We start from the raw sequence: 114,087 nt of genomic DNA, 5'->3' as shown, positions 1-114,087 counted from the left end.
TCGAAGACGCTTTGAAAATCGATTTCCTCGAAGATGAAGCCATCGAAGGCGCGATTGGCGAAATCGACACTGCCGCCGCAGAGCTATCGAGCAGCAAAAGCCCACCGCCCGCTCCAGAGCCACCGGTAACGCCAGCTGCTCCTCCAGCCAATGACGACAGACGCTCCAGCTTTGCCATGCTGAGCACGAGCCTGGCCAAACGCCCGCCATCCACAATGCTGTGGATTGCATTTTTTCTGTCGCTGGTGTGGGGAGGGCTTGCCTTCTGGGCAGGCCAGAAGAGTATCGGCCCGCGTGTGACTGACGTTAACTCTTGGACCAACCTGAATACGAACCCGGATTTAATCTTCTTCGCTGCTGCCGTTGTGGTGCCAATCCTGCTGATCTGGGGCTTTTCCGTGATGGTTCGGCGTTCGCAAGAATTAAGCCTTGCTGCGCGTTCGATGACAGAGGCTGCCTATCGGCTGATTGAGCCGGAAACGGAAGCTGTTGGTGCAGTGCGTTCAGTCGGAACAGCCGTACGACGCGAAGTTGAAGGTTTGACCACGGGTATTGAAAACGCGATCAACCGTGCCAGCGAACTGGAATCTATGGTTCACAACGAAGTCGTGTCACTGTCGAGTTCTTATTCCGAAAACGAACTGAAAATGCGCGGCTTGGTGGAAGAGCTGGCCAATGAGCGCGAAGCTATCGTTATTCACTCCGAGCGCGTTCGTTCATCAATATCAGGTGCAAGCGATGCGTTGAAAGAAGATCTCTCTCAGTCTGCTGTTGAAATTCAGGACAGCGTCTCTCAAGCCCAGAAAAGTTTCGCCGGTACGCTTTCGATTTCCAACGACGAAATAAAAGCATCTCTCGGCTTGGCAGCGGAGAATCTGGCTGCCCTACTCTCGGACAAAAGCGACCAAATCGGCAACCGCATTGAAGAAGTTGGCGGCAGTCTCGTTAAGCGCATCAGCCAGTCTAGCGAAGGTGCGGGCGCTGTAATTGAGGCCAAAAGCAACGAACTGGCCGAAAAAATCAATTTCTTGGCTGAGAACATGCAAACCTCTGTTACCGGGCGCATTGATGACGCCGTCATGAAGTTGGACGAGCGCAATAAGCTGCTGATCGACAACGTCGATAAGATAGATGGCGCTTTAGAAGGCCGAACACGCCAAATCAATGACACTCTTGTGGAACGCACGCGGGAAATCGCGTCTGCCTTCTCTGCTGGTCAAAGCGCGATCAAAAACGACTTGGCTCAACAATTGGGCCAAACTCAGGAAATGATGGATAACAAGGCGCTGGAACTCAGCATGTCTTGGGCAGCCCGGGTCGAAGAGATTAATCAATCTATTTTGGCACAGGTTGACGAGGCCGACAGCCGCCTTGCCGGTCGTTTGCATGAGACAAAGGGCTCGATCTCGAGCGTGATCGAGGAAGTTGACCGCAAGTTGGCAGATCGTGCTCAGGCACTGCAAGCAAACCTTCAGGGACAGGCCGAGGCCATTGATGCAACACTGATAACAGCGTCCAGCGCTGTGGTTTCCAAATTCGACGAGGCCGATCAACGCTGGATTGAGCGTACAGAGGCTGTCGCCAAAACGATTGAAGAGCAGTCCGGTGCCGTCGAAATGGCGATGGAGATGGGTGTCGGGGCCGTTACCGACCGATTGAAGTCCGTTGACGAGCGTTTGGCCGCCCGCACAGACGAATTGGCCAAAACCATTGAAGATAAGACCTCTGAAGTCGATGCCGCATTGTCGAGGGGCGTGAGCGCGATTTCTGGTAAGTTGGACGAAGCGGATGAGCGTATTGCAAGCCGTGCAGGTTCGTTCCGAGAAGCAGTCGAAGAACAGGCTTCTGCAATAGACATGACGCTGCAAACCCGCGCCGACATCATCAATTCTTCGCTGGACGGTGGCGCACAGCGCATCAACGAAGTTCTGGCTGAACGAGCACGCGAATTGTCTGCCCAATTGGATGCGAGCCTTGAAGGTATTTCGTCGTCATTGACGTCAGAAACCCAACGCGCAGAACAAAGCGTTGCTGCTTCTATCAAAGCGCTGGAAGGCCAAATCGAAAAATCAGTATTGACGGCCGATCAAACGATGGCCGCGCGGTCACAGCAGGTTATCAAGTCGCTTTCCGAACGAACTGCAGAACTCAACACAATGCTGGCGGCGCGGTCGCGTGAACTGAGCACCATGTTGGTTAAAGACACCCTGCCCGCTCTTAAAGGCTTTGAACAACGTGGCGCAGGGGTTGCCGAACTCATGGCGGACAAAGTCCGTTCCGCAGCAGATGATGTCGCAGAGCGTCTGGAAGCAGCAGCCTCGGGTGTATCTGAGAAGATCACCCAGTCCTCCGGCAACGTGGCGCAGAAACTGGAAGGCGCAATTGTATCTTCCAACGAACGCATGGAGGCTGCTGCTCAAGCAGCAGCCGAAGATCTGGCCAAGCGCTACATGGCGCTGGAAGGTCAAACCTCTGAACTCATAGGCCAGTTATCTGCGTCCACGCAAAACCTGACGACAACGGTGGAAAATCACAGCGGCCAACTCGTCTCAACTGGCGACGCAATGGCCCGCAAGATGGCAGAAGTGGCACAAGAGGTATCCGAGCGCGTGCGTGCGGAAAATGAATCGATGGTCAACGCCATCACAGCGCGTTCTAGAGATACAATTGCAGCCTTGTCAGAGACGAATGGTAAACTGGCTGGTGAGATCGGCGATCTTCTGGGCCGTCTTGATCAATCCAACGGCACGCTTTCGGAACTGATTGTTTCGGCAGATTCGAACCTTACAAATGCGCAACGCTTGTTGGCAGAACGGGCGGCGGAATTCCGCCAAACAGTGGGCGAAGCCTCCGATGACCTTAATTCGTCGTCTAGCTTGATTGAATCCAACTATCTTGGGCTTAAAGATGTGTCTGGCCGGGTGCTGGTTGAAATCTCTGACATCGCCAGCCGCTTTGCAGAACAAAGTGATGCACTCACCAACGTATCGCGCCTGCTGGATCAAACGCAGGGTAACATGAGCATTTCGCTCGATGAACGGCGTAATGCGATTGAGGCTTTGACCAATGGACTGGTATCCCGCAGTGCCGATCTTGAAGAGCTCATGCGCCGTTTCACAGAAATGATGAGCGAGACCGTCAACACCGCCGAAGGACGCGCGCGCAGCCTTACATCCGGGTTGTCGGAGAGTGTCGCCAGCGTTGCCAAGGAAGCCACGGAGCGTTTCGCTCAAGCGACTGAAGAAATGCGTATGACTGCGCAAGATCTTCGGTCCGAAATCTCGCGGACACGCGCTGAAATGAAGAAAAGTGTGTTGGAACTGCCTGATGAAACCAAGGAGTCAACCAGCGCAATGCGCCGCGTTGTGTCCGATCAGATCAAGGCGTTGAAAGACCTCAACGATATCGTTTCAAAAGCCCCGCGCTACCAGGACGCTACGCCCAGCAACGTGACGCCACCTGCTGCTATTGCGCAGCCTGCACCGGTTGCAGAGAAAAAGCCTGAACCGCGCCCTGCCCCTGAACCTCCGCGCCCCGCCGCATCAGAACCAGTGCGCGAGCGTGAAACAGTGTCCAGTGCTTTGCGCGGGCCCATCAATTTTGACCAAGAGGCTGAAACCATTACACCCAAGCCCCAATCGGCCAATTCCGGATGGGTGAGTGATTTGCTGCGCCGCGCCTCGCGAGACGAAGATGCAGCCGCAGAGCCATCCCCTCGTGCGCGCTCGCGTTCAAACGAGTCGCTCAACTCGCTCTCCACTGAAATTGCACGCTCCATCGATCATGACGAGGCTGTGCGTTTGTGGGATCGCTATCAGCGCGGCGAGCGCGGTATTTTCAAACGGGACATCTACACGCCCGAAGGGCGTCGCGTCTTTGATGAAATAAGTGACAAGTTTGACAACGATCCAAAGTTTCGAGACTCGGTCAAACGCTACGTCACGGACTTTGAACGTCTCATTGCTGATGTTTCCAAGAATGACCGCGACAACGTAATGACCCAGACTTACCTCGTGTCCGACACGGGCAAGGTCTACACGATGTTGGCCCATGCAGCGGGACGGTTTGCATAATCCATGCGATCATTTCAGTCTGAGAAGCACCTCGTCGCGTCCTTTCACGCGGCGTTGGAGATTGGTGGCAAGCAAGCACTTGATCAAACGCTCGACACCCATCTGAGCGAAGACCATCACTGGCGCGGTATGTATCCATTTTTGGAGCAGCATGGCCGTGCTGATTTGGCCAGTGTGTTCTGGGAACCATTTCTCGATAGTTTCACCGCCCTTCAACGCCGCACGGATATTTTCTTTGCTGGCGAGAATTCAGTTGGCGATACGACCGCAATCTGGATCTGTTCCATGGGCAATTTCATGGGATTGCACGACAAGGACTGGCTGGGTATTCCGGCAACCGGCAAGATCAAGTTCATGCGTTTTGCTGAATTCAACCGCGTTGCAAACGGCAAGATCGTCGAAACCGCCCTATTCCTCGACATTTTGGGCATCATGCACCAAAGCGGCGTCTATCCCCTTGGTCCATCCACAGGTGAAATGTTTGCTTATCCCGGTCCTCGCACGCAGGACGGCTTATTACGCGATGATGCACCCGCTGAACAAGGCGAGAAAACACTGCAAGTGGTTGAAAGCATGGTCGCGGATCTGTCTAGGCTAAACCAGAGCGACTCCCAGCGTATGCCCGCATCTGAACTGGCGAAGTCATGGCATGACGAAATGGTCTGGTATGGACCTTACGGGATCGGCGCGACTTATACGATCGAGCGCTATCAGGAGCAGCACCAATATCCGTTCCGACTGAACTTGGCGGATAAGAAATTCCTCGGGCATGTAGCTCGCTTTGGAGAGGGAAACTATGCGGGTTTCTTTGGCTGGCCCAATCTTGAGCACCGCCCTACAGGCGGCTTTATGGGCCTTGTGGGGCATGAAAAGCCAGTATCTATGCGAATCGTTGATGTGTACCGCCGCGAGGGCGACAAGCTGGCGGAGAATTGGGTGTTCATCGACATGCTGTGGTATCTCAAACAGCAAGGCTTGGACGTGTTGGAGCGGATGCGCCAAATCCGTCGGATAGAACCTGTGTAGAAAAATGGTGCCGCTTAGGTGATTTGAACACCTGACCTCCGCATTACGAATGCGATGCTCTACCAACTGAGCTAAAGCGGCCCATGTGCGCTGCAATAAATTGAACTTACGATTCCTGCAAGATCAAACAGCGGCGCGTGCGCTGAAAAATAACACCCTCGCCTTATCAAGCCGTAAATCCCCGTCGACGTGCTTAGCCCCCCGTATATGCGCTTAACCAAAGCCTTCAGAGGCGGCGTCTTTGGGCTTGGTGCGAAGCAGGCGTGACGTCTCGACGGCTGCCTGACGATGGAAGACAATTGCCTGATAGGCTGGGTCGTAGACCATATCTAGAAAGGCTTGGCCTGTTGGATAGCGCGCGACGAAGGCCACATCCCAGCGCTCTTCCTGTGGGCCGATGAGCATCAGTTCGGGCGTTGCTGACCAGATGATTTCACCACCCACCTTACGAAAAATCGGGCCGCTCTCTCGTCCATATGCCGCATACGCTTCTGCGCCCGTTGCGTCTCGTCCGTCGGCGTAGGCAGCACGCTGCCGCAGACGGACGAGGTTCAACATCTCAACAGGATGATCGAGCGGCAGTTCTCGCAGCGCTTTAAACACTCCGCGATCTGGATCAATGAAAGCGTCAGCCATGCGCTAGCACTGGTGTGAATATGTGAAGACGAGCCGGTCGCGGGCAATTCGTCCTGTATTGCGACAGCCGGATGCGTAGACCGGACGTGTGCCGCGCACGGTCACGCGGGTTTGGTTGCCGGAGATCGGGCCGGAGACCGAATACTCAAGCGGTGCGCTACACCATTTTGAGAAGCGCCGCGCTGTGCCGACATAGCTGTTGCCCTGCTTGCGGCCGTTGAACAACAAGGTTCCTCGGCGAACGCCTGCTTGGCGCAGGACTGCACTCGGGCGTTCGTAGTAAAATGCGCGCTGATTTCCGTTGGCAACGAGACGCATAAGCGAGCCGTTGTGATCCCAACAGGAATCGGCCGCCGCTGTTTGAGGGGTAACGATGGCGCTCCCCATTGTAATCATCCCGCTCGTCGCGAATATTGCGGCCAGAGCGGCCATTCGTTTTGCAAGTTTCGTCATGGTTGTTTCCCTCCAATCTAATTGACGAGCTGATCCTGTGCCAGTTTTGCTGAACCGAACCTGAATGTCGATTGGGAAACGCCAATGATTACGAGTGGATAGCGCGGCCTTGGCTGTCCATCACACTTTCATGCATCATTTCCGACAATGTCGGATGCGGGAAGACGGCATCAATTAGATCTTGTTCTGTGGTCTCCAAATTCATGGCAACCACGAAGCCTTGAATGAGTTCCGTCACTTCTGCGCCGATCATGTGCGCTCCAAGCAATTCACCTGTTTCGGCGTCGAAAATGGTTTTGACCATGCCTTCGGGTTCCCCAAGTGCAATCGCTTTGCCGTTGCCGACAAACGGGAAACGGCCAATCTTGACCTTGCGGCCTGCCTCTTTGGCGGTGCGTTCGTTCAGGCCAACGCTTGCAACCTGAGGATTGCAGTAAGTGCAGCCGGGGATTTTGCCCTTGTCCATAACGTGTGGATGTTGGCCTGCGATCTTTTCAACGCAGATGACGCCTTCATGCTCAGCCTTGTGCGCCAGCATGGGTGCGCCCGCTACATCGCCAATGGCATGGATGCCTGGGACATTGGTCGCGCCGTATTCATCAATAGCGATGATGCCGCGATCCATTTTGACACCGAGTTTCTCCAACCCCAGCCCTTCAGTGTTACCGACAACACCAACGGCGGAAATGAGCTTGTCAGCGGTGATTTTCTCAACCTTGCCATCCTTGCCTTCGACATGCGCCGTGATGCTGTCCTTGCCTTTTTCGACCTTGGCGACCCTCGCACCGAGCATGATCCTCATGCCCTGTTTCTCGAATTGCTTCTGCGCCAGCTTGGCGATTTCGGTGTCCTCGACGGGCATAACCTGGTCCATCAATTCAACCACCGTCACATCCGCGCCCATGGTGCGATAGAAGGAGGCGAATTCGATGCCAATGGCCCCAGAACCCATCACGATAATCGATTTGGGCATGGTTTTGGGCACCATTGCTTCGAAGTAAGACCATATTAGATCGCCGTCTGGCTCCATTCCCGGCAGCGCCCGAGGGCGAGCGCCTGTTGAAACGATGATGTTCTTGGCGGTGTAAGTCCCCTCGCCCAGCGTGTTCTTCGGTGCAGCGGGTTGCGGCTGAACGGCTTTCTTTTTCGGCGCGGAAACCACAACCTCACCCGGTTTGGTAATTTTAGCTTCGCCCCAAATCACGTCGACTTTGTTTTTCTTCATCAAAAAGCCGATGCCGCCGGTGAGTTGGCCGGAAACACCGCGGGAGCGTTTGACCACCTTTTCGATATCGAAAGAGAAGTTTTCAACCTCAAGGCCAAAAGAATCCGCATGTGCCATGTGGCTGTAGATTTCAGCCGACCGCAACAGCGCCTTGGTGGGGATACAACCCCAGTTGAGGCAAATACCGCCAAGATGTTCGCGCTCGACAAGCCCGACTTTCATGCCCAATTGCGCAGCGCGGATTGCCGCCACATAGCCACCGGGGCCGGCACCAATGATGAGAATGTCGTAGGAATTTGCCATGGGATAATGTCTTTCGGTCGGTAATGTCTATCGGACGCTTGGAAGGTTGATTGGCCGCACTTGTTCTTTCTCAAGGCTCGCGCAATAGAAGGGCCGCAATCGCAATGGTGATCTGGCTATGGGCTTCTTCGATTCTTTTCATTCACTCGGCTATTCCGCAATCAATGTCGTATTGCTTTTTGTCATCGTTCTGGCGGTAATTTTTCGTTCCGTTGGCTTGCACAAGAAGTCCAACACCATCCAAGTAATCGCGCTCATTGCGATGATGGCGGTGGCTAGTGTTCCTTTCGCTATGACCATCAATTTTCTCGCCAGCGAGAACAAGCGGTTGAACGATGCTGTGCGTGAAGATGGCGGCATCAAACAGAACTTCCCCGAGAACTAGGCCAGCATCCCCATCGGATTCTCGACGTAATTCTTGAACGCTGCCGCCAGTTCCGCGCCAAGCGCTCCGTCGATAGCGCGGTGGTCAAAGGCGAATGTCGCCGCCATCACTGTGCCGACGGCCAAAGCCCCATCCTTATTGACCACCGGCTTCTTTTCGCCTGCTCCAATGGATACAATTGAAGCGTGAGGCGGGTTGATGATGGAGGTGAACTCTTTCACGCCGAACATGCCGAGGTTGGATACAGCTGTAACACCGCCTTGATATTCCGCAGGTGCGAGTTTTTTGGCCCGGGCGCGGCCTGCCATGTCTTTCACTTCTCTGGAAATGGTCGAGAGTGATTTCTCGCAAGCACGGCGCACGATGGGCGTGAACAGTCCATCATCCACAGCCACTGCTACACCGACATCCGCGTGCTTGTGATAGAGGCGATCTGTTGATGTCCATGAAACGTTGGCCATTGGCACCGCTTTGAGCGCCATCGCCATGGCCTTCACGATGAAATCGTTGACCGAGAGTTTCCAAATCGGTTTGTCGTCGCCATCCTTGGGCGCGGCGGCGTTCATTTGGGCGCGCAACGCAAGCAGAGCGTCAATCTGGCATTCCATGGTGACGAAATAGGCCGGAACCGTCTGCGCGCTTTGTGTGAGTCGCTCCGCGATAACCTTGCGCATGCCATCGTGAGGCTTTTTCTCGAAAGAGCCTTCTTCGAACAGCGAAAGCACTTCTGCGTCGCTTGGGCCTGCAGCCATTGTGGCTCCTGCGGGAGCCGAAGGCGCTTGTTTGGCGCTGGGTGCGTCGCTGGTTTTCGCGGTCGCTGTTCCGGCCTCTGCGGCCTCCACATCCGCTTTGACGATACGCCCACGCGGACCGGAGCCGGAAATCATCGAAAGCTCAATGCCCTTTTGCTCAGCAATGCGCCGCGCCAAAGGTGTTGCAAAAATGCGGGCCGCACCGTTGGGCTTGGCTTGCACATCGGGCTTTCCGTGATCTTGAGCACCGCCTTCAGGCATCTTCGCCTCAACAACGGGCGCTGGCGTGTTTTCTTGGTTGGCTTCAGAAGGGGCCTCTTTCGCAGCGGGCACGTCTGCTTGCACTGCCACAGCCGCCGCGCCGTTTTCGCTTACATCACTGGCGTCTTCGCCATCTTCAGCCAGCACGGCGATAACAGCGTTGACCTTCACGCCCTCGCTGCCTTCCGGCACCATTATTTTGGCAATCGTGCCTTCGTCGACCGCCTCAACTTCCATGGTGGCCTTGTCGGTCTCGATTTCCGCTATCACATCACCAGCCGAGACGGCGTCGCCCTCTTTGACCAGCCACTTAGCGAGGTTGCCCTCCTCCATCGTCGGCGAAAGCGCCGGCATTGTGATGTTGATGCTCATTCGTCTTCTCCATCATTTTCCTTCAACACCCACGAGCGGCTGTTGAGGATGGAAGCTGTAATTGTGATCACATCGTCATGGGCGGAAATTGAATTCGCCACCCTTGCGATGAGAGCCTTTTCGTCTATCGCGGCTACAACCGCTTCGTCTGGCGTCAGCCGTCGATTGACCCAATCTTCAAGCGCAGAGTGCACAATAGCGATCTCCACCCTGCCCGCTGGTATTATCACCGCCTCGCGAAAGCGGTCATAGTGTGCAGCGCGAACGTCGAGAATCGGCATGGCGCCCACGCGACCCGCGCGCCTTAACGGTAGGTCACGGCTTTCGCCGCTTCCACAATTTCACCGACGTTGGGCAGTGCCAGTTTTTCAAGGTTTGCCGCATAGGGCATTGGAACATCCTTGCCCGTGATACGGATCACAGGCGCATCGAGATAGTCGAAGGCGTGCTGCATAATTTGGGCTGATAGCTCGGCCCCTACACCCGATTGCGGAAAGCCCTCTTCAATAGTGATGCAGCGGTTGGTCTTTTGAACGGAACTTAGAACTGTTTCCATATCCAAAGGGCGGATGGTGCGCAGGTCGATGATTTCCGCATCAATGCCAAGGCTCGCCATCTCTTCAGCGGCAGCAATTGCATAGCGCATACCAATACCGAAAGTGGCGATGGTGACGTCTTTGCCCTCTTTGTGGATACGTGCCTTGCCGATGGGCAACACGAAATTGTCCATCTTGGGCACGTCGAAGCTCTCACCGTAGAGAATTTCGTTTTCCAAGAAGACAACCGGATTGGGGTCGCGGATCGCCGCTTTCAGCAAGCCCTTTGCGTCCGCAGCACTGTACGGCGCCACAACTTTGAGGCCCGGAATATGGCTGTACCACGCGGCATAACACTGCGAATGCTGCGCGCCGACGCGGGAGGCCGCACCATTTGGCCCACGGAACACCATCGGCGCACCCATCTGGCCACCGGACATATAGAGCGTCTTGGCCGCGGAGTTCACAATCTGGTCAATCGCCTGCATGGCGAAGTTAAACGTCATGAATTCAACAACCGGACGCAGGCCTGCCATCGCCGCGCCAACGCCGATACCAGCAAAGCCGTGTTCTGTGATTGGCGTGTCGATGACCCGTTTGGAGCCGAACTCTTCTAGCAGGCCTTGGGTAATCTTGTATGCACCCTGGTATTCGGCCACCTCTTCCCCCATCACGAAAACCCGATCGTCCGAGCGCATTTCCTCTGCCATTGCATCGCGCAATGCTTCGCGCACCGTTGTGGAGACCATTTCGGTGCCGGATGGAATGTCAGGATCTGAAAGCATCTGCGCCTTTGGCTGCGCGGGCACGTTGGGTGCGTCTGCAACCGGGCGTTCTACTGCAGCGCTTTCCTCAACCTTGATATCGGCGTCAGCGACAGTTTTCATTGGTTCATCAGGAATATCGCTAGCGCTCTCGCCCTCTTCCAGAAGCACAGCGATCACGTCATTGACCTTCACACCTTCAGTGCCAGCAGCGACGCGAATTTCGCCGATCTTGCCCTCGTCAACGGCTTCGACTTCCATCGTTGCCTTGTCGGTTTCGATCTCGGCAATCACATCACCTGCAGCAACGGAATCGCCTTCCTTGACCAACCATTTGGCCAGATTGCCCTCTTCCATCGTTGGTGAAAGAGCCGGCATGAGAATTTCTACAGCCATGACTTAAGCCCCCACGGTTTCTGCTTCGACCGGCAGCAGGATGTCGGTGTACAGTTCGGACGGGTCCGGCTCCGGGCTCTGTTGGGCGAAATCCGCGCTTTCGGCCACGATGGCGCGCACTTGTTTGTCTATCGCTTTAAGATCGTCTTCGCTTGCCCACTTGTTCTCCAAAATGCGCTGCTTAACCCGTTCAATTGGGTCGCTCTCCGAGCGCATTTTCTGGACTTCATCCTTAGTCCGGTATTTGGCGGGGTCAGACATGGAATGACCGCGGTAACGGTAGGTTTGCATGTCCAGAATGATCGGCCCTTTGCCTGAGCGGCAGTGTTCAACGGCGATATCACCGGCGGCCTTCACCGCTCGCACGTCCATCCCATCAACTTCCATGCCAGGAATGTTGAACGAGCAACCGCGGCGGGCAAACTCCGTCAGAGCGGACGAGCGGTGAACGGCAGTGCCCATAGCGTAGCGGTTGTTTTCGATGATGTAGATGACCGGCAAATCCCAAAGCTTCGCCATGTTGAAGCTTTCATAAACCTGCCCCTGATTCGACGCGCCATCGCCAAAATAGGTGAGGCTAACGCGATCATTCTCGCGGTAGCGGTTGGCAAAAGCCAAGCCCGTACCGAGCGATACTTGCGCACCCACAATACCGTGGCCGCCGTAGAAATCTTTCTCTTTGGAGAACATGTGCATCGACCCGCCCTTGCCGCGCGAATAGCCGCCCTCACGGCCCGTCAGTTCAGCCATGACGCCCTTGGGGTCCATGCCACAGGCCAGCATATGGCCGTGGTCGCGGTAAGCGGTGATCACCTGATCGCCTTCGCCGATGGCCATCTGCATGCCCGTCACGACAGCCTCTTGCCCGATATAGAGGTGACAGAAGCCGCCGATAAGGCCCATGCCGTAGAGTTGGCCGGCCTTTTCTTCGAAGCGACGAATAAGCAGCATATCGCGGTATGCTTGCAGCTCTTCGTCTTGGCCCAAAGTGGCGGGCGCTGGTGTTTTGAGAAGCCCCGGAATGCGGGAAGCGGATTTCGTCTTCGACGTTGTCGCCACGGAAAGCCCTTTCATCTGCACAGAGCCTTGCGCGGTGCGCTGTTGCGCAACCGTTGGCTCCCTGTGCATAACAATAGGGAAATGGGTGCTGAATTCAATAACAAATAACACCTCGTAAAAAGGTAATAAGCTATTCAAAAAACGCTAATAATAGCCAGTTAACTCGTTTTATAATAACTGCTATTTTCCGTACAGAAGAATGATTTCGTCCTCGCGCACCATGTTCAGCTGTCGGCGCACCTGTTCGTCGATCATATCGCGTTCCATGCTGCCGCGCTGAAGCAGGGCTACGCGGTCTTCGAGAATTTCCCGACGGTCGACGAGGATTTTCAGTTTTGCTTCTTGCACATCAATCTTGCTCTTCATCACGATGTGGGCACGGATGCCATATTGGCCATCAAAGGCATGAAAGCCGAAATAACCAAGGATCATCATCGTCGCCAGCGGGGCGATAAAGCGGCTTAGGCGCAGGCCTTTTTTCGGTTTAACAGCCATAGTTTGCCACTCCGGTGACAACTTGAATCGGAACCATCTCACATTGCTGGACGAGGGTTAATCAATCCTTACTGATCCTAAAGCACCCGCTCTTCAGGCTGACTTAACCACCGACATGCCGGCATACTCTGCCTGGGTTCCAAGTTCTTCCTCGATTCGCAGAAGCTGGTTGTATTTCGCCAAACGGTCGGAGCGCGACAGCGAGCCGGTTTTGATCTGTCCGCAATTGGTAGCAACGGCAAGATCGGCAATCGTCGTGTCTTCCGTCTCTCCAGAGCGGTGAGACATAACAGCTGTGTAAGACGCGCGATGTGCCATATCGACGGCTTCTAGGGTTTCAGTCAGCGAACCGATCTGGTTGACCTTCACGAGAATGGAATTCGCAACACCATCCTTGATGCCGCGCGAAAGACGCTCGGTGTTGGTAACGAACAGATCATCGCCCACGAGCTGGCAGGTCGCGCCCATCGTGTCTGTCGCGGTTTTCCAACCGGCCCAGTCGTCTTCATCCAAGCCGTCCTCGATGGAAATAATCGGATATTTCTGCGCGAGTTCCGCCAGATAGGCCGCCATGTCATTTGACGACAATTTGCGCCCCTCGCCTGCAAGATCGTAGACATCGTTCTTGTAGAATTCCGACGCCGCGCAATCGAGCGCCAGCATCACGTCTTCGCCAGGTTTGTATCCGGCTTTCTCGATGGACTGCATCACGAAATCCAGAGCTTCCGGCGCGGAGCCGATATTGGGGGCAAAGCCGCCTTCATCGCCCACATTGGTGTTGTGACCGGCATCGTGCAGGCGCTTTTTCAGCATGTGGAAGATTTCCGCCCCCATCCGCAGCCCTTCGCGGAAGCTTGGCGCGCCGACCGGCATGATCATGAATTCCTGAAAATCAATCGGATTATCGGCATGTTCGCCACCATTGATGATGTTCATCATCGGCACCGGCAGCACGCGGGCGGAAGGGCCGCCGATATAACGATAGAGCGGCAAGCCGCAGCACTCGGCAGAAGCCTTCGCCACCGCCATCGAGACGCCGAGGATGGCATTGGCACCCAGCTTTGATTTGTTCGGCGTGCCGTCGAGCTCAATCATCATGCGGTCAATGCGCACTTGCTCTTCGGCGTCCATATAGGCGAGTGCGTCGAAGATATCGTCGTTGACGGCAGCAACGGCCTTCTCGACTCCTTTGCCCAAATAACGGTCCTTGTCGTCGTCACGCAGCTCAACTGCCTCGTATTTTCCTGTCGATGCGCCGGAAGGCACCGCAGCGCGGCCAAAGGAACCGTCTTCCAAAACGACTTCGACTTCGACTGTCGGGTTGCCGCGGCTGTCGAGGATTTCGCGTGCGTGGATTGTTTCGATGGCTGTCATGGTTGGGGCCTTGATCGAGAGCTGTTGCGCTCTGATAAGCCAGCGGCAAACGAATTTGAAGCACCTAAATCGGTTTAAGCCACCATTTTCGCCAATTGGCTGATGACAACCGCAGAACCGCGCAAGCGTTTCTCGGGCGTCGCCCAGTCACGTTGCAGCACGATGGACTGGTCGGGGCGAATTTTTGCGAGCGAGCCCTGCTCGCCAATCCAGCCGATCAAAGCGCCAGGATCGGCAAATTCGCGGTTGCGGAATTGGATGACGACGCCCTTCGGCCCCGCATCGAGCTTTTCGACATTGGCGCGGCGGCACAGAGCTTTAACGAACACGATCTTGAGCAAGTGATCTACTTCTTCCGGCAACGGGCCGAAGCGGTCGATCATTTCTGCGCCGAAAGCATCAATGTCTTCAGCGTTATCCAGTTCGGCCAAGCGACGGTAGAGGCTCATGCGCAGGGTAAGATCAGGAACATAACTTTCCGGGATCATCACGGTTGCACCGACGGTGATCTGTGGCGACCATTTGCCCTCTATCTCGCCGTCACCGCCGTCTTTGAGTTCGGCCACAGCCTCTTCCAGCATTTGCTGATAAAGCTCAAAACCCACCTCGCGGACGTGGCCGGATTGCTCTTCGCCCAAAATATTGCCCGCACCGCGAATATCGAGATCGTGGCTTGCCAGTTGGAAGCCCGCGCCCAGCGTGTCGAGCGTTTGCAGCACTTTAAGGCGGCGCTCTGCGGCTGGCGTAAGCAGTTTGTTCGCGCTGTAGGTAAGCATCGCATAGGCGCGAGTTTTGGAGCGCCCCACCCTACCCCGAAGCTGGTAAAGCTGCGCCAAACCAAACATGTCGGCCCGATGCACGATCAACGTGTTAGCGGTGGGGATATCGAGACCGGATTCCACGATGGTAGTGGATAGAAGCACATCATATTGGCCTTCGTAGAAGGCGTTCATGATGTCTTCCAGCTCCGATGGTGGCATTTGCCCATGGGCGATTGCAACCTTCAGTTCCGGCACCTGTTCGGAGAGAAATTCTTGCCGCCCTCGCAAATCGGAAAGCCTTGGGCAGACATAGAAACTCTGTCCGCCACGATAGCGTTCGCGCAGCAATGCTTCGCGGATGGTCACGCCATCAAAGGGCGAAATGAAGGTTCGCACGGCCATGCGGTCCACTGGCGCGGTGGTGATGAGCGACAGTTCGCGCACACCCGTCAGCGCCAGTTGGAGTGTGCGCGGGATAGGCGTGGCGGAAAGTGTGAGAACATGAACATCGTTCTTCAACTCTTTCAGCCGCTCTTTGTGCTTCACGCCGAAGTGCTGTTCTTCGTCGATGATCAGCAGGCCCAGCCGTTTGAAATCGACCGATTTGCCAAGCAGCGCATGGGTGCCGACGATAATGTCCACCGTCCCGTCCTTCGCGCCCGCCTTGGCTTCGGAGAGCTGCTTGGAGCCGACGAGGCGCGAAGCCTGAGCAATTTTCAGCGGCAGACCGTGGAAGCGTTCTGTGAACGTCTTGTAGTGTTGGCGCGACAGCAGCGTTGTCGGCACCACAACCGCAACCTGTTTTCCCGCCATTGCGGTTACAAACGCGGCGCGCAGGGCAACTTCGGTTTTGCCAAAGCCCACATCGCCGCAGATTAGGCGGTCCATAGGTTGTCCAGACGCCAAATCGCCAAGCACGCTTTCGATGGCGGTTAGTTGATCCTCGGTCTCCTCATAGGGGAAGCGGGCGGCGAATTCGTCGTACAACCCTTCCGGCAATCGGATTGGATCGGTGGTCTTGAGCTTGCGTGCAGCAGCGATGGCGATAAGTTCGCCTGCCATTTCCAGCACGCGCTTCTTGAGTTTCGCCTTTCGCGCCTGCCAGTTTGCGCCGCCGAGACGGTCCAGCATGACTTCGGTGTCGCTGGAGCCATAACGCGAGAGGAGTTCGATATTCTCCACTGGCAGGAACAGTTTGTCGTCGCCATGATAGCGCAGTTCGAGGCAATCGTGCGGTGCGCCAGCGGCTTCAATTGTTATGAGGCCGTGGAAGCGGGCAATGCCATGATCGACATGGACGACCACATCACCTGCCGAAAGGCTGGAGACTTCTGAGAGGAAATCGGAACCTTTGCGCTTTCCGGAGCGGCGTTTGACGAGCCGATCGCCCAGAACGTCCTGTTCTCCAATGATCGCGAATTGTGGATCTTCAAAACCAGATTCGATGCCGATTACAGCAAGCGCGGTGACGCCTTGGTCCAGTGTCTCCAACTCCGCGAAACTCTCGATGCGTTTTACATTGGTCAGATCATGCTCTTCCAGCACCTGAACGAGCCGATCCTGAGCGCCTGCGCTCCAAGAGGCAATGACCACCTTCTTGCTCTCATCACGCAAATTCGCGGCATGGTCGGCCAGCAGTTGGAAAATATTGCCCTGACCCGATGCTCTTTCAGCCGCGAAGTTGCGTCCCTGACGCGCCTCTAGAGAAAGCGTCCGAACTCCTTCTTCAAAGTCCGGCGTTTCGAAAGGTGAAAGGTGCAGTGCGTCAAAAGCCTTGATTCCAGCAAGTGCCTTTTCGTGATCGAGATAGAGCGTGTCCGGCTGAACGGGCTTGTAGGGCGTGCCACCTTCACCGTCGCTGGAGTCCTGTCCACGCACCCGGGCCTCGTAGTGATCTTCTATCTGATCCCAACGCTGCTCCAATGCTTGATTGACCAGATTGTCGACCACCAGTTTCTTGCCTGATAGATAATCAAAGCCGGTCTCAAGACTGCCGTAAAACAACGGCAACCAATGCTCCATGCCCGCATACCGACGGCCTTCGCTGACAGCGGCATAGAGCGCGTCATCGCGGGTGGCTGCGCCAAAGGTGGAGAGATAGTTGGTTCGAAAGCGGGCGATTGTTTTGGGGTCGAGTGTTACTTCGCTCATGGGCGAAAGGTTCACTTCGCGCAATTGCTCTTCCGTTCGCTGACTTTCAGCATCGAAGGCACGCACGCTCTCCAGCGTCGAACCGAAGAAATCAAGCCGCACGGGCTTCACCGCGCCAGGGGCGAACAGATCAACGATGCCACCACGCACCGCATACTCACCCGCGTCGCGCACGGTCGGTGTGCGTTGGAAGCCATTTCCCTCCAGCCAACCGACCAATTCTTCCATCTCCACCATCTGCCCCGGTGCAAGGCGCATCACCTGTGCGCCCATAACGGATCGTGGCGGGGCTTTCTGAAGCAGTGAATTCGGTGTCAACGTGATTAGGCGGGGACGCTCCAGCGCATCGCCTCGCGCGATCATCGAAAGCGCGGAAATGCGTTGCGCCAAAACATCGCTGCTGGGGGATACACGGTCATAGGGCAAACAATCCCACGCGGGAATGTGCACGATATCCGCCCACGGAGCGAAAAAGCCGAAGGTTGCTTCAATGTCCTGTGCCCGCTGTCCGTCCCGCGCAATGTAGACAAGCTCCGCAGCACCACCGCGCTCGGAGGCTTCGCGCAATAGATGGGCGAGGACATGGGCTTCGTATCCATCGGGCACGCCCCCGGCTCTTGTGGTGCCTGGTTCATACAGCCAATTGGCAAGCCGCTTGAGCGGTTGGGAAATCATGTGGCCGTATCTGCCGTCCCGTGAAACAAACGAATGCGGTGGACGATCGGCGTATCCCAGTTTTCCGGTATGGGATGCGTGCCAGAGAGCCATTTGTAGATTTCAGGGTCAGGCGCGGTCATCAATTGTTCCAGATCATCCAGTTCGGCGTCCGTGAGGTTCTCCAACTCAGCGTCTGCAAAATTACCGAGCACCAGGTCCATCTCCTTCGTGCCTCGATGCCAAGCGCGGAACAGGAGCATTTTGCGGCGGGGATCGAGATTTGCAGAGGTGCGCATCGGAACAGACCTATGGCGATTTGAAATTAGGTTCTGCGCTTATAGGCAAGCGTGGAGCATGTGTCAGCCGAAAAGGCTGATGAAATTTAGGTGTGAGACGGGTAGCCGCATCTTGCGGGAGTTGATCCGTCTTGGCACGGTCGCGCAATGCGTCCCGATATCCTCAACCCGCTGTTTGCGCCCGTCGAAAAGCTGCCCGGCATTGGGCCGAAACTTGCGGTGTCGTTGACCAAGCTGCTGCGTGGAAACAACCCCGACACGGGTGCGCGGGTGATTGATCTGCTGTTCCACCTGCCCCATTCAGTGATTGACCGTCGCAACAGGCCGGAAATTGCCGACACGCATCAAGGTGTGCTGGCGACTATCAAAGTGCGTATCGACCGCCACGAGCCGCCGCCACGCGGCAAAGGACGGCTGCCCTATCGCATCTATGTCCACGATGAGACGGGCGAAATGGCTCTCACATATTTCCACGGCCAAGGCTCTTGGCTGGAAAAGCAGATGCCGGTTGGCTCCGTGCGTTATGTCAGCGGCAAGGTGGATTGGTTTAACGGTCGCGCTGCAATGGTTCATCCCGATTATGTGGTGGCGGAAGAAAAGCTGCACGAATTGCCGATGATTGAGCCGGTATATCCGCTCTCTGCAGGCATTTCACAGAAGATCATAAACAAGGCGGTCCGCGCTGCTGTCACCCATCTGCCCGATCTGCCAGAGTGGATTGAGGCAAATGTGCTGGCGCGGCAGAGCTTTCCGACCGTTCAGGAAGCCTTGGGCCGTCTTCACAATCCGCAAGATGCGCTCGACGTTTCGCCCCAAGCTGTCGCTTGGAAACGTCTCGCCTATGATGAAATGCTGGCGGGCCAATTGGCGCTGGCATTGGTGCGTTCAAAGATGAAACGCGGCGCTGGCAAAGCGTGGAAAGGGGATGGTTCGAAACGGCGCATCATTCTCGACGCTATCCCCTACGAACTCACTGGTGCACAAAAGCGCTCTGTCGGTGAGATCGTTTCAGACATGGAAAACCCTCAGCGCATGTTGCGGCTGCTTCAAGGCGACGTCGGCTCCGGCAAAACCATCGTTGCGTTGCTCGCTTGCGCTGCCGCGATTGAGGCTGGCGGTCAGGCTACCATTATGGCGCCCACCGAAATTCTCGCGCGTCAGCATCTGGCGACTATTGGGCCGCTGGCTGAGAAAGCAGGTATTCGGCTGGCCATTCTCACAGGCCGGGAAAAGGGCAAGGAACGCGAGCGGATTTATGCGGAATTGGCGTCCGGCGACATTGATCTATTGGTTGGCACCCACGCGATCTTTCAAGCCAATGTTGTGTTCAAAGACCTGGCCTTGGGCATAGTAGACGAGCAACATCGTTTCGGCGTCCATCAGCGGTTATCGCTCGCCTCAAAGGGCGGAGCTGCGGATATTCTTGTCATGACGGCGACGCCCATCCCGCGTACGCTGGTGCTGACATTCTTTGGCGATATGGATGTCTCGAAACTCGATGAAAAGCCGCCCACACGCCAAAAAGTCATCACCAATGCCCTGTCGATGGAACGGCTGGACGAACTCGTCGGCCGGGTGAGCGATGCGGTGGCAAAGGGCGGCAAGATTTATTGGATTTGTCCGCTTGTGGAAGACAACGACGAACTGCCTGTCACGTCTGTCGAGACACGGTTTGCTGCCTTGCAAAAAGTGCTGGGCGAAAGAGTTGGGCTGATACACGGACGCATGAAACCTGCGGAGAAAGATGCAGCGATGGATGCGTTCAAAAATGGACGCACCCAGGTTCTAGTGGCGACAACCGTGATCGAAGTGGGCGTTGATGTGCCGGATGCCACGATTATGGTGATAGAGCACGCGGAACGCTTTGGGCTGGCGCAACTGCATCAATTGCGCGGACGAGTTGGCCGCGGATCGATGGCATCGACCTGTCTGCTGCTTTACAAAGCTCCACTCGGCGAAGTGGCTCAAGCGCGGATCAAGATCATGCGGGAGACGGAAGACGGATTTCGCATAGCGGAAGAAGATTTGCGGTTGCGGGGCGAAGGTGAAATTCTCGGCACCCGTCAATCTGGCGGACCGGGCTTTCAAATAGCGCGAGCCGAAGAGCACGGGGAATTATTGGAGATTGCGCGAGACGATGCGCGTCTGATCTTGAATGACGATCCAGATTTGGCTTCCCCACGCGGACAAGCGCTGCGAGTCTTGCTTTATCTGTTCTCTAAAGACGACGCCGTGCGCTTGTTGCAAGCAGGCTAGGTCTTTTCCTTTTTACGAACCTGCTTGGCTTTTTCATGGGCGGCAATGGCCGCCGCCTTTTTGCTTTCGAAATCCGGCGCGACCAATCCAGCAGAAATAACAAGCTTCGCGGCCTCTTCAACGCTCATATCCAGCTCAATCACATCGGTTTTCGGCACGAAAAGCAGGAAGCCTGATGTCGGATTGGGAGTAGTTGGTAGAAAGACACTGACGGTCTTGCCCGCTGGTTGATCCAGCCTCGCTTGAACCTCGCCAAGTGTATCGGTGGCGACGAAAGCCAATGCCCAGAGGTCTTTGCGCGGGTATTCGACCAGGACGACCTTTTGAAAGCTGGAGGCGTCGCCTTCAAAAACGGTCTCGAATATCTGCTTCAACGCTGAATAGATGTTGCGCACCACCGGCATTCGCGCCAGCAAGCGCTCTCCGTAGCCGACTATGGAGCGGCCAATAAGGTTTGCCGTAAGGAACCCAACAATTGTGATGAGGAAAAGGGCAACGATCAGTCCAAAACCGGGGACCGCAAAGGGCAGATATTCGTCTGGATTGTAGACGCGGGGGATGTAGGGCTTCACCCAGGAATCGACCCATTCAATGATCGACCAGGTGAGATAAATCGTCAGAAACAATGGCGCGCAGATGACAAAGCCGGTGAAGAAATAATTCCTCAGCCGCGCCATGCCCGATGTGCGCGCACGCTTTTCTGGTGCCATGTCTTTGTTTTTTGCCAATGTCCTATTCAGGTAGCCTGTGGCCCCTGCCCGCTTGAGCGCACCTCTCGCGCGCGCTCCATCATGCCCTTGTTCGAGCAACCATACAATTCACCATTGAGGCATGACAGTGGCGGGTTACTCGACCGTTACCGATTTTGCCAGATTGCGCGGTTGGTCCACATCGGTGCCCATGTGGACGGCCGTATGGTAGGCGAGCATCTGAATGGGCAATGCGTAAATGATCGGTGTGATGATCTCCGGCATTTCCGGCATCACGATGATCTCTGCCTCGTCCATGCCGACAGCCTCGGCGCCCTTGGGATCGGTGATCAAGATAATCTGTCCGCCGCGGGCAGCGACTTCTTGCATGTTGGATACGGTTTTTTCGAAAATACGGTCATGCGGCGCAATCACAACGATGGGCATGTTCTCGTCCACCAAAGCAATCGGTCCGTGCTTCAACTCGCCTGCCGCATAACCCTCAGCGTGTATATACGAAAGTTCTTTGAGCTTCAGCGCGCCTTCCATAGCGAGCGGGAAATTCGTGTCGCGACCCAGATACAGAACGTGCTGCTTGTTCGCCAGACGGTGTGCCAATTTTGCAATCGTATCCTCAAGATGCAGCACTTCGTTTGCATAGCGTGGGGCTTCCGACAGATCGCGCACCAATTGCTTTTCGCGTTCGCGGTCAATGTGACCGCGCTGAACGCCTGCGGCAACCGCTAGCGATGCCAACGTCGACAATTGGCATGTGAAGGCTTTGGTGGATGCAACGCCAATTTCCGGCCCGGCAAGCGTTGGGAAAACGCTGTGGGACGCACGAGCGATGGTCGATTCACGAACATTCACGACTGCGGCAAGGTGTTGGCCCTGCTCTTCGCAGTATTTCAAACCGGCCAACGTGTCTGCGGTTTCGCCAGATTGCGAAATGAACAGCGATAGGCCGTCTTTCGAAAGCGGCGCTTCGCGGTATCGAAATTCTGACGCAATATCGATGTCGACGGGCAATCGCGCCAGACCTTCGAACCAATACTTTGACGTGAGCCCGGCATAGTAGGCGGTTCCGCAAGCCGTCATATTGATCCGGTCGATCTTGGCGAAATCCAAGCCACCGCTTTCAGGCAGGTTCACTTGGAGGTTGTTGAAGGAAAGGTAGTGGCCGAGTGTGTGGCCAATCACTTCGGGCTGTTCATAGATTTCTTTCAGCATGAAATGGCGGTGATTGCCCTTATCCGCCAGCATCGCGCTGCCGCCGGAGATCTGTTGGCGCCGTTCCAGCTTGTTGCCATCAAGATCGAGTATTTGATAGGAAGTCTTTGTAAGAACGGTAAAATCACCATCTTCCAGATAGGTAATCTTGTTCGTAAACGGTGCCAGTGCCACCGCATCTGAGCCAAGATACATCTCATCTTCGCCATGACCAATTGCTAGTGGCGGGCCTTGCCGCGCGGCGACGATGAGATCGTCATGACCACCAAACAATACGGCTAAAGCAAACGCCCCGCGCAGAAGTTTGATTGCGGCAAGCGCGGCCTCTTGCGGGGCAAGCCCGTCTTTTATGTGTGAAGCCACCAGATGCGCGATGACTTCCGTGTCTGTTTGAGATGAAAAGGTGAACCCTTTGGCTTCCAACTCGCGACGCAGTTCGCGGAAATTCTCGATGATACCGTTGTGGACAACCGCGACTTCTTCTGAGAAATGCGGATGGGCGTTGACCTCGACAGGGGCGCCGTGGGTAGCCCAGCGCGTATGGCCGATGCCGATTGTGCCCGCCAGCGGTTCGTCTGAGAGGCGTTGTTCCAGATTACCCAACTTGCCCTCGGCGCGGCGACGACCAAGTTTGCCGCCATCAAGCGTGGCGACGCCTGCGGAATCGTATCCACGGTATTCCAATCTTTTCAGCGCATCGACGATCAACGGCGCGACGGGGCGCGTGCTAATGATACCAACAATTCCACACATATCCGTTCAACCCCTTTAGCTTGCAGACTCGGACCCGAGTCAGGTTGTGTCTGCGCTGCACCCATGTCTGCGGCGGCTTAACACTGTCGCACGCAAAAATAACTCACAAAACGTTTCAACCGTTAATGCGTGTCAGCCGAGAAGTGGCCTAAGCCTTCTTAGCATTTTTTATTGCCTGATTGCGCTTGCGAATTTTCGCTGCCAATCCCTTTATTGTCTTCTGCTCGCTGCGTTCCACCGCAAGCGCTTCGTCTGGCACGTCTTTGGTGACGACACTGCCAGCGGCGGTCATGGCATCGCGGCCAATTTCGATAGGCGCGACCAGCGACGAATTGGTGCCGATAAATGCGCCTGCGCCGATGGTTGTGGCGTGCTTGTTTACGCCATCGTAGTTGCAGGTAACTGTCCCTGCCCCGATATTGGCCTTGGTGCCAACCTTGGCGTCGCCGATGTAAGACAGATGATTGATTTTTGCGCCTTCACCGAGAACCGTGTTTTTGGTTTCAACGAAATTGCCGACCTTTGCCGATTTCTCGATCACCGTTCCCGGCCGCAGCCGTGCGAACGGGCCAATTACAGCGTCTTGGGAAACGATGGTGCCCTCCAGGTGAGAAAAAGATCGGATGGTCGCGCCACTTTTAACTATCACGCCTGCATCAAATACGATGTTGGGCTCAAGCACAGCATCGGGTTCAACCACTGTATCGTGTTGAAACAAGACCGTGGACGGGGCTGATATTGTCACGCCTGCACGCATCAATTCTTCGGCTTTGCGCGCTTGCCATAGCTCGCTCACCCTCGCCAATTGCACCCGATCGTTGACGCCCAGAGTATCGTTTTCCGGTACCTCAACGGCCATCGTATTCAAGCCATTCGCAACGCCAATCTGAACGGTGTCGGGTAGGTAATATTCGCCTTGTTCGTTGTCGTTTTTCACAGCCGTCAGCAGGTCTAAAAGCCTGTCGCCGCGAAAGGCCATGATGCCACTGTTGCAGAAGGTGATTTGGCGCTCTTCTTCGCTTGCATCTTTGTGCTCACGAATAGCGACGAGAGAATTACCGTCCATGATCATCCGGCCATAACCATGGGGCGTTGCGGTCTCAAACCCGCACACGATGATATCGCCACCATTGGCAAGTCCCTGTCGGGCTGTTGCCAAGGTCTCCGCTTTCAGAAGCGGGACATCACCGAACAGGATTATGATGTCGTCATAGCCCTGTTGTATGGCCTCGCTTGCCGCGAGAACGGCATGGGCCGTGCCCTTGCGTTCGGTTTGCTCATAGACTTTCAGGCTCTTGTCTAACGCCAAAACATGCTGCGAGACGCGCTGCGCCTGATTGCCTACCACAACCGCCACATCATTACTTCCCGCCAGTTTGGCGGCGGCGATGACATGGCCAACCATAGACAGGCCGGCAACGGGATGAAGCACTTTTGGCATTGCGGAAGCCATGCGCTTGCCCTCACCCGCAGCCAAGATGATTGTTAGGCATGTTCTTGACATCGATATCCCCAAGGACTTGCGAATTGGCAGTCTAGGCCAAATAAGCGAATTGGTCTTAAGCCGCAGTAAAACGGCGGCGCAAAAGTTGCGATTTCTTAACCTTCTTTGGTCGATAAACAAGCGGGGTGCAACGGTGGGAAAACCCTATGGGGAAGCATGATGAAGAAGTTTGGCAAGCAAAAGCCATCGGTGAAGGCGGAAGATCTGATCGAACTGTCTGCTAAGCGGGCTGCGCGTGAAGCAGCAGAATTTCACGTTGAGCAAGTTCGCAAGAGTGAAAGCAGCATTGGAACTTTTGCAATCTATGCTTGGGCATTCTTCGCATTTTCCGCCAGCGGCATTGCAGGTGGCACCGCCTACCTGAACACGTTGAAAGAACAACCAGAATTTATGGCGGCGGTCCTTAAACCAGCTCAACCTTCGTTGCCTTTGCAAGACGTTGATCCGATGACCACTGCCTCCGTCAAAAAGTGGGTTGAGCAAGATGGACCGATTGCCGTGACTCCAGTGGAAGCGACGCCCGCACCGCTGGGCGTTATTATGGGCGGCTACAATCCGTTGGAGGCTGTGTCGTCCGTATATCAAGGCACACAAGACAACCTCGAACTCGATCTTACAGATACGGAGCCTCTGGTGCGTTTCCGCCAGGAGGGCGAAGAGTTTCGCGCCGCTCTGGTGTTGGGCCCGTTCGACAGTCTGTCTAAGGCCACAAGTTTCTGTGCAAAAGCCCACACTTCGTGCGAAGTTTCCGCCTATTCTGGTGATCCTCTTTTCGCCGACTGAGGCCCCACCCTCCTAACTTTTAGCTTTCCGTGCGTTTACCATATGCCGCGACTGCTTGTGGCATAGCGCTTGCAATACCTTTTCCTGAATGCGGAAGTCGTCCATGATCTGTCTCAATTCGGGACAATCTGGACCCGAGTTGAGGAAACCGAGGGTTATGTCCGAGTATCGTGAGCCAAATGGGGCCAACAACAATTCCGAAAATCCCGAGATGGGACAAACGCACACGCAATTGTTGCGTGTTTCACAATCGGACTATGGCGATGGTATTTCCACTTTGGCGGGCGCTGACCGGCCGCTGGCTCGTGAAGTCAGCAACGCTGTCTTCGATCAGGACGAACCAATCGGCAACGAACTTGGACTGTCCAACTTTATGTGGATGTGGGGCCAGTTCATCGACCACGATCTTTCGCTAACGGAAAGTGGACTGACGCAAGAACCGGCAAATATGCGGGTGCCAACTGGCGACTTGATGTTTGACCCGCTCGGCACCGGCGAATCCGAAATTCAGTTTATGCGCTCTGCATTCGATGAAGAAACGGGTACTGAAACACCCCGCGAGCAAATCAACGAAATCACTCCATTTATCGATGCGGGCAGCGTTTACGGTTCTTCTCAAGAGCGTATGGACGCACTGCGGTCTGACGATGGCAAACTTATTATGTCTGATGGCGATTTGATGGGTTTCAACACCGCTGGCCTCGCCAATGCGCCTTCAACAGCGCCAAATTTGTTTCTTGCAGGTGATGTGCGCGCAAACGAGAATATCGGGCTTGCTTCTCTGCACACGCTGTTTGCCCGCGAGCACAATCGTTTGGTCGAAGAGCTTGCCGAGGAAAACCCGACCTTGGATGGCGAGACGCTCTTCCAAGAGGCCCGCAAAACGGTTGAGGCCCAACTTCAGATCATCACGTTCAACGAATTTCTGCCCAAACTGGTGGGTGAAGACGCGATTGCCGCGTGGGATGGTTACAAAGCTGACGTGGACCCACAGATTGCCAACGAATTTTCCACCGCTGCGTTCCGCCTCGGTCACACGATGCTGTCGAGCGATATTCTGCGCTTCAAGGAAGACGGCTCCGAGAGCGAATTCGGGCACCTACAACTCCGCGATGCCTTTTTCCGTCCTGACCGGCTGAGCAATGAGGGTGGAATTGAAGAAACGCTTCGTGGTGCGGGTATCCAAGAAGCAGAAGAGCTGGATTCGCAAATTATTGATGACGTGCGGAACTTCCTTTTCGGTCCTCCCGGCGCAGGTGGCTTTGACTTGGCGTCACTCAACATCCAGCGGGGCCGAGATCACGGCCTCGATGATTATAACGGTGCACGGGAAGCCTATGGGCTAGACCGTGCCGAGAGCTTTGCTGACATTACAAGCGATGAAGTCCTGCAAGAGCGCTTGGAAGAACTCTATGGCACTGTCGACAACATTGATCTCTATGTCGGTGGTTTAGCGGAAGATCCTGTTGACGGCTCGCTGCTGGGCGAACTGTTTCAGACCATCGTAGTCGATCAATTCATGCGCGTTCGCGACGGCGACAGCTACTGGCACGAAAACCGCATGAGCGAGGCGGAACTTGAAGCCGTGCGCGGTGTAACGTTGGCTGACATCATTGAGCGCAATTCAGATGTCGAAGTCATGCAAGAGGACGTGTTCACCGCATTTGATCGCGTGGGCGGTGGCGATGCTGACGACGTGTTGCGTGCAACCGAAGACGCGACTTTAATGCTCGGCGGTGCTGGCGACGACAGGATGTTCGGCAATGACGGACAACTGGAAATGCATGGTCAAGACGGCGAAGACCGTCTCTTCGGACGCGATGGCGACGATAAAATGTGGGGTGGCGCAGACGATGACACGCTCTATGGCCAAAATGGCGCTGACATGCTGGATGGCGGAGATGGCGCGGACCGCGTAATCGGCGGCAACGGCGACGACGCGCTGTTCGGCATGGGAGACGACGATACAATTTTTGGCGGTCGTGGCGAGGATATGCTCGTCGGTGGAGATGGCAATGACGGTCTGTATGGCGGCTCTGGCAGCGATATTCTCGACGGCGGCGCGGGAGATGATTTCCTGCACGCCGGGCGCGGCGCGGACACGATCATTTTCTCGCAAGGCAACGACACGGCGCTCGCTTTTTCCACCATCGAAGACACGCTCGACTTTTTACAAAGCGACAGCGTTTCCTCCATCGATGATCTGGTAATCACGGATCAAGGCCGCGATCTTTTGGTCGCAGATGCTGAGGGTAATTCGATTCTGCTGAAAGGGGTGCAGAATTTCTCAGATGTGAATGCGCTGTTCCGCGAAGAAAGCAGCCAGCCTGACGTCATTCGCGGCGGCCCTAACGAATTGCTCAACGGCACATCGGGCGATGATTTCTTCCTCGATACTGAGGGCAATCAGGTGATGATGGGCAAAGGCGGAACCGATACGATTATTCTTGCGGGCAGCCGCGATGACTATGACATTTCGTCGGTAGCCGGCGGAAACGGCTATCTGATCTGGAACGATGTGGGTTACGATTTTCTATGGAAGATTGAACAAGCACAGTTTGACGACGAAACGGTTGATCTGGACGAACTGGCCTGAAGCCTGCAATAGAGGGGCCAAGCACAATGGGCCTTCCTCAATCCTTTGACAAAACAAACAAGCATGACCACCGCAACGGCGGAAACGCCGCCTTCGCGCGAGCGCAGCGTCGCGTTGGCACTGTTGTTTGTGATGCCGCTGTTCTTCTCGACCAACATCATATTCGGCCGTGCCAGCATTGATGGCGGCCACACCGAACCCTACACGCTGGCCTTCTTGCGATGGACGTTCACCGCATTAATTCTGCTGCCGTTTGTATGGCCAAAGCTGCGTACCCATCGCGCTCTCATCGGGTCTCTGACGCCGACAATCGCTATGTTGGGGTTTCTCGGTATGTGGATTTGCGGCGCTCTTGTCTATGTCGCTTTGAAATATACATCCGCCACGAACGGCACGCTGATCTACACCACCGCTCCCGTCATGGTGTTGGTGATCGATTGGCTTTTCCGTGGACGCAAAACGAACATTCGGGAAGCGGCAGGTATTGGTCTTGCTTTTTCTGGCGTCGGAATCATAGTCTTTCGCGGATCTTTGGAAACGCTCTTGTCTTTGTCGTTTAACGTCGGTGATTTGATTTTTGTAGCGACCGCCTTCAGTTGGGCCGTCTATTCGGTTTGGCTGAAATCCGACAAGCTGGCACCGTTACAAACACTGCCTCTTTTTGCGCTCACAGCGGGTGCGGGCGCTGTGCTGCTGCTGCCGTTTGCAGCGTTTGAAACCGTCTCGCTCGCTACCTTCCCATCAACCTTAACGGCATGGGCACTGATTTCAGCGACGGTCATCATCTCGTCGCTGCTGGCGTTTTCGCTGTTTCAAAACGGAGTGCGCGTCGTCGGCTCGTCGATTACGTCGATCTTTCTGTATCTGTTGCCCGTATACGGGGTGGCGCTGGCCGTTTTGTTTTTGGGTGAAACTCTGTTCCCGTTTCATTTCTGGGGGATAGCGACAGTGCTCAGCGGTGTGGTGTTGGCAACATTCCCTGCCCGCAAAAAGGCTTAGGACTCGCCACCGTTTTTCATGAAAATTCCCATGTTCTGACCGACATGGCGCTTAGGGTGCAGCCTGCCTACGTTTGGAAAATTACGAACATTGGGAAATTTCAGCTGGCTGCCAAACACGCTGTCGTGTTGCATCAGAGACATTTTGACTGACGGCCATATAACACCGCGCAGGAAAAGCTGATCGTGATTGTGTACACCCAGCCGGTTTGGCTTTTTGCTTTTGGTGTAGGTGTTGATGAGCTCAGCAATGTCTGCAATCCGCCCTCCAACTCCGCCCCAAAGACCGGCCAGCATCAGTTCCGAGTGTGAATAGAAATCCCGCAAAACATGGAAGTCACAGTCGCTTTCAACCCATTCATCCACTGCGCATTTCTCACGAACTGAAATAAGACTGTCTGCATCGCGCACCATGAAGAAATCGACGTTGGGATCTGACGCCACCAAAAATCGCCAGAACAAGCCCGAACCGCTCTTGGGGTCGTGCATCTTCGGAATGATGTGAATCTGGCTCCCGGCGGCGGCTAATTGCTGTAACGTTTCAGTGGGAACGCTTTTGTCGACATAAAAACGACAGGTCCAGCCAGGAAAGACGTTCGGGCAAGCGCGCGCGTTTTCAATGGCGACCTTCAAATACCTTGGCTTCGTTCCAAACAGTGAAAACGAGATCACATTGGCGTTCTTGCGGTCGAAATCGAATATGGGACGGTCGCGTGCTGCCAAATCGAATGATGGTTTTTGCAATGCATCCTTGATGCGCAGCGATTCAGCACCGAACGGCGCTATTAATTCATCTATGTCCCAAGCGCCGCAATTGTGGGTGAGAACATCGTAAAGCTCTGCCTTGGCCTCACTATCCGGTTCGGCTTTTCCGGTTTCGTGTGCGCTTGCCAAGAGCTCGGCACGCCTGCTCGCTGGAACCGCGTCTTTCCCCTTGCGAGCAGCGATCAAGGCGTTGGCGAGTGAGCGCAGATCACGGTTCAATTCAAATGCTTGCGAAAACCGTTCATAGGCCTCACCAAACTTGCCATTCGTATGGGCGTGAAAACCGGTCAGATTGAGCACTTTGATGCGGTCTTGGTCTGACTGAGCCATGCCAATCAAGTCGTCCTGAGGCGTTTTGAGCGTATCCAGCAGAGGAATTGGGTCGGACGATTCCAGCAATGCGCGCAGTTCGCGCAAGCGCTCAGCAGCTTTTGCCATGATCAAATTTCCCGTGCCGCTTAGTCAGGCTGCAAGCCTAGCCGAATTCCTGCAGCGCTGGAAATGTTTCCAACAAGAAGAAAGCGGCATCCTGCATCCAGCCCGTCAGGAACATGATACCTGTCAAAACCAGCAGACCGCCCATGATCTTTTCAACGGTACCCAGGTGGCGTTTGAAGCGCTGGAGGAAGCCCATGAAGGTTTCGGCGAACAAGGCCGACAGCATGAACGGCACACCGAGACCGAGTGAATAGATCGCCAACATGCCCGCGCCTTCGCCAACCGACTCACGGCTGCCAGCCACAGAAAGCACAGCGCCTAAAACGGGTCCAATACAGGGCGTCCAACCAAATGCGAACGCAAGGCCCATCAGGAAGGAGCCGCCAAGGCTGGCTCTGCGTGAGCGGCTGGGTTGATCTGCTCCGAGGGTGGCTGTCCCTATTCCGCCAGCATTGCCCGTTTGAAAGCGCAACTCTCGATAAAGCAGGTCAATGCGCAATAGGCCAAGAAAGTGCAGGCCCATCAGTATGATGATGCCGCCGGCAACCATCGCCAGACCTTCTTGATATTGACGCACCATTGCGCCAATCGTCGATGCCCCGGCACCCAAGGCCACGAAGACGACGGTGAAGCCCATTACGAACGCAAAAGCGTTGGTCATCACTCGGGCGGTCACGGCAGCAGACTTTTTGCTTCCGGTTAGCTCTTCAATGGAAACACCGGCCAGATACGTCAGATACGGCGGGACGAGTGGCAACACGCAGGGCGAGATGAACGACAGCGTTCCTGCAAAAAAAATAGTGAAAAGAGTAATGTCTGCGCCCATAGTCCAGCCTAAAATACCAATCCGGTCTTTGTGATACATCCCAATTGCGGCGCTGCACAGTCACCCTTCGTCACACCTTTGTCAGCGGCTGCTTGCTTTGTTCAAAAACCCATGATCATCATCAGGCAAAAAAAGTGTCGCACGCGCTTCGAAGCGCTTGACCGTGGCGTGGCTATTTCCTATTGCTCGCCGCGTTCGTGACATCGTCGCGCGAGCCCGTAGCTCAGTTGGTAGAGCGCCTCACTTTTAATGAGGATGTCCACGGTTCGAATCCGTGCGGGCTCACCACTCCCCCCGCCCCAGCCGAAAACAAAAAAAGGCCGCTTAGCGGGATGATGCTATGACAGAGCGCGAGCAAACTTCAGCCGATCTCACATTCACCGTCAAAGCAACTGATGGCAAAGCAAGGCGGGGTGCGCTTTCCATGCCGCGCGGGACAATACGCACCCCTGCCTACATGCCCGTCGGGACAGCAGGCACGGTCAAGGCCATGTATATGGATCAAGTGCGCGATCTGGGTGCAGACGTTATCCTTGGCAACACATATCACTTAATGCTTCGGCCCGGCGCTGAACGTGTGTCCAAACTTGGCGGTCTGCACGAATTTGCTCGTTGGCCGCATCCAATATTGACCGATTCGGGCGGATTTCAGGTCATGTCGCTCTCGCAACTGCGCAAGCTGTCCGAAACCGGTGTCACATTCCAAAGTCATATTGATGGCTCGAAGTATGAGTTGACTCCAGAGCGCTCCATAGAAATTCAAGCTCTGCTCGACAGTGATATCCAGATGCAGTTGGACGAATGCATCGCCCTGCCCGCGCCCGTCAGTGAAATCGAGCGGGCAATGGAATTGTCTTTGCGTTGGGCAGAACGCTGCAAGAGCGCGTTTCTAACGCAAAGCGATCACAATGCCCGTGCGATGTTCGGGATCGTTCAGGGGGGTGATAACGAAGCTTTACGGGTCAAGTCAGCCAATGCGCTCAAAGATATGGACCTGAAGGGCTATTCCATCGGTGGCCTTGCAGTGGGTGAACCTCAAGAAGTAATGCTGGCTATGCTGGACGTCACCTGCCCTGAATTGCCGGAAGAAAAGCCGCGCTACCTGATGGGCGTCGGCACACCTGACGATTTGCTGAAATCCATCGCCCGTGGCGTGGATATGTTCGACTGCGTGATGCCAACCCGAGCAGGACGCCATGGCACCGCTTTCACACGCTTCGGTAAGATCAATTTGCGCAATGCGCGCCATGCAGAAGACCATCGGCCACTGGATGAGAAAAGCGATTGTCCTGCGGCGCGAGATTATTCACGCGCCTATTTGCACCATCTTGTCCGCTCCAACGAGGCGTTGGGCGGGATGCTGCTGACTTGGAACAATCTTTCTTATTATCAGGATCTTATGCAAGGTGCACGAGACGCAATCGAAGCCGCCGCTTATGCTGACTATCAAGCTGCTTGCAGCGCAGCTTGGGAACGGGGCGACATTCCAGCGCTTTAGACTAGGTTCCCAAAGTCCCTGCCGGAATGAGGCGCACGCCGCCAATTTTCCATGATCCATCGGCTTGTTTGCGCAGTGTATACAGCGCCTTCCATTCTTTGCCGTTTGGGCCACTGACAAAGACTTCCTGATACAGATCACCGTCTTTCATGCGGCTGCGGCCAAACTTCCATTGCTTCGCGTCGTAAATGGCGCCGTAGCCGTTCTTGACCATGCCGATGAAACGATCTGTTGAACCAAAAACCTGCTGCAGTGTCGGCGCGGCGTAGCCAAATGCCTGCTGATGATCACGCGAACGGAACGCTTTGAACTGACCGTCGATGATAGCCTGTCCCTGCCCGCGCAACGCGGCAGGCGCTTCGGCCTCAACGTTTTGGGCAAAGCTCGGCATCGCTGGCGTAAGCGCCAAAGCCATCGCGACTATGGCTTTTTGAATAAAACGCACCATTTTTGATCCTTCCGCATTCATTATTGTCTAGTAATACGACCCAAAAGCTAATGCGGTTTCGTCCAGCCGCAAAGGCGCGAAACGACGCTGGCATGGTTCCAAACGAAACAGGCGCCCAGCTTTCGCATGGGCGCCTGCCAAATTTGTTGGGGTGTATCGAGCCTAGAATAAGAAGTCGTCTGCGACCAAAGTGTCCCACGTCACGCCCGTCAGCGTGATAGTGCCGAACGCACCAGCATCAATCAGCGTGTCGCTTCCTTGATCAACCAGCGTCAAGTCAGCGAAGTCTGTGAATCCAATGTCATCAAGCCAGATGCGATCCACGATGCCGAAACCACCGACAAAGTCTGTGATCGTGTCATTGCCGAACGCGCCTTTGTACATGAACACATCGAGGCTATCGCCGCCCGTCAGCGTATCGTTGCCTTCCCCGCCCGTAAGGTAATCACGGCCATCGCCGCCTTCGATTACATCATCACCATCGTTGCCGTTGAGACGGTTGTTGCCATCGTCACCGATGATGGCGTCGGCGTAGATGGATGAGTAGACGTTTTCGACGTTAGTATATGTATCGCCAGCCGCTTCACCGCCTGTGCCGCCTGTTGCCAAGCTCAGCGACACGCCAGCGCTTGCGCCGGAATAATCGGCTGTATCGTAGCCGTCGCCACCGTCCAGCATGTCTGCGCCTTCGCCGCCGATCAGATAATCGTTGCCGCCTGCGCCCATCAGCATGTCGTCACCGTCGTTACCGTTGAGACGGTTTACGCCATTGTCGCCTTCTATCGTGTCGTCGAACTCTGTGCCGTAGACCGCTTCAATCGAGATAAACGTGTCACCAGCGGCTTCACCGCCCGTCCCGCCGGTCATCAGGCTCAAGGCAACGCCTTGTTCAGCGTGGCCATAATGGGCTGTATCCGTGCCAGCGCCGCCATCAAGCGTGTCAGCGCCAAAGCAACCGATCAGTGTGTCATTGCCGTCGAGGCCGTAGAGCATGTCGTCGCCCTCGTCGCCATTGAGACGGTTTTTGTTGTTGTCGCCGGTGATCGTATCGTCGTGATGTGAGCCAACCACGTTTTCGATTGCCACAAGCTCATCGCCTTGCGCATAGCCACCGTTGCCGGTTCCGTCCAAGAGACTGATCGTAACGGCTGCTTTGGAATAGTCGTATTCGACCGTATCAATGCCTGCGCCGCCATTGATGTAGTCTGCGCCGTCGCCACCCAAAAGATAATCGTCGCCACCACGACCATAAAGTTGATCATCGCCATCATGACCGACGAGGCGGTTACGCTCGTTGTCTCCGCGCAGGCTGTCGTCGTGATCGGAACCGTGCAGGTTTTCGATACTTGTATAAGTGTCGCCCTTTGCGTCGCCGCGGAAGCCGCGACCTGCTGCAAGGTCAACCAAAACACCACTCGTTGCCGATTTGAACGTTGCGGTATCGTTGCCTTCGCCGCCATCAAGGTGGTCTTTGCCAATGCCGCCATCCAACCAGTCGGAACCTTGCATGCCGTAAAGCTTGTCGTTTCCGTCTCCGCCGCTCAACCAGTCATTGCCCGGAGACGGTGCAGTGGATTGGACAGAGATGTTGTCTATAACAGCACCCCACCAATTTTCGGGACCGATACCCACGAGCTTCAGCGTGTTTGTGCCATCGCCGGTGCCTTCGGTGATATCCAGTTTTACCGTTTCCCATGTGTCGTAGGAATCGGGCGTCACAGTCGCGACAACCTCGCCATTCCATTCAACCCGCACGCCGTCCCGACCCAAGACGCGTTCATAAACAGGCATGGCGATATCGAAGGAGAGCTCGTAGACCGAGTCAGTTGCCATCAGATCAAGCGTGCGTTCGATGTATGTGTTCACATCGCTAGCGAGTTCCAAAACCTGGCCACGGCCTGTGTCGGTCAATGCAAATTCTGTTTCCAACAGCACAGAATGACCCAGTGGCGCATACCAAGAACCCAAATAAGCAGCTTCGTTTGTCGTATAGCCGTAGCCGAGCGTCGTGCTGGCAAAACCTTCAATGTTGCCATTTTCAACGAGTTGATCATTGCCGTCACCATAAATGGTGTCGTTGCCCTTATAGCCGTAGATCGTGTCATTGAGGTTTGACCCGATAATCGTGTCTTTTTTTTCTGTGCCCTCAAGCGTGAAGTCCAAACCAACACGAGGGTCAATGCCGTCGCCGTGCTCTTCCATATTCGTCGCCCTTACGTTCCCGTCGTCGTCCCTCCCTTTGCGAGAGGTGTTATGGCGACAGTGTATAGGGACGAAGTTTCAAGGCTTCGTTCATGGAAACGGTAAACGATGCGTAAGTGTTTTAAGACTCCATCAAGCCTTCGGCGCGGGGAATAACAGCGAAGAATCGCCATAGGAGTAAAAGCGATAGCCATTGGCAATCGCATGACCATAGGCAGCCTGCATGGTCTGCAACCCGCTTAGGGCGCTTACCAGCATGAACAGTGTCGATTTCGGCAGATGGAAATTCGTCATCAGTGCGTCAATGGCTTTGAAGTGGTATCCGGGCTGGATAAAAATATCTGTAGGTCCTGACCATGGCTTAATGGTGCGATCATCGCTTGCAGCACTTTCCAGCAGGCGCAGAGACGTTGTGCCTACAGCCACGATGCGACCGCCGGCGGCACGCACAGCGTTCAGCTCATCCGCAGTGGCCTGATCGACCAGACCCCATTCGGAGTGCATTTTGTGGTCGTCGGTATCGTCGACCTTCACAGGCAAAAAGGTGCCTGCCCCAACATGCAATGTCACAAAGTGGCGCGAAATGCCTCGCGCATCAAGACGGTCAAACAATGCGTCGGTGAAGTGGAGTCCCGCTGTGGGGGCCGCCACCGCACCGTCTTTTTCAGCATAGATGGTCTGATAGTCCTTGCGGTCTTTCTCGTCTTCAGGCCGCTTTGAGGCAATGTAGGGCGGCAACGGGATATGGCCGTAAGAGGCGAGCGATCCGTCAAGATCGCCGGCGCTCACATTGAAGCGGAACAACACTTCTCCGCCCTCGTTCTTTTCTTCCACTTTTGCATTGAAATCATCGGCGAATTGGACTGTCTCGCCGACTTTCAACTTCTTCGCGCCTTGGACGAATGCACGCCAAGTATCACTGCTTTCTTTCATATGCAGGGTCACGCCCACCTTAGCGACCGCATCGCCACGCGTTCTTGTGCCTTCCAATCGGGCGGGGATGACTTTGGTGTTGTTGAAAACCAGCGCGTCACCCGGTTGCAGCAGATCGGGTAGATCCAAAACGCCTGCATCGGCAAACGGTTCGGCCTGTGTCGGATCAACGACCAGCATCTTTGCAGCGTCACGCGGTTCGGCAGGGCGCAGCGCGATGTTTTCTTCCGGCAGATGAAAATCGAAGGCGTCAATGCGCATGGATGTTTCCAATTTTCCTACAAAAAGGGCGGAGTTTCCCCCGCCCTCAATCGTTCATGATGGAGACGCCAACTATTCAACGTCGGCGGCAACCTTCATCGTGTTGATCTGGTCAGGATTGCGAACAGGCTCACCGCGGGCAAACTTGTCGACATTTTCCATGCCTTCGATCACGCGGCCCCAAGCGGTGTATTGTTTGTCGAGGAAACGCACATCATCAAAGCAAATGAAGAACTGCGAATTGGCGCTGTCTGGGCTTTGCGAACGGGCCATGGAGCACACGCCACGGACATGCGGCTCGTCGTTGAATTCGGCCTTCAGGTTCGGCTTGTCGGAACCGCCGGTGCCGGTGCCCGTCGGGTCGCCGCCCTGCGCCATGAAGTCGTCGATCACACGGTGGAAGACAACGCCGTCGTAGAAGCCTTCGCGGGCCAGTTCTTTGATATGTTTTACATGGTTTGGCGCGATCTCTGGCAGGCATTCGATCACAACCATGCCCTTGCTTGTGTCCATGAGAAGTGTGTTTTCTGGGTCTTTATAATCCGCCACGGGAAATCCTTTTGATGTCTTTTTAGAGTTGTTTTGAAAGTTACAGCTTATCGGCCGTGCGCATTTGCACGATCGTGTCAGGATTATCGACAGTGCCGTTGGCTGCGCGTGATCCCTTTTTGATTTGGTCAACATGTTCCATGCCTTCAAGCACCTGGCCGAAAACTGTGTATTGGCCGTTCAAGAACGACCCATCGTCGAACATGATGAAGAATTGCGAGTTTGCGCTATCAGGGTTTTGCGAGCGTGCCATGCCGAGTGTGCCGCGCACGAAGGCCTTGTTTGAAAACTCTTCCTTCAAGTCGGGCAGTTTGGAGCCGCCAGTGCCGTTGCCGAGCGGGTCGCCAGTTTGCGCCATGAAGCCTTCGATCACGCGGTGGAATTTTAGACCGTCATAGAAGCCTTCATTCGCCAGCGTTTTGATGCGCTCCACATGATTGGGTGCAACGTCTGGCAAAAGCTCAATCTTCACGTCGCCCGTTTTCAATTTCAGGACGAGTGTGTTTTCCGGCTCAGCCGCAAAGGCGGTGAAGGAAACGGTTATACCAAACAGCAAAGCTGCGATGGATGAAAGTATGCGCATAGGTAACTCCAGATTGTTGGCGGCTTATGCCTTAGCCAGTTTCTCGCGCAAAGCCCGTTCCACAACTTCCGGCACAAAATGTGACGTATCCCCCCCCATTTTGGCGATCTGTCGCACCAAAGTGGCGGTGATGGGCCGTGTTTCCGGGCTGGAGGGCAGGAAGATGGTCTGGATTTCACCTGCCATAATGCCGTTCATTCCGGCCATCTGCATTTCGTAATCGAGATCGGAACCATCGCGCAGGCCACGAATGAGCAGACTGGCGTTCGCGGACTTTGCAGCATCAACGACCAAATTATCGAACGTCGCGACCGACACCCGTTTGCCCAATTCGACGCCCTGCTCTGCCAACACGTGCTCGATCAGCGTTTGACGCTCCTCATAGCTGAACAAGCCGACTTTTGATGCGTGCGTGCCGATGGCGATGATCACATGGTCGGCAACAGCAAGCGCTTGGAGCAGAATATCGAGATGACCGTTGGTGAACGGATCGAAGGAACCGGGGTAATAAGCTGTGCGGGCCATGAGAGCATCCGAATTGTTGAGCCGCATTGGCTTAATCGTTTTTAGCCGCGTCGCAAAGGTTTGCGCGGTTTACGAATTGCGTGTGAGGCCCAGCCAAAGGCCACCGCCCATCATGAATGTGCCACCAAGGACTTCCGTTGTGCGGATGTTGCGTTTGGTCAGTGCGTTGCCTGCCGAGCCAGCCGCGAAGGCGTAGAGCGAGTCGATGATGGTGGCGACCACCATGAAAATCCCACCCAGAAGCAGAGTTTGCGCGATGGCGCTGCCTTCAAGCGACAGCACCTGCGGGATGCCTGCGCCGAAAAGCAGCAAAGCCTTGGGGTTTGACCAGATCACCAAAAAGCCCTGCCAAAAGAACGAACCGTTCGGCTTCTTACGCTCGCCTTGCGTAAGCGAACCATCGGACCGCAGCAGCTTCCAGCCGAGCCATACAAGATACGCAGCACCGATTAAGCGCAACCAATCGAACAAGAAGGCGAGTGAGGTCGTGATGTAGTCCAGGCCAAAAGCAACCACCGCTAGCATGATGAGCAGACCCGCTTGCGTGCCTGCAACGTTCAAAAGGCCTGCTCGTGCGCCTGAGCGGAGGGAATTGGCGATGATGACCGTAACCGTTGGCCCCGGCACCGCAACAAGCGCTATGCAGCCCAGCGTGTAGGCGATCAAGATGGGCCATTCGATGCCAAGCACGGTACGCTATCCTTCGGTTTCAGGAGGTGTGTCGCTCGCCGGACCATTGGAGCCATCAGCATCGGGTATTTCTGCAATGTCTCCGGCTTCGACCTCGTCATCCTCTTCCGGCTCGCTGATGCGTTCGACGGAAACAACCTGTTCGTCGGGCGCGGTCTTGAACACCGTCACGCCTTTGGACGCACGGCTGGCGATACGGATGTTATCGACAGGCACCCGGATCAATTGTCCGGCATTGGAGACGAGCATGATTTGATCAGCGTCGTCGATTGGGAACGCAGCTACCAACTTGCCAATTTCGTCCATCTTGGACTGGTCAGTCGCCTTTATGCCTTTGCCGCCGCGTCCGGCGATGCGGAAGTCGTAAGACGAAGAACGTTTGCCAAAACCTTTTTCGCTGATCGTAAGAATGAACTGTTCCGCCGCGCTCATTTGGGCGTAGCGTTCAACGGAAAGCGCCGCTTCTTCTGCGCCTTCCTCGTCATCTACGGCTACAACATCCACATCAGCGTCTTCGCCCTCGACAGCACGACGTGCGGCGGCAGCCTGTTTCAAATAGGCAACCCGTTCGCTTGCTTCAGCATCGAAGTGGCGCATGATCGCCATCGAGATGATTTCATCGCCTTTCCCCAAGCGAATGCCGCGCACGCCGACTGAATTACGGCCCGTAAACACCCGCACATCGTCCACACGGAAGCGAATGACCTGCCCAAGCGCTGTCGTCAGCAACACATCGTCGTCTTCCGAGCAGGTGAAAACATCGACGATTCCGTCGTCATCTTCCAGCTTCATGGCGATCTTGCCGTTTCGGTTCACCTGAACGAAATCCGACAGTTTATTGCGCCGCACGGTGCCCGCCTTGGTGGCGAACATTACGTCCAGCGTCTGCCAGCTATCTTCATCCTCCGGCAGAGGCATGATCGTCGTAATACGCTCGTCGGCTTCCAACGGTAGCAGGTTCACGAGCGCCTTGCCCCGCGCTTGCGGCGCAGCAAGTGGCAGTTTCCAGACCTTCATCTTGTAGGCGATGCCGCGCGACGAGAAGAACAGGACGGGCGTGTGCGTGTTGGCCACAAACAATTGCGTGACGAAATCCTCGTCTTTCGTGGACATGCCCGAACGGCCTTTGCCACCCCGGCGCTGTGCACGGTATGTCGCCAGTGGCACACGCTTGATATAACCGCCGTGACTGACGGTCACGACCATGTCTTCGCGGGCGATTAGGTCCTCGTCGTCCATGTCGAAGCCGCCGTCGAGAATCTCGGTGCGACGCGGCGTGGCGAATTCATCGCGGACAGCGATCAACTCGTTTTTGACAATTTCCTGAACACGGGCGCGGGAGGACAAGATATCCAGGTAGTCTTTGATCTCTTCGCCAATTTTATTGAGTTCATCGGCGATTTCATCACGGCCCAGTGCGGTGAGGCGCTGCAAACGCAGGTCAAGGATTGCGCGGGCCTGTTCCTCGGAAAGAATATAGGTGCCATCGCTTTCATCGACCTGATATTTCGGATCATCAATCAGAGCGATCAACGGCGCGACGTCTTTTGCGGGCCAACGGCGCGTCATCAGTTGTTCGCGGGCCGTGGCCGGATCAGGGGCACTGCGGATAAGCGCAATCACTTCATCAATATTGGCAACGGCGATCGCCAAGCCGACCAAGATATGAGCGCGATTGCGCACCTTATTGAGAAGGAATTTCGTCCTTCTTGTAACAACTTCTTCGCGAAAGCTAACAAACGCTCTTAACATATCAAAGAGCGTCATTTGCTCAGGCTTGCCGCCGTTCAACGCCACCAGATTGCAGCCAAAGGACGTTTGCAACGGGGTGAAACGATACAGCTGGTTCAGCACCACATCTGCGACCGCATCGCGGCGCAATTCGATGACAACGCGATAGCCATCACGGTCGGATTCGTCGCGAACGTCAGAGATTCCCTCAATGCGCTTGTCACGCACCAATTCGGCAATTTTCTCCAGCATGGAGGCCTTGTTCACCTGATACGGTATCTCGGTGATGATAATGGCTTCCCGCTCGCCCTTGAACGGTTCGATATTGACCTTTGCACGCATCAAAACAGAGCCGCGGCCCGTCTCGTAAGCCGAACGAATTCCAGAGCGTCCCAAAATCATGCCGCCAGTCGGGAAGTCAGGGCCGGGAACGATTTCGAGCAAGCGCTCAAACGTCAGCGCCGGATCGTCTATCAATTCCAGACACGCATCCACCACTTCGCCCAGATTGTGAGGCGGGATGTTGGTTGCCATGCCAACGGCAATGCCGCCAGCGCCGTTGACCAGTAAATTCGGGAACCGTGCGGGCAGAACCATTGGTTCCTGCTCGCGGCCGTCGTAGTTGGCCTGAAAATCAACAGTTTCTTTGTCGATGTCAGCCAGCAACTCGCTGGATACTTTTTCCAAGCGACACTCGGTATAACGCATCGCGGCGGCTTTATCGCCGTCGATAGAGCCGAAATTGCCCTGCCCATCGATCAGGGGCGCACGCATGGCGAAATCCTGCGCCATACGCACCAAAGCATCGTATATGGAGGAATCGCCGTGAGGGTGAAATTTACCCATCACCTCACCGATCACACCGGCAGATTTTCGGTAGCCTTTGTTATACTCAAGGCCCATTTCGTGCATCGCATAAAGGATGCGGCGGTGAACGGGTTTCAGTCCATCGCGCACATCTGGCAGCGCACGGCTGACGATCACGCTCATGGCGTAGTCGAGATAGGAACGCTGCATCTCAGCAACGATGGAAATTGGTTCTATGTGGTCGGACCCGCGGCCAGAACCGGAGGCATCGGAACTATTCCCGCCGCTGCCGCTTCCGCCGTCACCGCCGCCGGATGAGGCCTGATCTGAACCATTTTCTTCGCGATCGGAATCTTCTGGAATGGAGGTATCGTCGATCAAGGGATCACCGCTGTTTTCAAAAACGCTTTGGAATGAAACGTGTCTGGTTAAAACCGAATAGAAAGCACCCGCAGAATCGCCAGCACCAAGAGTGTTAAAACTAGCCCAACCGGCCACAGATCACAAATTTGAGAACAAATGAACGCGCCATTTTTCATCATATTTTCAGTGTCTTAGGGGCGCTATCCACCGATGCGAAACTAATTGCTCCACCGCATCGCCGTTACGACCAATATTTGAGCAAATTAAGTGGTTGGCGCACGGTTGCGTGGTGTTGTGCCGCGCTACTGCGCATGTTTGTGTGTGGCGGTTCTGATAACGGTATTTTTGTACAAGATGATCGAATTTGACGCCCTACTGAACGCCTTTACGACGTATTTCGTGACCATTGATCCGCCGGGACTGGCCGCGATTTTTCTCGGCCTGACGGCAGGCATGACGCAGGCGGAACGGGCTGTGGTGGCCCTGCGCGGGACTCTTATCGGCCTGGCTATCCTGCTGGCGTTTCTGTTCATCGGGCGTGCCATTTTGGATGTTCTGGGCATTTCGATGCCGGCTTTTCGCGTGGCAGGCGGTTTGCTGTTGTTCTACATCGCGTTTGAGATGGTATTTGAAAAACGTGCCCAACGTCAGAATGAGACGGCAAAGCGCATCGTCACGAGAGCGGATTTGCAGTCGATTGCAGTTTTCCCTCTCGCGATCCCCCTAATCGCCGGCCCCGGCGCGATTTCGGCTTCCATATTGTTGGCAGCCGAAGCGACTTCCGTTGTCGAACTCTCTGTTCCTCTGATTGCATTGGTTGCAAACGGTGTGCTGCTTTATCTTGCCTTTCGCCTTGCGCCGAAAGTGGACGCGCTGATGGGCGAGACTGGCCGACTTATCTTGTCACGTCTGCTTGGCATTTTGTTGTCGGCGCTCGCAGTTCAGTTTGTGGCCGATGGTGTTTTGGCGCTCGTAAAGGCAGGCTAGTCGGAAAGCTTCACACGCATTGTCTTGCCACTAAAGCCGTGAACGCTGTCACCTGCGCGAACGATCACCTCATCGACACCTTCGGGAATGACGATGCCGGATTTGTTGCGCGTGAAGGGCTGTTCTTCCACATGGGGGTGGGCCAACACTCGGGTGGCAATCACTTGGCCGTTGGGCGCCAGCACCTGCCAGGAATTCGCATAATGTTCCCAGCCTTCGTCGCCGTGGGCGACAGTCACCCGAAAGCGCCACGAACCGTCGCTGGCTTGGACCTTTGACACACCAACCACGTCCGCCCCTTCAGCGAGCGCCACGCAGGGCAGCGATAAGGCGAACATTAATCCAGTCACAGTTTTCATCATCGCAAATGCGTCCTTGTTTCTAGGCTTGTGCTTTTGGTTGAACCGGCCAAGCGGTTGCCTCCGGCTTGCCATCTGCATAGCACGGGAAAGGCGGCCAGCGGGTGAAGCTGGTTACATTTTGTGGTGAATGGCCCGCCCCATCAAAACAGACGGACACGGACAGAGGATCAAAATATTGCGCTCGGCTCAAAAAAGGTGATCTACGCCGATATGCTTACGGGCCTGACTGCGGTCTGGCACAGCTATCCTTTTGGCGTTGGAGACAAAAGGTTGTTCTTGTCTAGCCGGATCGCGGCGCGAAGAGGCCGAACAAGCAGGCTATACCGCCATCGGATGACCGTCTGCGAATTGCACCAAGTCCCAGAGATTTCCGTAGAAATCGCGAAATACGGCAACCGTTCCGTAATCCATCTCCATCGGGTCGCGATCAAATGCTATTCCAGCTTGTTTCATGGCCCCAAAATCACGCGCGAAATCGTCGGTAGCAAGAAACAGGAACACTCTTCCACCTGACTGATTGCCGATGAAAGCCTCTTGTTCTGGTTTTGATGCGCGGGCGAGCAGCAGTGTGGATCCGCGAGACCCGCGCGGACGCACAACCACCCATCGTTTGTCTTGCTCGGCTTGGTATGTGTCTTCCACCAATTCAAAGCCCAATTTTCCACAATAGAATGCAAGCGCTTCGTCGTAATCTCGAACGACCAGCGCGATGTGGGCAATTTCTTGTCTCATGTTGCACCCTTTCGGTAAGCATTGAGCAGCCAGTAGACCAGTCCACCCGCGACCAGCCCCCAAAACGCGCCCGATATGCCCAACAGAGTTATGCCAGAAGCGGCGGTGAGAAATGTTACGCCAGCCGCCTCTCGATCTTGCGCGGGCGCGAAGGCTTCTCCCGCGCTTGCCAACAGGGTGGGCACAAGCGCAAGGCCAGCGACCGTTGCTATCAGTGATGCAGGCGCGATGAGCAAAAGGCCAGCAATCGGTCCCGCCAGCAAGCCCATCAAAATGTAGCCCAGCCCCGCAATCAGAGCGGCCCAATAGCGTCTGCTCCGATCGGGGTGAACATCTTCACCACAGCACATAGACGCTACAATGGCTGATAAATTGGAGGGGATCGCACCAAAGGGCGCACTGAGAAGGCTGATCACCCCCGTATCGCGCACCAAAGCCCCTGCCCGCACATCGTACCCGTTTACCGCCAGCACGGCGATTCCAGGGATATTTTGCGAGGCCATCGTGACGACATAGACCGGCAAGGCCACAGAAATGATTGATGATAGGGAGAATATCGGCGCGATGGGCTGAAGGCTTGGAAATAGCTCAATGCGAGCGCCTTGTGCCAGCTCCGGCGCTCCAGTGATACCGCTCGCCAAGACGGCGGCAAAGACGATGAGCGCAACTGGCACGGCGAAAAGCCGTTTGACGCGCAGTGCGATAGCCCAAGCCGCGATGATCGGCAGCGCAGCAAATAGCATCTCAGCGGCTGCGCGAAACGGCGCAAGGCAAAGCGGCAGCAAAATGCCCGCCAGCATCGCATTGGCCAGCGGCCGGGGTATGCGCTTGATCGCTTCACCTATCGGTTTCACCAATCCGGTGACGTTGATCAGTAAGGCGCAGATGATGAAGGCACCAATGGCTTCGTTGTAACCTCCAGCCAGAACAGGCGCACCGATGAGAAGTGCTGCGCCCGGCGTGGACCAGGCAACAGATATGGGCGCGCGGTGGCGAAGTGCGAACCAGACGCCGCACAGGCCCATCGCAAGACTTGCTGCCAACAGGCCTGTCGCCGCCTGTGCAGGTGTTGCGCCCAAGGCCGCAAGTGCAGCCAACACGATGGCGAAAGACGATGAAAAGCCGACGATTGACGCCAGGACGCCCATTGTGAAGGCGGAGGCCGAAAAGTCGGCCAGAAGCGAATGCGGCTGTGTATCCGTCGGCGGAAGCGGCGTTGCGCTCACTTCTCGTCCTGCTCGGCGTCCAGACCCATTTGCCAGAAATCGGCTTCAAGCAATGTGGCTTGCGAGAACAAGTGCTTCAACCGCGGATAGCGGTTTTCGGTCAGCATATCGACTGCGAGTGCATCAAGGTTAGCGATGCTGGCGGCCATGATTTCCTGATACCCGTCAGAGGCGTATTCGGCTATCCATTCGGCGTATGGGTTGTCCGGCGTCGCATGCTTTTGCAGTGCCTTACCAATTTCGCCGTAGCCGATCATGCACGGCGCCAGGGCGGCATAGAGGTCCAGCAGATCCCCCGCCTGCCCAGCATCCAGAACAAAGCGGGTATAGGCGATGGTTTGTGGCTTTTCCGGCGTGGTTTCCAGATCGACGGTAGACAGCCCCCACTTTGCACAGAGTCGAACGTGCAGATCCATCTCGACGTCCAAAATGGCTTTGAGCCCGTCCAGACCCGCACGCATTTCACTCAGCGAGCGCGCTTTGTAAGTTGCCAGAGCGTAGGCCCGAGCGAACTGGATTAGAAACAGATAGTCCTGAACCAGATAGTCGCGAAATGCGGCTTCGGGCAAGCTGCCATCACCCATGCCGCGCACGAATGCATGGTGGGTGTAGCTGCACCATTCATCGGCACAATCTGTCTTGAGGCGTTGGAACAGCGAGGTCATGGAATGGCTGCCCGGCAAATCTGTTGACTGGCCCTAGAAAGGGATTTCGTCGTCGATTTCGCCGCCGCCGCCAAAGCCACCGCCCTGGTTGCCGCCGCCACCTTGACCACCGCCATAGCCGCCACCTGCTGGTGGTCCATCCAATTGACCGCCGCCGCCATAACCGCCGCTCATCTGATCGCCGCCTTGGTTGCGGCCGCCGAGCATCGTCAGCACCCCAGTGTAAGGCTGGAGCACAACTTCGGTTGTGTATTTGTCATTACCATTCTGGTCTTGCCATTTGCGGGTCTGCAAATTGCCTTCAAGATAAACGGTCGTGCCCTTTTTCACGTATTGCTCGATGACCTTGTTCAGCCCGTCGTTGAAACAAACAACACGGTGCCATTCGGTCTTTTCACGGCGCTCGCCAGTGTTCTTGTCGCGCCAGGATTCCGACGTGGCTACGGACATGTTGGCAATTGCCTTGCCGTCCTGCGTGCGGCGGATTTCCGGGTCCGCTCCCAAATTGCCTACTAGAATGACCTTATTTACACTGCCTGCCATCTCAATCGCTCCTGAAGATTGGTCGTTTGTATTCCTGATACCTTGATGGTGATGAAAGCGCCGCTCGAACCTTTATGCAAACTTGGTTTTCCACCGTTTTCAAACGATTGCCCTCTCAGAATGTTCACTATACGTTCTCGTCGAGGGGACTTCAAGCCCCTTGATTCGACCTGTGGATGCAATCGGGTGCGACAGGATTGACCTTGCTTGCACAGGTCACGGGTTTAAGTGTGTTGCTTGCCCGTTCCCGCCGTCGCCCCGCGCCTGACGAGCCGATCCAATCTGCAAGGAAATTCCATGGCCGCCCGCAAATCTGCAAAGCGCATCGACGATAAGTTCATTTCAGTTCGCGGTGCGCGGGAACACAACCTCAAGAACGTCGATATCGACCTGCCCCGCGACAGCCTGATCGTGATGACTGGCTTGTCCGGTTCCGGCAAGTCGTCGCTCGCTTTTGACACCATTTATGCTGAGGGCCAGCGGCGCTATGTCGAGAGCCTGTCGGCCTATGCCCGTCAGTTTTTGGAGATGATGCAAAAGCCTGACGTAGATCAGATCGACGGCCTGTCGCCCGCCATTTCGATCGAACAAAAAACAACGTCGAAAAACCCGCGTTCGACCGTCGGCACGGTTACCGAGATTTATGACTATATGCGTCTGCTCTTTGCGCGGGTCGGCATTCCCTATTCACCCGCAACCGGCCTTCCGATCGAAAGCCAGACTGTTAGCCAGATGGTTGATCGCGTCATGGAGCTTGAGGAAGGCACCCGCCTCTACCTGCTGGCGCCCATCGTTCAGGGCCGCAAAGGCGAATACCGAAAGGAACTCGCGGAGCTGATGAAAAAGGGCTTTCAGCGGGTGAAAATTGACGGCGAGTTTTACGAAATTGCCGATGCGCCGACGCTGGACAAGAAGTACAAGCACGATATCGATGTTGTTGTGGACCGCGTTGTCGTGCGCGACGATATCACAACACGGCTGGCAGATTCGTTGGAGACGGCACTGCGGCTCACCGACGGCATGGCGGTTGCAGAATTGGCCGACAAGCCCCTGCCCGCTGATGAAACCGCCGCCGGTGGTTCAAAGAACAAGAGCGCCAACGAGACGCATGAACGACTGATCTTCTCCGAGAAATTCGCCTGCCCTGTCTCTGGCTTCACCATTCCGGAAATCGAACCGCGGCTTTTTTCGTTCAACAATCCGTTCGGCGCGTGCCCCACCTGCGATGGTCTTGGCACGCAGCAGACGATGGACCGTGATCTTGTGGTGCCGCTCGGAGATGTGGCGCTGAACAAGGGCGCGATTGTGCCCTGGTCAAAATCCAGTAATCCGTCCCCCTATTACGCGCAAACATTGCAGGCGCTTGGCAAAGTCTACGGCTTTAAACTCACGAGCAAATGGAACGACTTGTCGGAAGAGGCGCAGGACGCGGTGCTGTATGGCACGGGCAAAAAGACCATCAATTTCGTCTATGACGATGGCTTGCGCACCTACAAGACGTCCAAGCCGTTCGAGGGCGTTATCGGCAATCTGGAACGGCGCTGGCGTGAGACGGACAGCGCGTGGATGCGCGAAGAGATTGAGAAATTCATGTCGCGCAAGCCCTGCTCCGTCTGCATGGGCTATCGGTTGAAGCCGGAATCCATGGCTGTGCGCATCGCGCAGTTGCATGTGGGCCAAGTCTCGGAAATGTCGATCCGCGAGGCGAATGTCTGGTTTGAAGAACTGCCCAAAAGTCTGACCGACAAGCAGATGGAAATCGCCGGGCGGATTTTGAAAGAAATCCGCGAGCGGTTGCGCTTCCTCAATGATGTGGGGCTGGATTACCTTACACTCTCGCGCAATTCTGGCACATTGTCGGGCGGCGAAAGCCAGCGCATCCGCTTGGCTTCGCAGATCGGTTCAGGCCTGACTGGCGTGCTGTACGTTCTCGACGAGCCGTCCATCGGCCTGCACCAGCGCGACAATGCTCGCCTGCTGGAAACGCTGCGCCACCTGCGCGATCTCGGCAATACGGTGATCGTGGTCGAACATGACGAGGATGCCATCCTGACCGCTGACCATGTGGTTGATATCGGCCCTCTGGCGGGTATCCACGGCGGTGAGATAATCGCGCAGGGCACGCCCAAGGACATCATGAAATCGAAGAAATCGCTTACAGGGCAGTATCTTTCGGGCAAACTGTCAGTGGATGTTCCGCGCCAGCGGCGCAAGATCAACAAGCAGCGCAAGATCAAGGTCATCGGCGCTTCCGGCAACAATCTCAAAAACGTCGATGCGGAGATCCCGCTGGGCACGTTCACCGCAGTTACGGGCGTTTCCGGCGGGGGCAAATCCACGTTTTTGATTGAAACGCTCTACAAGGCTGCCTCGCGCCACATCAATAAATCCCGCTCCGTTCCAGCTCCCTACAAGAGCATCGAAGGGATGGAACATCTCGACAAAATCATCGACATTGACCAGTCCCCCATCGGGCGGACACCGCGTTCCAATCCCGCGACCTATACCGGCGCATTCACCCCCATCCGCGAGTGGTTCGCCGGATTGCCGGAAGCAAAAGTGCGCGGTTATCAGCCTGGTCGCTTCTCGTTCAACGTCAAAGGTGGACGCTGCGAGGCATGCCAAGGCGATGGCGTGATTAAGATCGAAATGCACTTTCTGCCGGACGTCTATGTTACCTGCGATGTGTGCAAGGGCAAACGCTACAACCGCGAAACGCTTGAGGTGCAGTTCAAGGGCAAGTCCATCGCTGATGTGCTGGATATGACCGTCGAGGAAGGCTGCGAGTTCTTCGCCGCAGTCCCTGCCGTGCGCGACAAGATGCTAACGCTTCAACGGGTTGGCCTCGACTACATCAAGATTGGCCAGCAGGCGACAACGCTTTCCGGCGGCGAAGCGCAGCGGGTGAAACTGGCGAAAGAACTATCCAAACGCGCCACTGGCCGCACACTCTACATTTTGGATGAACCGACGACCGGCCTGCATTTTCACGACGTCGCCAAACTGCTGGAAGTGCTGCACGAATTGGTTGATACCGGAAACACGGTGGCTGTTATTGAGCACAATCTCGAAGTCATAAAAACTGCTGACTGGATTCTGGATCTCGGCCCTGAAGGCGGCGATGGCGGTGGCGAATTGGTGGCCGCCGGGCGGCCAGAAGATGTGGTGAACGAGAAGCGCTCTTACACAGGCCATTTCCTGAAGGAATTGCTAGAGCGTCGCCCTGGTGCAGGATCGGACGCGTTGCAAGCGGCTGAATGATCTAAACTGTAAGGGCGAACGTTGCGCTGACCGCAAACGCGGCGGTGGTAAGGCAGGTAAATCTCGGTTTTGCCGCTTTCTTTACGTTTTGGTAAGAGTTGCGTCAGAAGTAAGACAGCGCATGCGTGAAACGCATAGCTCAGTTGCAGTCTTTGCGCTCGTCGTTTTCGCTTTTCGGGCCTAAATGAGGGTCAACGAAACACAGCGTTTCGAAACAATGATCTCCCCCATCGGGCTTGATGCCCAAAGCAGAAAGTTAGAACCATGGATATCTTCAACACTGTCCGCACCTGGAACCGCGTTCGCCAGACACGCAACGAGCTTTACAGCCTGTCCAACCGCGAGCTCGACGATCTGGGCATTTCGCGCGGCGACATTCCGTTCATCGCAAAGCGTGCTTCCAGCAAGCGCTAATCACTGATTACCGTCTCGACGATCCGTTCCTCCCACGGCATCCAGACGGAGGATCAGCAGAGCAATAATCGGCGCTTCCTCCCAGTAGCCTGACATTGCCGGTCCCATTAAAAACGCCCGCAAGAGAGATCTTGCGGGCGTTTTGCTTTTCAAAGACAGCGAAACGTCTCAAATATCCATTTTGCGCCATTGCGGCACGGGAACGATCAGCGGTGGAGCACCGTTGTCTTTTGGCCATGAATCGACCGCATAGCGGGTGCCAGATTTCGCGACGATCACTGCGGAGCGGTGAGGCATGTTGCCATCAAGAACGATGCCCTTCCCCACATAAGAGCGCGCAACACTGTGATGGTTTAGCCAGCCACGGCTGGCAAGATAGCCCAGATAGCTCTGCGTGTTGCGCGTTTCGTCCACACAATCCATCTGCCCACGCAAGCCGCCCGAATACCGCTGCCATGAACGCCCAACATCCGGTACGAGGCGGAGCGTTTTCTGGCTCATTTTTTCCATCGCAGCAATCGCCTGCTTGATGGCTGCACGCTCGGCTTCAGGCGATGCGCTGGCTGATGCCATGATGGCCTTCAATCGGCTTTCTTGCGCAGGGGAAAACGTCATTCGATCCTTCAACACACAGCCATAGCCAGAGCAGACAGTGACTGATGAAATGGGCGCAGAATAGGCACTGAGCGAACCCGATGTGCCGACGCTTTGGGAACAGGCGGTAAGAGCAACAACGCCGCAAAGCGCGAAAAGAGAAGATCGCATTGAGTTGGCCGTATCTTGAAAGGCAGCGCGGAGCGGCGAATTGACTGTTTCGCGCTTATAGCAAACCTTCGCAGTTGAATGAAAGGGTCTGTGCCGCTATCTCGTTTCCATGACAAAAACACCTGTTCACATTATCGGCGGTGGACTGGCAGGCTCCGAAGCGACCTGGCAGCTTTCACAGCGTGGCTATGACGTTGTTCTCCACGAAATGCGCCCCGTACGCGGCACCGATGCCCACGAGACAGATTCGCTTGCCGAACTTGTCTGCTCTAACTCGTTTCGCTCTGACGACCACACGACGAACGCGGTCGGCGTTTTGCACGAAGAAATGCGGCGAGCGGATTCGCTTATCATGCGCTGCGCAGACGCTAACAAGGTTCCTGCCGGCTCCGCACTGGCTGTAGACCGGATTGGCTTTGCAGCGCATGTCACGACCGAACTGGAAAAGCTGCCGAACGTCACGATATCCCGCGAAGAAGTTGCGGGCCTGCCGCCGGAAGACTGGGGGCCATGCATCATCGCAACAGGGCCGCTCACAGCGCCCGCTTTGGCACAGCAGATTGCCGCTGAAACAGGCGAAGAAGCCCTGTCCTTCTTTGATGCCATCGCGCCGATTGTTCACACTGATTCAATTGACTTCGACAAGGCATGGTTTCAATCGCGGTACGACAAGGTCGGCCCTGGCGGAAACGGGAAGGATTACATCAACTGCCCGATGGACCGCGACCAATACGAAGCCTTTATCGACGCATTGCTGACGGGTGATAAGACCGAATTCAAAGAATGGGAAAATGTCCCTTATTTCGACGGCTGTCTGCCCATCGAGGTTATGGCTGAACGGGGCCGCGAGACGTTGCGCCATGGGCCGATGAAGCCGATGGGGCTGACGAACGCCCACAATCCCGATGTGAAAGCCTACGCTGTCGTGCAACTGCGTCAGGACAATGCGCTTGGCACGCTGTACAACATGGTCGGATTTCAAACCAAGTTGCGCTATGGTGCGCAGGCGGAAATATTCCGCATGATACCGGGCTTGGAAAATGCAGAATTTGCACGCCTCGGCGGCTTGCACCGCAACACTTTCATCAATTCACCGACTCTTCTCGACGAGACCCTACGTCTGAAGTCACTGCCCCATATCCGCTTTGCCGGACAGATCACGGGTTGTGAAGGCTATGTAGAATCGGCTGCCATTGGCCTGCTGACCGGTCGCTTCATCGCAGAGGAGCGCGCTGGCCGAACGCCGCTTTTACCGCCGGAGACGACGGCATTCGGTGCGTTGTTGAACCACATCACCAAGGGCCACATCGCGTATGAAGAAGCGCCGGGTAAAAAGAGCTTTCAGCCGATGAATGTGAACTTTGGGCTTTTCCCGCCCGTGACCTTCTCAAAACCGGAGGGGCACGAGGGGCGGTGGCGAGGCAAGGACAAAGCGGTGGCCAAGAAGAACGCTTACGCAGCACGAGCCTTGCGCGATGCTGACGAATGGTTGGCCTTGGAAAACCAAGCACCGGTAGCTGCCGAATAACTTCTAGAGTTTCTGCCGATAAAGCAGCCATTGTGTGCGCAACTGCGAGAGCGGTTGCAGATCAACGACAGCACCGTTCTGCGCCTGGCGTGCACTCAGATATGTCGGCGTCAGCGCACACAGAGCGAATATGCCGCGTAACTCTTTGGGCAAGTTTGCGATAGCGGCGGCTGCCTTTTCGTGATGTTCCCAAGCCAGATCGCAATAGGCTTCAAAGACGAGTGCTAGATCGGCTGGTTCGGCTGCGAAATACCGATCATCATCCATACCCGCCGCGCGCAGCATATCTTGCGGTACGATGGTTTGGCGCATTTGGCGGCGGCGCTCAAAGTCAAACAGACTGGCGACGATGCCGGTGGAGACGCCTGCGTGGCCTGCGGCATCTGCGGTGTCGTTGGTCGGCTGGCCTGCCAAGGCCGTGCACAGCAGTTGAAAAAGTACCGAGCGCGTCTCGCCGAAATAGCCTTCCAGCATGGCGCGATTTTCCATCGGTTCCGCGAACAGATCAAATTCGTGGGCCTGTGCTTTTTCCGCCAACACATGTGACGACAATTCGTGCTTTTCGAGAAGAGCAAGCACCGTTCGCGCCAGCGGGTGCGCCTGCGCCTCGCCTGCCCGCTCACCGTTCATCACATCTGCCCACCATTGCAGACGAATTGCGCCTGCCATTGGCTCGGAAACAAGGCGGGAGATGTTGCTCAGGTCCACATGATAGGCGAACAGAACCGAAGCGAGTGCACGAACCGGCTCTGGCATCAACAGCGTTGCAAGATAGAGATCACGGCTGCTTTCGCGCAAACCATTGTTAAGTGTGCTCAACTCTTCCGCGAACGTGTCGCGTGCATCTGCCATCTCAATCGACGGCCAAAAGTGCCGCGCCGACAGCGCGGCCCTCGGCCAAAAGCACATTGAATGTGCGGGCCGCAGCACCTGTGCTCATCGGCTCAATGCGGATGCTGCGTTCCGCGAACTCTTCGCGTAAGGCTTGCGGAACCGGAAGCAGATTGCCGCCGGTTCCCAAAATGAGAAATTCGATGCCTTCTTCGCGAAAGACTTGCTCGAATGCAGTGCTGGTTAGATCCGCCATTTCACTGGCCGACCATCCGTAAATGCCGCTTGGCAAACATAGAATGGAACCGCGATGGGACATGTCGGCAAAACGGAAGCCTCCGTTTCCGTAGCTGTCGACAGGCGCTCGACCGGGAAAGTGGGCGTCGCGAATTTCGATACCGCGCGGTTTGGCCTTCGCCTTCGACGGCCGATTTGGCGTCACCGCCATATCAACTCACTTCCTGCTGTTCCTTGCCGGCATAGGGCGACACATCCACTTTATCCATCGCGCCGGGGCGCAGCTGGAATAGAATGAGCAGCGGGGCGGCGATGAACACTGACGAATACGTTCCGATCACAACGCCGAAGATCATCGCGAAGGTGAAGGCCGACAGCACTTCGCCACCGAGGAAATACAGCGCCAGCAAGGCCAACAGCGTCGTCACCGAGGTCATCACCGTGCGTGACAGCGTGTCGTTGATCGACATATCCAGCAGGTCGCGGATCGGCATTTTCTTGTATTTCCGCAAATTTTCTCGGATTCGGTCATAGACCACCACCGTATCGTTCAACGAATAGCCAACAATCGTGAGAATGGCCGCGATTGACGATAGCGAGAACTCCAGTTGGAGTACCGCAAACATACCGATGGTCAGGATCACATCGTGCATTGTTGCCAGCACGGCGCCGAGCGCAAACTGCCATTCGAAGCGGAACCAGATGTAGACCATGATCGCCAGCAGCGAGACGAGAACGGCAATCGTGCCGGCCTGCGCCAATTCGCCGGAAACCGTTGGCCCCACAACCTCTTGGCGGCGGAATGTGTGGTCGGAATCCATCGCATCACGCACTTTTAGCAAAGCGCTCTGTTCCGCGTTGTCGCCCGCGCCCTGGCTTTCAATACGGATGAGCAATTCGTTCGGGCTGCCGAATTCCTGCACCTGCACGTCGCCAAGATTAAGCTGCGAGAGCCGTTCTCGCACATCGCCAAGGTCTGCGACTTCAGATTTCGATTGGTACTCGATCAATGTGCCACCGCGGAAGTCGATGCCATAGTTCAGATTCGCGATCACAAACATTGCGAGAGAACCGATCAAAAGCGCCGCGGAAGTTGGGAACGACACTTTGCGCAGCCACATGAATTTGGCTTTCATGCCCTCTGGCACAAGGCGGAACAGCCCGTTTGGGAGCTCCTTCGGCTTTTGCGTGCGCAGCCAGACGGACATCAGAAGGCGCGTCATCGTAAATGCTGTAAAGACCGAGGTGATGATACCGATGGCCAGCGTGACTGCGAAACCGCGAATAGGGCCGGAGCCTAGATAAAACAGGATGAACGCGGCAATCAGTGTGGTGATGTTCGCGTCGAGAATGGTCGAGAGCGCCTGACGGAAGCCAATATCGACGGCTTGGACGATAGATCGTCCTGCCCGTCTTTCTTCCCGCACCCGTTCGAAAATCAGCACATTGGCATCCACCGCCATACCAATCGTCAGCACAATACCAGCGATGCCGGGCAAGGTAAGCGTTGCGCCCAACACGGAAAGCGCCGCGATGATGAGGATGACGTTGGCGGTCAGTGCGATTGTCGCAATGCCACCGAGCAGACCGTAGGCTGCCACCATGAAAACGATGACCAGAATACCAGCCACGATGGAGGCGCTTTGGCCAGCATCAATTGAGTCCTGCCCCAAACCCGGCCCAACGGTGCGCTCTTCTACGAATGTAATCTTCGCCGGAAGTGCGCCAGCGCGCATCAAGACCGCGAGGTCATTGGCCGCTTCCGTGGTGAAATTACCCGAAATTTGGCCGGAGCCGCCACAGATCGCAGAGCGAATAACTGGATCAGAAATAACGGTCGTGTCCAGCACGACGGCAAAGCGGTTGCCGATGTTGTTCTGGGTGTATTCGCAGAAGATGCGAGACGCCTTCAGGTTGAAGCGAAATGACACGATGGGTTCGTTTGTCTGCCCATCAAAACCTGCCTGAGCGTCGGCCAGATCTTCGCCTGAAATCCTGATGCGTTTTTCAACAAGAACAGGGCGCGGCTCGTCGTCGTTCGTCATGAACAATTCATAGCCTGCAGGCGCGCGGCCGCCTTGGCGCATGGCGTCGAGCGGATTGGCATTCTCGTTGACTTCTCGGAAAGTCAGCTTGGCAGTCTCACCGATAATTTCTTTCAACCGCTCGGGATCATCGAAACCCGGCACCTGAACAATGATGCGGTCTGTGCCCTGCCGCTGGATAATCGGCTCGGTCGTGCCGAGTTCGTCAATCCGGCGGCGGATAACTTCGATAGACTGCGATACAGCGGAACGAATGCGGTTTTCGATGCCCTCGTCGGTGAGGCTGTAGACGAGTTGCGTGTCTGTCTCTTCGCTCAATTCAACTTCAACCACGCCAAGGCCCGCGAGCAGGCTGCCAGCGGCGTTGACGGGTTCCAGCAAAACAGCGAGCCGCTCTTTGGCGGCAGTTGCATCTTCGGCTTTCAAAAGGCGCACGCGCACTTCACGGCCCTGCCCTGTGATACCGCGATAGCCGATGCGACCGCCTTCGCCGCTCAACATGGCCGCGCGAATGTCGCCGTTGAGTGTTTCGAGCCGCTCCTCAATCAGTCCTTCTTCGTCGATTTTCACCTGAAGGTGAACACCGCCTTGAAGGTCAAGGCCCAGATTGATGCGACTCTTGGGCAATGCATCGGGCCACGTATCAACTGTTTGCTGCGAGAACAGGCTTGGTATTGCGAAAATAAGACCGAGAAGAATAACGGTCAGAATGGAAACTGTTTTCCAGCGGCTGAAGTGGAGCATTTCGTTTCCTGTGTTTCGCGGTCGTCAGGCTTGGTGCAGGTTCGGCACCAAAGAATGCCTATTTCTTCGCTTTGGAGGCTTTCGCGCTCTTTGTTTCTTTGGCAGGTGCAGCCTTTGCCGTATCGGCTTTGACCGGCTCACCCTTCACGCGCACTTCGGCAATAAAGCTGCGGTGGACGCGGGTGCGCACTTCGGGCGCGATTTGCACTTCCAATTCGGTTTCATCCACCACTTTGGTAACTTTGCCAATGATGCCGCCTGCGGTAACCACTGTGTCGTTGCGGCGAATGCTGCCAAGCATCTCCTCACGTTTTTTGGCCTGTTGGCGCTGGGGACGAATGATAAGGAACCACATGATCGCCGCAACAGCGATAAGGGGAAACAGAAGCTCGATGATGGAGCCGCCACCGCCGCCGCCGGCGCCTTGGGCAAATGCTGGGGTGATGAACATACAATCTACCTTAAAAATGGAGTGCTGCAGGCCGGGGAATCCCCCGCCCGCGAAGTTAGGCGGAATATAGTGATCGCTGCCTCCTTTGCAACGGTAGCAACGCACCACCCGATTGATATTTTGCCGCTTTGTCGCCGACAAAATATAGGGTTCTTTTCCTGATCGGATGGGCGTGTTAGCAAGCCTCCCCACGCAGCATTTTCAAAGCCCTATGACCGAAAAAACCTCACCAGAGATCGCCGCCTCACTCGAAGCCAAGCTCGATACTCTCATCGAGTTGATCGCCCGTGCTGTGCCAGCGCCATCACCAAAGTTTGATGCCTCCGCTGCCGATGCCTTCGTGTGGACGCCAGAACACGACAACCTGTCGCCAGTTGCCAAGGTCAACCGTGTGGACATGGTGTTGTTGCAGGGAATTGATCAGGTACGCGACATTTTGCTGGATAACACGCGCCGCTTCGCCAACGGCCTGCCCGCCAACAACGCGCTGCTTTGGGGCGCGCGTGGCATGGGAAAGTCGTCTTTGGTGAAAGCGGCACAGGCCACCGTCAACGAAGACAAGCAGGAACGTCCGCTCAAACTGGTTGAAATTCACCGCGAAGACATCGACACGCTACCGCGATTGCTCGGCCACATCCGCAACGACGAACACCGTTTCATCCTGTTTTGCGACGATTTGTCGTTCGACCATGACGACACCAGCTACAAGGCGCTGAAGGCTGCGCTGGATGGTGGCGTTGAAGGGCGGCCTGACAATGCAATTTTCTATGCTACATCCAACCGTCGCCACCTGATGCCCCGCGATATGATCGAGAACGAGCGCTCCACCTCCATTTCGCCAAGCGAAGCTGTGGAGGAAAAAGTCTCGCTGTCAGACCGTTTTGGGCTTTGGCTCGGTTTCCACAAGTGCTCGCAGGATGAATATCTGGCTATGATCGAAGGCTATCTGGCCCATTACGATCTTGGCGTCTCGCTGGAAGACGTGCGCGGAAAGGCGCTTGAATGGTCAACCACGCGCGGCAGCCGCTCTGGCCGCGTCGCGTGGCAATTCGTGTTGGATCTGGCAGGTGAGCTAGGAAAGCCGCTTACTTAGACAGGTGCTTAAGCGGATTGACCGGAGTTGAATCCTTGCGCAATTCAAAGTGCAGCTTTGGCACCTCTGCATTGCCCGTCTTTCCGGACATGGCAATGACCTGCCCACGGCCGACCTTATCACCACGGCGCACCTTGTTCTTGCTGGCGTGGGCATAGGCAGAGACCCATCCGCCTGAATGGCTGACGAGGATCAGATTGCCAAAATCAGCAAGTTCCGAGCCGGAATAAATCACTGTGCCGGCTTCTGCGGCTTTGATCGGGGTGCCTTCGGGAACGGAAATGTCGATGCCATCGTTTATGGTGCCGTTCTGACGCTCACCAAACTTTGTCAACACGCGGCCACGGGTGGGCCAGCGGAACGAGCCCGCACTGGTTTTCTTCGGCGTGGAAACTTCTTCAGCCGATTTCTGCGCGATGGTTGGCGCGGAATAAACAGGCTTCAGCTTTTTGGCCGATTCGACTGGTTGTTGCCGTGTGGTCGCAGGAATGCTGCCCGTGGTGCCCTCATCAATCACTTGCGGTGTTGGCTCGGTAGCTGGTTTTGGCGCGGTGGCTTTTGTTATGGTTGGCGGAGGCGTTGCGCCACCTTGTGGTATCACCAACGTTTGTCCCAACCGAAGCGTTGAGCCGCTCATGTTGTTGGCAGCCCGCAAGGAACCCGGACTGACGGTATATTTGCGGGCAACGCCATAAAGCGTGTCACCTGAGACAATCGTATGACGGCCAGAAGCACCCACTTCGGGTGCTGAAACCACGGGTTCGCTGATCGTTGTTTTGGCGCTCTTAATCCGTTGCTTCGGTGTCGCAACACTGCCTTGAGCTTGCCCTTGGAACCCTGTGGAAGCGCGGACGGCTTTGGTAACAGGATGGTTGTCGGGGGCGGAAACCCTGGAATTAGCGGAATATGTGTAAGCGGGAATGAGAATTTTGCTTCCGGCCTGCAAAGCGTCCGCATTGCCCATATTGTTGGCCCGCATAATCGCTTCCACCGGCACGCCGTAACGCCGCGACAGGTTGTAGAGCGTCTCACCGGATCGTGCGGTGACATATGTGCCCCCTGCTCCGCTCCAACCGCCTTTGGTTGCAGCCTTGGTCTGCGTCACCGTTTTCGCCACTTGGCTGACGCTGCCTGTCGGCAAACTGTCGGCTCCGGTCACAGCCAGTTCGACTGGCCCATTGCGACGCGGGGCGAGCACAATCGGCGCACCTGCTTGCTGCGCGAGTGATGGCGTGGGCTTAGAGGCCGAGAGGACATTTGATGCCGCTGGCGGCGTGTAGGTTCGAGCTGCGGAACTTGCCGGAGATTGTGTTGCAGCTGATGGTGCTGAAACACTTGGCAGAGGCGATGCGCTCACGGTTGGCTGCACAACACGGATGCCTGTGGTGGACGGTGCCGATGGAGAAGGGGCGGCAGCTTCCGGGAACGGCTGGTCTGATTTTCCTTTATGCAATATCTGATGCTGATTGGGGGTCAGACTAGTTCCGGTCGTCATCACATCGTCAAATCGCATCGCATCACTGCTGCAGGCAGCGGTGAAGCCAGCGAGAACAAGCAAGGCTGATGCTTGAGAAAGTGCACGCAAACGGCGCGTATAAAGCTTGGAACGCATAACAAATCCACAACAGACACACGAAATCGTCCGATCATTAAGACTTATCAACCTTAATTGCCGGTTAAGTGACGTCAGGAAAGTTGAATAGCGCTTGTCAGAGTGACAGCGCAGCGCCCTCTTCCAGCGCAGTAAAACGCACGGGGAAAAGATCCTCGCGTTCAAAACGGCTGCCTATTTTGGTCAAACGAACCAGCATCTGCTCTTCGCCCGAATTTCCAATTGCGGTGATAACAACGCCACCAGCAGCCAACTGGTCCAGCAAACCGCGCGGAGGACCGTCGTAAGAGCTGTCTGCAATGATGCGGTCGTAGAGCCCATCATCGCGCCCGCCATTGCGGCCATCGCACTGTTCAAACGTCACATTGGAGATTTCAAGCGCTTGCAGTCTTTGTTTGGCGAGGTTCAAAAGCGTCTTGTAACGGTCCAGCGTTTTCACCTTGCGGGCGGAACGGGCCAGCAATCCGGTGAGGTATCCGCTGCCTGTGCCGATTTCTAGAACGCTGTGAGATGGGTCAACATCCAAAGCTACCAACATGCGAACCATCAGATCGGGCGAGTACATGGTTTGTCCGCACGGCAGGGGCAATAGGCTATCGCTCCACGCCAGCCCAAAATGCTCCACCGGCACAAACCGATCGTGAGGCACGCTTTCAACACGCTTTAGCAGCGCCGCATCAGTGATCGCCCAAGCGCGGAGCCGCATCAGGAAACCCATTAATCCTGCATTGTCTTCGCTTTGGACTGCGGTCATCTGGTTGGCTCCAACGCTGATCGTAGATCGTCAAGATAGGCGTGATTGGTCATATCCATGCGGACGGGCGTGATGGCCACCCTGTCCTGTGCCAGCGCTTCGATGTCTGAACCCGGCTGTTCGCCCGGCTGCTCGCCTATGAATTTCAGCCAGTAGTAGGAAAGACCGCGGCCATCTTGGCGCTTTTCAATGCCAAGGCCGTGATCAAACTTGCCTTGGGTTGCAATGGTTTCGCCTTGCACATCGGCGGCACTGCAATTTGGGAAATTGACGTTGAGCAAGGTGCCTTCCGGTAGATTGATTTCCAGCAAACGCTTCAAAAGATCAGGCCCAAGAGTGGCAACGGTGTCCCACGGCACATCACGATGACCGTCAAACGAAAATGCCTGTGACAGCGCGATGGAACGGATGCCGAGGAGCGTTCCTTCGATGGCGGCAGCAACTGTACCCGAATATGTGATGTAGTCGCCGATGTTTTGACCTGCATTGACGCCTGACAGCACCAGATCAATCGGACCATCCACCAATTCGCGAACTGCCATAATCACGCAATCGGTAGGCGTGCCCGTGACAGACCAAGCCTTATCGCGCACCTTTCGTGCCCGCATGGGGTGGGAAAGTGTCAGCGAATGAGCAAGGCCGCTTTGATCCGTCTCTGGAGCGACGATCCAGATATCGTCCGATAGCGTCCGCGCCAGTGTTTCCAAAACTTCCAGTCCCGGCGCATTTATGCCGTCGTCGTTGGTGAGCAAGATTCGCATAGGTTAGCTTTCTGCTCCGCCAATGGTTGTAGCGCCGCCCATATAGGGCTGCAGCACGTCCGGCACGGTGATCGTACCGTCTTCGTTTTGATAGTTTTCCATCACAGCGATGAGCGCTCGGCCAACGGCAACGCCGGAACCGTTCAGCGTGTGGACGAAGTTCAGTTGCTTTTCACCTTCCTTGCGATAGCGGGCGTTCATGCGCCGCGCCTGGAAATCGCCGCATACTGAGCAAGACGAAATTTCACGGTAGGCATTCTGACCCGGCAACCACACTTCAATGTCGTATGTCTTGCGAGCGGAGAAGCCCATGTCGCCAGTGCAAAGCGTTACTACGCGATAGTGCAGACCAAGGCCCTTCAACACCGCTTCCGCACAACCGAGCATGCGCTCCAGTTCCTGCAACGAATTCTCTTCATCCGTCACAGAGACCAATTCACACTTGGAAAACTGGTGTTGGCGCAACATGCCGCGCGTGTCGCGGCCGGCAGAACCAGCCTCGGAGCGGAAGCAATAGGTCAACGCTGTGTAGCGGCGTGGCAGTGTCGCCTCACCAACAATTTCGCCGGCAACGATGTTGGTCAGCGGCACTTCAGCGGTCGGGATCATCCAATGGTCTTCGCTGGCCTTGAACAGATCTTCGGAAAACTTCGGAAGTTGGCCCGTGCCAAAAAGGGCTTCATCACGCACCAGAAGCGGGGGCGAGACCTCAACATATCCATGCTGGCCCGTGTGGAGATCGACCATGTACTGACCCAGAGCACGCTCCATGCGGGCCAATTCACCCGACAAAAGAACGAAGCGACTGCCGGAGAGTTTAGCCGCCGTTTCGAAGTTCATCGTGCCCATCGCTTCGCCAAGCTCAAAGTGTTCCTTTGGCTTAAACGCAAAGACAGGCTTTTCACCATCGGTATGCAGCAGAACGTTGTCGGCTTCGTCCGCCCCTTGGGGTACATCTTCGTGTGGCAGGTTTGGAATTTCAGCAAGCGCGTCGTTGAGCGCATTGGTGAGTTTACGCTCTTCTTCCTCACCGGATTGGAGAAAACCCTTTAGCTTAGCCACTTCTTCGATGGCCTTTTGAGCCGCCGCCTCATCACCGGAAGCCTTCGATTTGCCGATTTCCTTGGACGCCACATTGCGCTTTTCCTGCGCTGCTTGCAGTTCGGCCACATGCGCGCGGCGGGCTTCATCCAGCGCAATAAGCGACTCGGATTTCGGCTCCAGACCGCGAAGAGCGAGCAATTTGTCAAACGTTTCGGGGTTTTCCCTGATCCACTTAATGTCGAACATGAACTTTCACGGGTCTTGGCGTATCAGCGTCGAAACGGCGATGCGTTAGGCCTCGAAAGCGGCCTCACGCTCCAGCCGTTTGCGCTCGATGAGTCGCGTGGCGTAGATGGACAGTTCGTAGAGAAGCAGGGTTGGAACCGCAAGGCCGATCTGGCTGACGGGATCTGGCGGCGTTAGTACTGCGGCAGCGATGAAGGTCAGCACAACCGCATATTTGCGCTTTGCTTTCAGCCCTACAGAAGACACCATCCCTGCCCTAGCCAGCAACGAGATGACTACTGGCATCTGGAAAACCAGACCGAATGCAAAGATCAATGTCATGATCAGGCCGAGATATTCGGAGACTTTTGGCAGCAGTTCGATGGTTGCGCGGCTGGTTTCACCGTCCTGCTGCATCGACAGGAAGAAGCCCATAGCAAGCGGCATTATGACGTAGAAAACCAACGATGCGCCCAATATAAACAAGATCGGCGTGGCAAACAGAAACGGCAGGAATGCGCCCCGTTCGTTTTTATACAGGCCTGGAGCCACAAATTTGTAGATCTGTGTAGCAATCACGGGGAATGCGAAGAACAGGGCCGTAAACAGCGCGATGCGCAATTGTGCAAAGAAATATTCCTGTGGTGCGGTGTAAATCAGGCGAATGTTCTGATCATCGCCCACGGCGCGTTCGTATGGAATGACGAGAAGATTGAAAATGTCGTCCGAAAAAATGAACGCAATAACAAACACGCACGCGACCGCGATGAGAGACTTCAAGAGCCGCTGGCGCAACTCGATGAGATGCTCCATCAGCGGTGCAGCGCTGTCGTCAAGCGTCTCGTCGCTCATGCTATGTCCTTGGTTTTGGACTTAGCTACGCTTTTCTTCGCTACCGCTTTCTTGGCGGTTGATTTTGCTGCCGTCTTTTTCTCATCAGTTTTTTTCGAAGCTGCTTTTTTCGGCGCAACTTTTTTCGCTGGAGCTTTTTTGGCAGCGGTTTTCTTGGGTATCGTCTTTTTGGGCGAGGCTACCACTTTCGGCTCAGATGCAGGCTCGGTTGGTGCGCTGCTGAAGCCGGGCACAGCGTTTGGACCGGTGGAAGCGTTTTTGGTGGCTTCTTGCGCTTTGCGGTAGTTTTCTGCGATTTCGGCTTCGATTTCCTGCGGGGTCTGGATTTTCTTTTCGGCCTTCACAGGCTTCTCCAGATCATCCTTCAGCGGATTTAGCTTGTCTTTGATCGCTTTCGTTGGATCGAGCGAGCGCACATCGTTGATAGTGTCTTTAAGCCCATCCAATTCAGCCTCTTTCAGGGCTTCGTTGAATTGACCCTGAAACTCACCGGCCATGCCCCGGATCTTGCGGATGGCCTGGCCAAACGTGCGCAGCATTCCGGGGAGCTCTTTAGGCCCAACGAAAATGATCGCGATGATGCCCACAACGAGCATCTCGGTCCAGCCAATGTCAAACACAGCCCGTTCCGCCTGTCTTAAAGGTTGGTTGTTGCCGCAAATCGGCGCAATGCGTATCGCTCAATGCAGCAGCAGTAAGCGAGCCGCGAACACTGTCAGCTTTAGCTGACTTTCGACTTTTCGGTCGTGCTATCAACAACCTTCTCGCCCGGCTCGTTATCAAGTGTCTTTGAGACGTCTTCTTCGGCTTCGTTCAAGCCCTTCTTGAAAGACGTGATGCCTTTAGCAACATCTCCCATAAGCTCTGAAATCTTGCCGCGTCCGAACAACAAAACCACGACGACCGCAACGATGACAATCTGCCAAATGCCGATCTGACCCATAACCAATACTCCTCTACGGATGCCTTCTTTGAGACATCCTCTCTGTCGCTGGGCAACATAGACCGAAGCCGCGTTCATTCGCAACAACGGGACGCTCGCCAAGCAGTGTTCCGGTTAATTAGGTAAGCGCTGATGATGTCGTTTCAACGGCAGGAAAGACGAAACAGCCTTTTGGATCGACGCGGATTGACAGATTGCGGTTGATGTCAATGCCCAAGCTCTCCAGCGCGCCCGCCCGCAGCCGCATTTTCAACGGCACATCGACACCGGACACACCCACTGTGATCTGGTCGAAGTCTCCCAGAAAGCGGCGTGATAAAATCCGTGCGGTTGCCCCTTTGCCCGCAGGGTCAAAGTAGAGCGCTGGCAGGCGGATGGCGACCACTGCCGCCGCCCCCTCGCGCATGCCGTCTGCTTTGATTGCACCGAGCGGCGTTTCAACCTGACTGCCGCGAACAACACCTTCGAACAAGTTCAATTCGGAGAAGAAACCTGCTGCAAACAGCGTTTTGGGACGATAATAGAGGTCTTCCGGCGTACCAAATTGCTCCATGATGCCACGGTTCATAAGCGCAATTCTGTCCCCCATCTTCAGCGCCTCTGCCGGGTCGTGGGTGACGATGAGCGACGTGGCACGCGTTTCGCGCAGCACACCCAGCGTTTCGTCGCGCACCGAATCGCGCAGGCGGCTGTCGAGGCCGGAAAATGGTTCGTCCATCAGCAACACGCCCGGGCGCGGGGCCATCGCACGAGCGAGCGCCACCCGCTGCTGCTCGCCGCCGGATAGTGTGCTGGGATATTCATCCGCGCGGTCATCCAAACCCACACGAGCCAGCGTTTGCATGGCCTGCGGAATGCGGTCTGCACGCTTTAAGTGCGCAAGGCCAAAGCAGACATTTTGGCAGATAGTGAGGTGCGGAAACAGCGCGTAATCTTGAAACACGAGCCCGATGCCGCGCTTTTCCGGCGGCATGAATAAGCTCGGGCCACCAATCTCGCGCCCATCTTGCAGCACCCTGCCCGATGTTTGGCGTTCCATACCTGCCGCGATGCGCAACAAGGTGGTTTTGCCTGAACCTGACGGACCGAGAAGGCAGGTGACGGTGCCCGTTGCAGCGGTCAGTGAAATGTCTTGCAGGATCACAGATTCGCCGAAGCGATGGCTGATGTTCTCAAACGAAAGTTCGTGCGGAATGGAAACAGCAGCAGTGTTCGGCACGCCCCATTTGGAACGGACCGGCTCACGTGGCGGCTTTACTGCGGCATCATCTTCCATGACGCGCTATGTGGGACACTTCATAGGCAATTGGAAGCCTCGCCTTGGCCGCAGCAGACTATTCGTCGCCGCCAAGCGGAGAAAGCAGGCCCAGTTCCTCTACGTCATCGAGCGTGAACGGATCTTCATCGTCTTGCAGTTGGTCGTCGTCAGATGGAACAGGCACGGAAAATGTAGCCGGAATCTGCGATTGCAACATGCCGGCGCCCTTTAACTCGTCCAAGCCGGGCAAGTCGCGCACGGTCTCCAGACCGAAGTGATCCAGGAAGTCTGGCGTTGTTCCATATGTTACGGGACGACCCGGCGTCTTGCGGCGTCCGCGCATTCGCACCCAGCCAGTCTCCAACAATACATCAAGCGTGCCTTTTGATGTGACAACACCGCGAATTTCCTCGACTTCCGCGCGTGTGACCGGCTGATGATAAGCGATGATGGCCAGCACTTCGAGCGCCGCTTTGGAAAGGCGCCGCGTCTCCACGGCTTCTTTCTGCAGCAGGAACGAAAGATCGTCGGCTGTGCGGAAGGCCCACGCGTCGCCTACGCGCACCAGATTGATGCCACGGCTGGCATAACTTGCTTGAACATCAGCCAGTGCCGCCTTCACGTCTGCGCCGTCAGGCAAGTGATCGGCAATCGCTTTTTCTGCAACCGGCTCGCTGGAGGCGAAAATCATCGCTTCCACCATGCGCACAACCTGCATCGCATCAACCGTATCCTCGTGATCGCTGTCTTCCACCAAGTTGGGAAATGGCAAGATGTTTTCGGCGGTGTTGGACATAAAAGTCTCCTATCAGGGCGGGCAAAGCCCTATGATCGCTCGGTTTGTGACGTTGGCGTTGCAGCAGGCTTGTGGCGCATGTAAAGCGGTGCGAAGGTTTCGGATTGTCTAATTTCAAGCTGGCCTTCGCGCACCAATTCGAGGCTTGCGGCAAAACTGGAGGCAATGACACCAGCGCGTTCTTCACGCGAAGTCATGTATTCGGCCAAAAAGGCATTGAGTGGCGTCCAGTCTTCCAGTTTGCCCATCAGGCGGGTCAAAATGGCCCGCGCATCCTGCAGTGACCAAACCTCACGGCGCGAAATGGTAACGGTGGACGTCGCCTCCCGTTGGCGCTGTTGGGCATAAGCGGTCAGCAGATCGTAGAGCGTTGCGTTGTAGGCTCGCTCGGTTTTCACCACGACCGGCTCCGGCATGCCGCGGGCAAAGAAATCGCGGCCAAGACGGTTGCGGTTCATCAATTGCTTGGACGCTTCGCGCATGGCCTCAAGCCTTTGCAGGCGAAACGCCAGCTGCGCTGCCAGTTCTTCACCCGATGGTTCCGGGTCGCCCTCTGGCGCGGGCAGCAGCAGTTTGGATTTCAAATAGGCTAGCCAAGCGGCCATGACGAGATAGTCAGCGGCAAGTTCAAGGCGCAGCTTGCGCGCTTTTTCGACGAATCCGAGATATTGGCGGGCCAGTTGCAGGATCGAGATCTTTGTCAGATCAACTTTCTGCGTGCGAGCCATAGCAAGCAGCAGATCGAGCGGACCTTCAAAGCCGTCTACATCAACCGTAAAATCCGGGTCCATCGAGGCGCGGTCGACGGGAATCGGGCTTTCCCACAGTTCAGGGCTGTCGTTTGACTTTTGGCCGCTCACTTAAATCCTCGTTTTCGTTGCCGCTCATGAAGCGGATCATCCATTAGGCGACAGGTATTTGCGCCAAAAGGTCGGCAAATTCGGCCCTTGTTTCAGCTTCATCAGCATTATCAACCGTGCCGATGCCAGCCATGGCAGCATCAGCGCGAGAAAGAGCCTTGCCAGACAATTGCGGAGTTTCGTTAGCAACAGCCTTCATCTGGTCCATCAGGCCATTGCAGTGAAGCACCATATCGCAGCCCGCGTTGAAAATTGCGCGGGTGCGTGTGGCGAAATCCCCAGAAAGTGCCTCCATCGACACGTCATCGCTCATTAAAAGGCCATCAAACCCCATTTGGCCCCGAATAATGCCGTCAATGATGGTTTTCGACGTGGTTGCGGGGGCGGCCGCATCCAGAGCGGAAAAAACCACGTGGGCGGTCATCGCCATCGCCTCGTTCGACAGCGCCGCAAAGGGCGGGAAATCGACAGCCTCCAGCGTCTCGCGTGGCGTGTCGACAACGGGCAAATCTTTGTGGCTGTCAGCTTTTGCGCGGCCATGGCCTGGAATGTGCTTTATGACGGGCATAACGCCGCCCGCTTTCAATCCGTCGCAAGCCGCCTGCCCCATGGCGGATACAATCTCCGGCTCGTCGCCGTAGGCGCGGTTGCCGATGACCTCGTGGCCGTCTTTTGCGGGAACATCGAGCACCGGCAGGCAGTCAACCGTAAAGCCGAGCGGCAGCAGATCAAAAGAGTGAAGGCGCGATTGCAGCCAGGCAGCGCGAAGGCCTTTGGCTTTGTCTTGCAGATAAAGAGCGCCCAGCGCTGCCGCTGGTGGATAATCATGCCAAGTGGGCGCGCGCAGGCGTTGCACGCGACCGCCTTCCTGGTCGATCAAAATAGGCACCGTCTTGCGGCTGACGCATTCAGCAAAGGAATCGTTGAGACGACGCACCTGGTCGGGTGTCTCAATGTTGCGGGCAAACAGAATGAAGCCCCAGGGCTTTTCGGCCTTCAAAAACGCCCGTTCCTCGGCGGTAAGTTCTGTGCCGGCACAGCCGACGATGAGTGCTTTTGTTTCCATGATTCGCAAGTTTATACATTTTGCGGCGTCAAAGCCCCCCATCACTGCATCAGCGCACAAAAAAGACCTGCCGCATTTTCAGGTGCGGCAGGTCTGAATCTATTTATTTGAACCCTGCGTCTAGCGGGTAACGAAGCAATCTCCACCGGCCCGCTTGAGCCGTGAACACAATGCGCTTGCGTCAGCTTTGGTCTGGGCTGGAACGCGCACCTGATAGAAAGTTCCGCGACCCGAGATGTCCTTCTTGCGGATATCCGGCGTGTAGCTTGCCAGGACGCCTCGATATTGACGGGCGAGCTTTGTCCAAGCCGACTGGGCAGCTTCCGGCGAACGACGCGAGGAAATCTGCACCGCGTATGGAGAGGAAGCCGCTGGTGCGGCTGCCGGTTTGGGCGCGGCAGGCTTTGGCTTTGCCGCTACTTTCTTCACAACAGGCTTTGCCTTTGGTTTGGCTGCTGCCTTTGGAGCAGGTTTGGGCGCAGCTTTTTTGACAGGCTCTACTTTCACAGGTTTCGCTGGAGCCAATTTAGCCACTTGTTCCGCCGGTTTTGACGTATTGCCATTTTCAGCAGTTGGCGGTGTGAACTGAACACCTCCTGTTGTTGACTTGTCAGGCTTTGCAGCAGGCGCTTTAGCCACTTGTTCGGGAGCTTTGGCAGGCTTAGCCGCCGGTGCGGGCTCGCTTGCAGCCAAAATCGTACCATCGGGCTTCACAACCATAGTGCGAACTGCGCGTGGACGTAAAACGCTGTCATCTTTACTCGTGTTCGCGGCGTCACTTCCGGCGTCGACCCGATTTGTGGCCTTCGGCTTCACCTTAGCTATTTCGATAGGTTTTTCGGTCGCGTCTTTTAGCGCCACTTGCTCTGGCTTATCGGATTTCGCGCCGCCTACCTTCTCGTAAACCGTACGGTCCTGATCGGGGACTACTTTTCCGCCAGAATCTTTTGGCTTCACCTTCACAGGCGCGGTTTCGGCCAGAATAGTTGGAGCTTTGCCGGATGGTGCATCGCTGAACGAACTCCAAGCAAGTGCACCCATGCCACCAAACAATGCGACTGCCAAAACACCAATGGCTGCTTTACGACCAGCAGAACCGTTTGTGGCCGCTGCGCCTTGAAATTCGTGGGGCGATGGAATTGTGACATTATCGCCGAACGATGACGGATCGGGGTCGAACGCAATGTCCATAGGGTCGCCCTGCGTTCTGCGGGCTGTGATTCCAGGTGCAGCGGTATCTGCTGCAATCGCCGTTTCGAACTCGTTGTCCAGCGTAAACGGCTGTTCTTCTGCGCGCGGAGTTTGATAGGGCTTGGGGGAAGCTGACGATGCAACAGCAGCGGCACCCAGTGCAGCACTTGCACCGAGCACAGCGTCGATTGGGCTGGCAGCTGGCGTTGGTTCTTCAACTGATGGAACGTCCAATTGAGGAGCTGGCGGCAGGGTGCGCTCAGGATTAGCCATCGTGGCAGCAAACTCTGCAGCCGGATCTGAGAAGTCCTGTACCGACGAAGCTGCTGTCTCAAGGACTGGGGGCTCAAAGACTGGGGCAACAGGCGGCGACATGGATGGTGCGGACTGGAAAGGTGGTGTCTGAATTGGCGGGCCTGACGACTGCGCGCTCGACGCATGTGCTGGCGTTCCAAAAAATTCTGCAGCCGGGTCGGAATAGTCTTTTTCCGTTGTTGAAGATGGTTCCGGCGTTGTGGCCGCAGGCGCAGAAAGCGTCATTGCCGGAATTTCAACGGCTTCAGCGGCCTGTTCCATTTCCGCTGCGGCAGCAAGATCGGCGGCAAGCGCCTCTTCCTCAGCAAGCGCACGCTCGAACTCTGCAGAAATCAAATCGCCAAATTCAGAACCTTCATCTTCAACTGCGGCCTCGCTCATATCGGTAGCGGAGGGAACTTCCAACGCCGCGAGGGCTTCCTTCATCTGCAGGTCATCAATTGCAGGCGCTTCGACTTCGGCGTCAGCGAGCGCAGTTTGCACTTCCGGTTCCCCGCCAAGCGCGCGGGTTAGTTCGGCCTCCAGACTAAAGCTGTCGTCGCTGGTCATATTCTCGTCATCCAGCTTGGCGCCAGCGCTGACCATAGCGGACAGGTCAGAGAAACCATCTCGTGAGTCGGATGAAGCGCTGCAAAGCAAAAAGCTCTCGGATTCAACATCAACATATGCGGAGAGGAAATTGTCAGAAAAGAATCGAACCATGTTCGTACACCTGTACTCGTGACCAGCTTAACTGCCGGGTTCCGGGACGCAAGGTTTGCACCCTGCTCTCTTCAAGTGGACATTGAGTGCATCACGAATACGGCAAAATTACCAGTATCGTCACCGCATTTCTTCAGGCGCATCCACGCCAATCACCTCAAGTCCACTTGCAAGCACACCGGCCACCGCTTTCACGAGCGCCAGTCTTGCAAGTGTCAAGGATGCATTTTCTTGGTTAATAAAGCGTAAGGCGGGAACGTCGCGGCCTCGGTTCCATTGAGCATGGAGCAGGCTTGCCAGTTCATAGAGGTAAAACGCCAGCCGGTGAGGTTCGTGTGCGCGGGCAGCGGCATCGATAATGCGCGGATACTCCGCCATCTTTCGAATGAGCGTCGCTTCACCCTCGTCCGTCAGTTGTGACAGATCGGCATTTGCGATTGCCGCGTCGCTGCTGTCGAGATCGGGCATGTCCGATTTTGCCTGACGAAAAACAGAGCGCACACGGGCATGGGCGTATTGAACGTAAAATACAGGGTTGTCTTTTGACTGCTCAGTCACCTTGGCAAAATCAAAATCCAGCGGCGCGTCATTCTTGCGATAGAGCATCATGAAGCGAACAGCATCGCGGCCCACTTCATCGACCACTTCACGCAGTGTGACGAAGTCGCCGGACCGCTTCGACATTTTGAACGGCTCGCCGTTGCGGTAGAGCTTCACCAATTGGCACAAGCGAATGGTAACCTTCGCCTTGCCACCGGAAATAGCCCGGCCCAAAGCCTCCATCCGCTTGACGTAGCCACCATGATCGGCACCCAAAATGAAAATCATCTCTCTGAAGCCGCGTTCGAATTTATCGCGGAAATAGGCAATATCGGCGGCAAAGTAGGTGTATTCGCCGTTTGATTTCATCAGCGCACGGTCAACATCGTCGCCAACGCTTGTGGAGCGGAACAGCAATTGTTCCCGGTCTTCCCAATCGTCCGGCACCGCACCTTTGGGAGGTGGCAGCGTGCCTTTGTAGACGAGATCCATATCCTCCAACGTGGCTATGGTTTCGCTGATTTTGCTCTTGTTACCAACAGTCTCATGCAGGCTGCGTTCAGAAAAGAAGACCTGATGTTCAACGCCAAGGGCGGCAAGGTCTGCGCGGATGAGGTCCATCATCGCGTCGATGGCTGCGTCCTTAACCAGCGGCAGCCATTCGTCCTCGTCCATCTTGGTAAGTGCATCGCCGTGAACTTCGGCCAGCTTTTGGCCAAGCGGCACCAGATAATCACCAGGGTAGAGCCCTTCCGGCATAGGCCCGATATCTTCGCCAAGCGCCTCGCGGTATCTCAGGAAGACGGAACGGGCGAGAACCTCGATCTGACCGCCAGCATCGTTGGTGTAGTATTCGCGGGTGACGTCGTAGCCTGCAAACGCCAGCAGATTGGCCAGTGCGTCGCCCACCACCGCGCCTCGGCAATGACCCACATGCATGGGGCCGGTCGGGTTTGCGGAAACGTATTCCACATTGACCTTCTCACCCTTGCTTGTTTCGCCACCGCCATACGATTTTCCAGCCTTGAGGATCACTTCAAGATGGTTGCTCCAATAGGCATCATCGAAACGGATGTTGATGAATCCTGGCCCAGCGATGTCGGCGCTGATGACGCTGGGTTCCTCGACGATCGCTTCAACCAAGGCTTGCGCCAATTCACGAGGATTTTTGCCAACCTGTTTGGACAAAACCATTGCAGCGTTCGTTGCAAAATGGCCATGGGACGGGTCGCGAGGCGTCTCGACAGTCACTCGCGATAGGTCAAGCTCAATATCTCGGGCAAAATCTGCGTCTTGCGCAATTTTTCTGATGCGTTGCTCGAAGGCAGAAAAGAGATTGTTCATCGAATTCTATGGTTCCGGCGCTGCCGGGCCTCGATAATTGCGTGTTGGCGCCCGATAAACGGTTTGGGCTTTCTAGTCTAGAAGTGCTTGGGCCACGGGGCTTTCAGGAAACAGTTTTCTATGGGCGCGCAAGGCATAACGATCGGTCATTCCGGCGATATAGTCCGCCACAAGATTAGCCTGAGCGGCATCATCGAGGCCAATCATCTGCCATTCAGGCGTTTGGGGCATGGCGCTTGGATCTTCCAGATAGCGGTCGAAAAGGTCCGACACGACGCTCTGTGCCTTTTCCACGTGGTCCATAACCAAAGGGGCACGATACATGCGAGCGAAGAGAAAGGCTTTCAATTCCTGCTCCTGTTGGGCCATGCCGCTGGAAAAGCTGACCAGCGGATAGTCCAGGCGACGCACTGCATCAGCATCATCAACGCCACTCTGCGTTATACGACCGAGAGATTCGCGCAGAACATCTTCAATCATCAACGTGATTTGCCGCCGGACAAGTTCGTGACGCATGCGCGAAGGTTCAAGGTCGGGATGCTGCGCTCTGACACTCTCTAATATTGCAGCGCATAACGGAACTTCAGCAACGTCATCGAGCATGAACAGGCCCGCACGCAGGGCGTCATCAATATCATGACTGTTATAGGCAATGTCGTCTGCAATCGCCGCGCATTGTGCCTCCACCGATGGCCACGACCACAGCCACAGATCGCTCTTGGTATTGTAGGCTTCGATGGCCGTAGGCACAGGGCCATCAAGTCCGTCACCATCGGCATCGGTGAGTGGGCCATTGTGCTTCACCAAGCCTTCCAGCGTTTCCCAAGTCAGGTTCAGCCCATCAAAGCCTGCATAACCGCGCTCCAGTTGGGTAACGATGCGCAGGCTTTGGGCATTGTGCTCGAAACCGCCGAAGGTTTTCAGCTTATTCTCCAGCACTCGCTCACCCGCATGACCGAACGGCGTGTGACCAAAGTCATGCACCAGCGCCAAGGCTTCTGCGAGATCCTCGTCGGCCTTGAGCGCTCGGGCCAGAGCGCGTGCAATTTGCGCAACCTCAATCGTGTGGGTGAGCCGCGTGCGAAAATGATCGCCATCCGCTTGAATGAACACCTGTGTTTTGTGTTTCAAGCGCCGGAAGGCGTCAGAATGGATAATGCGGTCGCGGTCGCGCTGGAAATCGGTGCGGGTGGCGCTGGCAGGCTCGTCGATCAAGCGCCCCCGCGACAGGTCCGCTTGGGCTGCATAGGGCGCAAGCGCCCTGCCCCCGGCGGTTCGACGCAAATCGGTCAGAACAGGATCGAGCATAGCGTGGCGATTCCCTCAGCTCAGTGTGTGCACTGATTTAAGCGAAGTGACCGCTTCTTGCCAGCCAGCGTGTGTTGCGCAATTGACGTTACCCTTTCAGCTTCCTACATCTTCATCGCAGCAAAGCGATGCCGAAATGCTTCGCTTTCCCTCAACGTCTCGACAGGACAAGGCTCATGACAACCGCTGACACAGCAATTGACACGAAAGGCGTTTCGGTTTCGCAAGCCGCCGCAAAGCGCGTGGCGAAAATTTTGTCGGGTGAACCGGGTAAGAAAGCCCTGCGCGTGTCCGTTGAAGGCGGGGGTTGTTCCGGCTTTTCGTATAAATTCGATTTGGTGGACGCTACAACCGAAAATGACATCGTAATCGCCACCGAGGGCGCAACCGTCGTAATCGACCCGATTTCGCTGGAATATATGGAAGATTCCGTCATCGACTTCGTAGACGATCTGATGGGCCAATCGTTCCAGATCAAAAACCCCAACGCGACAGCCAGTTGCGGCTGCGGAACCAGTTTTTCGATTTAAGCGAAAATCGCACAAAAATTGTGCGCTGCGACGGTTTGCCTAAATTTTATCAGCATGATGCCTTGTCAATTGGTCAGGGTTCCTTTCCTATATCCCCGACACACGCGGGATACTGGAGAAATCATCCATGCTGAAGAAACTAGCTCTATCGTTGGCTGTCGCGGCCACGCTGACTTCCGGCGCCATTGCCGGCAGCCATTCCAAAAAAGTGCCATTTGCGCTGGACTGGAAATTTGAAGGCCCAAGTGCCGCTTATTTTGCAGCCATCGACAACGGCCACTTCGCTGCCGAAGGTTTGGATGTAGAAGTCTCCGCAGGCAAAGGCTCTCTGGACGCTATCCCAAAGGTCGCCACTGGCGCGTTTCCGATCGGCTTTGCTGATATCAACAGTCTGGTGAAATTTCTGGATCAGAACCCGACCGCGCCCGTCAAAGCCGTTATGATGGTATACGACAAGCCACCATTTGCAGTCGTGGGCCGCGCATCGCAGGGTGTGTCAACTGTCAAAGACCTCGAAGGCAAGACACTGGGCGCGCCGCCGCCGGACGGCGCCTGGGCGCAGTTCCCCGCATTTGCGAAAGCCAATGGTCTGGATATGTCCAAGATCAAGGTGGAACCGGTTGGCTTCCCCACCCGCGAGCCAATGCTGGCTGAGGGCAATGTGGATGCGATCACCGGCTTTTCGTTCTCAAGCTATCTCAACCTCGTGCGTCTCGGCGTGCCGGAAGACGATATCAAAGTGATCCTGATGGCCGATAACGGCCTGAGCCTCTACGGCAATGCCATCATCGTGAACACAGAGTTTGCTGCCGCCAACAAAGAGTTGGTCACGGGCTTCCTGCGTGCGGTTGCCAAAGGCTGGAAAGATGTGATTGCCGATCCGAAAATGGGCGCGGAAGCCATTGCCAAACGCAATCCGGCAATGGACGTGGCGCTGGAACAACGGCGCTTGCAACTCGCAATCGACGCCAACGTGGTCACCGACTACACGATGGCCAACGGCATGGGCAAAATAGACCCTGCACGAATGGAAAAAGCCATGGTTCAGATTGGCGAAAACTACGAGTTCAAGAACCAGCCATCGCTGGATGCGATCTATACAGACGAATATCTACCGACAGACGGCAGTTTGATGTTGAAATAGTCAGATCAGGAAAGGCGGGGCTTGACCCCGCCTTTTCTTTGACCTGATTTCCAAGGATGGAAAATACATCTCATATTGAGCTGCGCGACGTCAGCCACACTTTCGACACCGATTCCGGCCCGCTCCACGTTCTCGACAAGCTGTCGCTTAAAATCGAGAAAGGCAGTTTCGTGGCTGTTGTCGGCCCATCCGGTTGCGGCAAGTCCACACTCACCCGCCTCGTCTCCGGCCTGATGATCCCGCAAGAGGGCGAAGTCTGGCTTGGTGGCAACATTGTAAAGTCCCCGCGCTCAACTGTTGGCATGGCCTTCCAAAACCCGGTGCTGCTGGAGTGGCGCACCATTTTGGACAATGTGCTGTTGCCGCTGGAAATCGTGAAAACATCGCTCAACCAAAAGCAGCGAGAAGACCGTGCGCGCGAACTGCTGGCGCTCGTCGGGCTTGAAGGCTTTGAGGACAAGCGTCCGTCGGAACTCTCCGGCGGCATGCGCCAACGCGCTTCGCTTTGTCGGTCGCTGGTCCACCGTCCTGAGGTGCTTATTTTGGACGAACCTTTCGGCGCTCTCGATGCCTTCACCCGCGAAGACTTGTGGCAGATCATGCACGAATTGCGCCGTGAGGAAGAATTTACCTGCCTGCTGATTACCCACGATCTGCGCGAATCCGTCTTTTTGGCCGATCAAGTGATTGTGCTGTCCGCCCGCCCTGCCCGCACCCAATATGTGCTGGATGTGAAACTTGGCGACAACCGAACGCTGGAAGACCTCTACACCAAGAAGTCAGTCGATATGCTGGCCGATCTGCGCCACCAAATCCAAGTCGCGCAGGGCCGCGCTTCCGATGAGGTCGCTGCATGAACACTTTCCGCAAAATCGCCATTCCGCTGTTTGCCATCGCGCTTTTTGTGGCTTTTTGGGAATGGCTGGTTTGGGTCAACGATTGGCCAAACTACAAAATGGCCTCACCGTCTGACCTCGGTCCGTCTTTCTATCAATACCGTTGGTTGTTCCTCGAATACGGCTGGGAGACGCTCTGGCGCACGGTGGCCGGGCTGCTGCTTGCTGTCGTTTTCGGTCTAGCCATAGGAATGGTCATGGGCTTTTCGCGCATCGCCCGCGAGGGGCTTTATCCGCTGCTGGTGGGTTTCAACGCGATTCCAAAAGCCACTGTCGTTCCCGTAATCGCGTTGATGTTTGTCGGCCAGCACGATTTCAACACGGTGCTCATTGCCTTCTTGATCTCTTTCTTTCCTATTGCCGTTTCCATCTCCATCGGATTGTCGACGCTTGAGCCGGAATACCGCGATATCCTGCGCTCTCTCGGTGCGAGCCGTCTTACGATTTTCCGCAAAATCGCCCTCCCGAAAACGCTGCCAGAATTTTTTGGTGCGTTGAAAGTTGCCGTCACGCTTGCTTTCATCGGCACAAATCTGATGGAAATTGTTGAGCCGCACGGCAAAGGGCTTGGACACCTATTTGATTCCGGCAAGATCAACGCGGACTATCCGCTCATGTTCGCCGTGCTTATTGCGTTGGCGATACTCGGGATCGCGCTTTATTATATAGTCGTCTTTCTGGAGAAAATCTTCGCCGGATGGGCTGAACGCTCGGAAAGCTGAGTCTCATGAAAATCGCGACATGGAACATCAACGGCATCAAGGCACGCCATGACGTGCTGATTGAGTGGCTGAAACAGACGTCACCGGACATAGCCTGCTTGCAGGAAATCAAGTCGGTGGACGAAGCCTTCCCCGGAGCGGAGATCGAGGCGCTGGGATACAACGTCCAGACACACGGCCAGAAGGGCTTCAACGGTGTGGCCCTGCTTTCCAAACTGCCGTTCGAAGAGGTCAATCGGGGTCTGCCGGGCGATGACAGCGATGAGCAGGCAAGGTTTATCGAAGGGCTGTTCTCAACACCATCAGGTCCGTTGCGTGTCGTGTCGCTGTATCTTCCCAACGGAAATCCGGTCGAGAGCGAGAAGTTTTCTTACAAGCTGGCGTGGATGGACCGCCTTCACGCATGGGCGACTGAACGGATGGCGCTGGAAGAGCCGCTCATTCTGGCCGGTGACTACAACGTGATCCCCCAGCCGCACGATTGCTATGATCCGAAAGCGTGGGAGGGCGATGCGCTGTTCCGCGCGGAAAGCCGATCAAAATTCGACGCGCTGTGCCATCTCGGTTTCGTAGAGGCTTTGCGCGCCTGTGAAGATGCGCCGGGTGTCTATACGTTCTGGGATTATCAAGCAGGTGCTTGGCCAAAGAACCACGGCATACGGATTGATCATCTGCTCATGTCGCCGGAAGCCTCGCCCAAACTCCGCAGTTGCGAGGTCGATAAGTTCGTCCGCGATTGGGAAAAGCCGTCCGACCATGTGCCGGTCTGGATCGACTATGCAGCTTAAGCCTGTTCGCTTAAAGTCGGCTAGAAAAGGCCACCTGTTCCCTTTTTCACAGCCTCTTCAGCCGCTTTGGTTGCGCGTAGCTTGCCCCGCAGCATGTCAGTCTTAAAGCCGATAACCGTCGCGCGGTTTGGCGGCTCCGTGCCGGGCTTAAAGGCTTCCATAATGACACCGGGATTGCCAGCTTTTGCCAGCAGACCAGTCTTCACAGCGATTGGATAGAGCTTGACGCCGGTTGGCACACGGAAGTCGATGGCTGATGTTTCACTCAGCGCATCCTTCATGAAATCAACAAAGATCGGCGCGGCCAAACCGCCCCCCGTATTGCCCTTGCCCATCGGCGTTGGGCGATCATATCCGACGAAGACTCCCACAACCAGATCAGGCGAGTAGCCAACGAACCATGCATCGCGCTCTTCGTTGGTGGTGCCCGTTTTACCGGCGATTGGCACGCCCAGTTCTGAGACGCTCTTGGCCGTGCCACGCTGGACAACACCTTCCATCATTGAAGTGATTTGATAGGCCGTCATCGGATCAAGCACCTGCTCGCGGGTGTCGATGATTTCCGGTTCTTCCTGGTTGCGCCACTGGCTTGCTTCGCAGGCTGAGCAAAGCTGCTCGTCGTGCTTGTATATCGTTTTGCCGTAACGGTCTTGTATGCGGTCGATAAGCGAAGGCTTGATCTGTTTGCCGCCGTTGGCCAGCACCGAATAAGCCGCGACCATTTTCATTACCGTGGTCTCGCGAGAACCGAGCGATGACGCGAGGCCTGCAATGGGCTTGTCGTAAATGCCAAAGCGTTGAGCGTAAGCGGAAACCAGCGGCATTCCCATGTCGTTGGCGAGGCGCACGGTCATCAGATTGCGCGAATTTTCGATGCCAAGACGCAGTGTCTGCGGGCCGGCATATTTGCCGGAATAATTTTTGGGCTCCCAAATACCCAGCGTGCCGCCCTGATTGATCTTGATCGGACCATCCAGAACAACCGAAGACGGCGTGTAACCATTATCAAGCGCCGCAGCATAAACAAACGGCTTGAAGGCTGAACCCGGCTGGCGGTTGGCCTGCGTTGCGCGATTGAACTGGGAGTTGGCAAACGAGAAGCCACCAACCATCGCCAAAACGCGGCCTGTGTGAGGGTCCATTGCGACAAGAGCGCCACCAACTTCAGGCACCTGCTCGAGCTTGTAGCCACCACTCGCCTTTTTGGATACCAGCACGACATCGCCCGGCGTGAAGATTTCGTCCGCGGTTTTTGCGTTGCGTGAAGGCTCGCCTTTCAGATTGACCTTCTTTGCCCACTCCATGTCTGCGAGTTCCAAAGTGGCCTCATCGCGCTCTTCCGCGATACGACCACTGGGCAGTCGATCTGGCTTCAGACCTATTGTGACGGTCTCATCGGCAGCACTCAGGACAACTGCCACATCCCAATCACGAACGTCCCGCAGGGAAGAAACCTTTGCCAACTCTTCACCCCAGTCGTTCGCCATATCGATCTTGGCAAACGGACCGTGATAGCCTGTTTTGCGGTCGTAGTTGATCAGACCCTTGCTCAAGGCCTTAGTGGCCAGTTTTTGCAGTTTGGGGTTCAGCGTGCTGCGCACTGACAGGCCGCCTTCGTAAAGCGTGTCGGTGCCATAGCGTTCGATAATTTCGCGGCGCACTTCCTCGGAGAAATATTCTGACGATTCAACATAAACGTTCGCCGAGCGTGGCTTCACGCCCAGAGGAAGCGCTTTGGCGTCTTCGTATTCCTGTTTTGATATGTAACCATTGATATGCATCCGTTCGAGCACGTAATTCCGTCGCTCAATAGCAGCCTCGGTGTTGCGGAACGGGTGGTAATTGTTCGGCCCCTTCGGCAGCGCCGCGAGGTATGCCATTTCATGAATCTTGAGTTGTCCGACGGTCTTGCCAAAATAGCCAAGGGCCGCACCGGCAATGCCATAAGAGCCGTAGCCGAAATTGATTTCGTTGAGATACAATTCTAGAATCTTGTCTTTGGAATAGGCGCTCTCGATGCGGCGTGCGAGCAGCATTTCCTTGGCCTTGCGCTCAAATGTGCGATCGGATGTAAGCAGGAAGTTTTTCGCCACCTGCTGCGTAATTCCCGAAGCACCACGAGCGCGGCGATCACTGCCGGAAAGTTTGGATAGGACCGCATCGTAGACAGCAGAAGCCAAAGCGCGAAAATCGACTCCGGAATGCTCGTAGAAGCGTTTGTCTTCCGCAGAAATGAACGCTGATTTGACGATTTCGGGAATGACCTGCACCGGAAGATAAAGACGGCGCTCGCGTGCATACTCAGCCATCAGATCGCCATCGGCAGCATGTATGCGCGTTGTGACAGGCGGCTCATAATTGTTCAGCACTTCATAATCGGGCAATTCGTTTGTCAATTTGCCAACGTAAAGCGCAACAACCGCTGCCACGATTAAAACCGCAACAGCGCCGATGCCAAACAGGTATGAGAACAGTCTCAAGATCATGAATTAGTCTTTCCGGGGCACAACCGCGCCCAACTTCGCCCAAACTGTGCCCTTTTGTAAGTCCTAATGGGGTGCAAGTGAGGCGCTGGAATGACGCAGCGACAGCTTTGGCATTGGTGTTGCACAGACGCAACATCCACAATGTCAAGGATTTGTGCACCGGCCATCATCATTGTTCCATACGCGGTTCCAGAAAATCGACAATGGCGTCTGCAACGCTTTTTGCCGCTTTTCTGCGCCACGCAACCGATTGCATCAGCTTTTCGTCTTGGTCATTCGACAAATAGCCTAACTCCAGCAAGACCGATGGGACATCCGGTGCTTTTAAAACGAAAAAGTCTGCTGAACGGTTTGGGTTGTTGATCAGTTCAACCGATTTTCTCAGATGCTTGACCAACAAATGCGCCAATTGACGTGAAAACACTTCCGTTTCGCGCCGCGTGAGGTCAATTAGAATGTCAGTTGTGCCCTTCTCCGCTTCGGGCAGAGACAGACCAGCCACCAGGTCTGCACGATTCTGTTTTGCGGCCAACACACGCGATAGGGAATCGGATCCCTCTTCTGACAGAGTGTAGACAGTTGCGCCGCGAATATTCTTCTGACCCAACGAATCTGCATGGACCGAAATTTTAAGGTGCGCCTTGTGCCGACGAGCGAAATTGAGGCGCTCGCGCAGGCTAACGAACGTATCTTCCTCTCGGGTCAACAAAACTTCGATTAGCGGGTTTCCGCTTAACTCGTCGCGCAGTTTCTTTGCAAACGACAACGTAATCTCTTTTTCAATCGACTGGTGCCGTCCCGTAGCGCCCCCATCAATACCACCGTGGCCGGGGTCAATAACCACCCTAAAGGTCTTGCGCGGCCCCCTTGGTCTTGTAACGCGATCCCCTTTCCAGGCTGTCGCACCGCGAGCCAGCCGGGCTTCCCCGTCTTTGGCGATAGCAGCAAACCGCTGTTGGGTGGTGCCTACAGAATCGATTATGAGCCGATGACGCTCCTGTTCTTTCAATTCGACGAAAGACTGCCGCCGTATCTCAATTGGCTCGTTGAGAGAAACGACAATGCGTGACCGACCGGGCGCAATGGACCCAAACCGCACTCCTCGAACCAGCGAGGAAGGTGAGTTCGTAAGCTGCTCGCCAAGCGAAAACACCACTTCGTCCATGTCGATAATCAGCCGGCGCGGATTATCCAAAACGACCACATCACGCTTAACATCCTTATCGAAATCAACAATCAGTCGAAACCGCTCGTCGTTTCCGACGATGCGACCGGCAAACGCGATAGGAGGCATTGCTTTTGCATCTTGCTCATCCTGCGCCAACGCCATTCCGACGCCCAAGAGGGAAGCCCATAGCACTACCACCACCCCGAAAGGCAGCACCACGTATCGCCAAGCGAACCAAAGCGGATTGACTGGTTGTTGCAACGTATCTCTCTCGGCTTCTGGTAGGTGTTGAAGGTTCAGTCAGGCGTTGCAATGTGTGTCCAACGCGCTCCTGCCCGTACCATTGCCGTGTTATGGTTAATGTCGGGTAACTTTTCGGCAAAATTGAGCCCTGCGAAACGCCACGCTCCCATATTTTATTCACGGTTGCGGCCTGTTGGCGGCTGCAACATTCCCGCACGGTGAAAGCATATCTCAATCATCCTTCACAAATTCTCGCTTGTCTTGGATGCGTTTGAAGCATACATGGGAAAGGTGATGACGGTGCTCCAGCGAGCACGCGTTTTTCGGTTTGTATGTTTCAGGATTGTTTATTTCTTCCAGTCACGCAGGAAAATTTCGTAAAAGCGTGCGAATGAGGGTCCAGGCGGGCGCCTTTTGAGGGAACACAACACATCTGAGAGCGCATCGCGGCCAAGAGTCGGCGGTGATTACGGAAAGCGTAAGTCGGTCACTCAGAGAATTTGCGGCCCAGGGGATACTTGCCTCACAGCTGCGATATCAGCGCTTCGAGCCAACGCACAAATGCTCCGGCAGAAGCGATCACGCCTTAAAGGGCGTAACATCATCCGGCCTTCCCCATACGGGAACGGCCGTTAAACGAGGACAACCGACGCGCTCGGACAAGACATGAACAACCGCCTTCAACACGCTGATAAGAAAATATTTTCGCCCAACAGCAATGCTGTGACTGGGCCATTTTTCGCATCAGCGTATGAAGAAGGGGCGGTTTGATGTTCGGTCTTTTGGGAAACACCGGCACCGCGTGTGCCACCCCAGCAACGAGTTGCGCCTCGGTTTTGAAAACAGCCAGTCCCTTCAAATCCATTTACCCACCCTGCCCCAATCATTTGGCGCCGGCGTGGACGGTGGTGAAGCGGGCTGCGGAAAGTCAATTCAATGGCCAACAACAAAATGCTTATCGACGCCGCCCACCCGGAAGAAACCCGGGTTGCGATGGTGCGCGGCAACCGTGTTGACGAATTCGATTTCGAATCGGAACACAAAACCCAACTTCGCGGAAACATCTATCTCGCCAAAGTGACTCGCGTGGAGCCTTCGCTTCAGGCCGCTTTTGTAGACTACGGCGGCAACCGCCACGGTTTTCTTGCGTTTAGCGAGATCCATCCCGACTATTATCAAATTCCCGTAGCGGACCGTCAGGCACTGATTGAAGCGGATGCCGAAGACGCACGCATCGCAGCAGCCAAGGAAGCGGAAGAAGACGCCGACGCTGAAGCCGATGCGGAAGCTGATGAAGATGTGGCGGAAGCCAAACCTGCACGCAAACGCCGTTCACGCCGCCGGAAGTCTTCTGACGATGAAAACGGCGACGAAACTGTAGAAGCAAAAGCAGACACACAGTCGGATGCTGCCGAAGAGGAAACATCTGTCGAACAGATTGAGGAATCCGACGACAGCGAAGACGAAATCGGCGCTGACAATGACGGTGATGATGTCGTCTCCGAACCCGCTGCCGAGGAGCCGCCCAAGCGCCGCACGTCGCGCCCGCGCAAGAAGAAAGTTGCTGAAGCAGCGGCAGCAGAATCTGCACCGGAAGAACCCGAAGCAGAGGAAGCACCCAAGAAACGCACCCGCCGCAAGAAGGCCGAACCGAAAGAGGTAGAAGCAACAGACGAGGTTGCGGAAGCAACCGAGACTGAGGAAAAGCCGAAAAAGCGCGCACGTCGTTCCAAAAAGGCCGAAGCCGAGGCAACTCCTGACGAAACCACAGCGGAAGAAGCAGACGCTGAAAAGCCGAAGAAGCGCACACGCCGCAAAAAAGCTGATGTTGAGGCTGAGGAAAAATCCGAAGTCGAGGCCCAGGAAGAAGAACCGACAGAAGAAGAAAAGCCAAAACGCGCTCGCCGTTCGCGCAAAGCCAAAGAAGAAGTTGCTGAAGACGTTGATGGCGAAGCAACATCTGACGACGAGAGCGAAACATCCGACGACGACGAGAACACAACTTCACGCCGCGGACGTGGCAGAGGTCGTGGACGCGGTCGAGGCCGTGGCCGTTCGCGCGCAAAGCAAGAAAATGGTTCCGATGACAACGGCGACGATGATGACTCGCCGGTTGAGGCCGTAGGAGCAGACGACGCGCTGGAAGAAGTCCCGCAGCGCCGTGCGCCACGCCGTCACTACAAAATTCAGGAAGTTATCAAGCGTCGTCAAATTTTGCTGGTGCAGGTGGTCAAAGAGGAACGCGGCAACAAGGGAGCAGCGCTGACGACGTATCTGTCACTTGCGGGTCGCTATTCCGTGCTGATGCCAAACACTGCCCGTGGCGGCGGCATTTCGCGCAAGATCACCAATGCAGCCGACCGCAAGCGCCTCAAGGCAATTGCCGCTGATCTCGACGTGCCGCAGGGCATGGGCGTCATCCTGCGCACCGCCGGTGCTTCGCAGGACGCAGCCGAGGTGCAGCGCGATTTTGAATACCTTATGCGCCTGTGGGAAAACGTTCGCACACTCACGCTGCAATCGACCGCACCTTGCCTTACCTACGAGGAAGGCAGCCTGATTAAGCGCTCTATCCGCGATCTTTACGACCGCGACACGAGCGAAATTCTGGTCGCTGGCGAAGCGGGATACCGCGAAGCCAAAGACTTCATGACGATGCTGATGCCCGATCAGGCGAAGAACGTGAAGCTTTATAAAGACCGCGTGCCACTGTTTGCCAAAATGGGCGTTGAAGCTCAGCTGGATGCGATGTTGCAGCCGCAAGTGACGCTGAAATCTGGCGGCTATCTTGTCATCAACCAGACAGAGGCTCTCGTCGCCATTGACGTGAACTCCGGCCGTTCGACGCGCCAACATTCAGTTGAAGACACGGCCACGCAGACCAACCTTGAGGCCGCCGACGAAGTTGCCCGCCAACTGCGTCTGCGCGATCTTGCCGGTTTGATCGTCATCGACTTCATCGACATGGAAGACCGGCGCAACAACCGTGCCGTCGAGAAACGCCTGAAAGACGCGCTCAAACACGATCGCGCGCGCATTCAGGTAGGTCGTATCTCCCATTTCGGCCTGATGGAAATGTCCCGCCAGCGCATTCGCGCCAGCGTGCTGGAATCCACGACGCAAGTCTGCCCAACCTGTGAAGGCGTGGGCCATGTTCGCTCCGCTTCGTCGGTGGTACTGGGCATTTTGCGTGCGGTTGAAGAGCAGTTGAACAAGTCCAACAAGAACAATCTAGTCGTCAAGGTTCGCTCCGACAGCGCGATCTACCTGCTCAACCACAAGCGCGAGCACCTCTCGGATCTCGAAGCCCGTTTTGGTGTCAGCATTGAGATCGAAATTGACAGCGCGATCGGGCTGGAGCCTTGCGTGATTGAACGCGGCGAGCTGGCCAACCGCCGCGAAGTGCCCGAAAGCGCTGTGCAGCCGGATACAATCGTTCCGGAGACAGGCGAGACCGAGGCAGAAAGCACGCCTGTTGAGGCAAAAGCCGAGCGCCACGAGCAACCAGCGCGCGACAGCGACGAACAGCAGGGCGAGGGCCGCAAACGCCGCCGCCGTCGTCGCCGCAAGAAAAGCGAAGATGGTGATGCCCAGTCGAATGGAGACAACGGCTCATCCAATTCTGATGATGCCGATGCTGAAGCCGTTGCTGAACAGCCAACAGCGGAAGCGACACCACCGGAAGAAGCCCAGTCCGACAACGCCAAAGGCGACGATGAAACGCCATCTTCGGATGACAAGCCCAACACACGCCGCCGTCGCACCAGCCGCCAAGGCAAGGTGACACCGAAGGAGGAACCTGCGGAGGCAGCCGCTTCCAACGAGACCGACACGGTTTCCACAGAAGCGGAAGTGCGCGAGCCCGAAGCACCGGCTGAACGTGAAGTCGAGACCGAGGCTGACGCCACCCCTACCCGCCGCCGCCGCACAACACGGCGCCGCACGGAAGAGGATGACCAGAAAGCGGAAAACGCCTCTGCTGAAGGTTCTAATGAATCGGATGTTCAGTCTGGTGACAACACAGAAGACGATGGCCCGAAAAAAGAGGGCTGGTGGAAGCGTAAGTTCTTCTAGAGACGCGCAAGGCATTCATAGCGCCATCAGCCTTGACGGGTTGGTGGCGTTTTGCTGTTCGGGTGATGGTTAGGCGACCGAAGTGAACGACTGAAGACCATCAATGCAAGCGCCGAGCAATTGCTGCTCGTCATCATTGTCCGATTCCAGACCGCGCTCCTTGTAGCGGTTGACGACGCGGATCATGTCTTCGCTCCCGCCACATGTTTCACCAATGCGTTCCAGCGATTTCAGCGTGCCGCGGCACGTGTTTTCCACATCGCTCGCTTCGTGCGAAGGGGCAAGTGCAAAGCTGCGGGGTTGGGCCAGGTCAGCACGGGCATTCAACACGTAGTTCGCCGCCGCCTTCACGAACAGATCGTTCCATGATGAATGGTTGTGTGCGTTATCGCTGCGCTGATTGAGCCTGTGCAGCCAAGACATCTCGCTGCGGCTAAGAGCTTGGCAATCAGTGGATTCAGCTGCAATCAGCAATTCACGGATTAGCGAAACCTCACGCTCAGATAGCGCCTTGGATTTGGCATCGTGCAGGTTTGCCAATGGTCCTTTGTTCTCCAAAGCGGCAAGTGCCACTTGGTCGAGAGCGAGCTTCAACAGCGAAAACGGAACAGATGCGCCGTAGGCTATAACGGTGAACAGCAGGTCAAACCGCATCAAGCCATCGATCACCCCGCCTCTTGAAACGCAACCGGCCAGCCAATCAGCATCCGACGCTGTGACCGCACCATTGCGGGTCACAAATTCGGCGATGGCGGAAATGAGATAGTCTTGCCAAGCCTCACAGCTTTCCGGCAACGCGAGATCAAGCGCCAAAAGCATTTCCGCGTCATCGCGGCTCTGTAGTCCAGTGGGAAAGACGGTGGTCTGCAAATGTTCGACATCCTGCGTTTGCACGCAGCCGCGTTGCGCCAGCAATGTCAAAGCCTCATGCATCAAACCTTTGCATCTCCAATCGTGCGCTCACTCATGGTGAAGCGAGTGACACTTTGTTGGAGACAAATTGAGATAGTGCAAAAGGGATTGGTTAACCGAGAGTCAATCGACCGATTTGGTCCTTGCTTTCACGCATTACGGTTTGCACACTCGCATTACATTTCGATGAATCGAGGGGAAACAATATGGACGTCAGAGCAGCAGTCGCGATCCAGGCGGGCAAGCCGCTGGAGATAGCCACAGTTCAATTGGAAGGCCCGAAAGCGGGCGAAGTGTTGGTGGAAATCAAGGCCACTGGCATTTGCCATACCGACGAATTCACCCGGTCTGGCGCAGACCCTGAAGGCATTTTCCCGGCTATTCTCGGCCATGAAGGCGCAGGCGTCGTGGTGGATGTTGGACCGGGCGTGAAATCTTTGAAAAAAGGCGATCACGTTATCCCGCTCTACACACCAGAGTGCCGCGAGTGCGATTATTGCCTCAATCCCAAAACCAACCTGTGCCAGGCCATCCGCACCACCCAAGGCGCGGGGCTCATGCCGGACGGCACGAGCCGGTTTACGCTCGATGGCAAGCCCGTGTTTCACTATATGGGCACGTCCACCTTCGCTAATTTCACGGTCCTGCCGGAAATCGCGCTTGCCAAGGTGCGCGAGGACGCGCCCTTCGACAAGATTTGCTACATCGGCTGCGGCGTCACCACGGGCATCGGCGCAGTCATCAACACCGCAAAGGCTGAACCGGGCTGCAATGCGGTTGTCTTCGGCCTTGGCGGTATCGGCCTCAACGTCATTCAGGGACTGCGGCTCATCGGAGCCAACAAGATTGTCGGCGTTGATCTCAACGATGACAAAAAGGAATGGGGCGAAAAATTCGGCATGACTCATTTTCTGAACCCCAAAGGCATGGAACATCAGGAGCAAGTGGATGCGCTGGTGGAAATGACTGGCGGCGGTGCGGATTATTCCTTCGAGTGTATCGGCAACACCAAAGTCATGCGCGTGGCTCTCGAATGCGCCCACAAGGGCTGGGGTGAATCGATCATCATCGGCGTGGCTGGCGCGGGCCAGGAAATATCCACGCGCCCCTTCCAGCTCGTCACGGGCCGCTCATGGCGCGGCACAGCGTTTGGCGGTGCACGCGGGCGAACGGACGTTCCGCAGATCGTTGATTGGTACATGGACGGCAAAATCGAGATTGATCCCATGATCACCCACAAAATGCCGCTGGAAGACATCAACAAGGGCTTTGATCTCATGCACGAGGGCAAATCGATCCGCGCGGTGGTGGAGTTTTAAGCCAAGCCCGTGAACATCTTTATCGACGCTGATGCCTGCCCCGTTAAAGACGAGACGCTGAAAGTGGCGGCGCGCTATGGGTTGCACACGTTCATCGTCTCCAATGGTGGTATGCGCCCATCACGCGATCCGCTTGTCACCACTGTCACCGTGCCCGCCGGGCCGGACGTTGCCGACGACTGGATAGCGGAGCGTGTGGAGCGCAATGATATCGTTGTTACGCAAGACATACCGCTGGCCGCCCGCACATTGGAGCAAGGCGGCCATGCGATTGGACCTTCGGGAAAGGTGTTTGATATCGATTCCATCGGAATGGCGCTGGCGATGCGGGAATTGAACCAGCACATCCGCGAGGCAACGCAGGGCCAGACCAAACATCGTGCCTTCACAGACCGTGACCGTTCGCAGTTTCTGCAGTCGCTCGACAAAATCGCTACTGCCGCCAAAGCGGCGGATAAGAAGGAAAATCCATGAAAACGATATCCGAAGCCAAAGCTTTTGGCGGCGTTCAGGGCGTTTACAGCCACGAATCGAACGAGTGTGCCTGCGAGATGACGTTTGCGGTCTATGTGCCACCGCAGGCAGCAGACGGCCCCTGCCCGGTTCTGTGGTATCTGTCTGGCCTCACCTGCACCCATGCCAACGTGATGGACAAAGGCGAATACCGCCGTGCCGCCGCCGAACACGGCGTAATCATCGTCTGCCCTGATACAAGCCCGCGCGGCGACGATGTGCCGGACGATGGTGACAATTGGCAATTCGGCTCCGGCGCCGGTTTTTATCTTGATGCTAATGCTGAGCCTTGGCGCAAGAATTACCGGATGTATTCCTATATCAGCTCCGAATTGCCCAAACTGGTCGGGGAACACTTTCCCGCCGACATGGCGCGTCAAGGTATTTTCGGCCATTCGATGGGAGGGCATGGGGCGCTGACGATTGCGCTGAAACATCCTGACCGTTTCAAGTCCTGCTCAGCGTTCGCGCCTATCGTGCAGCCGACCACGGCGGATTGGTCTTCAGGTGCCTTTGCACGCTATCTGGGCGACAATCCTGAAAGCTGGGCAGACTACGATGCCTGCCTGTTGGTGGAGAGTGGCGCTCGCTTCCCCGAAATCCTGATCGACCAAGGAACGGCGGACGGGTTTCTCGAAGAAGGTCTGCGCCCCTGGCTGTTCGAGGACGCCTGCAAAGGCACGGAAATTGACCTCACCCTGCGGATGCAGGAAGGCTATGACCATTCCTATTTCTTCATCTCAACCTTTATGGCAGACCACATCGCTTGGCACGCCAACAGGCTCTAGCTCACGACGATTGAACCGAGCGTTCTCGGAAAATCAGATACAGTCCGGAGCCGACGATGATAGCGATGCCGACCCATTTCAGCGCGTCGGGAAAATCGCCGAACAGCCAGAAACCGATCAGCGTCGCGCCCACGATTTCGATGTATTGAAACGGTGCCAGCAGTGATGCGCTGGCCCATCGAAACGCCCAAACCACCATCAAATGCCCTCCCGCCGCCAAGGCTCCGATGGCGAATATGAGCGCCCAACGCACACCAAATTCGGGAATGTCTGGCGCAGAAATATCGGCGATACCGAAGAAATTTCCCGCAATCATGATCGTGCTCAAAGCCAACACACCGCCAATTCCAGCCATGAACTGCATGGCGACCGGATCATCATCGCCTGCAAACAAACGCGTGATCAGAAGATAGGTAGCGAACAGAAATGCTGTTCCAATGGGCAACAGTGAAACGGGACCAAAGAGATCATAACTCGGCTGAATGATAAACAATGCACCGATGAAGCCCATGATCACCGCCGCCGTACGCCGCCAACCGACAGTCTCTTTCAGAAAGACAACCGACATGATGGTAAGAATAAACGGTTCAACGAAGAACACAGCGATGGCGTCCGCAATGGGCATGTAGCGCAAAGCGGTAAAAAACATCAGCACAGCGCAGCCCATAATGGCACCGCGCAAAATATTGATTGCCCAGTGCTTCGGCACCATGCGGCCGCGGCCATAAAACAGCGCTAGAACGCTTCCCAACAGCACAGCCTGTACGAGAAACCGCCCAAAGGTGATCTGCCCCGGCGTCACATCGTATTGAGTCGACAGCACTTTGGCGATGCCGTCCATCATGGGCAAAATCAACATGGCGAAGCTCATCAGCACCATGCCGCGCACGACCAGCTTCCCACTGTTGACATTTTCCGATGGTGCGGACGTGCCGATTTCGGGAACGGTCGGCTGGATAGGCTTGTTCATTGGCTGACGCCCAAAACTGCAATTTCAGCGTTCAAAAACGCACGTTTGGGCGTGCTGTTCAAGCGTTTGCGGTCAGCCGGATGGCGTAGAGTTCCATTTTTTCATCCGCACCCTTCAAATCGAATTTCCCGATCCGTTCAAACTGCGTGTCAGCCAGCGGCTCAATGCGCTCGACGATTTCAGCAGAGGCCAAGAAATTTTGACCCAAATCCTTGCTCACCTGTTCGATGCGCGCCGTCATGTTGACCACGTCGCCAAGGAACGTGACTTGACGGCGGCTGTCGCCGCATTCACCCACAACCACCGGACCGCCGTGCAGTGCAGCGCGAAACCGGGCGCGGTGACCGTATTCGGCTTCGAAAGACGGTGCTTCTTGTTTCATCCGTTCGTCAATCAACCGCAGTGCCTTCAGGCAATCGGCATTGCGCTTGGGATCGTCGCGCAACGGCCATGTCACAATGACCGCGTCACCCACATACGAGACAATTTCGCCCCCTGTAGCCACGATGGACGCGTCGGCCTGAAAAAAGAATTCGGACAAGAAATTATGGAAACGCAGATCGCCCATCTCGCGGGCCAGTTTCGAAGAGTCGATCAGATCGACAAAAAGGAAAATACGTTCCTCTGACACCGGCCGGAAATAGCGGCCCACGACAAGGTTGCTGAAACGGCGAAAGCCAATCACCGAACCAAGCTGCGATAGCGTAACAAACAGCACCACCAGAGCCATTGAAAACAAAGTGTCACGCATTTCCTCCGCCATAGAACCCTCAACACCGATCTCCTGCCCCAGCAGAAAATCGGTGAGCAACGCGTTGCCAACCAAACAGACGCGGATGATGAGGGTGAGCACCAAAATACGCACCAGCAGGCCCGGCAAAAACGCCACGCGCCTGATCCATGACCGACGCACGGAGCGGATATAGAAGACCTCAATCACCGCAGAGATGAAACCGATGGAAGCGCCTGTGCGAAATCCTTGATAGTAGTCCGCATCGCTAGACTCATAAAACACCGCGCCATAGGCCTCGCCCAAAAAGCCTGACAAGACTGTGATGACGAAGACGGTCAGCCAAGCCTGTGCGGCGCTTCGCCGTTCATGGGTGGGTATGGAAACGGTTTGTTCCATGGCTTAGCGGGTCAAGGCGTCGATAATGGAAACGGCGGCGCGCAACTCTTCAAACTTGCGGGCCCGAACGGCCTGCGCCTCGGCATCCTCTCCCCATTGGCTGATGTTCCAGTCTTCGTCCACATGGGCGGCTTTCCACGCTGCATCGGCGTCGAGAGCGCCCTTAAATACAGCCATGCCGATGGTGGCTGAGCCGGTCAGCGTGGTCACAACATGGGTGGCGGCAAGCACAAGCGGCTCATCAATCTGACCGACATGGGCGGAGAATGCCGCAATGCTTTCCGGCGGCTGCGCCACATGCATAACGCCTTCTGCCAGATGAAAGTGACAGCCGAATGTTTCCTGCGCAAAGTCCAGCAGCGGATCCCAGTGTTCGCGCTGGGCATCGATCAAGCCTTGCGGGCCTTCGGCACGGTAGCAGATCAGATCGGTGCCGCTGTAGCGCACAATGTCCTCTTTCACCGCCTGCATGTCGCGGGCAACGCCATCGAGCGCGGTGTTCACCAGCCGTGTGAGCGGCATTTTCATCGGATCGATGCGTTCGCCCTGTGCTGCCCACTCGTCGGCCACGGCCTGCGCCAGACCCTGATGAGTGAATTCGAGCGTGTTGCGCCCCGGCGTCTTGACGCTGCGACCATCGAGCAAGATCGTGAAAGCGCCTTGCGCCTCATCCAAGGAGACCTCCTTGTAAAAGCGCTTGGGCAATTGCTCTTCGCGCGAAGGCTCCGCCACCCGCGTGGGGGTTTGGGGGATATTGGGGTCGCGTTCGCCAAGTATATCGCTCACCGGATCGCCCTTTCATTGGTCGGCATGGTTGAACCGCGCATTAGCAATAGAAGAATGGCGGAAAGGAGAAAGAGCAAATCATTCTTCCTCAACAAGCCCATCGGCCTCATCAAAACCCAACAGGTTCCAGCTTTGCACCATGTGTGGCGGAAGCGGCGCGGTCACATCAATGATCGCTTTGTCCGCATCGGGATGAGGAATGCGGATGCGGCGGGCGTGAAGGTGCAGCTTGTTCTGGATGCCGCCGGGACGCTCCCAGTTTTCAATATCGAAATATTTTGGATCACCGACAATCGAATGGCCAATATGCGAGGCGTGAACGCGCAATTGGTGAGTGCGGCCCGTCACTGGGCTCATCTCAACCCAGCAGACCTTGCGCGGGTTGGAATCGATCACACGGTATTCGCTCACCGCATGATCGGCACCCTTTTCGCCATGGCGGGCAACACGCATCTTGTCGTTTCCATCCACGCTTTCTTTCAAAAGGTGAGTGGAAATGCGCCCTTCGCGCTGGCGTGGCACGCCGGCGACGAGCGCCCAATAGGTCTTTTCCGTATCGCGGTGGCGGAAACTGCCGGTTAGCGCCTGTGCCGCACCGCGCGTCTTGGCGATCACCAAGACGCCCGATGTGTCCTTGTCCAAACGGTGAACGAGACGCGGCTTCTGCCCCTTCTTGTCGCGCAGGGATTCCAGCATGGAATCAACCGAACGGTTGATGCCGGAACCGCCCTGCACGGCCAATCCTGCCGGTTTGTTGAAAACGAAAACCTTGTCATCCTCAAACAGCAGCATATCGCGCAAAACGTCGGCGTCATGACGATCACGGATCGTGTTGGCGGTCATGTGCAGCGGCTTGGCGGCATCAGAATCAAGCGGTGGCACACGCACGGTCTGTCCCTGTTCCAGCCGGGTTGACGTTTTCACGCGCCCGCCATCCACACGCACCTGGCCGGAGCGCAGCAGCTTTTGCAGTTGGCCGAAGCCGACGCCCGGGAAATGGGCCTTAAACCATCGATCAAGCCGCATCGCGTCTTCGTCAGGTTCGACTGTCTTTTGGGTAACGCCGGAGAGAGCCATGAGTTAAACCTGCCGCATGATGAAGAGACCGGCGAAAACCGCCAACAGCGACAACACCACAGACGCCACAGCGTAGCCGAAGGCCGCGGTCATATCGCCCTGTCGCCACAGATTTGCAAAGTCGAGGGAGAAGGCCGAAAATGTCGTGAAGCCTCCAAGAAATCCGGTCGCTGCGAACAAGCGAAAGTCCATACTGCCGCCGCGCTTTGCCAGCCAGCCGATCAACAATCCCATCGCCAGCGAACCCAGCACATTCACACCCATCGTCCCCCAGGGAAAACCGGGGCCAAACTGGCGCAAGACTGCAAGACCAGCCCAATGCCGTGCCGTTGCGCCAAGGCCGCCGCCGATGAATATCAGAGTTGTCTGAAGCATGGCCCCGATTTAGCTGATCGTTGCGTCAAACGCTATTGAAAACAGGTCGGAGAAAGGCAAGTGGGGTGATTTCGACACACTATCGCAGAATGTTGCCAGCCGCTTCGACTTTCCACCAATCTATGCGGCATACACCTATCCGTGAACGTCACTGTCCAATATGTGTCAGCCCAGAATCTGACAAACACGTTTTCGGGGCACACTTTATGAAAATCATCAGAACGATCAGCCTATGCCTTCTGGCAGGCTCTACCGTCGGTTGCGCGACGGTTACACGCGGCACAACGGAAGATGTCGTCATCAACTATCAACCGTCAGACGCCAATGTGAGCACAGACATTGGCTATGCTTGCAAGGCGTCGCCTTGCGTTTTGAACATTGAGCGAAAAAAGGCGTTCACGGTGACAGCCAGCAAACCGGGCTATGAAACCAAATCCGTTTACGTGGGTACCAAGGTCGCCGGCCAAGGGGCTGCGGGCCTTGCTGGCAACATCCTTATAGGCGGTGTTGTGGGCGCGGGGGTTGATGTCGCAACCGGTGCCGCGCGTGACCACACGCCCAATCCGGTCAACATTCAACTGGTGCCAAAGGGTTCGCAGCGTTCAACCCCTGCTGCTAAGCCGAACAGCCCTTCAGCACCTAGCGTTCCTGTTAGCTGATCAGTCACGCTCGCGGCGCAACTTGTTCCAATAGTCCAACCGCTTGGCAATATCGCGTTCAAACCCACGGTCGACTGGTTCGTAGAATTTCTGTCGCCCTAGTTTTTCGGGGAAATAATCCTGACCGGAAAAAGCATCCGGTTGATCGTGGTCATAGAGATAGCCGCTGCCATATCCCTCATCTTTCATGAGTTTCGATGGCGCGTTGAGAATATGTTTAGGCGGCGGCAGCGAGCCCGCCTCTTTCGCGGTGCGCGTGGCGGCTTTGTAGGCCACGTAAAGCGCGTTGGATTTTGGTGCGGTTGCCAAATACACGCACGCCTGCGCAAGCGACAGTTCGCCTTCTGGCGAGCCTAGAAAATCGTATGCATCTTTGGCCGCGTTGGCGATGACGAGCGCTTGCGGGTCGGCCATGCCGATGTCTTCGCTGGCCATGCGCACAAGGCGGCGTCCCAGAAACAACGGATCTTCGCCAGCGTCGAACATGCGTGTGAGATAGTAGAGCGCGGCATCCGGATCAGAACCCCGCACCGCTTTGTGCAACGCCGAGATGAGGTTGTAGTGGCCGTCTTGGCCCTTGTCATAAATCGGCGCACGGCGTTGAAGGACCTCTTGCAAGGTCTTTGCATCAAAAACTTCACCGTCTCGCGCAGCCCGCCATGCTTCTTCCGCAAGCGTAAGCAGCGCACGACCATCACCGTCTGCCATACGAATTATGACGCCTCGCGCCTCTTTATCGAGTGGCAGCGGCTTGCCCTGTGTTTCCTGAGCCCTGTCCAAAAGCGCGGTGAGACTGTCTTCATCGTGCGCCTTGAAGGTTAGAACACGGGAGCGGGAGAGAAGCGCTGCATTGAGTTCAAACGACGGGTTTTCCGTCGTCGCGCCCACAAGCGTGATTGTCCCATCCTCCATGACGGGCAGAAACGAATCCTGTTGAGCGCGGTTAAAGCGGTGAATTTCGTCCACGAACAGGAGCGTCTTGGTGCCGTTTGTGGCGCGCATCCGAGCGGATTCGAAAACCTTTTTGAGATCTGCCACGCCGGAAAAAATTGCTGAAATCTGTTCGAAATGATGGTTGCCTTCGTCTGCGAGCAGCCGCGCAACTGTTGTCTTGCCGGTTCCCGGCGGCCCCCAAAAGACCAGACTGCCGAGCGAGCCAGATTGCAGCATTCTGGTCAGAACACCGTCCTCACCCAGCAGATGCGGCTGCCCCACCACATCGGCAAGCGTGCGCGGACGTAAGCGCTCGGCCAACGGTTTGCCCGTATCATCCGCCGCGCCTGCCTGTGCCGTTTTGCCGAAAAGGTCGCTCATCGCCCTGCCTGCCGCGTCTAGCGCAGCACGCGTGTGAATTGGCGACCATCGCGGTCAATGGTGAACTTCCATGCTCTGAACCGGGCTTGCGATAGCTTTTGCATCTGGCGCGTATTGCTGACGCGCTCCTCATTTACTTCCAACAGTATGTCTTTGGGCCGCAGGCCGATACGCTGCGCAGGGCTGCCGCGTTCAACGTTCATAATCACGACACCTGTGAGCGAAGCACGCATCTCCAATTCCGAAGCCACACGCGGCGAAATGTTGGCGATTTCTGCGCCAGCAAAAGGCGAGCGTCCTGTCAATTTCAACAAGTCCCGTGGCGGATCCTCCGGCGCAACTTGCAGGCGGATTTGCAGGGTTTTTTCCTGGTCCTGACTGAGCACTTTCACATCAACCGTTCGGTCCAGCCCGGCCGTCGCGAGCCGATAGCCAAGCGCGTTGATGTGCTCAACGGGGTTTCCGTCCAACTCCAACACGATATCACCGAGACGCATTCCTGCGGCCTCTGCAGGGCCGCCTTTGGCGACACCTGCCACGAGCGCACCGCGTGGGCGGTCCATGCCAAGTGATTCAGATATATCGGGTGTGACGGCCTGAAAATCCGCGCCGACCCAAGGGCGCAACAGGGTGGAAGATCCAAGATTTACCGATTCCAGCACCACCCGCACCATGTCCGACGGCACGGCAAAGCCAATACCGTTCGACCCGCCAGAGCGGGTGAAAATCGAGGTGTTTATGCCGATCAACTCGCCCTGCATGTTCACGAGCGCGCCGCCGGAATTGCCCGGATTGATGGATGCATCGGTTTGTATGAAGAAACCAAAATCATCAACCCCGCCCTGTGAGCGGGCAAGCGCGGAGACGATGCCACTGGTGACGGTCTGCCCGACGCCAAACGGATTTCCAATGGCAAGCACCAGATCACCAACCTCCAATTCGTCCGGATTGCCGAGAGGCACAGTCGGAAAGTCTTCCGGCTCCTGCACCCGCAAAACCGCTAGATCCGAGCGTTTGTCGATGAGCACTATATCGGCTGCAAATTCGCGACCGTCCGATAACGCGATCTTTACCTCGTCCGCGCCCTCAATGACGTGGTTGTTTGTCACCACAAGACCGTTGCCGCCCACGATAACGCCGGAACCAAGCGAGCGCTCCGTCCGTTGACGGGGCTGGCCAAACGAGCGGCCAAAGAACTGTTCGAAAAACGGATCGCCTGCAAAAGGCGAACGACGCTGGCGCACTTGGCGTGCTGCATAGACGTTGACCACCGCTGGCGCGATCTTTTTCACCAAGGGCGCATAAGAGAAGCGAATTTGTTCTGCCGATTGAGGCACCAGTTTGGTGGATTGAGCAGAGGCTAAGACACTGCCTGCCGCCGCGGTTGCGATGACGATGAATGAAAATAGGCGAAGGGTAAATTTCATTGAGGGAATCTCCGCTGTTCGGCTTTCCTCAATATAGGCTTTAGCAGGCGCGCGCCAACCTGAAACGAAAAAGGGCGGCCTGTTGGGGCCGCCCTTCTTGATGAATACGTATCGTTTGCCTACGCAGCGGCGTCGGCTTTCTGCTCAGCTGGCGCTTCGGCACCGTCCTCAGCTTCCATGCGCTTGCGGTCGGCTTTGCCTTTGGCGTCCGGGTCACGATCAACAAGTTCGATCACAGCCATCGGCGCGTTATCTCCGTAACGGAAACCGGCTTTGAGAACGCGGGTGTAGCCGCCGGGACGCTCTTTGTAGCGCTCGGCCAAAACCGAAAACAGCTTTTTGACGACTTCGTTGTCTTGAAGCTGCGAGACGGCCTGACGGCGGGCGTGCAGGTCGCCGCGCTTGCCAAGCGTAATCAGCTTGTCGACGACGGAACGCAGTTCCTTCGCCTTTGGCAGCGTGGTGACGATTTGTTCGTGGGTCAAAAGCGCCTGGCTCATGTTCATGAACATGGCTTTGCGGTGGCTTTGTGTGCGGTTGAGCTTGCGGCCCTGTTTACGGTGTCTCATTTGCCTTCTCCTTCAGGACGAAGCGCGGACCTAGGACTTAAGCCCCGCGCGTTGAAATTCTAGTATTGGTCTTCGTAGCGCTTGGCCAGATCGTCGATGTTTTCCGGCGGCCATGCGGGCACTTCCATGCCGAGATGCAGGCCCATTGTTGCGAGCACTTCTTTGATTTCGTTCAGAGATTTGCGGCCAAAGTTCGGGGTGCGAAGCATCTCGCCTTCGGTCTTCTGGATCAGGTCACCGATATAAACGATGTTGTCGTTCTTAAGGCAGTTTGCGGAACGTACGGAGAGCTCCAGCTCATCGACCTTTTTCAGCAATGCCGGGTTGAACGCCAGTTCCTGAACTTGCTCTTGAGCAACTTCTTTTTGTGGCTCTTCGAAATTCACGAAGATGGACAATTGGTCTTGCAGGATACGAGCAGCATAGGCCACCGCATCATCCGGCGTGATGGAACCGTCGGTTTCAACCGTCATCGTCAGCTTATCATAATCGAGAACCTGACCTTCGCGTGTGTTTTCAGTCTTGTAGGAGACTTTTCTCACAGGTGAGAAGAGGCTGTCGACTGGGATAAGACCAATCGGTGCGTCTTCTGGGCGGTTGCGCTCGGCGGCGATATAACCTTTGCCGGTATCAACCGTGAATTCCATGCGAATTTCAGCTTCTTCATCCAACGTGCATAGCACGTGTTCAGGGTTCAGAATTTCGATATCGCCAACCGTCTGAATGTCACCAGCCAGCACGGGGCCACGGCCTTCCTTGCGCACAACCATGCGCTTGGGGCCTTCGCCTTCCATGCGGATGGCGAGCTCTTTGACGTTCAAGATGATGTCGGTCACGTCTTCACGCACACCGGGAATAGACGAAAACTCGTGCAAAACGCCATCAATCTGCACAGCCGTCACAGCAGCGCCTTGAAGCGATGAGAGAAGAACACGGCGCAGGGCGTTGCCGAGCGTCAGGCCGAAGCCCCGTTCCAGAGGCTCCGCTACCAGCGTGCCTTTGGTGCCTTCTGAGGAAACATCGAGTTTGGTCGGCTTGATCAATTCCTGCCAATTTCTATGAATCATTTTTATAAAATCCTTCCGAATGGACTGCCGCCATCCAATCGCGACAACATACGTCAAAGCCCCCGGATGACTGGGGCCGGATGGAGCGGTTGTTTAGACGCGACGCTGTTTGCGAGCGCGGCAACCGTTATGCGGGATGGAGGTCACGTCGCGAATGGACGTGATGACCAGACCAATGGACTGAAGTGCGCGAAGCGCTGACTCACGACCCGAACCCGGGCCACGAACCTCGACTTCCAGCGTTTTCAAGCCATGTTCTTGTGCTTTCTTGCCAGCATCCTCAGCAGCGACTTGTGCGGCAAAGGGTGTGGACTTGCGGGAACCTTTAAAGCCCTGCGCACCAGCGGAAGACCACGAGATCGTGTTGCCCTGGGCATCAGCGATTGTGATCATGGTGTTGTTAAACGTGGAATTTACGTGAGCAACGCCGGAGGCGATGTTCTTGCGCGCGCGTTTTTTAACGCGGCCGGCATCTTTAGCCATTTTGGGTATCCTTTTGTGATATCTGCACCGCCGTAGTTCCAGCGGCTACATCTAGAGATGAGGCGAGTTTGGACGTAGCAAAAGCACCGCCCCAAACCAGTCCTTATTTTTTCTTGCCTGCAATCGCCTTTGCCGGACCCTTGCGGGTGCGAGCATTGGTGTGTGTGCGCTGGCCGCGCACCGGAAGGCTGCGGCGATGACGCAGACCACGATAGCAACCAAGGTCCATGAGGCGCTTAACGTTCATGGAGACTTCACGGCGCAGATCGCCCTCAACCATGTAGTCACGGTCGATGATTTCGCGAATCTGCAACACGTCGGCATCGGAAAGCTCGTTCACGCGGCGTTCCGCCGGGATTTTCGCTTTTTCGATGATTTCACCAGCAAATTTCTTGCCGATGCCGTGAATATACTGAAGCGCAATGATTGTGCGCTTGTTTGTCGGAATGTTTACGCCAGCGATACGAGCCACGCTGATCTCCTTGTTTTAAAACCACCGTTGCGTGCACGCATTAGGTGGGAACCGTCTATCTCAATGGGGTTTGGCGGGCTTTTGTTGCACTTCAAACCGAAAGCGACCAGCCCGCGCGTTATTTAACGCCCGAATCCGATCGCACAATTGTCGCGAATTATGAGGGTGACTTAAGGGGAATTGGATGCCGCGTCAATAGGCGAGACACCCCTGTTCGCCAGACAATTATTGTGCCCTATTTCGTCGCAAAGCAAAAGAGCCCGTTCTGTTTGAACGGGCTCTTTCTATTGGCGTTCGTGGTGAGAGAGCGAGTTACTCGACTTCACCCATATCGAGCGGCTCAACGTCATCGGTGAAGCGCACTTCTTCGATGCTTACCAAAAGGTCTACATCACCCGTATGGATGTTTTCCACGAAGAGCTTATGGCCCTCTTCCTTGAAAAGGTAGTCGCTGGCTGAACCGTCGAACTCAACGGTGTCGTGGCCCGCTCCGCCTCTGAAGATATCGTCACCTTCGGAATCGATGAACAGATCATCGCCCTTGAAGCCACGCATCTCGTCATTCTCGTGAGTGCCCGTGATTACATCGTCCGAGCTGGTGCCCTTGATGAGGTTCGTCGTGATCGGAACGGTATGACCGCCGCCGGACCCTGCGGACGCGGAGCCAGAGCCAGAACCCTTGGAGCCGCTGCCTGAGCCTTTAGAGCCGGAGCCGGAACCCTTGGAGCCGCTGCCTGAGCCTTTGGAGCCAGAGCCGGAACCTTTGGAACCGCTGCCTGAGCCTTTAGAGCCAGAGCCGGAACCTTTGGAACCGCTGCCTGAACCTTTAGAACCGGAGCCGGAACCCTTGGAGCCACTGCCTGAGCCTTTAGAACCGGAGCCGGAACCCTTGGAACCGCTGCCTGAACCTTTAGAGCCAGAGCCGGAACCTTTGGAGCCGCTGCCTGAGCCTTTAGAACCGGAGCCGGAACCCTTGGAACCGCTGCCTGAACCTTTGGAACCGCTGCCTGAACCTTTAGAGCCAGAGCCGGAACCTTTAGAGCCAGAGCCGGAACCTTTAGAGCCAGAGCCGGAACCTTTAGAGCCAGAGCCGGAACCTTTGGAACCGGAGCCGGAGCCCTTAGAACCACTGCCTGAACCTTTAGAGCCAGAGCCGGAACCTTTGGAGCCGCTGCCTGAGCCTTTGGAACCGGAGCCCTTGGAGCCAGACCCCTTAGAGCCACTGCCCGATCCTTTGGAACCAGAACCTTTGGAACCGCTGCCTGAGCCCTTAGAACCAGAACCTGAACCATCGCTTCCATCATCGTATGGATGTGATGAAAACTCGTACCAGTCGTAATAATTGTTGTTCGCCATGATAAAACCCTCCTGAGGTTGGAAGAGTAAATCAAATGCGAAGTAATTCGTCTACATATTGGTAAAGTGATGATTAATCGATAAAATTTGAATAAAACTGCATTGTTATCGATGGACGTCCAACTTGTAGTGCTGGGCAACTTGAAGCGTCCAGTCTTGCAAAGGCTTCCACTCTTCTACCCCATCGCTTAAACGGCGTATGCGGTTGATGATACGGCTGGATTCTTCGTGTGTGACGCCCACCTTGTCGTGCTGTAGGCAATAATCTCGGTCCCACCACTTGTTCTCGCGGCGGTGGAGTTTCAACGCTCTGCGCAAGCGCAACATGCAATGGGTCACGCCAAAGAGACGCAGATAGTGCTCTGCACGCTGCGGCGAGAGGCCGCGCGTATACAATGGCAGATATTTCTCCATCAGACGGTTCTCGGCCTCCGGCTCGATGTTTGTCCATTCGTCGAATAACACGAAAGCCAAGTCATCAAGCGCCTTGGAGCGAACACAGTCCTCCCAGTCAAACCAGATCACCCGCTCGCCATCATACAGTGCATTGCCGGGCCGTGCGTCCCACTTGATGAACTCGTCGCGTTTCACATCCATCAGTTTGACCAGCTTTTCACGATCAAGGTCGGGAATATCTATGCCAGCCGAGCGTGAGATGCGTTTGGCAACGCCGGTGCGGTTCCAGAGCCAATTCTCCGCTGTTCCCGCCTTGGGCACGCGGTGCGCCAGATTGAGTGAACGGGCTTGCTCGTGAATATTGAGCAGGCTCACAAGCGACAGATCGACAAGCAATTCACGCTCTTCGGCGCTTTTGGCATCATCGAGCGCGACGGGCAGACGCGCGCCGCCAACGAATTCTTGCACAACCCAATTGCCGTAGACGCCTTGCAGTTTCGGCACGCTGCCACTGGGTCCGAGATTGCGCAGCACGATGCCTTCTAGTTGGGCGGCATCTGGCTCCTTGCGGTCTGCAAAAACGTAAATACCGTCTTCCATATCCGCCACGAAAGCGCTGCGGCTGGTGCCGCCGGGAAACGCCACCCGCTTCGGCTCGCGTCCAAACGCTTTTTTAGCAAGAGCAGCAACTTCCGCTGTTCGGTCCTCGTTCATGACGTCGGATGATTTCTTGATCGTAGCCGCGTTCATAGCCTGTCCCTCATCATCGCGCACGCAAAGGGCGCGCCGTGGTGTTCGAGACAACCTAACCGATCAAACTTGTCATAGTCTTTACGCGCTTGCTTTGCGTTACAGGTTTCCAAGCACCGCAGCGATCTCGGCTGTGACCGTATCGATTGGCGCCATGCCCTCGACACGCTTCAATTTGCCCTTGGCGTAGTAATAGCCAATCAGTGGAGCGGTCTCTTTGTAGTAGGCCTGCAAGCGGGTTCGCATCGCGTCGGCATTGTCGTCCGCGCGGCGTTTGAATTCCGTGGAACCACACTTGTCACAGACGCCTTCTTTGGCGGGTTTGTTCAGCGTGTCGTGATAGCCCGTTCCGCATTCGGCGCATGTGTAGCGGCCAGAAACGCGCTCCACCATCGCATTGTCATCGACACGCAATTCGATGACTGCATCAAGGCCCATATCTTTGGAACCGAGCATGGCTTCCACCGAGTCGGCTTGCGCCAATGTGCGGGGATAGCCATCAAGAATGAAGCCGCCTGCGCAATCGGGCTCGTCAAGCCGCTCCGAGACGATAGCGTTGACGATCTCGTCAGAAACCAAACCGCCTGAATCCATCACCGCTTTGGCCTTGATGCCGGTTTCCGTGCCGGCAGCCACCGCTGCGCGCAGCATGTCGCCTGTCGACAGTTGCGGAATACCGTGTTTTTCAACCAGACGCTGCGCCTGTGTCCCCTTGCCCGCCCCCGGCGGACCCACCAAAATCAAGCGCATTACGGCTTACTTTCTTTTCAAGGCGCGTGGGCTGTTGCCCCCGCGCGGACCCTTTCCTCCGCGCAACGAAGACTTCTTGATGAGCCCTTCATATTGCTGCGCAAACAGATGGCTTTGCACCTGCGATACCATGTCGAGCGTAACCGAAACGATGATCAACATCGATGTTCCACCCAGGAACGCTGAGATACCGAGGTTGGACAAGAACATTTCGGGCAAAAGACACACGAACACCAGATACAGCGCACCCAGCACCGAAACGCGAGTCAGCACATAGTCGATATACTGGGCCGTCTTTTCACCAGGGCGGATGCCGGGAATGAAGCCGCCATGCTGTTTGAGGTTGTCGGCTGTCTCAGTCGGATTGAAAACGATTGCCGTATAGAAGAACGCGAAAAAAACGATCATAGAGCCGTAGAAAATCAGATAACCGGGCTGACCGCGACCGAGCAAAGCGTTGATCGTCGCCATAATGCCGTCAGGATCGCCCGTGCCGGAAAAGCCTGTAATCGTAGCTGGCAGCAGCAGCAGGGACGAGGCGAAGATCGGTGGGATAACACCAGCCGTGTTCAGCTTCAATGGCAGGTGGGACGAGTCGCCCTGCGCCATGGAATTGGCGGTTTGCCGCTTTGGATACTGGATCAACAGTCGGCGCTGAGCGCGCTCCACGAAGACGATCAGCGCGATCAAAGCGAGGATGGAAACCAGCACACCAAGCATGGTGAGCGTGGAAATTGCGCCTTGCGCGCCCTGGTCGAGCAACTGTGCAATAGCGCCTGGAAGTGCCGCCACGATGCCAGCAAAGATGATAAGCGAAATGCCGTTGCCGACGCCGCGTGCGGTGATCTGCTCACCAAGCCACATCAGGAACATGGTGCCGCCAACCAGCGTAATGACTGTGGAGAGCATCCAGAACCAGCCAGGGTTCAGAACCATGCCTTCGGATGCCTGAAGGCCGGACGCGATGCCGAAAGCCTGCGCAGTGCCGAGAATTACGGTGCCGTAGCGGGTATATTGGTTGATGACCTTACGGCCCTGCTCACCCTCTTTCTTCAAGGCTTCGAGCGTCGGCACCACCGACGTCATAAGCTGCATGATGATGGAGGCGGAAATATACGGCATAATGCCGAGCGCGAAGATGGCGAAACGCTCGACAGCACCGCCAGCAAACACATTCAGAAGGCCCAGAACGCCCTGCCCTTGCGTATCAAACGCGCGAGCCAATGCCTCTGGATTGATACCTGGAATGGGAATGTATGTGCCGATGCGATAGACGATCAGCGCGAGAAGCGTGAACCACAGCCGCTTCTTCAGATCGGTCGCTTTCGAGAAGGTCGAATAGCTTAAATTGGCGGCGAGTTGTTCGGCTGCAGAAGCCATGAATTTCTCCGGTCATTCCAGCACGGCGCGGGTGTCGCGCTGCACGCTTGCATGTGAACGACCAATATGGACATTCACATCAGGATTTCTAGTCAATTTCTCACACGGCCTTGCGACCGAACACGCACGCGGCGCGCAAACTGATTTGCTGCCGCGCTTTTAGTGCGCTTGGCAGTTATGAGCAAGCACGAGTGCGCCTGTTTTCATGTGCCAGTTTGCACCAGACTTGAAACAAAAAAGCCCGGAACGGGTCCGGGCTTCTCTTAAGTGTTTGGCACAGCCTATTTGGCTTTTTTCTTGGCAGCCGTTTTCGCAGCCTTCGAAGCGTTCACTTCAGCAGCCTTTTCGGAGCCGAGGTTTTCCTGCGTGAAAGAACCGCCGGCCTTTTCGAGCTTTTCCTGAGCGGCCTTTGAAATGCCCGCAGCTGTCACGTTGAGCTTTGCTTTCAGATCGCCGTCCGCGAGAACGCGGAAGCCGTCTTTGGCACGGCGCAGAACGCCCGCTGCAATCAGGGCCGCGCTATCCACGGTTGCTTTGGCATCCAACTTGCCTGCGTCCACGGCTGTCTGAAGACGGCCAAGCGATACAGTGTTGAAGTTTTTGGCAAACTTCGCATTGGAAAAGCCGCGCTTTGGTAGACGGCGGTAGATTGGCATCTGCCCGCCTTCGAAACCTTTAATCGCGACGCCCGAACGGGATTTCTGACCCTTGACACCACGGCCACCGGTCTTGCCCTTGCCCGAGCCGATGCCACGACCGACCCGCTTACGGGACGGGCTGGCGCCGTCTATTTCGGAGAGTTCGTTGAGTTTCATGTCATTTCTCCCGATCAGGCTTCGTCAACGACTTTGACGAGGTGCGAAACCTTGCGGATCATGCCGCGCACGGAAGGCGTATCTTCCAGCGTGCGGCGGCGGTTCATTTTGTTGAGACCGAGGCCGATCAGCGTTTGGCGCTGGTCTTGCGGACGGCGCAATGGGCTGCCGATTTGCTCAACGGTGACAGTTTTCTTGTCAGCCATGATCTAAACTCCTTACTCTTCGACGACGCCGACATTGCGGCGACGTTCTTGGAGGGTGGAATATTTCAAGCCGCGCTGCGCTGCGATGTCCTTAGGGTGCATCTGGCGCTTCAAGGCGTCAAACGTGGCGCGAACCATGTTGTATGGGTTGGACGAACCGAGCGATTTCGCAACGACGTCCGACATGCCAACGGTTTCGAACACAGCACGCATTGGACCACCGGCGATGATGCCGGTTCCTGGAGGCGCTGAACGCAGCACAACTTTACCGGCGCCGTGGCGGCCGTTCACATCGTGGTGCAGAGTGCGGCCATCGCGCAGCGGCACGAAAATCATGTCGCGCTTTGCTGCTTCAGAAGCCTTGCGAATAGCCTCGGGCACTTCGCGCGCCTTGCCGTGGCCGAAGCCAACGCGGCCTTTTTCGTCACCAACGACGACGAGAGCGGCGAAGCCGAAGCGGCGACCACCCTTCACAACTTTTGCAACACGATTGATGTGGACGAGCTTGTCGACGAATTCGCTCTGCTCTTCCTCATCGCGGCGGTTGTTGCGGCCGCCTCTTTCGGGTCTCTGTGCCATATCCTGTTCCTTATTCTTTTCCGGGAGCACATCGTTGAGCCGCAAGCCCGCTTAGCGGATCATGCGACGGTGAAAAAGCGAAGGCGCAGCTCATGGCCGTGCCTTGCACCTAGAATTTCAGACCGCCTTCGCGGGCTGCATCGGCAAGCGCCTTAACGCGACCGTGATAGAGAAAAGCACCGCGGTCGAAGACCACTTCGGTCACGCCAGCCTTGGTAGCACGTTCGGCAATTAACTTGCCGATCGCTGCTGCAGCGGAGACGTTGCCGCCTTTTTCCGCGACGCCTTTTTCCAAGGTCGATGCGGAAGCGAGCGTTGCGCCCTGCACATCATCGATCACCTGAACATAGATGTTGGCATTTGAGCGGTGCACGGAGAGACGTGGACGGCCATTGGCAACTTTTTTCAAGCTGCGGCGGACGCGAGAAGCGCGGCGTTGTTTGGTGTTGAGCTTAGCCATGATCTTACTTCTTCTTGCCTTCCTTGCGGAAGATTGTCTCGTCCGCATATTTCACGCCCTTGCCTTTATACGGCTCTGGCGGACGGTATGCGCGGATTTCTGCAGCCGCTTGGCCGACAACCTGCTTGTCGTGACCTGTGACGGTCACTTCAGTTGGCTTAGGGCAAGCCAGCGTCACGCCTTCTGGCGGCGTGTAAATGACTTCGTGAGAAAAGCCGAGCGACAGCGAAAGGTTTTGGCCCTGCATTGCTGCGCGATAACCCACGCCATTGATTTCCAAAGTCTTCGTGTAGCCGTCTTTGACGCCTGTGAAGATGTTTTCGATCATCGTGCGGGACATGCCCCAGAACGACCGGGCTTCTTTGGAATTGTTGGCTGGATTGACGGTGATGGCACCGTCTTCCATTTTTACCAAGACCTGCTCGTTGACCACGAAGGACAATTCGCCCTTTGGGCCTTTGGCAGATACGGTTTGGCCATTGAGATCAGCCGTCACCCCATCGGGGATCGTGACTGGCTTTTTACCAATACGTGACATTGTTTTCTCACTTGCTTTTCATGTGGGCAGCCTGTTCGACCACCCGAAAAATTCAAATACAGCTCTGCCGAACTAGAAGATCTGGCAGAGCACCTCGCCACCAACATTCTGTTCGCGGGCATCGTGGTCTGCCATCACGCCTTTTGGCGTGGACAGGATCGCGATGCCAAGACCGTTTGCAACGGTTGGCAGGCTTTTGACCGACGAATAGACACGGCGGCCGGGCTTGGAAATACGGGTGATCTCGCGGATAACCGGAGCGCCCTCGTAGTATTTCAGCTCGATTTCGAGATCGGCCTTGCCGTTGTCGTAATCGGTGCGGGTGTAGCCACGGATGTAGCCTTCGCGCTCAAGAACATCGAGAACCGACGCACGCAGGTTGGAAGCAGGCGTTGAAACCTTGTTCTTACCGCGCATGTGGGCGTTACGGATACGGGTGAGCATGTCACCGACTGGATCGTTCATCATGTCGGATACTCCCTTACCAGCTGGATTTCACGAGGCCGGGCACTTTGCCCATATTGCCAAGTTCGCGCAGCGCGATGCGGGACATGCCCAGTTTGCGGTAGTAACCGCGTGGACGACCGGAGACCGCACAACGGTTGCGCAGGCGGGTCTTTGCGCCATTGCGAGGCATGTCGGCCAGTTTCAACTGGGCCGAGAAACGCTCTTCGATGGGCAGTTCACGGTTTTCGATGATCGCTTTGAGAGCCGCACGCTTGGCAGCATGCTTCTTTACGAGGCGCTCACGTTTTTTGTTCTTTTCAACGGCACTGACTTTGGCCATAGGTTTTTTCCTTCTTTCGCTTGCCGTTACGGCTGGGATAGGGCTGCGGTTAAGCGGCCTTTTCCTTCTCTTGCGGGAACGGGAAGTTGAAAGCGCGCAACAGTTCGCGTGCCTCATCATCCGTTTCAGCCGTCGTACAGACGATGACGTCCATGCCCCAGATCGCTTCTACCTTGTCGTAGTTGATCTCTGGAAACACGATGTGTTCTTTGATGCCCATGGCGAAGTTGCCGCGACCGTCAAAGGACTTCGGATTCAAGCCGCGGAAGTCACGAACGCGCGGCAGCGCGATGGTGACCAGGCGGTCAAGAAATTCATACATCTGCGCACCGCGCAGTGTAACTTTTGCACCCAGTGGCATCTCTTCACGCACTTTAAAGCCAGCGATGGACTTCTTAGCGCGGGTGACGACAGCCTTCTGACCGGCGATCAATGTGAGATCGTCAGCAGCGGACTGTGCCAGCTTGGAGTTACCAGTGGATTCGCCAACGCCCATGTTGATCACGACTTTGTCGAGCTTGGGCATTTGCATTTTGTTCTTGTAACCGAACTTTTCCTGCATCGCAGGAACCACGGTTTCCGCATACATTTTTTGGTAACGCGGTTGATTGTCGTTAGCCATCGATCAGGTCTCCAGAACGCTTGGCGAAACGGACTTTCTTGCCGTTGTCGTCGGTTTTAATGCCCACGCGGGTTGGCTTGCCGTCCTTAGGATCAGCGAGCGCCACATTGGAAATGTGCAGCGAGGCCTCTTTAGTGATGATACCGCCTTCGGACGTCTGTGATTGGCGCGTGTGGCGCTTCACAAGGTTCACGCCGGACACCAGAACGCGGTCGGTCTTCGTGACCATCTGCAACACGGTGCCGCTCTTGCCCTTGTCCTTGCCGGACAGGACGACGACGGTATCGCCTTTTTTGATCTTGTTCATTTCAATCGCCTCCTACAGCACTTCAGGCGCAAGGGAGATGATCTTCATGTGACGCTTGGCGCGCAATTCGCGCGGCACAGGGCCGAAGATGCGGGTGCCGGTAGGCTCGCCCTTGTTATCCACCAGAACGGCGGCATTGGTGTCGAAACGGATCACGGAACCGTCAGCGCGCTGAATGTCTTTCGCAGTGCGGACGACGACAGCTTTCGCAACATCACCCTTTTTAACGCGGCCGCGCGGAATAGCTTCCTTGACGGATACGACAATCGTATCGCCAACGTGAGCATATTTGCGCTTTGAGCCGCCCAGCACCTTGATGCACATGACGCGGCGCGCGCCGGAATTGTCGGCAACGTCCAGGTTAGTTTGCATCTGAATCATGGCTGTTCTTCTCTTGCTTTGTCAGGCGGCGCAGAAATTCTGCCCGCCTGTTTGCCATTTATGGAGTGCCGTGTGGCGCCCCGCTCGTCTTTTAGAGGATCGTTTGCGAAGCTTACGCTTCAATGACGATCCAGCATTTGTCTTTAGAAATTGGACGGGTTTCCTGAATGGAAACCTGATCGCCAACCTTCTTCACGTTTGCCTCGTCATGGGCTTTGTAGTTTTTCGTGCGACGCACCACCTTTTTGAAAAGCGGGTGGGTAAAGCGACGCTCGACCTTCACAACGATGGTCTTGTCGTTCTTGTCAGACACGACAGTGCCCTGCAAAATTCGTTTCGGCATATCGGTAAGTCCTTACGCGCTTTGCGGCGCGCTTGCGCCTTCAGCCTGCTTGACGCGGGCAATTGTCTGGATACGCGCAATATCGCGGCGGATCTGGCGCATGCGCGCCGTGTTTTCCAGCTGGCCGGTGGCCCGCTGAAAGCGCAGGTTAAACTGCTCTTTCTTCAAGTTGACCAGAGCATCTTTCATCTGGTCATCGCTCATTGCGCGAATGTCGCTGGGCTTCATAGCCTCAACCTTTCTTCGTTCTGGCCACTTTCCCCTGCCCCGAATGGACAAGAGAGTTGGTCCGGAAAATTTAGTCCGTGATGCGCTGAATGAACTTGGTTTTCACCGAAAGCTTCATCGCACCCAGACGCAGTGCTTCGCGGGCAATCGGCTCGCTCACACCATCGATTTCAAACATCACGCGACCTGGCGCGACGCGGGCTGCCCAATATTCTGGCGAGCCCTTACCCTTACCCATACGAACTTCAGTCGGCTTCGACGAAATCGGAAGATCAGGAAAAATACGGATCCACACACGGCCCGCACGCTTCATGTGACGCGTGATGGCACGACGTGCCGCCTCGATCTGACGTGCGTTGATGCGGTCCGGCTCAAGGGCTTTAAGCCCATATGATCCAAAGTTCAAGTTCGTTCCGCCTTTGGAGTTACCCTTAATACGGCCTTTGTGAGCCTTACGGAACTTTGTGCGTTTTGGTTGCAACATTGTTGATTACCTCGTCAGCCGTCTAGCGGCGTTCGCGGCGGCCACCGCCACCACCGGATTCTTGTGCTTCGGTGTTGCGACGCTCGGAAGCCATTGGATCATGCTCAAGGATCTCGCCCTTGAAAATCCAGACTTTCACGCCACAAATGCCGTAAGCGGTTTCAGCTTCTGCCACACCGTAGTCAATGTCCGCACGCAGCGTGTGCAACGGCACTCGGCCTTCGCGATACCATTCGGTGCGCGCGATCTCTGCGCCACCAAGACGGCCACCGCAGTTGATACGAATACCACCGGCGCCCAAACGAATAGCACTTTGCACGGCCCGCTTCATTGCACGGCGGAAAGCCACGCGGCGTTCGAGCTGCTGAGCGATCGACTGAGCAACAATCGTTGCATCGACTTCAGGCTTGCGGATTTCGACGATGTTGAGCGAAACCTCACCATCCGTCATTTCGCCAACCTTCTTTTTCAGCCGCTCAATATCTGCGCCCTTTTTACCGATGATTAGACCGGGACGCGCAGCGTGAATTGTGATGCGGCACTTCTTGTGCGGGCGCTCAATCACAACCTTGGCGACGGAAGCCGCTTTGAGTTCTTTTTCGAGATAGCTGCGGATCTTGAGGTCTTCGGCCAACAGTTTGGAATAATCGCCCTTCGTGGCGAACCAACGGCTGTCCCATGTGCGGTTTACGCCAAGACGGAAACCAATTGGGTTAATCTTCTGACCCATTATGCGGCCTCCTCTTCGACTTCACGCAAAATGATCGTCAGGTGCGAGAAGGGTTTTTCAATACGGCTGGATTTGCCGCGACCGCGTGCCATGAAACGCTTCATAACAATCGATTTGCCGACATGGGCTTCCGCCACGATAAGGCTGTCGACATCGAGATCGTGATTGTTTTCTGCGTTGGCGATTGCAGACTGCAGGCATTTACGCACTGTCTCAGCGATACGCTTGTTGGAAAATTCCAGATCGCTGAGCGCACGTGACGCTTTTTTGCCGCGGATAAGCTGAGCCACGAGGTTCAGTTTCTGCGGCGAAATGCGGATCATGCGGTGGACCGCTTTTGCCTCGTTATCGGCAAGCTGTCTTTCGAGCTTCTTCTTGCCCATGACTTACTTCCTCTTCGCCTTTTTATCGGCGCCGTGACCGTAGTAGTTGCGGGTCGGCGAATATTCACCGAGCTTCTGCCCTACCATGTCTTCCGAAATGTTGACCGGGATGTGCTTCTGGCCATTGTAGACGCCGAACGTCAAACCAATGAACTGAGGCATGATCGTAGAGCGGCGGCTCCACGTCTTGATAACTTCGTTGCGGCCGCCTTCGCGAACCTTCTCGGCTTTCTTGAGAAGGTATCCATCGACAAACGGGCCTTTCCAGACTGAACGTGACATTGTCTAGCCCCTTATTTCTTACGTTGGTGGCGCGAGCGCATGATGAATTTGTCGGTCGTCTTGTTGGACCGTGTGCGCTTGCCTTTAGTTGGCTTGCCCCACGGTGTCACAGGGTGACGACCACCGGATGTACGACCTTCACCACCACCATGCGGGTGGTCGATCGGGTTCATGGCAACACCACGAACTTTCGGGCGGTTGCCATACCAGCGGTTGCGGCCGGCTTTACCCATGTTGGTGTTTGAATTGTCCGGGTTCGACACCGCACCGACAGTTGCCATGCATGTGCCGTGGATCAGACGCTGTTCGCCAGAGTTGAGGCGCAGGATCGCGTAGTCGCCATCGCGGCCAACCAGTTGAGCATACGTACCGGCGGAACGGGCAATCTGACCGCCCTTGCCCGGCTTCATCTCCACATTGTGGATGATGGTGCCGACTGGAACAGCCGAAAGCGGCATTGCGTTGCCCGGCTTCACGTCTGCGGAAGCGGCAGCGATGATCTTGTCGCCAGCCTGAATGCGCTGTGGTGCAAGGATATAAGCCTGTTCACCATCGGCGTATTTGATCAGCGCAATGAACGCCGTGCGGTTTGGATCGTATTCCAAACGCTCGACCGTGCCTTCGACGTCAAACTTGCGACGCTTGAAATCGATCATGCGATAGCTGCGCTTGTGACCGCCGCCGATACCGCGTGTTGTCACGCGACCGGCATTGTTGCGGCCACCAGACTTCGTAAGACCTTCCGTCAATTGCTTGACGGGCTTGCCCTTCCAAAGACCGGAGCGGTCAACGATCACGAGCTGGCGCGTGCCTGGCGTGATGGGGTTGAACTTCTTGAGAGCCATTTGTCTCTACCTTCTCTTCAGCCCGGCCTTACAGGCCGGTTGTCACATCGATCGACTGGCCCTCGGCCAATGTCACGAAGGCGATTTTCTTGTCGCTCTGCTTGCCCAAATGGCCGCGGAAGCGCTTCACCTTGCCCTTGCGGAGCACGGTGTTCACTGCGGTCACCTTGACACCAAACAGGCCTTCGACGGCGCGCTTGATTTCAGGCTTGGATGCATCGCGTGCCACATTGAAGATGACTTGGTTGCTTTCGGCAGCCAGTGTCGACTTCTCGGTGATCGACGGCGAAAGGATCACGTCATAATTGCGAATGTCGGTCATTTGACGCCTTCTCCATTAAAGCGGGCCTCAAGAGCCTCGACTGCTGCTTTCGACAGGACCAACGTGTGACGGCGAAGAATGTCGTACACGTTGATACCCTGAATTGGCAGCACGTCGATGTTCGGAATGTTGCGAGCAGCTTTCTGGAAGTTTCCATCCAGTTCGGCTCCGCCGATCATCAGAGCGTTCTGCAGACCCAATTTCGTGAACTGACCGCGCAGAGCGGCCGTCTTAGGGTCTTTTGCGCTCATGTCATCAACGACAACAAGGGAACCGTTCTTTGCTTTCGTCGACAATGCGTGGCGCAGCGCGAGAGCACGGAACTTTTTGGTCAGGTCGTGGCTGTGATCGCGAGACTGTGGGCCGTGCGCCTTACCACCGCCACGGAACTGCGGGGCAGCCTGTGAGTGGTGGCGAGCGCCGCCGGTGCCTTTTTGGCGATACATGCGAGCGCCTGTGCGATCGACGTCGGAACGGCCTTTTGTCTGGTGCGTGCCCTGACGCGCTTTGGCGCGCTGATAGCGGACCATGCGGTGCAGAATGTCTTCACGTGGCTCCAGACCAAACACGGTATCGGAAAGCGAAACCTTGCCGGATTTCTTGCCGTCGAGGGTTGTGATCTCGATGTCCATTATGCATCCCCCTCTTTGTTCTCAGTGGCTGTTTCAGCAGCCGATGCCTCAGCAGCAGCAGCTTCCGCGGCCTGCGCTTCTTCAACTGCGGCTGCGGCTTCTGCTGCTTGTGCGGCTTCAGCGTTTTCTGCAGCTTCAGCAGCAGCTTCAGCGTCGCGGCGGCGTGCAGCCGGGAAAATTGCATCTGGGTGAACCGGCTTTTTGATCGCGTCTTTAATCGTGACCCAACCGCCTTTAGGACCAGGAACAGCGCCCTTGATCAACACCAAACCGCGATCCACATCGACAGAGACAACCTGAAGGTTCTGCGTGGTAACGCGGGTATTGCCCATGTGACCAGCCATCTTCTTGCCTTTAAAGACCTTACCCGGATCCTGACACTGACCCGTCGAACCATGCGAACGGTGCGACACGGAAACGCCGTGGGATGCGCGAAGACCACCGAAGTTGTGACGCTTCATAGCACCGGCAAAACCTTTACCGACGGAAGTTCCCGTCACATCGACATATTGTCCAGGCATGTAGTGGGCAGCGATGATTTCAGCGCCCACCGGGATCATGTTCTCTTCGCTCACGCGGAATTCAGCCAGCTTGCGCTTTGGCTCAACCTTGGCAACCGCGAAGTGGCCGCGCATGGGCTTGGTGACGTTCTTCACCTTGGCCGTGCCAGCGCCAAGCTGGACAGCGGTGTAGCCGTTCTTTTCTTGTGTGCGTTGGGCGACGACCTGAACCTTCTCCATGCGGAGAACGGTTACCGGCACGTTCACACCCTCTTCGGTGTAAACGCGGGTCATCCCAACTTTCTGTGCAATCACGCCTGAGCGCATTGGTCTGTTCCTTTAGCGTTATCTGCTTTTGCAGAGGGTGGGCAGGAGGATCGTGTGTCTCAATCGACTGGCGATCACTGCCCCGCTTGTTCTTGTTTGCGATGGCTTTCAGCTAGGCTGTCACCATCGTATTTGTCTCGCTCGGTTAGAGCTTGATCTCGACGTCCACACCGGCAGCGAGGTCGAGCTTCATGAGCGCGTCCACGGTTTGCGGCGTTGGGTCCACGATGTCCAAAAGGCGCTTGTGTGTGCGCATTTCAAACTGTTCGCGGCTTTTCTTGTTCACGTGAGGTGAGCGGTTGACCGTGTAACGCTCAATGCGCGTTGGCAAAGGAACCGGGCCACGAACCTGAGCGCCTGTGCGCTTGGCGGTGGATACAATTTCTTTGGCCGACGTATCGAGGATACGGTGGTCGAACGCCTTCAGGCGAATGCGGATGTTTTGGCCGTTCATTTCAGTTTTCCTTTTTCAAATCGCAGCGCGACGCGTTCGCCGCACCGCGATTAGAAGATGTATCCGCTTAGTCCAAAATCTCGGCAACGATGCCGGCGCCGACGGTGCGGCCGCCTTCGCGGATCGCGAAGCGCAGGCGGTCTTCCATGGCGATCGGCACGATAAGCTCAACCGTCATTTCAACGTTGTCGCCAGGCATAACCATTTCCGTGCCTTCAGGAAGGGCGCAGATGCCCGTCACGTCGGTCGTGCGGAAGTAGAACTGAGGACGGTAGTTGGTGAAGAACGGCGTGTGACGGCCACCCTCTTCCTTCGTCAAAATGTAGGCTTCCGCACGGAACTTCGTGTGCGGCTTGACCGAACCAGGCTTACACAGAACCTGACCGCGCTCGACGTTTTCACGGTCGATACCACGGATCAGTGCGCCGATGTTGTCGCCTGCTTCCCCACGGTCGAGGAGC

The 114,087-nt window shown here is 55.9% G+C and carries 111 protein-coding genes and 2 tRNA genes (1 of these 113 only partly in view); 24 read left to right on the top strand and 89 right to left on the bottom strand.

The window, feature by feature from the left end:
* Positions 1 to 4,073, top strand: partial view of an apolipoprotein A-IV repeat region-like domain-containing protein gene (locus ACFQ14_RS16230; protein ID WP_377213805.1) — the 3' portion only. The gene continues 55 nt to the left of window position 1, outside the view; only the last 4,073 of its 4,128 coding nucleotides appear in the window; its start codon lies beyond the left edge, outside the window; the stop codon is at positions 4,071 to 4,073.
* Between the two features lie 3 nt (positions 4,074 to 4,076).
* The gene (locus ACFQ14_RS16225) at positions 4,077 to 5,099 is read left to right on the top strand and encodes a nuclear transport factor 2 family protein (RefSeq protein ID WP_377213804.1); all 1,023 of its coding nucleotides are present in this window, start codon (positions 4,077 to 4,079) and stop codon (positions 5,097 to 5,099) included.
* A gap of 5 nt (positions 5,100 to 5,104) precedes the next feature.
* Here ACFQ14_RS16225 and ACFQ14_RS16220 read toward each other — a convergent pair.
* The 4 genes from ACFQ14_RS16220 to lpdA all read right to left on the bottom strand — a co-directional run bounded on the left by ACFQ14_RS16220 (position 5,105) and on the right by lpdA (position 7,716).
* Positions 5,105 to 5,180: transfer RNA gene (locus tag ACFQ14_RS16220), tRNA-Thr, on the bottom strand.
* A 132-nt stretch (positions 5,181 to 5,312) separates the two neighbouring features.
* Positions 5,313 to 5,735 carry a DUF1330 domain-containing protein gene (locus tag ACFQ14_RS16215; RefSeq protein ID WP_377213803.1) on the bottom strand — a complete coding sequence of 141 codons (423 nt, stop codon included), beginning with the start codon at positions 5,733 to 5,735 and terminating at the stop codon, positions 5,313 to 5,315.
* A 3-nt stretch (positions 5,736 to 5,738) separates the two neighbouring features.
* A complete protein-coding gene (locus ACFQ14_RS16210) occupies positions 5,739 to 6,188 on the bottom strand; it encodes a hypothetical protein (protein ID WP_377213802.1) in 450 nt (149 codons plus the stop codon).
* Positions 6,189 to 6,276: 88 nt separating this feature from the next.
* The gene (gene lpdA / locus ACFQ14_RS16205; protein WP_377213801.1) at positions 6,277 to 7,716 is read right to left on the bottom strand and encodes a dihydrolipoyl dehydrogenase; all 1,440 of its coding nucleotides are present in this window, start codon (positions 7,714 to 7,716) and stop codon (positions 6,277 to 6,279) included.
* 118 nt (positions 7,717 to 7,834) lie between these two features.
* On the opposite strand from lpdA, the gene ACFQ14_RS16200 reads away from it, so the two are divergent.
* A complete protein-coding gene (locus ACFQ14_RS16200; protein WP_377213800.1) occupies positions 7,835 to 8,101 on the top strand; it encodes a hypothetical protein in 267 nt (88 codons plus the stop codon).
* Here the strand turns inward: ACFQ14_RS16200 and ACFQ14_RS16195 are convergent.
* From ACFQ14_RS16195 to ACFQ14_RS16160, 8 genes are all read right to left on the bottom strand, one after another.
* Positions 8,098 to 9,486, bottom strand: coding sequence for a pyruvate dehydrogenase complex dihydrolipoamide acetyltransferase (locus tag ACFQ14_RS16195; protein WP_377213799.1), 1,389 nt, complete (start codon positions 9,484 to 9,486; stop codon positions 8,098 to 8,100). The genes ACFQ14_RS16200 and ACFQ14_RS16195 overlap by 4 nt on opposite strands.
* Positions 9,483 to 9,776, bottom strand: a complete 294-nt coding sequence (locus tag ACFQ14_RS16190) for a hypothetical protein (RefSeq protein WP_377213798.1) — start codon at positions 9,774 to 9,776, stop codon at positions 9,483 to 9,485. The genes ACFQ14_RS16195 and ACFQ14_RS16190 overlap by 4 nt, the downstream gene beginning before the upstream one ends.
* Before the next feature lie 14 nt (positions 9,777 to 9,790).
* Positions 9,791 to 11,182 (bottom strand): pyruvate dehydrogenase complex E1 component subunit beta, encoded by a 1,392-nt coding sequence (locus tag ACFQ14_RS16185; RefSeq protein ID WP_377213797.1) that lies wholly within the window; start codon positions 11,180 to 11,182, stop codon positions 9,791 to 9,793.
* 3 nt (positions 11,183 to 11,185) lie between these two features.
* Positions 11,186 to 12,256, bottom strand: a complete 1,071-nt coding sequence (gene pdhA, locus ACFQ14_RS16180) for a pyruvate dehydrogenase (acetyl-transferring) E1 component subunit alpha (RefSeq protein ID WP_377213796.1) — start codon at positions 12,254 to 12,256, stop codon at positions 11,186 to 11,188.
* Positions 12,257 to 12,421: 165 nt separating this feature from the next.
* Positions 12,422 to 12,736 carry an FtsB family cell division protein gene (locus tag ACFQ14_RS16175; RefSeq protein ID WP_377213795.1) on the bottom strand — a complete coding sequence of 105 codons (315 nt, stop codon included), beginning with the start codon at positions 12,734 to 12,736 and terminating at the stop codon, positions 12,422 to 12,424.
* A 93-nt stretch (positions 12,737 to 12,829) separates the two neighbouring features.
* Positions 12,830 to 14,110, bottom strand: coding sequence for a phosphopyruvate hydratase (gene eno / locus ACFQ14_RS16170; protein WP_377213794.1), 1,281 nt, complete (start codon positions 14,108 to 14,110; stop codon positions 12,830 to 12,832).
* Positions 14,111 to 14,184: 74 nt separating this feature from the next.
* Positions 14,185 to 17,697, bottom strand: a complete 3,513-nt coding sequence (mfd, locus tag ACFQ14_RS16165; RefSeq protein WP_377213793.1) for a transcription-repair coupling factor — start codon at positions 17,695 to 17,697, stop codon at positions 14,185 to 14,187.
* Complete coding sequence (locus tag ACFQ14_RS16160; protein ID WP_377213792.1) at positions 17,694 to 17,975, bottom strand: succinate dehydrogenase assembly factor 2; 282 nt, start codon at positions 17,973 to 17,975, stop codon at positions 17,694 to 17,696. The genes mfd and ACFQ14_RS16160 overlap by 4 nt, the downstream gene beginning before the upstream one ends.
* Positions 17,976 to 18,122: 147 nt before the next feature.
* Here ACFQ14_RS16160 and recG point away from each other — a divergent pair, with 147 nt between their 5' ends.
* Entirely contained in the window at positions 18,123 to 20,231 is a 2,109-nt protein-coding gene (recG, locus tag ACFQ14_RS16155) for an ATP-dependent DNA helicase RecG (protein WP_377213791.1), read from the top strand.
* Here the strand turns inward: recG and ACFQ14_RS16150 are convergent.
* From ACFQ14_RS16150 to glmU, 3 genes are all read right to left on the bottom strand, one after another.
* On the bottom strand, positions 20,228 to 20,908 hold the full coding sequence (locus tag ACFQ14_RS16150) for a DUF502 domain-containing protein (RefSeq protein WP_377213963.1): 681 nt from the start codon (positions 20,906 to 20,908) through the stop codon (positions 20,228 to 20,230). The two genes, recG and ACFQ14_RS16150, sit on opposite strands and share 4 nt — an antisense overlap.
* Positions 20,909 to 21,076: 168 nt before the next feature.
* A complete protein-coding gene (glmS, locus tag ACFQ14_RS16145) occupies positions 21,077 to 22,903 on the bottom strand; it encodes a glutamine--fructose-6-phosphate transaminase (isomerizing) (protein WP_377213790.1) in 1,827 nt (608 codons plus the stop codon).
* Between the two features lie 148 nt (positions 22,904 to 23,051).
* Positions 23,052 to 24,407, bottom strand: a complete 1,356-nt coding sequence (gene glmU, locus ACFQ14_RS16140) for a bifunctional UDP-N-acetylglucosamine diphosphorylase/glucosamine-1-phosphate N-acetyltransferase GlmU (RefSeq protein WP_377213789.1) — start codon at positions 24,405 to 24,407, stop codon at positions 23,052 to 23,054.
* Positions 24,408 to 24,563: 156 nt separating this feature from the next.
* Here glmU and ACFQ14_RS16135 point away from each other — a divergent pair, with 156 nt between their 5' ends.
* The 3 genes from ACFQ14_RS16135 to ACFQ14_RS16125 all read left to right on the top strand — a co-directional run bounded on the left by ACFQ14_RS16135 (position 24,564) and on the right by ACFQ14_RS16125 (position 28,785).
* On the top strand, positions 24,564 to 25,190 hold the full coding sequence (locus ACFQ14_RS16135) for a hypothetical protein (protein WP_377213788.1): 627 nt from the start codon (positions 24,564 to 24,566) through the stop codon (positions 25,188 to 25,190).
* 157 nt (positions 25,191 to 25,347) lie between these two features.
* Complete coding sequence (locus tag ACFQ14_RS16130) at positions 25,348 to 27,786, top strand: peroxidase family protein (protein ID WP_377213787.1); 2,439 nt, start codon at positions 25,348 to 25,350, stop codon at positions 27,784 to 27,786.
* Between the two features lie 63 nt (positions 27,787 to 27,849).
* Positions 27,850 to 28,785, top strand: a complete 936-nt coding sequence (locus tag ACFQ14_RS16125; protein ID WP_377213786.1) for a DMT family transporter — start codon at positions 27,850 to 27,852, stop codon at positions 28,783 to 28,785.
* On the opposite strand, the gene ACFQ14_RS16120 is transcribed toward ACFQ14_RS16125, so the two are convergent.
* Complete coding sequence (locus ACFQ14_RS16120) at positions 28,782 to 29,987, bottom strand: hypothetical protein (protein ID WP_377213785.1); 1,206 nt, start codon at positions 29,985 to 29,987, stop codon at positions 28,782 to 28,784. The genes ACFQ14_RS16125 and ACFQ14_RS16120 overlap by 4 nt on opposite strands.
* A 37-nt stretch (positions 29,988 to 30,024) precedes the next feature.
* Positions 30,025 to 30,813 carry a cytochrome c biogenesis CcdA family protein gene (locus ACFQ14_RS16115; protein WP_377213962.1) on the bottom strand — a complete coding sequence of 263 codons (789 nt, stop codon included), beginning with the start codon at positions 30,811 to 30,813 and terminating at the stop codon, positions 30,025 to 30,027.
* 212 nt (positions 30,814 to 31,025) lie between these two features.
* Here ACFQ14_RS16115 and ACFQ14_RS16110 point away from each other — a divergent pair.
* Together ACFQ14_RS16110 and tgt are read left to right on the top strand one after the other, a co-directional pair.
* Positions 31,026 to 31,101: transfer RNA gene (locus tag ACFQ14_RS16110), tRNA-Lys, on the top strand.
* Between the two features lie 52 nt (positions 31,102 to 31,153).
* Positions 31,154 to 32,311, top strand: coding sequence for a tRNA guanosine(34) transglycosylase Tgt (gene tgt, locus ACFQ14_RS16105; protein WP_377213784.1), 1,158 nt, complete (start codon positions 31,154 to 31,156; stop codon positions 32,309 to 32,311).
* 1 nt (position 32,312) lies between these two features.
* Here the strand turns inward: tgt and ACFQ14_RS16100 are convergent, their stop codons facing one another.
* From ACFQ14_RS16100 to gyrA, 8 genes are all read right to left on the bottom strand, one after another.
* Positions 32,313 to 32,759: a DUF4864 domain-containing protein gene (locus ACFQ14_RS16100; protein WP_377213783.1), complete on the bottom strand. Its 447-nt coding sequence runs from the start codon at positions 32,757 to 32,759 to the stop codon at positions 32,313 to 32,315.
* Between the two features lie 162 nt (positions 32,760 to 32,921).
* Complete coding sequence (locus ACFQ14_RS16095; protein WP_377213782.1) at positions 32,922 to 34,961, bottom strand: calcium-binding protein; 2,040 nt, start codon at positions 34,959 to 34,961, stop codon at positions 32,922 to 32,924.
* A 132-nt stretch (positions 34,962 to 35,093) separates the two neighbouring features.
* Positions 35,094 to 36,155: a tRNA preQ1(34) S-adenosylmethionine ribosyltransferase-isomerase QueA gene (gene queA / locus ACFQ14_RS16090; RefSeq protein WP_377213781.1), complete on the bottom strand. Its 1,062-nt coding sequence runs from the start codon at positions 36,153 to 36,155 to the stop codon at positions 35,094 to 35,096.
* Between the two features lie 72 nt (positions 36,156 to 36,227).
* Positions 36,228 to 36,704, bottom strand: a complete 477-nt coding sequence (locus ACFQ14_RS16085) for a peptidylprolyl isomerase (RefSeq protein WP_377213780.1) — start codon at positions 36,702 to 36,704, stop codon at positions 36,228 to 36,230.
* A 40-nt stretch (positions 36,705 to 36,744) separates the two neighbouring features.
* Entirely contained in the window at positions 36,745 to 37,287 is a 543-nt protein-coding gene (locus ACFQ14_RS16080; RefSeq protein ID WP_377213779.1) for a peptidylprolyl isomerase, read from the bottom strand.
* Positions 37,288 to 37,311: 24 nt separating this feature from the next.
* Positions 37,312 to 37,812 (bottom strand): pantetheine-phosphate adenylyltransferase, encoded by a 501-nt coding sequence (coaD, locus tag ACFQ14_RS16075; RefSeq protein WP_377213778.1) that lies wholly within the window; start codon positions 37,810 to 37,812, stop codon positions 37,312 to 37,314.
* 69 nt (positions 37,813 to 37,881) lie between these two features.
* Positions 37,882 to 38,502 (bottom strand): LysE family translocator, encoded by a 621-nt coding sequence (locus ACFQ14_RS16070; protein WP_377213777.1) that lies wholly within the window; start codon positions 38,500 to 38,502, stop codon positions 37,882 to 37,884.
* Positions 38,503 to 38,508: 6 nt separating this feature from the next.
* Entirely contained in the window at positions 38,509 to 41,250 is a 2,742-nt protein-coding gene (gene gyrA, locus ACFQ14_RS16065; protein ID WP_377213961.1) for a DNA gyrase subunit A, read from the bottom strand.
* A gap of 507 nt (positions 41,251 to 41,757) precedes the next feature.
* On the opposite strand from gyrA, the gene ACFQ14_RS16060 reads away from it, so the two are divergent.
* Complete coding sequence (locus ACFQ14_RS16060) at positions 41,758 to 42,390, top strand: MarC family protein (protein WP_377213776.1); 633 nt, start codon at positions 41,758 to 41,760, stop codon at positions 42,388 to 42,390.
* On the opposite strand, the gene ACFQ14_RS16055 is transcribed toward ACFQ14_RS16060, so the two are convergent.
* The 5 genes from ACFQ14_RS16055 to ssb all read right to left on the bottom strand — a co-directional run bounded on the left by ACFQ14_RS16055 (position 42,387) and on the right by ssb (position 45,918).
* Entirely contained in the window at positions 42,387 to 42,752 is a 366-nt protein-coding gene (locus tag ACFQ14_RS16055; RefSeq protein ID WP_377213775.1) for a hypothetical protein, read from the bottom strand. The genes ACFQ14_RS16060 and ACFQ14_RS16055 overlap by 4 nt on opposite strands.
* Positions 42,753 to 43,070: 318 nt before the next feature.
* Positions 43,071 to 43,484 (bottom strand): VOC family protein, encoded by a 414-nt coding sequence (locus tag ACFQ14_RS16050; RefSeq protein ID WP_377213774.1) that lies wholly within the window; start codon positions 43,482 to 43,484, stop codon positions 43,071 to 43,073.
* Complete coding sequence (locus ACFQ14_RS16045) at positions 43,481 to 44,710, bottom strand: benzoate/H(+) symporter BenE family transporter (protein ID WP_377213773.1); 1,230 nt, start codon at positions 44,708 to 44,710, stop codon at positions 43,481 to 43,483. The genes ACFQ14_RS16050 and ACFQ14_RS16045 overlap by 4 nt, the downstream gene beginning before the upstream one ends.
* Entirely contained in the window at positions 44,707 to 45,375 is a 669-nt protein-coding gene (gene tenA / locus ACFQ14_RS16040) for a thiaminase II (RefSeq protein ID WP_377213772.1), read from the bottom strand. Before tenA ends, ACFQ14_RS16045 begins: the two co-directional genes overlap by 4 nt.
* A gap of 33 nt (positions 45,376 to 45,408) precedes the next feature.
* Positions 45,409 to 45,918: a single-stranded DNA-binding protein gene (ssb, locus tag ACFQ14_RS16035; RefSeq protein ID WP_377213771.1), complete on the bottom strand. Its 510-nt coding sequence runs from the start codon at positions 45,916 to 45,918 to the stop codon at positions 45,409 to 45,411.
* 297 nt (positions 45,919 to 46,215) lie between these two features.
* Here ssb and uvrA point away from each other — a divergent pair, with 297 nt between their 5' ends.
* Together uvrA and ACFQ14_RS16025 are read left to right on the top strand one after the other, a co-directional pair.
* Positions 46,216 to 49,179, top strand: a complete 2,964-nt coding sequence (uvrA, locus tag ACFQ14_RS16030) for an excinuclease ABC subunit UvrA (protein ID WP_377213770.1) — start codon at positions 46,216 to 46,218, stop codon at positions 49,177 to 49,179.
* Between the two features lie 264 nt (positions 49,180 to 49,443).
* Positions 49,444 to 49,593 carry a DUF1127 domain-containing protein gene (locus ACFQ14_RS16025; protein ID WP_377213769.1) on the top strand — a complete coding sequence of 50 codons (150 nt, stop codon included), beginning with the start codon at positions 49,444 to 49,446 and terminating at the stop codon, positions 49,591 to 49,593.
* Positions 49,594 to 49,761: 168 nt separating this feature from the next.
* On the opposite strand, the gene ACFQ14_RS16020 is transcribed toward ACFQ14_RS16025, so the two are convergent.
* On the bottom strand, positions 49,762 to 50,358 hold the full coding sequence (locus tag ACFQ14_RS16020) for a hypothetical protein (protein ID WP_377213768.1): 597 nt from the start codon (positions 50,356 to 50,358) through the stop codon (positions 49,762 to 49,764).
* 109 nt (positions 50,359 to 50,467) lie between these two features.
* Between ACFQ14_RS16020 and trmFO the strand changes: the two genes are divergently transcribed.
* Positions 50,468 to 51,886, top strand: coding sequence for a methylenetetrahydrofolate--tRNA-(uracil(54)-C(5))-methyltransferase (FADH(2)-oxidizing) TrmFO (gene trmFO, locus ACFQ14_RS16015; protein WP_377213767.1), 1,419 nt, complete (start codon positions 50,468 to 50,470; stop codon positions 51,884 to 51,886).
* Positions 51,887 to 51,889: 3 nt separating this feature from the next.
* Here trmFO and ACFQ14_RS16010 read toward each other — a convergent pair whose 3' ends face one another.
* From ACFQ14_RS16010 to yajC, 4 genes are read right to left on the bottom strand one after another with little or no spacing between them, the layout of a single operon-like run.
* Positions 51,890 to 52,738, bottom strand: a complete 849-nt coding sequence (locus ACFQ14_RS16010) for a phytoene/squalene synthase family protein (RefSeq protein ID WP_377213766.1) — start codon at positions 52,736 to 52,738, stop codon at positions 51,890 to 51,892.
* A 1-nt stretch (position 52,739) separates the two neighbouring features.
* Positions 52,740 to 53,165, bottom strand: coding sequence for an Mth938-like domain-containing protein (locus ACFQ14_RS16005; protein WP_377213765.1), 426 nt, complete (start codon positions 53,163 to 53,165; stop codon positions 52,740 to 52,742).
* Between the two features lies 1 nt (position 53,166).
* Positions 53,167 to 55,743 carry a protein translocase subunit SecD gene (gene secD / locus ACFQ14_RS16000; RefSeq protein ID WP_377213764.1) on the bottom strand — a complete coding sequence of 859 codons (2,577 nt, stop codon included), beginning with the start codon at positions 55,741 to 55,743 and terminating at the stop codon, positions 53,167 to 53,169.
* 58 nt (positions 55,744 to 55,801) lie between these two features.
* Complete coding sequence (yajC, locus tag ACFQ14_RS15995; protein ID WP_377213763.1) at positions 55,802 to 56,194, bottom strand: preprotein translocase subunit YajC; 393 nt, start codon at positions 56,192 to 56,194, stop codon at positions 55,802 to 55,804.
* A gap of 211 nt (positions 56,195 to 56,405) precedes the next feature.
* On the opposite strand from yajC, the gene ACFQ14_RS15990 reads away from it, so the two are divergent.
* Positions 56,406 to 57,287: an ATP-binding protein gene (locus tag ACFQ14_RS15990; RefSeq protein ID WP_377213762.1), complete on the top strand. Its 882-nt coding sequence runs from the start codon at positions 56,406 to 56,408 to the stop codon at positions 57,285 to 57,287.
* On the opposite strand, the gene ACFQ14_RS15985 is transcribed toward ACFQ14_RS15990, so the two are convergent.
* The 14 genes from ACFQ14_RS15985 to ACFQ14_RS15920 all read right to left on the bottom strand — a co-directional run bounded on the left by ACFQ14_RS15985 (position 57,280) and on the right by ACFQ14_RS15920 (position 72,858).
* Positions 57,280 to 58,899 (bottom strand): peptidoglycan DD-metalloendopeptidase family protein, encoded by a 1,620-nt coding sequence (locus tag ACFQ14_RS15985; RefSeq protein ID WP_377213761.1) that lies wholly within the window; start codon positions 58,897 to 58,899, stop codon positions 57,280 to 57,282. The genes ACFQ14_RS15990 and ACFQ14_RS15985 overlap by 8 nt on opposite strands.
* A 97-nt stretch (positions 58,900 to 58,996) precedes the next feature.
* Positions 58,997 to 59,653, bottom strand: a complete 657-nt coding sequence (locus tag ACFQ14_RS15980; protein WP_377213760.1) for a methyltransferase domain-containing protein — start codon at positions 59,651 to 59,653, stop codon at positions 58,997 to 58,999.
* Positions 59,650 to 60,414 carry a 5'/3'-nucleotidase SurE gene (surE, locus tag ACFQ14_RS15975; protein ID WP_377213759.1) on the bottom strand — a complete coding sequence of 255 codons (765 nt, stop codon included), beginning with the start codon at positions 60,412 to 60,414 and terminating at the stop codon, positions 59,650 to 59,652. Before surE ends, ACFQ14_RS15980 begins: the two co-directional genes overlap by 4 nt.
* Before the next feature lie 3 nt (positions 60,415 to 60,417).
* Complete coding sequence (gene serS, locus ACFQ14_RS15970) at positions 60,418 to 61,704, bottom strand: serine--tRNA ligase (protein WP_377213758.1); 1,287 nt, start codon at positions 61,702 to 61,704, stop codon at positions 60,418 to 60,420.
* A 45-nt stretch (positions 61,705 to 61,749) separates the two neighbouring features.
* On the bottom strand, positions 61,750 to 62,535 hold the full coding sequence (gene tatC / locus ACFQ14_RS15965) for a twin-arginine translocase subunit TatC (RefSeq protein ID WP_377213757.1): 786 nt from the start codon (positions 62,533 to 62,535) through the stop codon (positions 61,750 to 61,752).
* On the bottom strand, positions 62,532 to 63,155 hold the full coding sequence (tatB, locus tag ACFQ14_RS15960; protein WP_377213756.1) for a Sec-independent protein translocase protein TatB: 624 nt from the start codon (positions 63,153 to 63,155) through the stop codon (positions 62,532 to 62,534). Before tatB ends, tatC begins: the two co-directional genes overlap by 4 nt.
* Before the next feature lie 101 nt (positions 63,156 to 63,256).
* Positions 63,257 to 63,478: a twin-arginine translocase TatA/TatE family subunit gene (locus ACFQ14_RS15955; RefSeq protein WP_377213755.1), complete on the bottom strand. Its 222-nt coding sequence runs from the start codon at positions 63,476 to 63,478 to the stop codon at positions 63,257 to 63,259.
* A gap of 118 nt (positions 63,479 to 63,596) precedes the next feature.
* Entirely contained in the window at positions 63,597 to 64,754 is a 1,158-nt protein-coding gene (locus tag ACFQ14_RS15950; protein ID WP_377213754.1) for an ABC transporter ATP-binding protein, read from the bottom strand.
* Between the two features lie 58 nt (positions 64,755 to 64,812).
* A complete protein-coding gene (gene scpB / locus ACFQ14_RS15945; RefSeq protein WP_377213753.1) occupies positions 64,813 to 65,532 on the bottom strand; it encodes an SMC-Scp complex subunit ScpB in 720 nt (239 codons plus the stop codon).
* A 29-nt stretch (positions 65,533 to 65,561) separates the two neighbouring features.
* Positions 65,562 to 66,323: a segregation and condensation protein A gene (locus ACFQ14_RS15940; protein ID WP_377213960.1), complete on the bottom strand. Its 762-nt coding sequence runs from the start codon at positions 66,321 to 66,323 to the stop codon at positions 65,562 to 65,564.
* Positions 66,324 to 66,435: 112 nt separating this feature from the next.
* Positions 66,436 to 67,458, bottom strand: coding sequence for a beta-N-acetylhexosaminidase (gene nagZ / locus ACFQ14_RS15935; protein WP_377213752.1), 1,023 nt, complete (start codon positions 67,456 to 67,458; stop codon positions 66,436 to 66,438).
* 120 nt (positions 67,459 to 67,578) lie between these two features.
* Positions 67,579 to 69,666 (bottom strand): SPOR domain-containing protein, encoded by a 2,088-nt coding sequence (locus tag ACFQ14_RS15930; RefSeq protein WP_377213751.1) that lies wholly within the window; start codon positions 69,664 to 69,666, stop codon positions 67,579 to 67,581.
* Between the two features lie 120 nt (positions 69,667 to 69,786).
* Positions 69,787 to 71,550, bottom strand: coding sequence for an arginine--tRNA ligase (gene argS, locus ACFQ14_RS15925; RefSeq protein ID WP_377213750.1), 1,764 nt, complete (start codon positions 71,548 to 71,550; stop codon positions 69,787 to 69,789).
* Positions 71,551 to 71,622: 72 nt separating this feature from the next.
* Positions 71,623 to 72,858: a deoxyguanosinetriphosphate triphosphohydrolase gene (locus tag ACFQ14_RS15920; RefSeq protein WP_377213749.1), complete on the bottom strand. Its 1,236-nt coding sequence runs from the start codon at positions 72,856 to 72,858 to the stop codon at positions 71,623 to 71,625.
* 176 nt (positions 72,859 to 73,034) lie between these two features.
* On the opposite strand from ACFQ14_RS15920, the gene erpA reads away from it, so the two are divergent.
* The 5 genes from erpA to xth all read left to right on the top strand — a co-directional run bounded on the left by erpA (position 73,035) and on the right by xth (position 76,938).
* Positions 73,035 to 73,388: an iron-sulfur cluster insertion protein ErpA gene (gene erpA, locus ACFQ14_RS15915; protein ID WP_377213748.1), complete on the top strand. Its 354-nt coding sequence runs from the start codon at positions 73,035 to 73,037 to the stop codon at positions 73,386 to 73,388.
* 127 nt (positions 73,389 to 73,515) lie between these two features.
* Entirely contained in the window at positions 73,516 to 74,532 is a 1,017-nt protein-coding gene (locus ACFQ14_RS15910) for an ABC transporter substrate-binding protein (protein ID WP_377213747.1), read from the top strand.
* Positions 74,533 to 74,588: 56 nt separating this feature from the next.
* Entirely contained in the window at positions 74,589 to 75,389 is an 801-nt protein-coding gene (locus ACFQ14_RS15905; RefSeq protein ID WP_377213746.1) for an ABC transporter ATP-binding protein, read from the top strand.
* Complete coding sequence (locus ACFQ14_RS15900; RefSeq protein WP_377213745.1) at positions 75,386 to 76,150, top strand: ABC transporter permease; 765 nt, start codon at positions 75,386 to 75,388, stop codon at positions 76,148 to 76,150. Before ACFQ14_RS15905 ends, ACFQ14_RS15900 begins: the two co-directional genes overlap by 4 nt.
* Positions 76,151 to 76,155: 5 nt before the next feature.
* Positions 76,156 to 76,938, top strand: coding sequence for an exodeoxyribonuclease III (gene xth, locus ACFQ14_RS15895; RefSeq protein WP_377213744.1), 783 nt, complete (start codon positions 76,156 to 76,158; stop codon positions 76,936 to 76,938).
* A gap of 20 nt (positions 76,939 to 76,958) precedes the next feature.
* Here the strand turns inward: xth and ACFQ14_RS15890 are convergent, their stop codons facing one another.
* The gene (locus ACFQ14_RS15890) at positions 76,959 to 79,421 is read right to left on the bottom strand and encodes a penicillin-binding protein 1A (protein WP_377213959.1); all 2,463 of its coding nucleotides are present in this window, start codon (positions 79,419 to 79,421) and stop codon (positions 76,959 to 76,961) included.
* Positions 79,422 to 79,593: 172 nt separating this feature from the next.
* Positions 79,594 to 80,853: an N-acetylmuramoyl-L-alanine amidase gene (locus tag ACFQ14_RS15885; RefSeq protein WP_377213743.1), complete on the bottom strand. Its 1,260-nt coding sequence runs from the start codon at positions 80,851 to 80,853 to the stop codon at positions 79,594 to 79,596.
* A 918-nt stretch (positions 80,854 to 81,771) separates the two neighbouring features.
* Here ACFQ14_RS15885 and ACFQ14_RS15880 point away from each other — a divergent pair.
* Positions 81,772 to 84,909 (top strand): ribonuclease E/G, encoded by a 3,138-nt coding sequence (locus ACFQ14_RS15880; protein WP_377213742.1) that lies wholly within the window; start codon positions 81,772 to 81,774, stop codon positions 84,907 to 84,909.
* Between the two features lie 69 nt (positions 84,910 to 84,978).
* On the opposite strand, the gene ACFQ14_RS15875 is transcribed toward ACFQ14_RS15880, so the two are convergent.
* A complete protein-coding gene (locus tag ACFQ14_RS15875; protein ID WP_377213741.1) occupies positions 84,979 to 85,842 on the bottom strand; it encodes a hypothetical protein in 864 nt (287 codons plus the stop codon).
* Between the two features lie 185 nt (positions 85,843 to 86,027).
* On the opposite strand from ACFQ14_RS15875, the gene ACFQ14_RS15870 reads away from it, so the two are divergent.
* The 3 genes from ACFQ14_RS15870 to fghA are packed head-to-tail and all read left to right on the top strand — an operon-like array spanning position 86,028 to position 88,441.
* Positions 86,028 to 87,140, top strand: a complete 1,113-nt coding sequence (locus ACFQ14_RS15870) for an S-(hydroxymethyl)glutathione dehydrogenase/class III alcohol dehydrogenase (protein WP_377213740.1) — start codon at positions 86,028 to 86,030, stop codon at positions 87,138 to 87,140.
* 9 nt (positions 87,141 to 87,149) lie between these two features.
* Complete coding sequence (locus ACFQ14_RS15865) at positions 87,150 to 87,614, top strand: YaiI/YqxD family protein (RefSeq protein WP_377213739.1); 465 nt, start codon at positions 87,150 to 87,152, stop codon at positions 87,612 to 87,614.
* The gene (fghA, locus tag ACFQ14_RS15860; protein ID WP_377213738.1) at positions 87,611 to 88,441 is read left to right on the top strand and encodes an S-formylglutathione hydrolase; all 831 of its coding nucleotides are present in this window, start codon (positions 87,611 to 87,613) and stop codon (positions 88,439 to 88,441) included. Before ACFQ14_RS15865 ends, fghA begins: the two co-directional genes overlap by 4 nt.
* 1 nt (position 88,442) lies before the next feature.
* On the opposite strand, the gene ACFQ14_RS15855 is transcribed toward fghA, so the two are convergent.
* The 5 genes from ACFQ14_RS15855 to crcB form a co-directional block, all read right to left on the bottom strand.
* Entirely contained in the window at positions 88,443 to 89,411 is a 969-nt protein-coding gene (locus tag ACFQ14_RS15855) for a DMT family transporter (RefSeq protein WP_377213737.1), read from the bottom strand.
* 58 nt (positions 89,412 to 89,469) lie between these two features.
* Positions 89,470 to 90,540 (bottom strand): adenylate/guanylate cyclase domain-containing protein, encoded by a 1,071-nt coding sequence (locus tag ACFQ14_RS15850; protein ID WP_377213736.1) that lies wholly within the window; start codon positions 90,538 to 90,540, stop codon positions 89,470 to 89,472.
* A gap of 3 nt (positions 90,541 to 90,543) precedes the next feature.
* Complete coding sequence (locus ACFQ14_RS15845; RefSeq protein ID WP_377213735.1) at positions 90,544 to 91,326, bottom strand: ATP12 family chaperone protein; 783 nt, start codon at positions 91,324 to 91,326, stop codon at positions 90,544 to 90,546.
* Between the two features lie 78 nt (positions 91,327 to 91,404).
* The gene (locus ACFQ14_RS15840; protein ID WP_377213734.1) at positions 91,405 to 92,403 is read right to left on the bottom strand and encodes an RluA family pseudouridine synthase; all 999 of its coding nucleotides are present in this window, start codon (positions 92,401 to 92,403) and stop codon (positions 91,405 to 91,407) included.
* Positions 92,404 to 92,406: 3 nt separating this feature from the next.
* Positions 92,407 to 92,778 carry a fluoride efflux transporter CrcB gene (gene crcB / locus ACFQ14_RS15835; RefSeq protein ID WP_377213733.1) on the bottom strand — a complete coding sequence of 124 codons (372 nt, stop codon included), beginning with the start codon at positions 92,776 to 92,778 and terminating at the stop codon, positions 92,407 to 92,409.
* A gap of 206 nt (positions 92,779 to 92,984) precedes the next feature.
* Between crcB and ACFQ14_RS15830 the strand changes: the two genes are divergently transcribed.
* Entirely contained in the window at positions 92,985 to 93,437 is a 453-nt protein-coding gene (locus ACFQ14_RS15830) for a translation initiation factor 2 (RefSeq protein WP_377213732.1), read from the top strand.
* Here ACFQ14_RS15830 and ACFQ14_RS15825 read toward each other — a convergent pair whose 3' ends face one another.
* From ACFQ14_RS15825 to ACFQ14_RS15670, 32 genes are all read right to left on the bottom strand, one after another.
* The gene (locus tag ACFQ14_RS15825; RefSeq protein WP_377213731.1) at positions 93,438 to 94,751 is read right to left on the bottom strand and encodes a replication-associated recombination protein A; all 1,314 of its coding nucleotides are present in this window, start codon (positions 94,749 to 94,751) and stop codon (positions 93,438 to 93,440) included. It abuts the gene before it with no gap.
* Positions 94,752 to 94,768: 17 nt separating this feature from the next.
* Entirely contained in the window at positions 94,769 to 96,178 is a 1,410-nt protein-coding gene (locus ACFQ14_RS15820; protein ID WP_377213730.1) for a DegQ family serine endoprotease, read from the bottom strand.
* A gap of 119 nt (positions 96,179 to 96,297) precedes the next feature.
* Positions 96,298 to 96,747 carry a 50S ribosomal protein L17 gene (gene rplQ / locus ACFQ14_RS15815; protein WP_377213729.1) on the bottom strand — a complete coding sequence of 150 codons (450 nt, stop codon included), beginning with the start codon at positions 96,745 to 96,747 and terminating at the stop codon, positions 96,298 to 96,300.
* A 59-nt stretch (positions 96,748 to 96,806) separates the two neighbouring features.
* Complete coding sequence (locus tag ACFQ14_RS15810; protein WP_377213728.1) at positions 96,807 to 97,814, bottom strand: DNA-directed RNA polymerase subunit alpha; 1,008 nt, start codon at positions 97,812 to 97,814, stop codon at positions 96,807 to 96,809.
* A gap of 93 nt (positions 97,815 to 97,907) precedes the next feature.
* Complete coding sequence (gene rpsK / locus ACFQ14_RS15805; protein ID WP_377213727.1) at positions 97,908 to 98,297, bottom strand: 30S ribosomal protein S11; 390 nt, start codon at positions 98,295 to 98,297, stop codon at positions 97,908 to 97,910.
* Positions 98,298 to 98,400: 103 nt separating this feature from the next.
* Positions 98,401 to 98,769: a 30S ribosomal protein S13 gene (gene rpsM, locus ACFQ14_RS15800; protein ID WP_377213726.1), complete on the bottom strand. Its 369-nt coding sequence runs from the start codon at positions 98,767 to 98,769 to the stop codon at positions 98,401 to 98,403.
* A 312-nt stretch (positions 98,770 to 99,081) separates the two neighbouring features.
* Complete coding sequence (locus ACFQ14_RS15795) at positions 99,082 to 100,125, bottom strand: hypothetical protein (RefSeq protein ID WP_377213725.1); 1,044 nt, start codon at positions 100,123 to 100,125, stop codon at positions 99,082 to 99,084.
* 105 nt (positions 100,126 to 100,230) lie between these two features.
* Positions 100,231 to 101,271, bottom strand: coding sequence for a phosphotransferase (locus tag ACFQ14_RS15790; protein WP_377213724.1), 1,041 nt, complete (start codon positions 101,269 to 101,271; stop codon positions 100,231 to 100,233).
* A 99-nt stretch (positions 101,272 to 101,370) separates the two neighbouring features.
* Positions 101,371 to 102,021, bottom strand: a complete 651-nt coding sequence (locus ACFQ14_RS15785) for an adenylate kinase (protein ID WP_377213723.1) — start codon at positions 102,019 to 102,021, stop codon at positions 101,371 to 101,373.
* Between the two features lie 6 nt (positions 102,022 to 102,027).
* Complete coding sequence (gene secY / locus ACFQ14_RS15780) at positions 102,028 to 103,401, bottom strand: preprotein translocase subunit SecY (protein ID WP_377213722.1); 1,374 nt, start codon at positions 103,399 to 103,401, stop codon at positions 102,028 to 102,030.
* Between the two features lie 281 nt (positions 103,402 to 103,682).
* Positions 103,683 to 104,216, bottom strand: coding sequence for a 50S ribosomal protein L15 (gene rplO / locus ACFQ14_RS15775; protein ID WP_377213721.1), 534 nt, complete (start codon positions 104,214 to 104,216; stop codon positions 103,683 to 103,685).
* A gap of 14 nt (positions 104,217 to 104,230) precedes the next feature.
* Positions 104,231 to 104,422, bottom strand: coding sequence for a 50S ribosomal protein L30 (rpmD, locus tag ACFQ14_RS15770; protein WP_377213720.1), 192 nt, complete (start codon positions 104,420 to 104,422; stop codon positions 104,231 to 104,233).
* A 12-nt stretch (positions 104,423 to 104,434) separates the two neighbouring features.
* Positions 104,435 to 105,001 (bottom strand): 30S ribosomal protein S5, encoded by a 567-nt coding sequence (gene rpsE / locus ACFQ14_RS15765; RefSeq protein ID WP_377213719.1) that lies wholly within the window; start codon positions 104,999 to 105,001, stop codon positions 104,435 to 104,437.
* 109 nt (positions 105,002 to 105,110) lie between these two features.
* On the bottom strand, positions 105,111 to 105,461 hold the full coding sequence (gene rplR / locus ACFQ14_RS15760; RefSeq protein ID WP_377213718.1) for a 50S ribosomal protein L18: 351 nt from the start codon (positions 105,459 to 105,461) through the stop codon (positions 105,111 to 105,113).
* A gap of 4 nt (positions 105,462 to 105,465) precedes the next feature.
* Positions 105,466 to 105,999, bottom strand: a complete 534-nt coding sequence (gene rplF, locus ACFQ14_RS15755; RefSeq protein ID WP_377213717.1) for a 50S ribosomal protein L6 — start codon at positions 105,997 to 105,999, stop codon at positions 105,466 to 105,468.
* Positions 106,000 to 106,071: 72 nt separating this feature from the next.
* The gene (rpsH, locus tag ACFQ14_RS15750; RefSeq protein ID WP_377213716.1) at positions 106,072 to 106,467 is read right to left on the bottom strand and encodes a 30S ribosomal protein S8; all 396 of its coding nucleotides are present in this window, start codon (positions 106,465 to 106,467) and stop codon (positions 106,072 to 106,074) included.
* 13 nt (positions 106,468 to 106,480) lie between these two features.
* Positions 106,481 to 106,786, bottom strand: coding sequence for a 30S ribosomal protein S14 (gene rpsN / locus ACFQ14_RS15745; RefSeq protein ID WP_377213715.1), 306 nt, complete (start codon positions 106,784 to 106,786; stop codon positions 106,481 to 106,483).
* Positions 106,787 to 106,835: 49 nt separating this feature from the next.
* On the bottom strand, positions 106,836 to 107,408 hold the full coding sequence (gene rplE / locus ACFQ14_RS15740; protein WP_377213714.1) for a 50S ribosomal protein L5: 573 nt from the start codon (positions 107,406 to 107,408) through the stop codon (positions 106,836 to 106,838).
* Positions 107,401 to 107,715, bottom strand: a complete 315-nt coding sequence (rplX, locus tag ACFQ14_RS15735) for a 50S ribosomal protein L24 (RefSeq protein ID WP_377213713.1) — start codon at positions 107,713 to 107,715, stop codon at positions 107,401 to 107,403. Before rplX ends, rplE begins: the two co-directional genes overlap by 8 nt.
* Positions 107,716 to 107,727: 12 nt before the next feature.
* Entirely contained in the window at positions 107,728 to 108,096 is a 369-nt protein-coding gene (gene rplN, locus ACFQ14_RS15730; protein WP_377213712.1) for a 50S ribosomal protein L14, read from the bottom strand.
* Positions 108,097 to 108,208: 112 nt separating this feature from the next.
* Entirely contained in the window at positions 108,209 to 108,439 is a 231-nt protein-coding gene (gene rpsQ / locus ACFQ14_RS15725) for a 30S ribosomal protein S17 (RefSeq protein ID WP_377213711.1), read from the bottom strand.
* A 12-nt stretch (positions 108,440 to 108,451) separates the two neighbouring features.
* Complete coding sequence (rpmC, locus tag ACFQ14_RS15720; RefSeq protein WP_377213710.1) at positions 108,452 to 108,667, bottom strand: 50S ribosomal protein L29; 216 nt, start codon at positions 108,665 to 108,667, stop codon at positions 108,452 to 108,454.
* Between the two features lie 70 nt (positions 108,668 to 108,737).
* A complete protein-coding gene (gene rplP / locus ACFQ14_RS15715) occupies positions 108,738 to 109,151 on the bottom strand; it encodes a 50S ribosomal protein L16 (protein ID WP_377213709.1) in 414 nt (137 codons plus the stop codon).
* 22 nt (positions 109,152 to 109,173) lie between these two features.
* Entirely contained in the window at positions 109,174 to 109,881 is a 708-nt protein-coding gene (gene rpsC, locus ACFQ14_RS15710; protein WP_377213708.1) for a 30S ribosomal protein S3, read from the bottom strand.
* On the bottom strand, positions 109,881 to 110,264 hold the full coding sequence (gene rplV, locus ACFQ14_RS15705) for a 50S ribosomal protein L22 (RefSeq protein ID WP_377213707.1): 384 nt from the start codon (positions 110,262 to 110,264) through the stop codon (positions 109,881 to 109,883). Before rplV ends, rpsC begins: the two co-directional genes overlap by 1 nt.
* Positions 110,265 to 110,267: 3 nt before the next feature.
* Entirely contained in the window at positions 110,268 to 110,546 is a 279-nt protein-coding gene (rpsS, locus tag ACFQ14_RS15700) for a 30S ribosomal protein S19 (protein WP_377213706.1), read from the bottom strand.
* 11 nt (positions 110,547 to 110,557) lie between these two features.
* Positions 110,558 to 111,391 (bottom strand): 50S ribosomal protein L2, encoded by an 834-nt coding sequence (gene rplB, locus ACFQ14_RS15695; RefSeq protein ID WP_377213705.1) that lies wholly within the window; start codon positions 111,389 to 111,391, stop codon positions 110,558 to 110,560.
* Positions 111,392 to 111,419: 28 nt separating this feature from the next.
* On the bottom strand, positions 111,420 to 111,713 hold the full coding sequence (locus tag ACFQ14_RS15690; protein WP_377213704.1) for a 50S ribosomal protein L23: 294 nt from the start codon (positions 111,711 to 111,713) through the stop codon (positions 111,420 to 111,422).
* Positions 111,710 to 112,345, bottom strand: a complete 636-nt coding sequence (gene rplD, locus ACFQ14_RS15685; protein ID WP_377213703.1) for a 50S ribosomal protein L4 — start codon at positions 112,343 to 112,345, stop codon at positions 111,710 to 111,712. The genes ACFQ14_RS15690 and rplD overlap by 4 nt, the downstream gene beginning before the upstream one ends.
* Entirely contained in the window at positions 112,345 to 113,172 is an 828-nt protein-coding gene (gene rplC / locus ACFQ14_RS15680) for a 50S ribosomal protein L3 (RefSeq protein WP_377213702.1), read from the bottom strand. Before rplC ends, rplD begins: the two co-directional genes overlap by 1 nt.
* A gap of 145 nt (positions 113,173 to 113,317) precedes the next feature.
* Complete coding sequence (gene rpsJ, locus ACFQ14_RS15675; RefSeq protein ID WP_377213701.1) at positions 113,318 to 113,626, bottom strand: 30S ribosomal protein S10; 309 nt, start codon at positions 113,624 to 113,626, stop codon at positions 113,318 to 113,320.
* Positions 113,627 to 113,693: 67 nt separating this feature from the next.
* On the bottom strand, positions 113,694 to 114,087 hold a 394-nt coding region (locus ACFQ14_RS15670), incomplete at its 5' end, for an EF-Tu C-terminal domain-related protein (RefSeq protein ID WP_449301305.1).

The organism is Pseudahrensia aquimaris, from assembly GCF_042676045.1.
In the GTDB taxonomy this organism is placed as follows: Bacteria; Pseudomonadota; Alphaproteobacteria; order Rhizobiales; family Rhizobiaceae; genus Pseudahrensia; species Pseudahrensia aquimaris.
This window is presented reverse-complemented; position numbering and strand designations above follow the sequence as displayed.

Coding starts and splice junctions, on each gene's coding strand:
- ACFQ14_RS16225 (WP_377213804.1), top strand. CDS start 4,077: ATGCGATCATTTCAGTCTGAGAAGCACCTCGTCGCGTCCTTTCACGCG.
- ACFQ14_RS16215 (WP_377213803.1), bottom strand. CDS start 5,735: ATGGCTGACGCTTTCATTGATCCAGATCGCGGAGTGTTTAAAGCGCTG.
- ACFQ14_RS16210 (WP_377213802.1), bottom strand. CDS start 6,188: ATGACGAAACTTGCAAAACGAATGGCCGCTCTGGCCGCAATATTCGCG.
- lpdA (WP_377213801.1), bottom strand. CDS start 7,716: ATGGCAAATTCCTACGACATTCTCATCATTGGTGCCGGCCCCGGTGGC.
- ACFQ14_RS16200 (WP_377213800.1), top strand. CDS start 7,835: ATGGGCTTCTTCGATTCTTTTCATTCACTCGGCTATTCCGCAATCAAT.
- ACFQ14_RS16195 (WP_377213799.1), bottom strand. CDS start 9,486: ATGAGCATCAACATCACAATGCCGGCGCTTTCGCCGACGATGGAGGAG.
- ACFQ14_RS16185 (WP_377213797.1), bottom strand. CDS start 11,182: ATGGCTGTAGAAATTCTCATGCCGGCTCTTTCACCAACGATGGAAGAG.
- pdhA (WP_377213796.1), bottom strand. CDS start 12,256: ATGAAAGGGCTTTCCGTGGCGACAACGTCGAAGACGAAATCCGCTTCC.
- ACFQ14_RS16175 (WP_377213795.1), bottom strand. CDS start 12,736: ATGGCTGTTAAACCGAAAAAAGGCCTGCGCCTAAGCCGCTTTATCGCC.
- eno (WP_377213794.1), bottom strand. CDS start 14,110: ATGACAGCCATCGAAACAATCCACGCACGCGAAATCCTCGACAGCCGC.
- mfd (WP_377213793.1), bottom strand. CDS start 17,697: ATGATTTCCCAACCGCTCAAGCGGCTTGCCAATTGGCTGTATGAACCA.
- ACFQ14_RS16160 (WP_377213792.1), bottom strand. CDS start 17,975: ATGCGCACCTCTGCAAATCTCGATCCCCGCCGCAAAATGCTCCTGTTC.
- recG (WP_377213791.1), top strand. CDS start 18,123: ATGCGTCCCGATATCCTCAACCCGCTGTTTGCGCCCGTCGAAAAGCTG.
- ACFQ14_RS16150 (WP_377213963.1), bottom strand. CDS start 20,908: ATGGCGCGGCTGAGGAATTATTTCTTCACCGGCTTTGTCATCTGCGCG.
- glmS (WP_377213790.1), bottom strand. CDS start 22,903: ATGTGTGGAATTGTTGGTATCATTAGCACGCGCCCCGTCGCGCCGTTG.
- glmU (WP_377213789.1), bottom strand. CDS start 24,407: ATGTCAAGAACATGCCTAACAATCATCTTGGCTGCGGGTGAGGGCAAG.
- ACFQ14_RS16135 (WP_377213788.1), top strand. CDS start 24,564: ATGATGAAGAAGTTTGGCAAGCAAAAGCCATCGGTGAAGGCGGAAGAT.
- ACFQ14_RS16130 (WP_377213787.1), top strand. CDS start 25,348: ATGTCCGAGTATCGTGAGCCAAATGGGGCCAACAACAATTCCGAAAAT.
- ACFQ14_RS16125 (WP_377213786.1), top strand. CDS start 27,850: ATGACCACCGCAACGGCGGAAACGCCGCCTTCGCGCGAGCGCAGCGTC.
- ACFQ14_RS16120 (WP_377213785.1), bottom strand. CDS start 29,987: ATGGCAAAAGCTGCTGAGCGCTTGCGCGAACTGCGCGCATTGCTGGAA.
- ACFQ14_RS16115 (WP_377213962.1), bottom strand. CDS start 30,813: ATGGGCGCAGACATTACTCTTTTCACTATTTTTTTTGCAGGAACGCTG.
- tgt (WP_377213784.1), top strand. CDS start 31,154: ATGACAGAGCGCGAGCAAACTTCAGCCGATCTCACATTCACCGTCAAA.
- ACFQ14_RS16100 (WP_377213783.1), bottom strand. CDS start 32,759: ATGGTGCGTTTTATTCAAAAAGCCATAGTCGCGATGGCTTTGGCGCTT.
- ACFQ14_RS16095 (WP_377213782.1), bottom strand. CDS start 34,961: ATGGAAGAGCACGGCGACGGCATTGACCCTCGTGTTGGTTTGGACTTC.
- queA (WP_377213781.1), bottom strand. CDS start 36,155: ATGCGCATTGACGCCTTCGATTTTCATCTGCCGGAAGAAAACATCGCG.
- ACFQ14_RS16080 (WP_377213779.1), bottom strand. CDS start 37,287: ATGCGCATACTTTCATCCATCGCAGCTTTGCTGTTTGGTATAACCGTT.
- coaD (WP_377213778.1), bottom strand. CDS start 37,812: ATGGCCCGCACAGCTTATTACCCCGGTTCCTTCGATCCGTTCACCAAC.
- gyrA (WP_377213961.1), bottom strand. CDS start 41,250: ATGCAGCGTTCCTATCTCGACTACGCCATGAGCGTGATCGTCAGCCGT.
- ACFQ14_RS16060 (WP_377213776.1), top strand. CDS start 41,758: ATGATCGAATTTGACGCCCTACTGAACGCCTTTACGACGTATTTCGTG.
- ACFQ14_RS16055 (WP_377213775.1), bottom strand. CDS start 42,752: ATGATGAAAACTGTGACTGGATTAATGTTCGCCTTATCGCTGCCCTGC.
- ACFQ14_RS16050 (WP_377213774.1), bottom strand. CDS start 43,484: ATGAGACAAGAAATTGCCCACATCGCGCTGGTCGTTCGAGATTACGAC.
- tenA (WP_377213772.1), bottom strand. CDS start 45,375: ATGACCTCGCTGTTCCAACGCCTCAAGACAGATTGTGCCGATGAATGG.
- ssb (WP_377213771.1), bottom strand. CDS start 45,918: ATGGCAGGCAGTGTAAATAAGGTCATTCTAGTAGGCAATTTGGGAGCG.
- uvrA (WP_377213770.1), top strand. CDS start 46,216: ATGGCCGCCCGCAAATCTGCAAAGCGCATCGACGATAAGTTCATTTCA.
- ACFQ14_RS16025 (WP_377213769.1), top strand. CDS start 49,444: ATGGATATCTTCAACACTGTCCGCACCTGGAACCGCGTTCGCCAGACA.
- ACFQ14_RS16020 (WP_377213768.1), bottom strand. CDS start 50,358: ATGCGATCTTCTCTTTTCGCGCTTTGCGGCGTTGTTGCTCTTACCGCC.
- trmFO (WP_377213767.1), top strand. CDS start 50,468: ATGACAAAAACACCTGTTCACATTATCGGCGGTGGACTGGCAGGCTCC.
- ACFQ14_RS16010 (WP_377213766.1), bottom strand. CDS start 52,738: ATGGCAGATGCACGCGACACGTTCGCGGAAGAGTTGAGCACACTTAAC.
- ACFQ14_RS16005 (WP_377213765.1), bottom strand. CDS start 53,165: ATGGCGGTGACGCCAAATCGGCCGTCGAAGGCGAAGGCCAAACCGCGC.
- secD (WP_377213764.1), bottom strand. CDS start 55,743: ATGCTCCACTTCAGCCGCTGGAAAACAGTTTCCATTCTGACCGTTATT.
- yajC (WP_377213763.1), bottom strand. CDS start 56,194: ATGTTCATCACCCCAGCATTTGCCCAAGGCGCCGGCGGCGGCGGTGGC.
- ACFQ14_RS15990 (WP_377213762.1), top strand. CDS start 56,406: ATGACCGAAAAAACCTCACCAGAGATCGCCGCCTCACTCGAAGCCAAG.
- ACFQ14_RS15985 (WP_377213761.1), bottom strand. CDS start 58,899: ATGCGTTCCAAGCTTTATACGCGCCGTTTGCGTGCACTTTCTCAAGCA.
- ACFQ14_RS15980 (WP_377213760.1), bottom strand. CDS start 59,653: ATGACCGCAGTCCAAAGCGAAGACAATGCAGGATTAATGGGTTTCCTG.
- surE (WP_377213759.1), bottom strand. CDS start 60,414: ATGCGAATCTTGCTCACCAACGACGACGGCATAAATGCGCCGGGACTG.
- serS (WP_377213758.1), bottom strand. CDS start 61,704: ATGTTCGACATTAAGTGGATCAGGGAAAACCCCGAAACGTTTGACAAA.
- tatC (WP_377213757.1), bottom strand. CDS start 62,535: ATGAGCGACGAGACGCTTGACGACAGCGCTGCACCGCTGATGGAGCAT.
- ACFQ14_RS15955 (WP_377213755.1), bottom strand. CDS start 63,478: ATGGGTCAGATCGGCATTTGGCAGATTGTCATCGTTGCGGTCGTCGTG.
- ACFQ14_RS15950 (WP_377213754.1), bottom strand. CDS start 64,754: ATGGAAGATGATGCCGCAGTAAAGCCGCCACGTGAGCCGGTCCGTTCC.
- scpB (WP_377213753.1), bottom strand. CDS start 65,532: ATGTCCAACACCGCCGAAAACATCTTGCCATTTCCCAACTTGGTGGAA.
- ACFQ14_RS15940 (WP_377213960.1), bottom strand. CDS start 66,323: ATGGACCCGGATTTTACGGTTGATGTAGACGGCTTTGAAGGTCCGCTC.
- nagZ (WP_377213752.1), bottom strand. CDS start 67,458: ATGGAAACAAAAGCACTCATCGTCGGCTGTGCCGGCACAGAACTTACC.
- ACFQ14_RS15930 (WP_377213751.1), bottom strand. CDS start 69,666: ATGGTTCGATTCTTTTCTGACAATTTCCTCTCCGCATATGTTGATGTT.
- argS (WP_377213750.1), bottom strand. CDS start 71,550: ATGAACAATCTCTTTTCTGCCTTCGAGCAACGCATCAGAAAAATTGCG.
- ACFQ14_RS15920 (WP_377213749.1), bottom strand. CDS start 72,858: ATGCTCGATCCTGTTCTGACCGATTTGCGTCGAACCGCCGGGGGCAGG.
- erpA (WP_377213748.1), top strand. CDS start 73,035: ATGACAACCGCTGACACAGCAATTGACACGAAAGGCGTTTCGGTTTCG.
- ACFQ14_RS15910 (WP_377213747.1), top strand. CDS start 73,516: ATGCTGAAGAAACTAGCTCTATCGTTGGCTGTCGCGGCCACGCTGACT.
- ACFQ14_RS15905 (WP_377213746.1), top strand. CDS start 74,589: ATGGAAAATACATCTCATATTGAGCTGCGCGACGTCAGCCACACTTTC.
- ACFQ14_RS15900 (WP_377213745.1), top strand. CDS start 75,386: ATGAACACTTTCCGCAAAATCGCCATTCCGCTGTTTGCCATCGCGCTT.
- xth (WP_377213744.1), top strand. CDS start 76,156: ATGAAAATCGCGACATGGAACATCAACGGCATCAAGGCACGCCATGAC.
- ACFQ14_RS15880 (WP_377213742.1), top strand. CDS start 81,772: ATGGCCAACAACAAAATGCTTATCGACGCCGCCCACCCGGAAGAAACC.
- ACFQ14_RS15875 (WP_377213741.1), bottom strand. CDS start 85,842: ATGCATGAGGCTTTGACATTGCTGGCGCAACGCGGCTGCGTGCAAACG.
- ACFQ14_RS15870 (WP_377213740.1), top strand. CDS start 86,028: ATGGACGTCAGAGCAGCAGTCGCGATCCAGGCGGGCAAGCCGCTGGAG.
- fghA (WP_377213738.1), top strand. CDS start 87,611: ATGAAAACGATATCCGAAGCCAAAGCTTTTGGCGGCGTTCAGGGCGTT.
- ACFQ14_RS15855 (WP_377213737.1), bottom strand. CDS start 89,411: ATGAACAAGCCTATCCAGCCGACCGTTCCCGAAATCGGCACGTCCGCA.
- ACFQ14_RS15850 (WP_377213736.1), bottom strand. CDS start 90,540: ATGGAACAAACCGTTTCCATACCCACCCATGAACGGCGAAGCGCCGCA.
- ACFQ14_RS15840 (WP_377213734.1), bottom strand. CDS start 92,403: ATGGCTCTCTCCGGCGTTACCCAAAAGACAGTCGAACCTGACGAAGAC.
- crcB (WP_377213733.1), bottom strand. CDS start 92,778: ATGCTTCAGACAACTCTGATATTCATCGGCGGCGGCCTTGGCGCAACG.
- ACFQ14_RS15830 (WP_377213732.1), top strand. CDS start 92,985: ATGAAAATCATCAGAACGATCAGCCTATGCCTTCTGGCAGGCTCTACC.
- ACFQ14_RS15825 (WP_377213731.1), bottom strand. CDS start 94,751: ATGAGCGACCTTTTCGGCAAAACGGCACAGGCAGGCGCGGCGGATGAT.
- ACFQ14_RS15820 (WP_377213730.1), bottom strand. CDS start 96,178: ATGAAATTTACCCTTCGCCTATTTTCATTCATCGTCATCGCAACCGCG.
- rplQ (WP_377213729.1), bottom strand. CDS start 96,747: ATGAGACACCGTAAACAGGGCCGCAAGCTCAACCGCACACAAAGCCAC.
- ACFQ14_RS15810 (WP_377213728.1), bottom strand. CDS start 97,814: ATGATTCATAGAAATTGGCAGGAATTGATCAAGCCGACCAAACTCGAT.
- rpsK (WP_377213727.1), bottom strand. CDS start 98,297: ATGGCTAAAGATGCCGGCCGCGTTAAAAAACGCGCGCGCAAGAACATC.
- ACFQ14_RS15795 (WP_377213725.1), bottom strand. CDS start 100,125: ATGGCGAACAACAATTATTACGACTGGTACGAGTTTTCATCACATCCA.
- ACFQ14_RS15790 (WP_377213724.1), bottom strand. CDS start 101,271: ATGAACGCGGCTACGATCAAGAAATCATCCGACGTCATGAACGAGGAC.
- ACFQ14_RS15785 (WP_377213723.1), bottom strand. CDS start 102,021: ATGCGCTTGATTTTGGTGGGTCCGCCGGGGGCGGGCAAGGGGACACAG.
- secY (WP_377213722.1), bottom strand. CDS start 103,401: ATGGCTTCTGCAGCCGAACAACTCGCCGCCAATTTAAGCTATTCGACC.
- rplO (WP_377213721.1), bottom strand. CDS start 104,216: ATGAAACTCAACGAACTCTCCGAAATAGACGGCGCCAGCCCGTCCCGT.
- rpmD (WP_377213720.1), bottom strand. CDS start 104,422: ATGGCTGACAAGAAAACTGTCACCGTTGAGCAAATCGGCAGCCCATTG.
- rpsE (WP_377213719.1), bottom strand. CDS start 105,001: ATGGCACAGAGACCCGAAAGAGGCGGCCGCAACAACCGCCGCGATGAG.
- rplR (WP_377213718.1), bottom strand. CDS start 105,461: ATGGCTAAGCTCAACACCAAACAACGCCGCGCTTCTCGCGTCCGCCGC.
- rplF (WP_377213717.1), bottom strand. CDS start 105,999: ATGTCACGTATTGGTAAAAAGCCAGTCACGATCCCCGATGGGGTGACG.
- rpsH (WP_377213716.1), bottom strand. CDS start 106,467: ATGATGAACGATCCAGTCGGTGACATGCTCACCCGTATCCGTAACGCC.
- rpsN (WP_377213715.1), bottom strand. CDS start 106,786: ATGGCCAAAGTCAGTGCCGTTGAAAAGAACAAAAAACGTGAGCGCCTC.
- rplE (WP_377213714.1), bottom strand. CDS start 107,408: ATGGCTAACGACAATCAACCGCGTTACCAAAAAATGTATGCGGAAACC.
- rplX (WP_377213713.1), bottom strand. CDS start 107,715: ATGAACAAGATCAAAAAAGGCGATACCGTCGTCGTCCTGTCCGGCAAG.
- rplN (WP_377213712.1), bottom strand. CDS start 108,096: ATGATTCAGATGCAAACTAACCTGGACGTTGCCGACAATTCCGGCGCG.
- rpsQ (WP_377213711.1), bottom strand. CDS start 108,439: ATGCCGAAACGAATTTTGCAGGGCACTGTCGTGTCTGACAAGAACGAC.
- rpmC (WP_377213710.1), bottom strand. CDS start 108,667: ATGAAGCCCAGCGACATTCGCGCAATGAGCGATGACCAGATGAAAGAT.
- rplP (WP_377213709.1), bottom strand. CDS start 109,151: ATGTTGCAACCAAAACGCACAAAGTTCCGTAAGGCTCACAAAGGCCGT.
- rpsC (WP_377213708.1), bottom strand. CDS start 109,881: ATGGGTCAGAAGATTAACCCAATTGGTTTCCGTCTTGGCGTAAACCGC.
- rplV (WP_377213707.1), bottom strand. CDS start 110,264: ATGGGCAAGAAGAAGCTCGAAAGACAGCTTGCCGATAACGAGGCAAAA.
- rpsS (WP_377213706.1), bottom strand. CDS start 110,546: ATGTCACGTTCAGTCTGGAAAGGCCCGTTTGTCGATGGATACCTTCTC.
- rplB (WP_377213705.1), bottom strand. CDS start 111,391: ATGGCTCTCAAGAAGTTCAACCCCATCACGCCAGGCACGCGCCAGCTC.
- ACFQ14_RS15690 (WP_377213704.1), bottom strand. CDS start 111,713: ATGACCGACATTCGCAATTATGACGTGATCCTTTCGCCGTCGATCACC.
- rplD (WP_377213703.1), bottom strand. CDS start 112,345: ATGGACATCGAGATCACAACCCTCGACGGCAAGAAATCCGGCAAGGTT.
- rplC (WP_377213702.1), bottom strand. CDS start 113,172: ATGCGCTCAGGCGTGATTGCACAGAAAGTTGGGATGACCCGCGTTTAC.
- rpsJ (WP_377213701.1), bottom strand. CDS start 113,626: ATGAACGGCCAAAACATCCGCATTCGCCTGAAGGCGTTCGACCACCGT.